Source organism: Pseudomonas sp. No.117 (genome assembly GCF_054558395.1).
Window position 1 is genome coordinate 1 of the sequence record NZ_BAAJNP010000005.1, and the last position, 113277, is coordinate 113277.

The 113277-nt window shown below is 65.8% G+C and carries 102 protein-coding genes, 1 tRNA gene and 2 pseudogenes (1 of these 105 only partly in view); 54 read left to right on the top strand and 51 right to left on the bottom strand.

From position 1 onward, the window contains the following. Positions 1-424 precede the first annotated feature (424 nt). A complete protein-coding gene (locus ACYJP6_RS12740) occupies positions 425-2347 on the top strand; it encodes a UvrD-helicase domain-containing protein (RefSeq protein WP_459475377.1) in 1923 nt (640 codons plus the stop codon). A 1-nt stretch (position 2348) separates the two neighbouring features. On the opposite strand, the gene ACYJP6_RS12745 is transcribed toward ACYJP6_RS12740, so the two are convergent. Together ACYJP6_RS12745 and rpiB are read right to left on the bottom strand one after the other, a co-directional pair. Further along, complete coding sequence (locus tag ACYJP6_RS12745) at positions 2349-3332, bottom strand: sugar-binding transcriptional regulator (protein WP_145010772.1); 984 nt, start codon at positions 3330-3332, stop codon at positions 2349-2351. A 68-nt stretch (positions 3333-3400) separates the two neighbouring features. After that, entirely contained in the window at positions 3401-3862 is a 462-nt protein-coding gene (rpiB, locus tag ACYJP6_RS12750; RefSeq protein WP_459475378.1) for a ribose 5-phosphate isomerase B, read from the bottom strand. 284 nt (positions 3863-4146) lie between these two features. Between rpiB and ACYJP6_RS12755 the strand changes: the two genes are divergently transcribed. From ACYJP6_RS12755 to dhaL, 7 genes are read left to right on the top strand one after another with little or no spacing between them, the layout of a single operon-like run. Beyond that, positions 4147-5634, top strand: coding sequence for a sugar ABC transporter ATP-binding protein (locus ACYJP6_RS12755; protein ID WP_459475379.1), 1488 nt, complete (start codon positions 4147-4149; stop codon positions 5632-5634). After that, entirely contained in the window at positions 5631-6611 is a 981-nt protein-coding gene (locus tag ACYJP6_RS12760; RefSeq protein WP_459475380.1) for an ABC transporter permease, read from the top strand. The genes ACYJP6_RS12755 and ACYJP6_RS12760 overlap by 4 nt, the downstream gene beginning before the upstream one ends. 41 nt (positions 6612-6652) lie before the next feature. Continuing rightward, positions 6653-7642: a substrate-binding domain-containing protein gene (locus ACYJP6_RS12765; protein WP_459475381.1), complete on the top strand. Its 990-nt coding sequence runs from the start codon at positions 6653-6655 to the stop codon at positions 7640-7642. Between the two features lie 47 nt (positions 7643-7689). Continuing rightward, positions 7690-8448: an SDR family oxidoreductase gene (locus ACYJP6_RS12770; RefSeq protein WP_459475382.1), complete on the top strand. Its 759-nt coding sequence runs from the start codon at positions 7690-7692 to the stop codon at positions 8446-8448. A 24-nt stretch (positions 8449-8472) separates the two neighbouring features. Beyond that, positions 8473-9567 carry an MDR/zinc-dependent alcohol dehydrogenase-like family protein gene (locus tag ACYJP6_RS12775; RefSeq protein WP_459475383.1) on the top strand — a complete coding sequence of 365 codons (1095 nt, stop codon included), beginning with the start codon at positions 8473-8475 and terminating at the stop codon, positions 9565-9567. Positions 9568-9598: 31 nt separating this feature from the next. After that, positions 9599-10600, top strand: coding sequence for a dihydroxyacetone kinase subunit DhaK (locus ACYJP6_RS12780; protein ID WP_459475384.1), 1002 nt, complete (start codon positions 9599-9601; stop codon positions 10598-10600). A gap of 5 nt (positions 10601-10605) precedes the next feature. After that, the gene (dhaL, locus tag ACYJP6_RS12785) at positions 10606-11250 is read left to right on the top strand and encodes a dihydroxyacetone kinase subunit DhaL (protein ID WP_459475385.1); all 645 of its coding nucleotides are present in this window, start codon (positions 10606-10608) and stop codon (positions 11248-11250) included. 63 nt (positions 11251-11313) lie between these two features. Here dhaL and ACYJP6_RS12790 read toward each other — a convergent pair whose 3' ends face one another. Beyond that, positions 11314-12198 (bottom strand): LysR family transcriptional regulator, encoded by an 885-nt coding sequence (locus ACYJP6_RS12790; protein ID WP_459475386.1) that lies wholly within the window; start codon positions 12196-12198, stop codon positions 11314-11316. 100 nt (positions 12199-12298) lie between these two features. Between ACYJP6_RS12790 and ACYJP6_RS12795 the strand changes: the two genes are divergently transcribed. After that, a complete protein-coding gene (locus ACYJP6_RS12795) occupies positions 12299-12697 on the top strand; it encodes a tautomerase family protein (protein ID WP_459475387.1) in 399 nt (132 codons plus the stop codon). Between the two features lie 48 nt (positions 12698-12745). Here ACYJP6_RS12795 and ACYJP6_RS12800 read toward each other — a convergent pair whose 3' ends face one another. The 4 genes from ACYJP6_RS12800 to ACYJP6_RS12815 all read right to left on the bottom strand — a co-directional run bounded on the left by ACYJP6_RS12800 (position 12746) and on the right by ACYJP6_RS12815 (position 17289). Next, entirely contained in the window at positions 12746-13921 is a 1176-nt protein-coding gene (locus ACYJP6_RS12800; RefSeq protein ID WP_459475388.1) for an L-rhamnonate dehydratase, read from the bottom strand. Positions 13922-14010: 89 nt separating this feature from the next. Then, a complete protein-coding gene (locus ACYJP6_RS12805) occupies positions 14011-15027 on the bottom strand; it encodes a 4-hydroxythreonine-4-phosphate dehydrogenase PdxA (RefSeq protein WP_459475389.1) in 1017 nt (338 codons plus the stop codon). Then, entirely contained in the window at positions 15024-15974 is a 951-nt protein-coding gene (locus tag ACYJP6_RS12810; RefSeq protein WP_459475390.1) for an amidohydrolase family protein, read from the bottom strand. Before ACYJP6_RS12810 ends, ACYJP6_RS12805 begins: the two co-directional genes overlap by 4 nt. Then, on the bottom strand, positions 15967-17289 hold the full coding sequence (locus ACYJP6_RS12815; protein WP_459475391.1) for an MFS transporter: 1323 nt from the start codon (positions 17287-17289) through the stop codon (positions 15967-15969). Before ACYJP6_RS12815 ends, ACYJP6_RS12810 begins: the two co-directional genes overlap by 8 nt. 292 nt (positions 17290-17581) lie before the next feature. Between ACYJP6_RS12815 and ACYJP6_RS12820 the strand changes: the two genes are divergently transcribed. The 5 genes from ACYJP6_RS12820 (at position 17582) to ACYJP6_RS12840 (ending at position 22952) form a co-directional block, all read left to right on the top strand. After that, positions 17582-18580, top strand: a complete 999-nt coding sequence (locus ACYJP6_RS12820) for a tripartite tricarboxylate transporter substrate binding protein (protein ID WP_459475392.1) — start codon at positions 17582-17584, stop codon at positions 18578-18580. Positions 18581-18610: 30 nt separating this feature from the next. Next, positions 18611-19129, top strand: coding sequence for a tripartite tricarboxylate transporter TctB family protein (locus ACYJP6_RS12825; protein ID WP_459475393.1), 519 nt, complete (start codon positions 18611-18613; stop codon positions 19127-19129). Beyond that, a complete protein-coding gene (locus tag ACYJP6_RS12830; protein WP_459475394.1) occupies positions 19126-20646 on the top strand; it encodes a tripartite tricarboxylate transporter permease in 1521 nt (506 codons plus the stop codon). Before ACYJP6_RS12825 ends, ACYJP6_RS12830 begins: the two co-directional genes overlap by 4 nt. A gap of 92 nt (positions 20647-20738) precedes the next feature. Continuing rightward, complete coding sequence (locus tag ACYJP6_RS12835) at positions 20739-21692, top strand: LysR family transcriptional regulator (RefSeq protein ID WP_459475395.1); 954 nt, start codon at positions 20739-20741, stop codon at positions 21690-21692. Between the two features lie 228 nt (positions 21693-21920). Then, positions 21921-22952 carry an AraC family transcriptional regulator gene (locus ACYJP6_RS12840; RefSeq protein WP_459475396.1) on the top strand — a complete coding sequence of 344 codons (1032 nt, stop codon included), beginning with the start codon at positions 21921-21923 and terminating at the stop codon, positions 22950-22952. On the opposite strand, the gene ACYJP6_RS12845 is transcribed toward ACYJP6_RS12840, so the two are convergent. Continuing rightward, positions 22949-23926: an AraC family transcriptional regulator gene (locus ACYJP6_RS12845; protein WP_459475397.1), complete on the bottom strand. Its 978-nt coding sequence runs from the start codon at positions 23924-23926 to the stop codon at positions 22949-22951. The genes ACYJP6_RS12840 and ACYJP6_RS12845 overlap by 4 nt on opposite strands. A 180-nt stretch (positions 23927-24106) precedes the next feature. Between ACYJP6_RS12845 and antA the strand changes: the two genes are divergently transcribed. The 3 genes from antA to antC are packed head-to-tail and all read left to right on the top strand — an operon-like array spanning position 24107 to position 27028. After that, complete coding sequence (antA, locus tag ACYJP6_RS12850) at positions 24107-25495, top strand: anthranilate 1,2-dioxygenase large subunit (protein ID WP_459475399.1); 1389 nt, start codon at positions 24107-24109, stop codon at positions 25493-25495. Continuing rightward, entirely contained in the window at positions 25492-25983 is a 492-nt protein-coding gene (gene antB / locus ACYJP6_RS12855) for an anthranilate 1,2-dioxygenase small subunit (protein WP_459475400.1), read from the top strand. Before antA ends, antB begins: the two co-directional genes overlap by 4 nt. A 10-nt stretch (positions 25984-25993) precedes the next feature. Continuing rightward, the gene (antC, locus tag ACYJP6_RS12860; protein WP_459475401.1) at positions 25994-27028 is read left to right on the top strand and encodes an anthranilate 1,2-dioxygenase electron transfer component AntC; all 1035 of its coding nucleotides are present in this window, start codon (positions 25994-25996) and stop codon (positions 27026-27028) included. 888 nt (positions 27029-27916) lie between these two features. Here antC and ACYJP6_RS12865 read toward each other — a convergent pair. From ACYJP6_RS12865 to ACYJP6_RS12890, 6 genes are all read right to left on the bottom strand, one after another. Next, the gene (locus ACYJP6_RS12865; RefSeq protein ID WP_459475402.1) at positions 27917-28849 is read right to left on the bottom strand and encodes a SphA family protein; all 933 of its coding nucleotides are present in this window, start codon (positions 28847-28849) and stop codon (positions 27917-27919) included. Between the two features lie 97 nt (positions 28850-28946). Then, positions 28947-29474 carry a flavin reductase family protein gene (locus ACYJP6_RS12870; protein WP_459475403.1) on the bottom strand — a complete coding sequence of 176 codons (528 nt, stop codon included), beginning with the start codon at positions 29472-29474 and terminating at the stop codon, positions 28947-28949. Positions 29475-29484: 10 nt separating this feature from the next. After that, positions 29485-30723 carry a styrene monooxygenase/indole monooxygenase family protein gene (locus ACYJP6_RS12875; protein WP_459475820.1) on the bottom strand — a complete coding sequence of 413 codons (1239 nt, stop codon included), beginning with the start codon at positions 30721-30723 and terminating at the stop codon, positions 29485-29487. Positions 30724-30799: 76 nt separating this feature from the next. After that, the gene (locus ACYJP6_RS12880; protein ID WP_459475404.1) at positions 30800-31594 is read right to left on the bottom strand and encodes an SDR family oxidoreductase; all 795 of its coding nucleotides are present in this window, start codon (positions 31592-31594) and stop codon (positions 30800-30802) included. Between the two features lie 4 nt (positions 31595-31598). Continuing rightward, entirely contained in the window at positions 31599-32846 is a 1248-nt protein-coding gene (locus ACYJP6_RS12885; protein WP_459475406.1) for a dienelactone hydrolase family protein, read from the bottom strand. Between the two features lie 165 nt (positions 32847-33011). Further along, positions 33012-33893: a LysR family transcriptional regulator gene (locus tag ACYJP6_RS12890; protein WP_459475407.1), complete on the bottom strand. Its 882-nt coding sequence runs from the start codon at positions 33891-33893 to the stop codon at positions 33012-33014. A 121-nt stretch (positions 33894-34014) separates the two neighbouring features. Between ACYJP6_RS12890 and ACYJP6_RS12895 the strand changes: the two genes are divergently transcribed. From ACYJP6_RS12895 to ACYJP6_RS12940, 10 genes are all read left to right on the top strand, one after another. Continuing rightward, on the top strand, positions 34015-35157 hold the full coding sequence (locus tag ACYJP6_RS12895) for a muconate cycloisomerase family protein (protein WP_459475408.1): 1143 nt from the start codon (positions 34015-34017) through the stop codon (positions 35155-35157). Positions 35158-35180: 23 nt separating this feature from the next. Further along, positions 35181-35471 (top strand): muconolactone Delta-isomerase, encoded by a 291-nt coding sequence (gene catC, locus ACYJP6_RS12900; protein WP_459475409.1) that lies wholly within the window; start codon positions 35181-35183, stop codon positions 35469-35471. A gap of 36 nt (positions 35472-35507) precedes the next feature. Continuing rightward, complete coding sequence (gene catA / locus ACYJP6_RS12905; RefSeq protein ID WP_459475410.1) at positions 35508-36443, top strand: catechol 1,2-dioxygenase; 936 nt, start codon at positions 35508-35510, stop codon at positions 36441-36443. Between the two features lie 166 nt (positions 36444-36609). After that, complete coding sequence (locus ACYJP6_RS12910; RefSeq protein WP_459475411.1) at positions 36610-37344, top strand: SDR family NAD(P)-dependent oxidoreductase; 735 nt, start codon at positions 36610-36612, stop codon at positions 37342-37344. A 196-nt stretch (positions 37345-37540) separates the two neighbouring features. Then, the gene (gene zigA, locus ACYJP6_RS12915; protein WP_459475412.1) at positions 37541-38776 is read left to right on the top strand and encodes a zinc metallochaperone GTPase ZigA; all 1236 of its coding nucleotides are present in this window, start codon (positions 37541-37543) and stop codon (positions 38774-38776) included. Between the two features lie 13 nt (positions 38777-38789). Then, positions 38790-39692, top strand: coding sequence for a GTP cyclohydrolase FolE2 (gene folE2, locus ACYJP6_RS12920; RefSeq protein WP_459475413.1), 903 nt, complete (start codon positions 38790-38792; stop codon positions 39690-39692). 139 nt (positions 39693-39831) lie between these two features. Beyond that, on the top strand, positions 39832-40095 hold the full coding sequence (locus tag ACYJP6_RS12925; RefSeq protein WP_459475414.1) for a hypothetical protein: 264 nt from the start codon (positions 39832-39834) through the stop codon (positions 40093-40095). Between the two features lie 686 nt (positions 40096-40781). After that, complete coding sequence (locus ACYJP6_RS12930; RefSeq protein ID WP_459475415.1) at positions 40782-41000, top strand: hypothetical protein; 219 nt, start codon at positions 40782-40784, stop codon at positions 40998-41000. A 149-nt stretch (positions 41001-41149) separates the two neighbouring features. Further along, a complete protein-coding gene (locus tag ACYJP6_RS12935) occupies positions 41150-41398 on the top strand; it encodes a hypothetical protein (RefSeq protein ID WP_459475416.1) in 249 nt (82 codons plus the stop codon). A gap of 977 nt (positions 41399-42375) precedes the next feature. Beyond that, a complete protein-coding gene (locus ACYJP6_RS12940) occupies positions 42376-42663 on the top strand; it encodes a hypothetical protein (RefSeq protein ID WP_459475417.1) in 288 nt (95 codons plus the stop codon). A gap of 706 nt (positions 42664-43369) precedes the next feature. Here ACYJP6_RS12940 and ACYJP6_RS12945 read toward each other — a convergent pair. Then, positions 43370-43457: transfer RNA gene (locus ACYJP6_RS12945), tRNA-Ser, on the bottom strand. A 127-nt stretch (positions 43458-43584) separates the two neighbouring features. On the opposite strand from ACYJP6_RS12945, the gene ACYJP6_RS12950 reads away from it, so the two are divergent. The 7 genes from ACYJP6_RS12950 to ACYJP6_RS12980 all read left to right on the top strand — a co-directional run bounded on the left by ACYJP6_RS12950 (position 43585) and on the right by ACYJP6_RS12980 (position 47715). Beyond that, entirely contained in the window at positions 43585-44253 is a 669-nt protein-coding gene (locus ACYJP6_RS12950) for a Bax inhibitor-1/YccA family protein (RefSeq protein WP_459475418.1), read from the top strand. Positions 44254-44302: 49 nt separating this feature from the next. Next, positions 44303-44698, top strand: coding sequence for a sulfurtransferase complex subunit TusD (gene tusD, locus ACYJP6_RS12955; RefSeq protein ID WP_459475419.1), 396 nt, complete (start codon positions 44303-44305; stop codon positions 44696-44698). A 1-nt stretch (position 44699) separates the two neighbouring features. Beyond that, entirely contained in the window at positions 44700-45056 is a 357-nt protein-coding gene (tusC, locus tag ACYJP6_RS12960) for a sulfurtransferase complex subunit TusC (protein ID WP_459475420.1), read from the top strand. Then, the gene (tusB, locus tag ACYJP6_RS12965; protein ID WP_459475421.1) at positions 45053-45352 is read left to right on the top strand and encodes a sulfurtransferase complex subunit TusB; all 300 of its coding nucleotides are present in this window, start codon (positions 45053-45055) and stop codon (positions 45350-45352) included. Before tusC ends, tusB begins: the two co-directional genes overlap by 4 nt. Before the next feature lie 2 nt (positions 45353-45354). After that, positions 45355-45669 (top strand): TusE/DsrC/DsvC family sulfur relay protein, encoded by a 315-nt coding sequence (locus tag ACYJP6_RS12970; protein WP_459475422.1) that lies wholly within the window; start codon positions 45355-45357, stop codon positions 45667-45669. Next, positions 45666-46649, top strand: a complete 984-nt coding sequence (locus ACYJP6_RS12975) for a glycosyl transferase family protein (RefSeq protein WP_459475423.1) — start codon at positions 45666-45668, stop codon at positions 46647-46649. The genes ACYJP6_RS12970 and ACYJP6_RS12975 overlap by 4 nt, the downstream gene beginning before the upstream one ends. 64 nt (positions 46650-46713) lie before the next feature. Next, positions 46714-47715: a glutathione S-transferase family protein gene (locus tag ACYJP6_RS12980; protein WP_459475424.1), complete on the top strand. Its 1002-nt coding sequence runs from the start codon at positions 46714-46716 to the stop codon at positions 47713-47715. A 3-nt stretch (positions 47716-47718) separates the two neighbouring features. On the opposite strand, the gene cysG is transcribed toward ACYJP6_RS12980, so the two are convergent. From cysG to ACYJP6_RS13005, 5 genes are read right to left on the bottom strand one after another with little or no spacing between them, the layout of a single operon-like run. Continuing rightward, positions 47719-49110: a siroheme synthase CysG gene (gene cysG / locus ACYJP6_RS12985; protein ID WP_459475425.1), complete on the bottom strand. Its 1392-nt coding sequence runs from the start codon at positions 49108-49110 to the stop codon at positions 47719-47721. Next, positions 49110-50387 carry a serine--tRNA ligase gene (gene serS / locus ACYJP6_RS12990; RefSeq protein WP_459475426.1) on the bottom strand — a complete coding sequence of 426 codons (1278 nt, stop codon included), beginning with the start codon at positions 50385-50387 and terminating at the stop codon, positions 49110-49112. The genes cysG and serS overlap by 1 nt, the downstream gene beginning before the upstream one ends. 47 nt (positions 50388-50434) lie before the next feature. Beyond that, on the bottom strand, positions 50435-51763 hold the full coding sequence (locus ACYJP6_RS12995) for a replication-associated recombination protein A (RefSeq protein WP_459475427.1): 1329 nt from the start codon (positions 51761-51763) through the stop codon (positions 50435-50437). A 9-nt stretch (positions 51764-51772) separates the two neighbouring features. After that, positions 51773-52396, bottom strand: coding sequence for an outer membrane lipoprotein chaperone LolA (gene lolA, locus ACYJP6_RS13000; protein WP_459475428.1), 624 nt, complete (start codon positions 52394-52396; stop codon positions 51773-51775). Positions 52397-52413: 17 nt separating this feature from the next. Further along, positions 52414-54888, bottom strand: a complete 2475-nt coding sequence (locus ACYJP6_RS13005; RefSeq protein WP_459475429.1) for a DNA translocase FtsK — start codon at positions 54886-54888, stop codon at positions 52414-52416. A gap of 256 nt (positions 54889-55144) precedes the next feature. Between ACYJP6_RS13005 and aat the strand changes: the two genes are divergently transcribed. From aat to infA, 3 genes are all read left to right on the top strand, one after another. Beyond that, positions 55145-55834 (top strand): leucyl/phenylalanyl-tRNA--protein transferase, encoded by a 690-nt coding sequence (gene aat, locus ACYJP6_RS13010; protein WP_459475430.1) that lies wholly within the window; start codon positions 55145-55147, stop codon positions 55832-55834. 35 nt (positions 55835-55869) lie between these two features. Further along, positions 55870-56577, top strand: a complete 708-nt coding sequence (locus ACYJP6_RS13015; protein WP_459475431.1) for an arginyltransferase — start codon at positions 55870-55872, stop codon at positions 56575-56577. 94 nt (positions 56578-56671) lie between these two features. Further along, positions 56672-56890 carry a translation initiation factor IF-1 gene (gene infA / locus ACYJP6_RS13020; protein ID WP_002553999.1) on the top strand — a complete coding sequence of 73 codons (219 nt, stop codon included), beginning with the start codon at positions 56672-56674 and terminating at the stop codon, positions 56888-56890. A 71-nt stretch (positions 56891-56961) separates the two neighbouring features. On the opposite strand, the gene clpA is transcribed toward infA, so the two are convergent. Next, positions 56962-59232: an ATP-dependent Clp protease ATP-binding subunit ClpA gene (gene clpA, locus ACYJP6_RS13025; RefSeq protein ID WP_459475432.1), complete on the bottom strand. Its 2271-nt coding sequence runs from the start codon at positions 59230-59232 to the stop codon at positions 56962-56964. Between the two features lie 48 nt (positions 59233-59280). Continuing rightward, positions 59281-59637 carry an ATP-dependent Clp protease adapter ClpS gene (gene clpS, locus ACYJP6_RS13030; RefSeq protein WP_145010977.1) on the bottom strand — a complete coding sequence of 119 codons (357 nt, stop codon included), beginning with the start codon at positions 59635-59637 and terminating at the stop codon, positions 59281-59283. 222 nt (positions 59638-59859) lie between these two features. Between clpS and cspD the strand changes: the two genes are divergently transcribed. Beyond that, on the top strand, positions 59860-60135 hold the full coding sequence (cspD, locus tag ACYJP6_RS13035) for a cold shock domain-containing protein CspD (protein WP_459475433.1): 276 nt from the start codon (positions 59860-59862) through the stop codon (positions 60133-60135). 2 nt (positions 60136-60137) lie between these two features. On the opposite strand, the gene ACYJP6_RS13040 is transcribed toward cspD, so the two are convergent. Further along, positions 60138-60458, bottom strand: coding sequence for an Rdx family protein (locus ACYJP6_RS13040; protein ID WP_459475434.1), 321 nt, complete (start codon positions 60456-60458; stop codon positions 60138-60140). 70 nt (positions 60459-60528) lie between these two features. Here ACYJP6_RS13040 and ACYJP6_RS13045 point away from each other — a divergent pair, with 70 nt between their 5' ends. Next, positions 60529-62727: a patatin-like phospholipase family protein gene (locus ACYJP6_RS13045; protein WP_459475435.1), complete on the top strand. Its 2199-nt coding sequence runs from the start codon at positions 60529-60531 to the stop codon at positions 62725-62727. A 187-nt stretch (positions 62728-62914) separates the two neighbouring features. Here the strand turns inward: ACYJP6_RS13045 and ACYJP6_RS13050 are convergent, their stop codons facing one another. The 3 genes from ACYJP6_RS13050 to recQ form a co-directional block, all read right to left on the bottom strand. Beyond that, positions 62915-65116 (bottom strand): FimV/HubP-related protein, encoded by a 2202-nt coding sequence (locus ACYJP6_RS13050; RefSeq protein WP_459475436.1) that lies wholly within the window; start codon positions 65114-65116, stop codon positions 62915-62917. A 239-nt stretch (positions 65117-65355) separates the two neighbouring features. Continuing rightward, a complete protein-coding gene (locus ACYJP6_RS13055; RefSeq protein WP_017641756.1) occupies positions 65356-65790 on the bottom strand; it encodes a MarR family transcriptional regulator in 435 nt (144 codons plus the stop codon). Between the two features lie 73 nt (positions 65791-65863). Beyond that, positions 65864-68002 carry a DNA helicase RecQ gene (recQ, locus tag ACYJP6_RS13060; RefSeq protein ID WP_459475437.1) on the bottom strand — a complete coding sequence of 713 codons (2139 nt, stop codon included), beginning with the start codon at positions 68000-68002 and terminating at the stop codon, positions 65864-65866. 162 nt (positions 68003-68164) lie between these two features. Here recQ and ACYJP6_RS13065 point away from each other — a divergent pair, with 162 nt between their 5' ends. Continuing rightward, positions 68165-68749 (top strand): UPF0149 family protein, encoded by a 585-nt coding sequence (locus ACYJP6_RS13065; protein WP_459475438.1) that lies wholly within the window; start codon positions 68165-68167, stop codon positions 68747-68749. Between the two features lie 3 nt (positions 68750-68752). Further along, complete coding sequence (locus ACYJP6_RS13070; RefSeq protein WP_459475439.1) at positions 68753-69151, top strand: YbaN family protein; 399 nt, start codon at positions 68753-68755, stop codon at positions 69149-69151. Between the two features lie 60 nt (positions 69152-69211). Here the strand turns inward: ACYJP6_RS13070 and ACYJP6_RS13075 are convergent, their stop codons facing one another. The 5 genes and pseudogenes from ACYJP6_RS13075 to ACYJP6_RS13095 form a co-directional block, all read right to left on the bottom strand. Next, positions 69212-69388 (bottom strand): hypothetical protein, encoded by a 177-nt coding sequence (locus ACYJP6_RS13075; protein WP_459475440.1) that lies wholly within the window; start codon positions 69386-69388, stop codon positions 69212-69214. A 56-nt stretch (positions 69389-69444) separates the two neighbouring features. Next, entirely contained in the window at positions 69445-70056 is a 612-nt protein-coding gene (locus ACYJP6_RS13080) for a tRNA-uridine aminocarboxypropyltransferase (RefSeq protein ID WP_459475441.1), read from the bottom strand. Between the two features lie 62 nt (positions 70057-70118). Next, positions 70119-71117 (bottom strand): annotated as a pseudogene (locus ACYJP6_RS13085) (methyl-accepting chemotaxis protein); the annotation flags it as partial. A 288-nt stretch (positions 71118-71405) separates the two neighbouring features. Beyond that, positions 71406-71726: pseudogene (locus tag ACYJP6_RS13090) on the bottom strand (PAS domain-containing protein); the annotation flags it as partial. 66 nt (positions 71727-71792) lie between these two features. Continuing rightward, on the bottom strand, positions 71793-72692 hold the full coding sequence (locus ACYJP6_RS13095) for a LysR family transcriptional regulator (protein WP_459475442.1): 900 nt from the start codon (positions 72690-72692) through the stop codon (positions 71793-71795). 135 nt (positions 72693-72827) lie between these two features. On the opposite strand from ACYJP6_RS13095, the gene speB reads away from it, so the two are divergent. The 3 genes from speB to ACYJP6_RS13110 all read left to right on the top strand — a co-directional run bounded on the left by speB (position 72828) and on the right by ACYJP6_RS13110 (position 77051). Further along, positions 72828-73778, top strand: a complete 951-nt coding sequence (gene speB, locus ACYJP6_RS13100) for an agmatinase (protein WP_459475443.1) — start codon at positions 72828-72830, stop codon at positions 73776-73778. Between the two features lie 138 nt (positions 73779-73916). Beyond that, a complete protein-coding gene (locus ACYJP6_RS13105) occupies positions 73917-75419 on the top strand; it encodes a purine-cytosine permease family protein (RefSeq protein ID WP_459475444.1) in 1503 nt (500 codons plus the stop codon). Between the two features lie 24 nt (positions 75420-75443). Continuing rightward, a complete protein-coding gene (locus ACYJP6_RS13110) occupies positions 75444-77051 on the top strand; it encodes a 5-guanidino-2-oxopentanoate decarboxylase (RefSeq protein ID WP_459475445.1) in 1608 nt (535 codons plus the stop codon). On the opposite strand, the gene ACYJP6_RS13115 is transcribed toward ACYJP6_RS13110, so the two are convergent. Further along, positions 77044-78306, bottom strand: coding sequence for a cytochrome P450 (locus tag ACYJP6_RS13115; protein ID WP_459475446.1), 1263 nt, complete (start codon positions 78304-78306; stop codon positions 77044-77046). The genes ACYJP6_RS13110 and ACYJP6_RS13115 overlap by 8 nt on opposite strands. A 273-nt stretch (positions 78307-78579) precedes the next feature. Here ACYJP6_RS13115 and ACYJP6_RS13120 point away from each other — a divergent pair, with 273 nt between their 5' ends. Then, positions 78580-79539 carry a carbohydrate kinase family protein gene (locus tag ACYJP6_RS13120; RefSeq protein WP_459475447.1) on the top strand — a complete coding sequence of 320 codons (960 nt, stop codon included), beginning with the start codon at positions 78580-78582 and terminating at the stop codon, positions 79537-79539. Next, on the top strand, positions 79536-81911 hold the full coding sequence (locus ACYJP6_RS13125) for a glycosyl hydrolase family 65 protein (protein ID WP_459475448.1): 2376 nt from the start codon (positions 79536-79538) through the stop codon (positions 81909-81911). Before ACYJP6_RS13120 ends, ACYJP6_RS13125 begins: the two co-directional genes overlap by 4 nt. Here the strand turns inward: ACYJP6_RS13125 and ACYJP6_RS13130 are convergent. After that, positions 81908-83605: a dihydroxyacetone kinase family protein gene (locus ACYJP6_RS13130; RefSeq protein WP_459475449.1), complete on the bottom strand. Its 1698-nt coding sequence runs from the start codon at positions 83603-83605 to the stop codon at positions 81908-81910. The genes ACYJP6_RS13125 and ACYJP6_RS13130 overlap by 4 nt on opposite strands. Before the next feature lie 212 nt (positions 83606-83817). Between ACYJP6_RS13130 and msrP the strand changes: the two genes are divergently transcribed. Together msrP and msrQ are read left to right on the top strand one after the other, a co-directional pair. After that, entirely contained in the window at positions 83818-84828 is a 1011-nt protein-coding gene (gene msrP / locus ACYJP6_RS13135) for a protein-methionine-sulfoxide reductase catalytic subunit MsrP (RefSeq protein WP_459475451.1), read from the top strand. Then, complete coding sequence (msrQ, locus tag ACYJP6_RS13140; protein WP_459475452.1) at positions 84828-85439, top strand: protein-methionine-sulfoxide reductase heme-binding subunit MsrQ; 612 nt, start codon at positions 84828-84830, stop codon at positions 85437-85439. Before msrP ends, msrQ begins: the two co-directional genes overlap by 1 nt. A 171-nt stretch (positions 85440-85610) precedes the next feature. On the opposite strand, the gene ACYJP6_RS13145 is transcribed toward msrQ, so the two are convergent. Further along, a complete protein-coding gene (locus tag ACYJP6_RS13145; RefSeq protein WP_459475453.1) occupies positions 85611-86210 on the bottom strand; it encodes an START domain-containing protein in 600 nt (199 codons plus the stop codon). A gap of 47 nt (positions 86211-86257) precedes the next feature. After that, on the bottom strand, positions 86258-86512 hold the full coding sequence (locus ACYJP6_RS13150) for a YkgJ family cysteine cluster protein (protein ID WP_145011034.1): 255 nt from the start codon (positions 86510-86512) through the stop codon (positions 86258-86260). 185 nt (positions 86513-86697) lie between these two features. Here ACYJP6_RS13150 and ACYJP6_RS13155 point away from each other — a divergent pair, with 185 nt between their 5' ends. Both ACYJP6_RS13155 and ppnP read left to right on the top strand, forming a co-directional pair. After that, entirely contained in the window at positions 86698-87249 is a 552-nt protein-coding gene (locus ACYJP6_RS13155) for a 3'-5' exonuclease (protein WP_459475455.1), read from the top strand. Positions 87250-87336: 87 nt separating this feature from the next. Continuing rightward, positions 87337-87618, top strand: a complete 282-nt coding sequence (ppnP, locus tag ACYJP6_RS13160) for a pyrimidine/purine nucleoside phosphorylase (RefSeq protein ID WP_145011040.1) — start codon at positions 87337-87339, stop codon at positions 87616-87618. A gap of 79 nt (positions 87619-87697) precedes the next feature. On the opposite strand, the gene pdxB is transcribed toward ppnP, so the two are convergent. Further along, the gene (gene pdxB, locus ACYJP6_RS13165; RefSeq protein WP_459475456.1) at positions 87698-88861 is read right to left on the bottom strand and encodes a 4-phosphoerythronate dehydrogenase PdxB; all 1164 of its coding nucleotides are present in this window, start codon (positions 88859-88861) and stop codon (positions 87698-87700) included. A gap of 130 nt (positions 88862-88991) precedes the next feature. Between pdxB and ACYJP6_RS13170 the strand changes: the two genes are divergently transcribed. The 3 genes from ACYJP6_RS13170 (at position 88992) to ACYJP6_RS13180 (ending at position 93332) form a co-directional block, all read left to right on the top strand. Continuing rightward, positions 88992-90353, top strand: coding sequence for an MATE family efflux transporter (locus ACYJP6_RS13170; RefSeq protein ID WP_459475457.1), 1362 nt, complete (start codon positions 88992-88994; stop codon positions 90351-90353). Between the two features lie 93 nt (positions 90354-90446). Continuing rightward, positions 90447-92597, top strand: a complete 2151-nt coding sequence (locus ACYJP6_RS13175; protein ID WP_459475458.1) for a mechanosensitive ion channel family protein — start codon at positions 90447-90449, stop codon at positions 92595-92597. Between the two features lie 84 nt (positions 92598-92681). Beyond that, positions 92682-93332 (top strand): SGNH/GDSL hydrolase family protein, encoded by a 651-nt coding sequence (locus tag ACYJP6_RS13180; protein ID WP_459475459.1) that lies wholly within the window; start codon positions 92682-92684, stop codon positions 93330-93332. 207 nt (positions 93333-93539) lie between these two features. Here ACYJP6_RS13180 and tusA read toward each other — a convergent pair whose 3' ends face one another. Together tusA and rlmM are read right to left on the bottom strand one after the other, a co-directional pair. Then, complete coding sequence (gene tusA / locus ACYJP6_RS13185) at positions 93540-93779, bottom strand: sulfurtransferase TusA (RefSeq protein ID WP_027597771.1); 240 nt, start codon at positions 93777-93779, stop codon at positions 93540-93542. A gap of 199 nt (positions 93780-93978) precedes the next feature. Continuing rightward, positions 93979-95040, bottom strand: a complete 1062-nt coding sequence (gene rlmM, locus ACYJP6_RS13190; RefSeq protein ID WP_459475460.1) for a 23S rRNA (cytidine(2498)-2'-O)-methyltransferase RlmM — start codon at positions 95038-95040, stop codon at positions 93979-93981. 196 nt (positions 95041-95236) lie between these two features. Between rlmM and acnA the strand changes: the two genes are divergently transcribed. Then, the gene (gene acnA / locus ACYJP6_RS13195; RefSeq protein ID WP_459475461.1) at positions 95237-97927 is read left to right on the top strand and encodes an aconitate hydratase AcnA; all 2691 of its coding nucleotides are present in this window, start codon (positions 95237-95239) and stop codon (positions 97925-97927) included. A gap of 42 nt (positions 97928-97969) precedes the next feature. On the opposite strand, the gene ACYJP6_RS13200 is transcribed toward acnA, so the two are convergent. From ACYJP6_RS13200 to ACYJP6_RS13260, 13 genes are all read right to left on the bottom strand, one after another. Next, positions 97970-99181 (bottom strand): glycoside hydrolase family protein, encoded by a 1212-nt coding sequence (locus ACYJP6_RS13200; RefSeq protein WP_459475462.1) that lies wholly within the window; start codon positions 99179-99181, stop codon positions 97970-97972. 8 nt (positions 99182-99189) lie between these two features. Further along, positions 99190-100284, bottom strand: a complete 1095-nt coding sequence (locus tag ACYJP6_RS13205) for a glycosyltransferase family 4 protein (RefSeq protein ID WP_459475464.1) — start codon at positions 100282-100284, stop codon at positions 99190-99192. Beyond that, on the bottom strand, positions 100277-101281 hold the full coding sequence (locus ACYJP6_RS13210) for a hypothetical protein (RefSeq protein ID WP_459475465.1): 1005 nt from the start codon (positions 101279-101281) through the stop codon (positions 100277-100279). Before ACYJP6_RS13210 ends, ACYJP6_RS13205 begins: the two co-directional genes overlap by 8 nt. 7 nt (positions 101282-101288) lie before the next feature. Then, positions 101289-102449 carry a polysaccharide pyruvyl transferase family protein gene (locus ACYJP6_RS13215; RefSeq protein ID WP_459475466.1) on the bottom strand — a complete coding sequence of 387 codons (1161 nt, stop codon included), beginning with the start codon at positions 102447-102449 and terminating at the stop codon, positions 101289-101291. Position 102450: 1 nt separating this feature from the next. Next, the gene (locus ACYJP6_RS13220; protein ID WP_459475467.1) at positions 102451-103635 is read right to left on the bottom strand and encodes a polysaccharide biosynthesis protein; all 1185 of its coding nucleotides are present in this window, start codon (positions 103633-103635) and stop codon (positions 102451-102453) included. Between the two features lie 16 nt (positions 103636-103651). Beyond that, positions 103652-105826: a GNVR domain-containing protein gene (locus ACYJP6_RS13225; protein ID WP_459475468.1), complete on the bottom strand. Its 2175-nt coding sequence runs from the start codon at positions 105824-105826 to the stop codon at positions 103652-103654. Between the two features lie 390 nt (positions 105827-106216). Next, positions 106217-106705, bottom strand: coding sequence for a hypothetical protein (locus ACYJP6_RS13230; protein ID WP_459475469.1), 489 nt, complete (start codon positions 106703-106705; stop codon positions 106217-106219). A gap of 289 nt (positions 106706-106994) precedes the next feature. Beyond that, the gene (locus ACYJP6_RS13235) at positions 106995-107429 is read right to left on the bottom strand and encodes a winged helix-turn-helix domain-containing protein (protein ID WP_459475470.1); all 435 of its coding nucleotides are present in this window, start codon (positions 107427-107429) and stop codon (positions 106995-106997) included. Between the two features lie 55 nt (positions 107430-107484). Further along, positions 107485-108051: a hypothetical protein gene (locus ACYJP6_RS13240; RefSeq protein ID WP_459475471.1), complete on the bottom strand. Its 567-nt coding sequence runs from the start codon at positions 108049-108051 to the stop codon at positions 107485-107487. 190 nt (positions 108052-108241) lie between these two features. Next, positions 108242-108949, bottom strand: a complete 708-nt coding sequence (locus ACYJP6_RS13245) for a helix-turn-helix domain-containing protein (RefSeq protein ID WP_459475472.1) — start codon at positions 108947-108949, stop codon at positions 108242-108244. A 1110-nt stretch (positions 108950-110059) separates the two neighbouring features. Then, positions 110060-110947 carry a LysR family transcriptional regulator gene (locus ACYJP6_RS13250; RefSeq protein ID WP_459475473.1) on the bottom strand — a complete coding sequence of 296 codons (888 nt, stop codon included), beginning with the start codon at positions 110945-110947 and terminating at the stop codon, positions 110060-110062. A gap of 74 nt (positions 110948-111021) precedes the next feature. Beyond that, positions 111022-111981, bottom strand: coding sequence for an ABC transporter substrate-binding protein (locus ACYJP6_RS13255; protein WP_459475474.1), 960 nt, complete (start codon positions 111979-111981; stop codon positions 111022-111024). Positions 111982-112172: 191 nt separating this feature from the next. Further along, on the bottom strand, positions 112173-113277 hold the 3' portion of the coding sequence (locus ACYJP6_RS13260) for an acyl-CoA dehydrogenase family protein (protein WP_459475475.1). 77 nt of this gene lie beyond the right edge of the window; 1105 of the gene's 1182 nt are visible here — the last part of the coding sequence; the start codon falls outside the window, past its right edge; it ends in the stop codon at positions 112173-112175.

Here is a 113277-nt window from a genome sequence, read left to right on the forward strand (position 1 = left end):
TCGTGTCGTCAACCGAGGCGCGCATTCTACGCTGTCCTCACATCCTGTCAAGCGTTGATTTGAACTTTTTCGTTTCAACTCAACCACTTGCGCTTGCCTGACCGGTTCAACCGATCGCGGCAGCGGGAGGCGAATCCTACAGCATCCTGGGACGCTGTCAACCCCTCCGCTTCATTTCGTTATCACCCGAAGGTGAAGACCAAATGGCGAGGACTCCGTGGACCCCTCGCCCGGCTCAGACCTAAGTGCTTGATTTTCAAGCCCTTCAGCGTCTGCACCGGAAGTGGGGCGCATTATAGGGGAGTTTCAGAGGGCGTCAACAGGTTATTTCAAGATTCTTTCAACGGCCGCCAAAAAGGGTGCTCTGGGTCGAGCTGTCATTCATGCAGGGTAAGATGCCGGCAGATGATGTTTCGAGGATCCTATGACTTCTATTCTGGCCCGCTACCGACGACAGCTGGTGACCACCCTTGGCGACTGGTTTCCGCGCACTACGCTCTTCCTCAAGGGAGAACCGGCACCCGGGAGCCAGAAGAAAGGGCCGCCGGCCAGGCCGCGCAAGGCACAGGGTACGCCCAAGCCCGCGCGGAAAGTCGCGGCTGGCGATGGGCCACCCCCTGATTCCGCTCCCCCTGCCCCCTCCCCCACCGGCATCTATGGCTCTGCCCTGGCAATAAAGCGCTCGCAGGAGCAGCGGATGAAAGCCCGGGTCGAGCAGGCGGTGGCCCAGGGCATCATCCAGGCACCCTCCGCGGAGCAATGGAAGATGATCCTGGCGCGCGCCCCCGCCACCCGCATCTTCGCTGGAGCCGGCTCGGGCAAGACCACGACGCTGGTGCTGCGGGTGGTGTTCATGCTCTGCCATCTGGAGCTGCCCCGAGAGCAGTTGACGGTCATCTCCTTTACCAAGGCCTCCTGCGATGAACTGAGGGCGCAACTCAAACGCGTGCTGGCCTTCTGGGATGCCCCGCTGGACGACGACGGCGCCAGGGAACTGGTACGGACCTTCCACTCCGCCCTGGCACAACTGGCCCGCGCCGAATTGCGGGTGACGCAGTGGTTCGAGCAGCTGTCGCCACACGCCAGGGCGGACGAAGAACCGGACAACGCCCTGCTCGCCGGTGCCACCCTGAACGACAGCCAGCGGCAGTGGCTGCTACAGGCCTATGAGCACTGCTATAAAGAAGATGCCGGCTTTCGTCGGCGCATTCATCTATTGTTGGAGCTGGCCGCCCCTAACGAAGAGGCACCGCCCGCGGCTGCGCCCCTGCAACCCTTCGTACTCAATGGCGAACGCCAACCCCAGGCGCTGCCTGACCTCTTCTATGGCCAGGCGTCTTTCGCCGAGACCCTGGGCCTACGCGTCGGCTCGATCAAGAGCAGCCAGCTGGAATGCTCCACCCGTGACCGGATCTTCCTGGAAGCCATGCAGCAATTCTGGCGACAGTTCAACCGGCTATTGAAGGAGCAGCGACTGATCACCTTCAATACGGCCTTCGCCGTGCTGACGGATCGCCTGGAGAAGAAGCCGAGCCGCGCCTTGATCGCCCGCCTGCAACCCTTCACCCACCTGTTGATCGACGAATTCCAGGACATCTCGCCCCAGATCGCGCTCTGGCTCCAGCAGGTGCAGAGAAGACTTGCCGAGGAGAAGGTTGCGCCCTCACTGATGGCCATCGGCGACGACTGGCAGTCCATCTATGGCTGGCGCGGCAGCTCGCCGGAACTGTTCATCCACTTCGATCGCTGGTTTCCCGGCCAGACGCCGAGCCAGACGCTGATGCTGGGTACCAACTATCGGTCTTCGCCGCAGATCGTGGCTGACGGTGAGCGGATCCTGACGCAGGTGAAGCACAAGCAGGCCAAGCGTACCCAGGCATCCAGAGCGGCGGATGAGCAGGGAAACGGCGTGAAGGTCGTCGGGCAATTCGACATTGGCCGCCAACTCCCATTGCTATTGAGCGAGATCGAGGACCAGCGCCGCTACGCCGCCGAGCGAGAGCGGCCGGAGCGCTGGGCAGTCATGGTGATGAGCCGAGTGAATGCACCCCTGAAGACCCTCAATGAGCAACTGGGCCGCCAGGAGGGCGTGCGGACCTGCACCATCCACCGCGCCAAGGGTCTGCAGGCGGAAGTGGCGATCGTGCTCGATGATGGCCAACCCCAGCAGCCGCATCCCTTGCGCAATGCACTCTATGCCGCCAGCGGCCATTTCCAGCAAAGCTACGACGAAGCCATGGCCGACGAGGCCTTGCGCCTGAGTTATGTAGCGGTGACCCGCGGCGTCAGCCGGGTGCTGTGGTACACCCGGCAGCCGCGGGGCGCGGCGGCGATCCTGGTCGGCTGAATCAGGTATCGCGGCGGGTGGCGTCGTCCAGCGCCAGGATGGTGTGGGCGTTGGTGACGGTGGTGGCGAGGGTATTGATGACGCCGGAGCGCAGGGCGCCGAGGATGGCGGCGGCCTTGGTGCTTTCGCTGGCGACGGCGATAACGTCGGGGATGCGGGTCAATTCCTGGACCGTGAGCCCTATCACCCGCCCCTGCAGCACATTGACCGCCGGCCGCCCATGAATGTCGATGAAGTCGTACCCCATCATGTCGCCCACGGTGCCGGACAGACGGGCCGCCGCGATCTCCTGCGGCGAGAACCAGCCCATGCGCACCATGTTACTGCTCTCGCTCATGTCACCGATGCCGATCAGCGCGAGATCGGCGCGGCGGGCGCGATCCAGGGTGGCACGCACGGTGTCGTTGGCGATCAGGGTCGCGCGCAGCTCGGGGTTGGCCACCATGGCCGGGGCATAGAGGGTTTCGCTCTCGCCACCGAAGCGCGCCGCCAGGCGCCGGCAGATATGGTCGGGATTCATGTATTCCCCCGCGCGCAGGGAGCCACCGATGGCGCAGACGAAGGTGCAGTTGCGGCCATTGGGCAGGAAGACGTTGTCGGCCACCGCACCGACGTTACGCCCCATCCCCACCGCGACGATCATGCCGTCGGCCAGCACCCGGTTGAGGTAGTTGGCGACCAGGCTGGCGACCGCCGAGCGCTGGGTGTCCGGATCCGCGTGGTCCACGGCGATGAGGGCGCGATCCAGGCGGAAACGTTCCAGCAGCTTCTGCTCCACCTCGTTGTTCATGGTGGGATGCTGCAGCACCCGCACCTCGACGATGCCTTCGTCGCGGGCACGCTTGAGCAGGCGGCTGACCTTGGCTCGCGACAGCGACAGGCGCTGGGCGATGGCCTCCTGGTTGACGTTGTCCAGGTAGTAGAGCATCGCGATGTCGGTCATCAGCTCGAAGTCGCTGGCCCCACGACTGGCATTGTCATTCATGCAGGATCGACTCCGGTTGCCTGGCAAAGCCGCCATTGTCCCCAGTCCGGGCGGACGGCGTCCAGCGCCTAGCAATCACGGCGCTGCTCGAGGGCCGTGATGCGCTCGACCTTGGGCCCGGAGCGCCCGGCCTCGAAATCCGAACTGAGAAAGGCCTTGACCAGACTCTTGGCCAGCTCGGGCCCGACCACTCGCGCCCCGATCGAGAGGATCTGGGCGTCGTTGCTCTTGCGGGCGCGCTCCGCCGAATAGGTGTCGTGGGCCTGCGCGGCACGAATGCCCTGGACCTTGTTGGCCGAGATGGCCATGCCGATGCCGGTCCCGCAAACCAGCACGCCGAGGCGATTTCGCCCCTCGCGAATGGCGCTGGCGACCGCGTAGGCGATATCCGGGTAGAGCACCGGCTCGGTGGAATGGGAGCCGAAATCCTCCACCTCGAGACCGAGGGAAAGGATGAAGGCCTTGAGCTGCTCCTTGAGTTCGTAGCCGGCTTCGTCACAGCCGATGGCGATGGATTGGGTGGCGTTCATGCACCTGGCGCTCCTATGAGAGACCAACGCGGTCTCGATCATATGATCATCATGTGAAATTCCGATCAAGCAATTTTGTTTACATCTATACGGCGCCGTATAGCCTGATCTGAATAGATATTCCGTGGACAAGGCGATCCTGACCGCGCCGAACCCGCATCCTCGACTCGCGCAGAAAATTTATGGCCGCCAGTTGACTGATCAGATTTTCATGGTTTAAACATATGCTCACTACGAGCTCCATCGCTGCGACAAGAAAACAACACCAGCTGAGAGGACGTACCATGGCTTCGCCCTTGCTGCTTCATGCTGAAAAGGTCGCCAAGGCCTATGCCGGGATACCCGCCCTGCGCGACGGCCACCTGAGTCTCGAGGCGGGCTCGGTGCACGCGCTGTGCGGCGGCAACGGTGCCGGCAAATCCACCTTCCTCAGCATCCTCATGGGCATCACCCAGAGGGATGCGGGCAGCATTCGCCTGGAAGGTCGCGAGGTGGTCTTCCAGCGCCCCAGCGAAGCCCTCGCCGCTGGCGTCGCCATGATCACCCAGGAACTGGAACCCATCCCCGACCTGACCGTGGCCGAGAACATCTGGCTGGGTCGGGAGCCACGCCGGCTGGGCTGCCTGCTGGACAACCGCGAGCTGAATCGGCGGACCCGCGTCCTGCTGGAGGATCTCGGCTTCGAGGTCGAGGCCGGCATGCCCATGCGCCGCCTGAGCATCGCCCAGACGCAGCTGGTGGAGATCGCCAAGGCCTTCAGCCATGACTGCCGGGTGATGATCATGGACGAGCCGACCTCGGCGATCGGCGAGCGGGAGACGGAAACGCTGTTCGCCGCGATCCGGCGCCTGACCGCGCGGGGCGCCGGCATCATCTATGTCTCCCATCGCCTGACCGAACTGGCGCAGATCGCCGACCGCTACACCATCTTCCGCGATGGCGCCTTCGTCGAGACAGGGGCGATGGCCAACGTCGACCGGGCGCATCTGGTACGCGGCATCGTCGGCCGGGAGCTGGCGGCCATCGACCACAAGCAGGGTCGCGTGTCGAGCGCCGAACCCTGCCTCACGGTGGCCGGCCTGTGTCGCAAGAACGAATTCCAGGACGTCAGCCTGCAGGTGCGCCCGGGCGAGATCCTCGGCATCTATGGGCTGATGGGTTCGGGGCGCAGCGAATTCCTCAACTGCGTCTATGGTCTGACCACGCCGGACGCCGGCCAGGTGGCGCTCAAGGGTGCCCCGGTGCCAGTGGGTGATCCGGCCGCCACCATCCGCGCCGGGATCTCGCTGGTCACCGAGGACCGCAAGGACACCGGCCTGGTGCTCACCGGCAGCGTCCGCGAGAACGTCGCCCTGGCCGCCTACGACCGCCTCTCCAGCCTGGGCGTGATCAGCGGGCGCAAGGAACGCGCGCTGGCGGAAGAGATGGTGCGCCGACTGAAGGTCAAGACCGCGTCCCTCGAGCTGCCGGTGGCGGCCATGAGCGGTGGCAACCAGCAGAAGGTGGTGCTCGCCAAGTGCCTGTCCACCGAACCGGTGTGCCTGCTCTGCGACGAACCCACCCGCGGTATCGACGAGGGTGCCAAGCAGGAGATCTACCGCCTGCTCGACGAGTTCGTCCGCGCCGGTGGCGCCGCCATCGTCGTGTCCTCCGAAGCCCCGGAACTGCTCCATCTGAGCGATCGCATCGCGGTGTTCAAGGCCGGCCGCCTGGTCACCGTGAGCGAGGACCGGTCCCTGTCCCAGGAAGCCTTGCTGAGTCTTGCCTCATGACCATCCAGACCCTCACTTCCAGTATCACCCCCGCGCCGTCGCGCAGCCGGCTGCGCTTCGCCCTCGACCGCTTCGGCCTGCCGCTGGTGTTCGTGCTGTTGTGCGTCGCCCTGGGCTTCAGCAGCGAGTACTTCATGACCTGGCGCAACTGGATGGACATCCTGCGCCAGACCTCCATCAACGGCATCCTCGCGGTAGGCATGACCTACGTCATTCTGACCCGCGGCATCGATCTCTCGGTGGGCTCGATCCTGGCCTTCTCGGGGTTGTGCAGCGCCCTGGTCGCGGTGCAGGGCTATGGCCTGCTGGCCGCGCTGAGCGCCGGGATGTTCGCCGGGGCGGTGATGGGGGCGCTGAATGGGTTCATGGTCGCCAACCTGTCGATCCCGCCCTTCGTGGCCACCCTGGGCATGCTCAGCGTCGGGCGCGGCCTGACCTTCATCCTCAACGACGGCAGCCCCGTTACCGACCTGCCGGAAGCCTACCTGGCCCTGGGCACCGGCAAGCTCGGACCGATCGGCATGCCCATCGTGATCTTCGCCATCGTCGCGCTGTTCTTCTGGCTGGTGCTGAAGTACACCACCTATGGCCGCTACGTCTACGCGGTGGGCGGCAACGAGAAGAGCGCCCGCACCTCCGGCATCGGCGTGCGCAAGGTGACCTTTTCGGTGTACGTGATCTCCGGGCTGCTGGCTGGCCTGGCCGGCATCGTGCTCTCGGCGCGGACCACCTCCGCCCTGCCCCAGGCCGGCGTCTCCTACGAGCTGGACGCCATCGCCGCGGTGGTGATCGGCGGCACCAGTCTCTCCGGGGGCACCGGCAGCATCGTCGGCACCCTGTTCGGCGCCCTGCTCATCGGCGTCATCAACAACGGCCTGAACCTGCTGGGGGTGTCGTCCTACTACCAGCAGGTGGCCAAGGGTTTGATCATCGTCTTCGCCGTCCTGATCGACGTCTGGCGCAAGCGCCGGGCCTGATCGCGAACCTCTCCGCACGACAACAAGAAAAGGAGTCACCCATGCACGCTCGCAAATTGCTCTGCGTTCTCGCCACGTCCCTGCTCGCCAGCAGCCTGGCCCAGGCGGCGCCCTACAAGGTCGGGGCCGCCGTCTACGGCCTCAAGGGCCAGTTCATGCAGGCCTGGGTCCGCGATCTCAAGCAGCACCCGGCGGTCAAGGACGGCTCGGTACAGATCACGGTGTTCGACGGCAACTACGACGCCCTGACGCAGAACAACCAGATCGAGACGATGGTCACCCAGCACTACGACGCCATCATCTTCGTGCCCATCGATACCAAGGCCAGCGTCGGCGCCGTGGCCCGCGCCATGGAGAGCGAGGTGCCGGTGGTGGCCTCCAATACCAAGGTCGCCAGCGCCAGCGTGCCCTACGTGGGCAACGACGACGTGGAGGGTGGCCGCCTGCAGACCCAGGCGCTGGCGGAAAAGCTCGGCGGCAAGGGCAACGTGGTGATCATCCAGGGACCCATCGGCCAGTCCGCGCAGATCGATCGCGAGAAGGGCGAAATGGAGGTGCTGCAGAAGCACCCCGAGATGAAGGTGATCGAGAAGAAGACCGCCAACTGGTCGCGGGCCGAGTCCCTGACCCTCACGGAAGACTGGCTCAACGCCCATCCCAAGGGTATCGCCGGCATCATCGCGCAGAATGACGACATGGCCCTCGGCGCGCTGCAGGCGGTGAAGAACCGCGGGCTGTCGGCCAAGGACATCCCGGTCACCTCCATCGACGGCATGCCCGACGCCATCCAGGCGGCGAAGAAGGGCGAGCTGATCACCTATTTCCAGGATGCCCAGGCGCAGTCCCAGGGTGCCCTGGACGTGGTGCTACGCAAGCTGGAGGGCAGTGCCTACCAGCCGCGCTCGGAGATCTGGAAGCGCTACCCCGCCCTGCAGTGGGGTGACGGCACCGCGAAGAACTACATCATCCCCTGGGTGGCGGTGACGCCGGAAAACGCCGACGCCCTCTACCAGCAGGTCAGCGGCAAGTAAGCCGCCTCGACGAGGACGGGCGCCCTGCCCGTCCGGGAGATCTCTCTATGTCCGACTTCTGGAATCAGGCGTTCGACCTCAGCGGTCGGTGCGCCCTGGTCACCGGCGGCGCGGCGGGTATCGGCCACGCCTGCGCCACCCTGCTGGCCAGCCGCGGCGCCCGGGTGGCGCTGCTGGACCGCAACCCCGAGGTGGCGCAGATCGCCGCGCAACTGGGCGACGGCCACCTGGGCATCGCCCTCGACGTGCGCGACAAGGCAGCCATCGAGGCGGCCGTGGACCAGGCCGCCAAGGCCTTCGGCCGGCTCGACCTGCTGGTCAACAGCGCCGGGATCGCCCTGCTGGACAAGGCCCTGGACGTCAGCGAAGAGGCCTGGGACAGCACCCTCGACATCAACCTCAAGGCCAGCTTCTTCGTCGCCCAGGCGGTGGCTCGCCACCTGCGCGCCAGCGGCGGCGGACGCATCGTCAACCTGGCCTCCCAGGCGGCGGTGATCGGCCTGGATCGGCACGTCGCCTACTGCGCCAGCAAGGCCGCGGTGGTGGGCATGACCCGGGTCCTGGCCATGGAGTGGGCCGAATTCGGCATCACCGTGAATGCCGTCTCGCCGACCATCGTCGAGACCGAACTGGGCAAGAAGGCCTGGGCCGGCGAGGTGGGCGAGCGGGCCAAGCGGCTCATCCCGGTGGGCCGTTTCGCCCGCCCCGAGGAGATCGCCGCCGCGGTGCTCTACCTGCTCAGCGACGCCGCCGCCATGATCACCGGGGAGAACCTGGTGATCGACGGCGGCTACAGCATCCAGTGATGCCCACGAACCCGAGGTAACCTCATGTCCAGCGCTTTCGAGAACGCTCTGCCCAGGACCATGAATGCGGTGGTCTGCCATGGCCCCGAGGACTATCGCCTGGAACAGGTACCGGTGCCGGTACCCGGCCCGGACGAGATCCTCACCCGCGTCGAGCTGTGCGGCATCTGCATGGGCGATATCAAGACCTACCGCGGCGCGCCCTCCTTCTGGGGCGACGCCGAGCAACCGCGCTACGTGAAGCCGCCGATGATTCCCGGCCACGAATTCGTCTGCCGGGTGGTGGCGCTCGGGCCCGGTGCCGAAAAGCGCGGCGTGCAGGTCGGCGACCGGGTGATCTCCGAGCAGATCGTGCCCTGCTGGGGCTGTCGCTTCTGCAACCATGGCCAGTACTGGATGTGCCAGAAGCACGATCTCTATGGCTTCCAGAACAACGTCCAGGGCGCCATGGCCGAGTACATGATCTTCACCCGCGAGGCCATCGTGCACCCGGTGCCCGATGACATCCCGCCCGAGGAAGCCATCCTCATCGAGCCGCTGTCCTGTTCGCTGCACGCGGCGGATCGCGCCGATGTCGGCCTGGACGACGTGGTGGTGGTGGCCGGCGCCGGTACCCTCGGCCTCGGCATCATCGGCGCGGTGCGGCTGCGCAACCCGAAGAAGCTGATCGTGCTGGACATGAAGCCGGAGCGCTTCGAACTGGCGCTGCGGCTGGGCGCCGACGAGGTGTGGAATCCCTTCTACGAGAACGTGGTGGAGAAGATCCGCGCCATCACCGACGGCTACGGCTGCGACATCTACATCGAAGCCACCGGTCACCACCGGGCGGTGAACCAGGGCCTGGCCATGCTGCGCAAGCTGGGGCGCTTCGTCGAGTTCAGCGTGTTCAACGACGAGGCCACGGTGGACTGGTCGATCATCGGTGATCGCAAGGAGCTGGATGTGCTCGGCTCGCACCTGGGGCCCTACATGTACCCGCGGGCCATCGACTTCATCGGCCAACGCAAGATCGATGTACGCGGCATCGTCACCCATACCTTCCCGCTGGCCGACTTCAAGGAAGCCTTCGCGACCATGGAGCGCGGCGACCAGTCCCTCAAGGTGGTGCTCAAGCCCTGACCGGGCGGGGTGCCGAGAACAAGGAGACGCTATGAATCGAGTGATCAACGATCCGGACCTGGTGGTGGAGGACATGCTGGAGGGCATCCTCCTCGCCCATCCGGAGCTGGCCCAGGCCGGCGACAATCCGCGGGTTATCCGCAGCGTGCAGGTGGCGCCGGAAGGTCGCGTCGGCGTCGTGACCGGGGGTGGGTCCGGCCATGAGCCGGCCTTTCTCGGCTATGTCGGCCCGGGCCTGGTGGACGCCGTGGCGGTCGGCGAGATCTTTTCCTCGCCCACCGCCAAGAGCTTCCTCGACGCCTTCCACGCCGCCGACCGCGGCGCCGGGGTAGCCTGCCTGTACGGCAACTATGCCGGCGACAACATGAACGTGAAGCTGGCGATGAAGATGGCCGCCAGCCGCGGCCTGCAGATCAGGACGGTGGTGGCCAACGACGACGTCGCCTCGGCGCCCAGGGAGGAGATCGCCAAGCGCCGCGGCGTGGCCGGCGAGATCTTCATGTGGAAGGTCGGCGGCGCTGCCGCGGCCGCGGGCTACGACCTGGACGGCGTCATCCGCGTGGCGCAGAAGGCCGTCGCCAACTGCCGCTCCATCGGCGTCGGCCTGACCCCCTGCACCATCGCCGCGGTGGGCAAGCCGAACTTCCAGATCGCCGACGGCCAGATGGAACTGGGCATCGGCCACCACGGCGAGCCAGGCATCGCCGTGGTACCCATAGCGCCGGCGCGGCAGATGGCGGCGCGCATGCTGGAACCCATCCTGGCCGATCGCGACTTCGGCCAGGACCAGGGGGTGGTGGTTTTGGTCTCCGGCCTGGGCGCCACGCCGGTGATGGAGCTGTACATCTTCTACGCCGAGGTGGCGCGGTTGCTCGAGGCCCGCGGGCTGCGCGTGCATCGTCGCTACGTCGGCAACTACTTCACGTCCCTGGAAATGATGGGCGTGACCCTGAGCGTGCTGGGCGTGGACGAGGAACTGGCCCGGCTGATCGATCAACCCTGCCGTTCCATCGGCCTGACCCAGACGGAGTGAACGCCATGCAGCAGTCTTTCTCCGGTGCCGAGGGCACCCCCATCGTCAGTGACCTGGTGGACGTCATCGTCGCCAATCGCGAATACCTCAGCGAGGTGGACGGCGCCATCGGCGATGGCGACCACGGCATCAACATGGCCAAGGGCTTCTCCCGCTGCGGCAAGGCCATGGCCGGCCGCCAGCTGACCCTGGCGGAGGCCCTGGACGAACTGACCCTGGCGCTGATGGAAGGCATCGGCGGCTCCATGGGGCCGCTCTACGGCAGCCTGTTCATCGGCATGGCCGACCAGGTGCGCGGCAAGGCCGAGATCGATGCCGATACCTTCGCCCGGCTGCTGCGCGGTGGCCTGGCCTCGATCCAGGACATCAGCGAGGCCGGCGTCGGCGACAAGTGCCTGATGGATGCCCTGATCCCGGCGGTGGAAACCTTCGAGGACGCCGTGGCCCGGGGCGCCAGCTTCCACGACGCCCTCGAAGCCATGAAGCGCGCCGCCTCCCAGGGCCGTGACTCGACCCGCGACCTGGTGGCCCGCATCGGCCGCGCCAGCCGCCTGGGCGAAAGATCCCTCGGCGTACTGGATGCGGGCGCCGTGTCCTGCTGCCTCATCCTCACCCGCTTGGCCGACTCGGTGGAGGCCAGGTTGCACTGAATCCGCCGCTGCTGGCGGCAACCCTTTGTTCGCACTTGCCACCCTTCGGGGTGGCTTTTTTATCTAGGCGCGCAGCGCGTCGGCCAGTGCGCCGCCCAAGGACTGCAGGCGTCGCGCCTGGACGGAGTCCTCCTCGGCATCGGGCTGCAAGAGCAGAAAGCGCGCCGAAGGCAACGCCGGCAAGGCATCTTCGTCGAGCAGGCGCAGCCCCTGCCCGGCAACGGCAGACGCATTCAGACAGGCGACGCCCAGTCCTGCCGTCAATGCTGCCTGCAGACCCGCCACGCCCGAGGCGATATGGCTGACCACATAGGCCATGCCTGCGGCTTCCAGGCGGCTGCACGCCAGGCGGTGCAAAGAGCAGCCCTCCGGCAACAGGGCCAGGGGTACGGGTCGCCCTGGCTGTATGGATTCCACGCCTACCGCGCCTACCCAGCACAGCGGCTCCTGGTGCAAGGGCGTGACCCTCATCCGGGGCGCGGTCTTTCGCTCGGTCTCCAGGTTCATGACGATAGCCAAATCCAGCTCACCCTCACGTTGAGCGGCCTCCAGTTCGTCACTCCTGCCGATACGGGTACGCAGGCGCAGTCCCGGTAATTGGTACTGCAGGCGGGCCAGCAGGCGCGCCAGATCGGCTGGACGAAAATAGTCGGTCACGCCCAGGCAGGCTTCGCCTGCCAAGGGCACCTCATGGAGATCACGCCAGGCCGCGTCGGCCATCGCGAGTAGCGGCCGAGCATGGGCCAGCAGGCGTTCGCCCGCGGCGGTTGGCCTGACCCCGGCCTTGCTGCGAATCAACAGGGTCTGACCGGCACGCTCTTCCAGCTTGCGCAGTTGCTCGCTCAAGGCCGACTGAGACAGGCAGCGCAGCGGGACTGCCGCCGAGAGACTTCCGGCATCAACCGCCATGACCAGGGTACGAAGCTGTTCGAGATCGAAGCCGGACATAGTCATCCATTCCAAAAGCAGATGGATGGCATCTTATCTTCCTGCTTTTCCGTTGCAAGCCAGACCGGCACAGTGGCGACTTCAACCCAGGAGAGCGGCCATGCCCCATATCACCCTTCATCTGTCTGGCGATCGCGACGAAACCCTCGGCCGAGGCGCGGTACTGCTTATCAATGACCTGATCAAAAGGTACCTAGGAAAACGTCCCGAAGACATGGCTACCACCCTTCACTACATTCCCGACACGGATTGGTTTCTTGGCGGGCAGTCGCTGGCGACGCTCGGCGGCAGCGCCTTTCATCTCGACATCAGCATCACCGACGAGACGAACACCAAGGCCGAGAAGGCGCGCTTCCTGGCGGAAGTCCACACGGCCATGGCGACGCTCCGGCCTGACCTGCACGAACTCAGCTATGTGCATCTGATCGACGCGCGTGCCGCCGCCTATGGTTTCGGCGGCCGGACCCAGGAGTGGCGACACCAGCAAGCTGGGGTCTGAGGCGAGCGCTGGCCGCCACCTCCTCGCGGGCGGCGGCCGCTATCACCGCTACTCGATCACCTCGAAGTCCTTCAGGTGCTCTTCGGACAGCTCCAGGCCCAGGCCAGGCTTGTCGTCGTCCAGTTGCAGGTAGCCGGCGACCGGCTGGGGTTCGCCTTTGAAGACGTAGTAGAAGAGTTCGTTGCCCACCTCCACGTCGAACACCGGGAAGAACTCGGCCAGGGGCGAGGCGGTGCTGGCCATGGTCAGGTGGTAGTTGTGCATCTGGCCGGCGTGGGGAATGACCGGCACCGACCAAGCTTCGGCCAGGGCATTGATCTTGCGCGCGGCGGTGATGCCGCCGACGCGGTTGGTGTCGTACTGGATGACGTCCACGGCGCGGCGTTCGAGCAGGTCCTTGAAGCCGTAGGAGGTGAATTCGTGCTCGCCGCCGGAGATGGGCATGATGCCCATTTTCTTGAGCTCGACATAGCCTTCGATGTCGTCGGCGATGACCGGTTCTTCCAGCCAGCGCGGTTCGAACTCGGCCAGCTTGGGCAGCATGCGGCGAGCGTATTCCAGGGTCCAGCCCATGTAGCACTCCAGCATGATGTCGACATCGGGACCCGCCAGCTCACGCAAGGCCCGCACCTGCTCGATATTGCGCCGCATGCCGGCGGGACCGTCCTTGGGCCCGTAGCCGAATCTCATCTTGAGGGCGTCGAAGCCCTGGCTGAGATAGCCCTGGGCTTCTTCCAGGAACAGGTCCAGGTTGTCGTTGGCATAGAGCTTGGAGGCGTAGCAGGGGATCCTTTCCTTGGTTCGGCCTCCCAGCAGCTTGAACACCGGCTTGTTCACGGCCTTGCCCATCAGGTCCCAGAGCGCCAGGTCGACCGCGGAGATGGCGGCCATGCCGATGCCCTTGCGACCCCAGGCGTGGGTGCGGCGGTACATCTTCTGCCAGAGGTATTCGTTGTCGAAGGGATCCTGGCCCAGGACGATGGGGGTCAGGTAGAGGTCGATGATTTCCTTGGCCACCCGCGGGGCCAGGGCGCAGTTGCCGAGGCCGACCAGGCCGCTGTCGGTCTCGATCTCCACCACCAGCCAGCCATGGAAGCGGAAGGAGCCCATGGCGTCGCCGCGCTCATAGAGGATATCGGTGGCATTGGTGCAGAAGTGCGCCTGGGGCGGGACGACCTTGCCTTTCCATTCGAAGACGCGGGTACGGACGCGGGTGATTTTCATGGTGGATTTCCTTTTTCGGGCATGAGTCGGGCCTGCCGGCCCGCGGGCCGGTTCGGCGGAGTCGGGAAGCGCCTGGGGCGCCGCGGTCGCTATCGGTGGCGGGATGCGCCCAGGCGGCAGGCGATCTCGAAGGCCTGGCGAGTAGCGCCGACGTTGGCGCGGCCCTGGCCAGCGATGTCGAAAGCGGTGCCATGGGCCGGGGTGGTGATGGGGATGGGCAGCCCGCCCTGCACCGTCACGCCGCGGGAGAAGCCCATCAGCTTGATCGCGATCTGGCCCTGGTCGTGGTACATGGTCACCACCGCATCGAAGGCGCGGGTGTCGCCCTGGACCTTGAGGAAGATGGTATCGGCCGGATAGGGACCATCGGCGGCGATGCCCAGCGCCTTGGCGCGCTCCACCGCGGGGCCGATCAGATCCAGCTCCTCGCGCCCGAAGCTGCCGTTGTCGCCATTGTGCGGATTGAGGCCGCAGACACCGATGCGTGGTCGCGCCAGGCCACTGCGCCTGAGTTCGTTGTCGATCAGCTGGATGGCTTCGATCACCCGCTCCTGGCTGAGCAGGCCGGGGACCTCCTTGAGCGCGACATGGGAGGTCACCCGCGAGGTCCAGAGGTCATCCAGCACGTTGAATTCGCAGAAGGGTCCCTGGTAGCCCAGGTGCTCGGCAAACCAGTGCAGCTCGTCGTTGTGGCCCATGCCAGCCAGGTGCAGCGAGGTCTTGTTCAAGGGGCCGAAGAGGATGGCATCGGTATGACCGGCCTGGGTCAGGTCGAGGGCGACGGCCAGGGTATCCAGGCTGTAGCGACCGCCGACGGCGCTGGCCGCGCTACGTGGAAAGGCACCCTCGGCGGTACCGCGGTAGGCATACAGCAGCGGGACGTCGTCGTGGAAATCGAGGGCATCCAGGCGATCGATGGGTCGATAGGGATACTCGCAACCGGCGATGCGCATGCCGGTGCGAGCCTCTTCCTCATCGGCGATCAGTACCACCCGCGCGCGACTGCGCACCTCGGGATCGGCCAGCAGGCGCGCGATCAATTCGGGGCCGATGCCGGCGGGATCGCCCAGCACCACGGCCAGGCGGGGAAGCGTGGAATAGCTCATGCGGAAGTCCTCAGGTGGGTGTCCAGGCGAAGGGTGTCGGCCACCGGGCGATACAGGCGCTGGGCGGTGTCGTGGAAGAGCTGGCGCTGGGCGGCAGCGGGCAGGTCGGCCACCAGGCGCTTGAAGCCGCTGAGAATGGTGTCGTAGCTGCCGCACAGGCGGTCGACGGGAAAGTTGCTGGCGAACATGGCGCGTTCGGCGCCAAAGACGGCGATGGCCTCGCGGACGATCCAGGCGTTGTCCGCGGCGCGCCAGGGCTGACCTGCCAGGCCCAGGCCGGAGATCTTCAGCGCCACGTTGGGCCATTCGGCGAGGCGGGCCAGGGCGGCGCGCCAGGCGGCCAGACCTTCGGCGCTGCGGTCGGAAGGCAGCCCCGTATGGTTGAGGATCAACTGGATGGCCGGGAAGTCCCGGGCCAGGCGGCAGGCCTCGTCGAGATTCCACCAGGGCGTCTGCAGATCGAAGTGCAGACCGTGGCGTTGCAACGCAGCGTAGCCCTGGCGCCAGCGGTCATCGCTCATCAGGGTGCGCTGGCGACCCACTTGTTCCGGATGTGCCGGGCCACCGGGCTTATGTCTGACGCTGCGCACCCGTTCGAAGGCGGCCTGGGCGGCGAGCAGCTCAGCGGCGTCTTCGGCATCCAGCCAGGCCTGGGCGACCACCGCGTTGGGTACGCCCTGGCGACGCGCCAGGTCGTCGATGTAACGGGTCTCGCCGAGGGGATCGCGAGGATCCCATTCGGTCTCCACGTAGACGGTCTGGACCACGTCGTGGCCGGCAGCATCGGCGAAGTAATGCTCGGGCAGGTAGTCACCCTTGAGGGCGCTGTAGTCGCCATAACGGAAGGGGATGGTCTCCGCGCCGGACAGCCAGGGGTGGAAGTTACGGCCAGGCTCCCAGAAATGGTGATGGGCGTCGACGATGGGTCCGCGGTAGAGCTCAGCCATGGGCCACCTCCCGCTCGTCCAGGCCGATCAGCAGGGTGCCGAGGATGAACAGCCCCGAGCAGAGGGCGAAGAAGCCCAGCACCGCCGGATAGCCGCCCAGGTGCTGCAGCAGCAGGCCGACCAGGATGGGCACGGCGATGCCGCCGAGGCTGCCGGCCAGGTTCATCACCCCGCCGATCAAGCCGACCCGCGCCGGCGCCGCCAGCAAGGCCGGGAAGCTCCAGTAGAGGCTGCCCCACATGAGGAAGAAGGCGGTCAGCGACAGCAGCCCCACCGCGGCATAGGGATCGCTCAGTCGCGGCAGCAGCAGGAAGGCCGCCAGCGCCACCAGCCCGGAACAGGACAGCAGCCCCTTGGCGGCGAGTCCACGGCGCACGCCCCGGCGCACCAGCAGGTCGCAGAGGAAACCACCGACCAGGGAGCTGGCCGCGCCGCAGAGAAAGATGACGAAGGTCGCCGCGCCTATGCCCTTGATGTCGAAGCCGCGGGCCTGGGCCAGGTAACTCGGACCCCACGTCAGCAGCCCGAAGAAGACCATGGCCCAACTGGCCCGGCCGAGCAGGATGCCCGCCAGGGAGCGCCGGGCGATACCGAGGCCCTGGGCACCGGCCTTGGCGGCCTGGGCGACGGAGGTGGTGCGCCCCTCGTTGATCCGCGCCAGCTCGACGGCGTTGACCCCCGGGTGGGTCGCCGGGTCGTCGCGCAGGTAGCGCCAGGCGAGCCAGGCCATGGCCAGGGTGGCGATGCCGGCGACGAAGAAGGCGGTGCGCCAGGAACCGAAGACGGCGATCAGGTAGGCGATGAGCAGGCCGCCCAGGGCCACGCCCAGCGGACCGCCGCAATCCATCAGCACCGCGCCGCGCCCCCGCTCGCTGGAGGCCAGCCAGAGGGAATTGAGCTTGCCTCCGGCGGGAAACAGCGGCGCCTCGGCGGCGCCCAGGGCGACCCGCGCGAAGATCAAGGACAGCCCGCCAGTGGCGAAGGCGGCGAGGGTCTGGAACACGCCCCAGAGGCCGGTGGACCAGCCGATGACCCGGCGTGGGCCATAGCGGTCGATCAGCCAGCCACCGGGAATCTGCAGCAGGGCATAGGCCCAGAAGAAGCTGCTGAGAATCAGCCCCTGGATGGCCGGCGTCAGCTGGAATTCGCGGGCGATGGTGGGCATGGCGATGGACAGGGACACGCGGTCCACCAGGTTGATGACCGTAAGGCCGAAGATGATGGCGAAGATGCGCCAGCGGACCCGGGAGGCGCGTAGCGTTGTCGGGACGGCAGCGGCGTGCGCGACAGGTGTGGAGCGGGACGTCGAGAGCATGGCGTGACCCCTGGGATTATTGTTATGGGCGTTCAGCTGCCGGCTGGCGAGGTCGACTATCGGTTGCGCAGCGATAACCGTCCAATGCAAATCCGCGCATAGGGGTATGAGCTCAGGATATAGCTCGACGTGGCCGTTACAGCGCAAGCCGTCTGCTACGCGGCATCCCGCGAAGCTCCGGCCAAGGCATAACCCCAGGCTATCGATGCATGCTTATTTTTGACTGGTCAGGCACCGCCGGGGCTGCGCAGACTCACTCCACCCAAAACAACGATAAGAAAGAGGTCATCCCATGCGCAGCCCCTCCCTGCTCGCTACCCTTCCCCTGTGCCTCGCCGCCGTGGCAGCGCCCCTTGCCCAGGCGGCCTGGCAACCGGAAGGCAAGGTGGAAATCGTGGTCGCCGGCGGCCCCGGTGGCGGCACCGACCAGCTCGGCCGCCTGATCCAGTCGATCATCACCCAGCATAAGCTGCTCGACGCCAGCACCGTGGTGATGAACAAGGGCGGCGGCAACGGTGCCGAGGCCTTCCTGGAGATGAAGCTGGCCAAGGGCGAGGCGGACAAGCTGGTCATCGCCACCAACAACGTCTACCTGCTGCCGCTGACCGCCAAGCTCGGCTACCAGCTCGCCGACCTCACCCCGGTGGCGGCCATCGCCGAGGATGACTTCATCCTCTGGAGCTACGCCGACGCGCCCTGGAAGGACGCCCGCGGCTATATCGACGCCATCAAGCAGGACCCGGCCGGCAAGCGCATGGGTGGCAGCCAGTCCAAGGACGTCGACCAGACCCTGACCCTGCTGCTCAATCGCACCGAGGGCACCAAGCTCACCTACATCCCCTTCAAGAGTGGCAGCGAGGCGGCCACCCAGCTGGCCGGCAAGCACATCACCTCCAACGTCAACAACCCCAGCGAGAGCCTGGGCCAGTGGCGCGGTGGCCAGGTCGTGCCGCTCTGCGTCTTCAGCCAGGCGCGCATGGCCTATACCGCCAAGGTCACCGAGACCCAGGCCTGGTCGGACGTACCCACCTGCAAGGAACAGGGCCTGGGCATCGACCAGTACCGCTTCCCGCGCACCGTGCTTTTGCCGGGCGGGGTCAGCGAGGAACAGCGGGCCTTCTACGTGGCGCTGCTGCGCAAGGTCAGCCAGACCCCGGAGTTCAAGGCCTATATCGAGCGCAACGCCCTGGTGCCGACCTTCCTCGAAGGCCAGGCGCTGCAGGACTACATCGCCCAGGACACCGCCCGGGTCACCCCGGTGTTCGAGGAAGCGGGCTGGCTCAAGCGCTGATCGGCGCGCATCGACACAGGAGAGACGGCCATGGCCGGAGATTCCCTGATCGCCACCCGCTGGGTGGAACTCGGCCTGGCGGCTTTCACCGCCGGGCTCGGCGGCATCGTGATGCTCGGCAGTCTGGAACAGGGCATCGGCTGGGGCGATGCCGGTCCGGAACCGGGCTACTTTCCCTTCTACATCGGCCTGCTGCTGACCCTGGCCAGCCTGGCCACGGCGTTGCAGACCCTGTGGCGCTGGCAGGCGCTGCGCACGGCCTTTGTCGAGCGTGCCGCCTTCGGCCAGGTGCTGCGGGTATTCCTGCCGATGCTGGCCTTCGTCGTCGCCCTGCCCCTGCTCGGTCTCTATCTCACGGCCTTCCTGTTCATCGCCTGGTTCATGGCGCGGGACCGCCAGCGGCAGCGCCGCTATGGCGTACTGCAGATCCTGGCCACCGCTGGAGGAGTGAGCCTGGCCAGCTACTTGATCTTCGCCCTCTGGTTCAAGGTGCCGCTGGATGCCGGTCCCCTGGCCGACCTCGCCCGCCTGCTGAGGACCCTGTCATGAGCGAATTCGATTCCCTGATGCACGGGATGGGCATGATCCTGTCCTTCCACCATATCGCGCTGATGGTGATCGGCGTGTTGCTCGGCATCCTGGTCGGGGTGCTGCCCGGCCTAGGCGCGCCCAATGGCGTCGCTCTGCTGCTGCCGCTGACCTTCACCATGAGCCCCACCTCCGCCATCATCCTGCTCTCCTGCATGTACTGGGGCGCGCTGTTCGGCGGTTCCATCACCTCCATCCTGTTTAACATCCCGGGCGAACCCTCGTCGGTGGCCACCACCTTCGATGGCTACCCCCTGGCGCGCCAGGGGCGTGCCGGCGAGGCCCTGACGGCGGCCTTCACCTCGGCGCTGCTGGGCGCCCTGGTCGGGGTGCTGTTACTGACCTTCCTCTCCAGCCGCATCGCCGCCTTCGCCATGGAGTTCAGCTCGCCGGAATTCTTCGCCGTCTACCTGCTGGCCTTCTGCACCTTTATCGGCATGAGCAAGAATCCGCCGCTGAAGACGGTGGCGGCCATGATGATCGGCTTCGCCATAGCGGCGGTGGGCATGGATACCGTGTCCGGCAACCTGCGCCTGACCTTCGACCAGCCGGCGCTGCTCTCGGGCATCAGCTTCGAGGTAGCGGTGATCGGCCTGTTCGGCATCGGCGAGATCCTCTGCACCGTAGAGGAAGGCCTGGACTTTCGTGGCGAGCAGGCGCGCATCACCCTGCGCACCGTGCTGAGCACCTGGAAACAGCTGCCGCGCTACTGGCTGACCTGGCTGCGCAGCGCCCTGGTCGGTTGCTGGATGGGTGTGACGCCCGGTGGCCCTACCGCCGCCTCCTTCATGAGCTACAGCCTGGCGCGGCGCTTTTCGAAGAATCGCGAGGGCTTCGGCAAGGGCGAGCTGGAAGGGGTGATCGCCCCGGAGACCGCCGACCACAGCGCCGGCACCAGTGCCCTGCTGCCCATGCTGACGCTGGGCATTCCCGGCTCCGCCACCGCCGCGGTGATGCTCGGCGGCCTGATGATCTGGGGCCTGCATCCGGGGCCGACCCTGTTCGCCGAACAGCACGACTTCGTCTGGAGCCTGATCGCCAGCATGTACCTGGGCAACGTGGTCAGCCTGATCGTGGTGCTGGCGACGGTACCGCTGTTCGCCGCCATCCTGCGCATTCCCTTCTGCATCATCGCGCCCATCATCTTCACCGTCTGCGTGATCGGCGCCTACTCGGTGCACAACAGCCTGTTCGACGTCTGGCTGATGCTCGGCTTCGGCATCCTCGGCTATGCCTTCAAGAAGCTCGGCTATCCCATCGCCCCGCTGGTGCTGGCGGCGGTGCTGGGCGACAAGGCCGAAGACGCCTTCCGCCAGTCGATGCTGTTCTCCGATGGCCAGCTGGGCATCTTCTGGTCCAACCCCCTGGTGGGCAGCCTGACCACCGCGGCGCTGCTGATGCTCTGCTGGCCGCTACTGGCGCGGCTGCTGCAAGGGCTGCGCCGGGGACAGCCGCACGCCAAGGTGCATCCCTCGTGAACGCGCCAGTCTGGCGGGGGTGCGCCGCGCTCGCGCCAGACGCCGGCTTTTACGCTAACGTAGCCGGCCACCCCTCCCCTCGGCAAGCCCGCATGACCCGCATTCCCGACGCCCACACCATTCACAGCCGCCTGCGCCTGCGCCAGTTGCGCCTGGTGCTGGCCCTGGCGGAATTCGGCTCGCTGCGCCGCGCCGCCGACGATATCGGCATGACCCAGCCGGCGGCCACCAAGATGCTCCACGAGATCGAAAGTCTCTTGGGCGTGGGGCTGTTCGAACGCCTGCCGCGGGGCATGCGCGCCACGGCCTTCGGCGAGACGGTGATCTACTACGCGCGCATGGTCTTCGCCGAACTCTCGGGCATGCGCGAAGAGCTGGTGGCCCTGGAATCGGGCAATCTCGGTCGGGTCGCGGTGGGCGCCATCCCGGCGCTGGCCTCGGGGCTGCTGACCCGCACCATCGCTACCCTCAAGCAGAGCCATCCGCGGCTGTCCATGTCGATCCAGGTGGACACCAGCGACGTGCTGGTGCAGGCGCTCCTGCAGGACCAACTGGACGTAGTGCTGGGTCGCATTCCCACCGGCACCCGCGCCGAGGAGCTGCTGTTCGACAGCCTCGGCGAAGAGGTGCTCTGCGTGATCGCCGGGGCGCAGAATCCGCTGGCCCAGGCCACTCACCTCACCTGGGGCGAACTGCAGGAGCACACCTGGGTACTGCAGCAGCATCCAAGCCCGATGCGCGCCATCATCAACCAGGCCTTCCACGATGCCCGGGTCGACATCCCCGGCAGCATCGTCGAGACCACCTCCATCATGACCCTGCTGGCCCTGCTGCAGCAGACCGACATGCTCGGGGTCACACCGCTGTCGGTGGTCAACGACTACCCCGGCCGCCACCTGCTGGCGGTGCTGCCCATCGCCTTCGAGCCGCGGTTGCCGCCCTATGGGCTGATCCGTCGCCGCCACCGGGTGCAGTCCTCGGCCATGCAGACCTTCATGGCGGCGGTACGCAGCGAACACGGACGCCTGCGCCACGACGAGGGCTAGCTGCCAGCGTTGTGGTCCTGCCACTGACCGCTGTTCGCCCATAAAGCTTCGCCAGACGCCTCGCTTGGCCCATGCCTTGCAGAACCCTGCTCAGAGCCGTCCAACAGCGGCCAAGAACGAGCTCCGTTACCCGATGACTATCCGCTGGCTGCAGTGACTATCCGCATACTGCAGCGGGAGGGGAACAAAAGGGTGCAGGGGGCCACGCCTGTGTGCAAGGAGGTAACAATGCTCCATGAGTCCGCACCTTCCGAGAGCGGTGAGCGCTTTCGCCAGACCGGCCTGTTCTGTTCGAACAGCCTGCAATTCCTGGTCGCCGATCGCGAGGCGGCCTGCCAGGGTGTCAGCAAGGTGTTCAAGCCCCACGAGCTGAAGCCGGTGCACCGCGGCGACAGCGTCAGCGCCAGCCTGCACCACGTCAGCCGCGGGCGGCTGTCGCTCAATCGCCTGGAATACGGCACCGACGTCGACATCGATCCTCAGTGCCTGCAGGACTTCTACCTGATCCAGATTCCCCTCGCCGGTGGCGCCGACATCCAGTGCGGGGCGACGGACTTCCAGTCCTCACCGCACCTCGCCGCCCTGCTCTCGCCGGATTTGCCGGTGCGCATGCGGTGGTACGGTGGTGCAGCTCAGTTGGTGCTGCGCCTGGAGCGGGCCGACCTGGACCATCATTGCGCCCAGCACCTGCCCCAGCAGGGCCGCCTGCCGCAGTTCGATCCGCGCCTGGACCTGCGCCAAGCCGGCGGCAGCTACTTCCTGCAGTTGCTCGGCCTGCTCATGGAAGGCCTGGCGGACCCGGCGCATCCGATCCACCAGCCGCTGGTGCTCAAGCAATTCGAATCCTCGCTGCTCAACGCCCTGCTCTATGGCCAGCCGCATTCGCTGCACGGCCAGCTGGAAGGCACGCGGGAGCGCAACGTCTCGCCCTACTTCATCAAGCGCATCGAGGCCTATATCGCCGAGCACCTGCACGAGCCGCTCAGCGTGGAAACCCTGGCCGAGCATGGCGGCGTCAGCGTCCGCACCCTGTTCGCCGGTTTCCGCACCTACCGTAGCACCACGCCGATGCACTATCTGCGTGACCTGCGCCTGGAGCGGGTGCATGAAGAGCTGCGCAGCGGGCGAGTGGAGTCGGTGACGGACACCGCCTACAAGTGGGGCTTCGCCCACCTCGGTCGCTTCGCCCAGGAATACAAGCGCCGCTACGGCGAGTCTCCCTCGGAAACCCGCCGCTTTCGTGGGGCGCTCTCCGGCTAGTTGAGCCGCCGCCCCGCCAGGGTCTGCGACGGCGTCTCGCCGAACGCCTGGCGGTAGTCGCTGGCGAAGCGTCCCAGGTGCTCGAAGCCCCAATCCAGGGCGATGCGCGAGACGCTGGCACCCTCACGACGCGCCAGCAGCAGGCGCCGCACCTCTTCCAGTCGCAGCCGCTTGAGATAGGCCATAGGCGGCTGGCCGTGATAGCGGCGGAAGCTGGCATAGAGCTTGGCCCGGGATACGCCGGCCACGCGCTCCAGACTCTCCAGCGAGGGATTCTCCCGCGCATGGGCTTCGAGATAACGCCGCGCCCGCAGGAGAAACTCGGGGTAGCCGGTCCCTACGCCTTCCTCCAGAGCCGCGGAGTAGTTGTGCGGCTGGGCCAGCAGCAGGCCCTTGAGCAGCATCACTTCCAGGTCATTAGCCAGTGCCGGCTGGCCGTAGAGCGCCTGGACCGCGCTCCATCCATCCAGCAATTGGCGCACACCCTGCCACCACGCCGCGACCGCCGGGCGCGCCAGCTCCATCTCGCCGGCAAAGCTCAGGGGCGCGTCCAACGGCCGGCCCAGCAGGCCCTCCGCCACCTCCTGCAGGGCTTCGCGGCGGATCACCACCTGCAGCTTGAGGCAGTCGGCGGCCATGTCCAGGCGCTGCCACTCGTGAGGCGCGACGACCATTCCGCACTGGCTGTCGGAGCGCACGCGCGCACCGCGGCTGGCCAACGACTGGCGGCCCTGCAGCGGCAGGCTGAGGCTATAGGCATCCAGGGCGTCGATGCCGATCTGCACCGCGGCGCCATAGCCGATCCGCCCCAGCACCGTGGCCCGGCCCGGCAGCCGCAGTCCTTGGTGATGGAAACTCAATTCGGCGCCGCTGCGCGTTTCCAAGCGGTGCGGACCGGCCACCGCGCTCATCCAGCGGCAGGCCTCGGCGACCTGGCCACTGTGCGTCTGCACCTCGAAATTCGTCTGCTGCATGCTGGGCTCCTCCGCTGGCTGGCTCCATGCTGCACGCCGCGTGCCGCCGCCACTATCCGCAGAGTGCAGGCCAGTCCGGCGAGTGAAAAAATCCGGCTAGCGATCAGCGAAAAAGCGGATAGAGGGGTTGGGGTGGCGGGGCTTCAATCGAGGCGAGTCTCACCCTAGAGGACACCCCTGATGAGCACCCGCAGCATTGCCCAATGGCAGGACTACATCCAAGGTTGCCTGGACTTCCGTCCGGCCGACGGCGTCTATCGCATCGCCCGCGATCTCTTCACCGAACCCGAGCTGTTCGAGCTGGAAATGGAGCTGATCTTCGAGAAGGTCTGGATCTATGCCTGCCACGAAAGCGAGATCGCCAAGCCCCACGACTTCGTCACGCTGCGCGCCGGTCGCCAGCCGCTGATCATCACCCGCGATGGCAACGGCGAGCTGCATGCGCTGATTAATGCCTGCCAGCACCGCGGCGCCACCCTCACCCGCGTGGCGCGCGGCAACCAGTCCACCTTCACCTGTCCGTTCCACGCCTGGTGCTACAAGAGCGACGGCCGCCTGGTGAAGGTCAAGGCACCGGGCGAATACCCCGATGGCTTCGACAAGGCCACCCGCGGCCTGAAGAAGGCGCGCATCCAGAGCTACAAGGGCTTCGTCTTCGTCAGCCTGGATACCCAGGGTAGTGACTCCCTGGAAGACTACCTGGGCGATGCCAAGGTGTTCTTCGACATGATGGTGGCCCAGTCCCCCACCGGTGAGCTGGAGATCCTGCCGGGCAAGTCCACCTACACCTACGACGGCAACTGGAAGCTGCAGAACGAGAACGGCCTCGACGGCTATCACGTCAGCACCGTGCACTACAACTACGTCTCCACCGTGCAGCACCGCCAGCAGGTCAATGCCGAGAAAGGCAGCGCCAGCAGCACCCTGGACTACAGCAAGCTCGGCGCCGGTGATGCCGAGACCGACGATGGCTGGTTCTCCTTCAAGAACGGCCACAGCCTGCTGTTCAGCGACATGCCCAACCCCACCGTGCGCCCCGGCTACGCCAGCGTCATGCCGCGCCTGGTGGAGGAATACGGCCAGGCCCGCGCCGAATGGATGATGCATCGCCTGCGCAACCTCAACATCTACCCCAGCCTGTTCTTCATGGACCAGATCAGCTCCCAGCTGCGCATCGTGCGGCCGCTGGCCTGGAACAAGACCGAGATCATCAGCCAGTGCATCGGCGTCAAGGGCGAGGCCCCGGCCGACCGCACCAATCGCATCCGCCAGTTCGAGGACTTCTTCAACGTCTCGGGCATGGGCACGCCCGACGACCTGGTGGAATTCCGCGAGGCCCAGCGCGGCTTCCAGGCCCGCCTGGAGCGCTGGAACGACATCTCCCGCGGTCATCACCGCTGGACCGCCGGCCCTACCGTGAACAGCGAGGCCCTGGGCATCCAGCCGGTGCTCACCGGCACCGAATTCACCCACGAAGGCCTCTATGTGAACCAACACGGCGCCTGGCAGCGTTTCCTGCTCGATGGCCTGGCGCTCAAGGCCCTGCAACCGACGGAGGTGTCGGCATGAACCCGACTCTGCAATACGCCGTGGAACAGTTCCTCTATCGCAAGGCCGCGCTCTGCGATGCCCAGGACTGGGACGCCTATCTGGAATTGTTCGACGCCGGCAGCGTCTTCCACCTGCCGCAGTGGGTCAGCGAGCACGAGTACGTGCAGGACCCCACCCAGGGCCTCTCCTACATCTACTACGCCGATAGATCGGGCCTGGAGGACCGGGTGTTCCGCCTGCGCACCGGCAAGTCGGCGGCCTCCACGCCGCTGCCGCGCACCCTGCACCAGATCAGCAACGTGCGCGTCGCCCCCCGTGACGACGGCCAATTGGAGGTCCGCGCCGGCTGGCAGACCCTCTACACCCGGCATGGCGTCTCCGAACAGTTCTATGGCCAGGTGACCTATCACCTGCGCGAGGTGGCCGGTGATTTCCGCATTACCCGCAAGCACGTGCTGCTGCTCAACGACACCATCAACTCCGTGCTCGACTTCTACCACCTCTGAGGCCACCGCCATGAGCCACAACGTCGCTCTGAGCTTCGCCGACGGCAAGACTCTGTTCATCGCGGTGAAGCCCAACGAATTGCTGCTGGACGCCGCCCTGCGCCAGGGCATCAGCCTGCCGCTCGACTGCCGCGAAGGCGTCTGCGGCACCTGCCAGGGGCGCTGCGAAGCCGGCACCTACAGCCAGGATTACGTCGACGAGGAAGCCCTCTCCGAGCGGGACCTGGCGCAACGCAAGATGCTCGCCTGCCAGACCCGGGTGACCTCCGACGCCGCCTTCTACTTCGACCACGACTCCAGCCTCTGCCACGCCGCCGACCCCGAGCGCATCAGCGCCCAGGTGACCTCGGTAGAGCTGGTCTCGGCCACCACCGCCATCCTGCACCTCGACGCCAGCGCCGCCCCCCGGCAGCTGCAATTCCTCCCGGGCCAGTACGCGCGGCTGCGTATCCCCGGTACCGATGACTGGCGCGCCTACTCCTTCGCCAACCGGCCCAATGCGCAGAACCAGCTGCAATTCCTCATCCGTCTGCTGCCGGACGGGGTGATGAGCAACTTCCTGCGCGAGCGCTGCCAGCCGGGCCTCAGCCTGGAGCTGGAGGCACCCCTGGGCAGCTTCTACCTGCGCCAGGTGGAGCGGCCCCTGGTGCTGGTGGCGGGAGGTACAGGGCTGTCGGCCTTCCTCGGCATGCTCGACGAGATGGCCGACAAAGGCGGCTGCGGCCAACCGGTGCGGCTGTTCTATGGCGTCACCCAGGAGCAGGACCTCTGCGAAGGCGCCCGCCTGGAGGCCTATCGCGCGCGCATCGCCGACTTCGACTATCAACCGGTCGTCAGCCAGCCGAGCCCGGCCTGGCAGGGCCTCAGCGGCTACATCCCTGAGCACTTCGACCGCCGCTTCCTCACCGACCAGGCCTGCGACCTCTACCTCTGCGGCCCGCCGCCCATGGTCGAGGCGGTCAAGATCTGGCTCGACCAGCAGGGGTTGGGCGAGGAGACGCGGCTGTATAGCGAGAAATTCCTGCAGAGTACGTCCACGCGGTGATTCCGCACCGCGTTGTCCAAGAAGCCCGCCAGCTTGCCTGCCGGGCTTCGCCTTTGTAGGTTGGGCAGAGCCCGCTTTACCTTCGAAGCCCGACGATCCCCTCTTTCAGCAGCACCAACGGCGTCCCCCGGCTGGCCTGATCGCCTGGGGACACCTTCTCTGTTGGGCTTCGCTCCGCTCAACCTACACCTCAACCCTGCCGTAGGTTGGGCTGAGACGGCTCCACCGTCGAAGCCCAACAGCCTCCACTTCCGGCAGCATCAATCGATCTCCACTCGGTCTTCATCGCCTGGCAGCGCCTTTCTATCAGGCTTCGCTGCGCTCAGCCGAAGCTACCGCTGCCCAAGACAGTCACCACTCCATCGCGGCCATGGCGGTCTGCCGTTGCGGCCGCTCCTACGGACACAGCGAGCGCGGCCATGGTAGTCCCAAGACAGTTGTTACCAAGGTGAGGACCAGGATCTTACCGGGGCTGAGAAAGCCGAAGGCCTGCTCAGCCAGCCCCCTCTCCCCTCGGGAGAGGGTTGGGGTAAGGGCACGCCTCGCAGGGATTCCCAGTGGAAAAGGCTAACGCCGTTTTCCACGCTACGGTTATCGCGAGTGCTACCTAGGCGAAACCGGTGGTAACCCCAGGAGCGGCCGCAGCGGCGGACCGCCATGGCCGCGATGGACCGTAGATTGGAATGAGACGATACGACCATCCTACGCCTCCGGCACCACCCAGCGTCATCTGTCGCTCTGTCTGGATAGCCCTGGAGCGCCCTTTGTTAGGCTTCGCTGCGCTCTGCCCAACCTACGCGGGATCTTCGCGCCCAAATGCCGGGCAAAAAAGAAGCCTGCCATCCCCGGCAGGCTTGAAAAGGACGAAGGGAGCTGAACTCCGTCCGGTCAGAAGTGATGGACGTAGCGCACCTGCACCCGACTGCCCTCCGGACGGTTCTCGGCGTCCTGCTCGAAATAGGCGTTGGCCACCAGGTGGTCGTTCTTGGAGAAGCTGTACATGGCGCCGGGGCCGATGGCCCAGACTTTCTCGCGGCGCCCGGAGACGTCGTGGCCGTCGACCTGGGTGTCGGTGATCTGCTTGAGCCAGTAGCCGTTGATGCCCAGGCGCAGTTGCGGGGTGACGGCGTATTCGGTGGCGAAGTTGGCGTGCAGCGCCTGGCCGGCCTGGATGTCGGAGACGTCGCCGAAGGCATAGCTCGGCTTGTCGCTCTTGAAGTTGTAGAGGTAGTGGGCGCGCACCGAGACGGTCCAATTCGGGGTGAACCAGTAGGTGGCGGCCCAATAGGGGTCGAACGACCAGGCATGGTTGCCGGGGTTGATGTCCTTGTCGCGGTCGTACTCGCCGGTGGGCACGTTGATCTGGAACTCGACACGCTGGACGAACCGCGGGCCATTGGCGCCCATCACCGGATCGAACTGGATGAAGGGCCCTATCAGCAGGTCGCCCACGCCACCCTGGTCCTTGAGCGCCGCGTTGTTCAGGCCGTCGTCGACCTTCATCCGCGTCACCACCGGCAGCAACATGTTCAGACCCAGGTTGCCGTTGCCCAGGCGCAGGTCCGATACGTAGCTGAGCTGGGTCACCGATACCTGGTAGTCCAGCTTGGTCTTCGGCAGCCCCAGCTTGTCACCGTTTTGATCGGTCAGCCGATGGCTGCCGTAGTTCTGGAAATACTGCTGCAGGTACCAGCCGTTGCCCGCAGGCAGACCGCCGTCGAGAAAGCTGGTGAGGCCGAGGTTGACCACCGGCAGGTCATAGGCCTGGGCGGTTCCGGCGACCAGGGCACCGGCGAGGGAAAGATAGCGAATCCGGGTCATGCAAGGCTCCTTGAATACGGCTGTTCGTGCTCGCGAAAGGCAGATTCGAAAGGGCAGCGCCCGCCGATCGAGTGGAATCGACGGGCGCTGCCGAGGCTCAGGCGCTCAGCGCCGGATGCGCGCTGGCGACCCGGTACTGGCCGGCATGGAAGACCAGCGGTTCTCCGCCGCTGTGTCGGTAGTGCTCGATCTCGCCAAGGAAGATCAGATGGTCGCCGCCCTCGTACTGGACGTGGTTGCGGCAGATCAGGGTGGCCACCGCCTCCTCCAGCAGCGGCACCCCGGCGGTGCCCTCGGCGTGGGCGATGCCGGCGAACTTGTCCTCCGCTGGCCGGGCGAAATGGCCGGAGAGCTGGTGCTGGTCGCTGCCCAGCACGTGGATGGCGAAGTGACTGGCGGCCAGGAAGTCCGGCAGGCTCGGCGCCTGGCGCGCCAGGCTCCAGAGCACCAACGGCGGCTCCAGGGACACCGAGGAGAAGGAGTTGGCCGTCATGCCCACCTTGCGGCCATCGCGACCGCGGGTGGTGATCACGGTGACGCCGGTGGCGAATTGGCCCAGCAGGTTGCGCAAGGCGCGCGGATTGGTGGGGTCGGCGGCGATGAGGTCGAGTGCGTCTAGGGTCATGACGGGCTCCTCAGGCAGCCTGGCTCAGGTGTTCACGAATGAAGCTCTGGCAGGCATCCGCCTCGAACCACCAGGGCGCGAAACGCCGGGGATCGTCGAAGGCGTTGACGATGTTCGCGGCGATGGCCTGGGACTGGCTGGCGGCGCCGAGGAGGTCGAGGATGTGCGGCGGTGGCGGGGTCAGCAGGCTGTTGGTCCACTTCACCACTTGGCCGGCGTAGTCCCAGTAGCGCTCGAAAGTCCGGTGCATCCAGTCAGGGGTGAAGGCCGCATCGCCCTGGGCGAGGATGGCCTCCAGATAGACCTTGCTGCACTTGGCGGCATTGTTGGAGCCCTGGCCAGTGATGGGATCGTTGACCACCAGGGCGTCGGCCATGCCGAACACCGGCCGGCCCGAGGGCAGGCGCAGCACCGGCTTGCGCACCATGGGCGTGAAGCGCCCGGCCAGCACGCCACCGGCGTCGGTCAGCTCCAGATTCTGGCAGCGCTCGGCCTCCCAGGGCGCGAAGCGGCGGACGATCTCCAGGCTGCGCTCCAGGTGCTGCTCCGGCGAGGTGACGTCCTGCCAACAGTCCATGGGGCCGCCGGGGATGCCTTCGAAGACCATGATCTCGCAGGGTCCGCTCAGGGTCAGGGCCGGGAAGACGAAGTACTCGCCCACGCCGGGGACAAGGTTGAAGGCCACCCGCGAATAGGGCGACATGGGCGTCATGCCCTTCACGTAGGTCAGCGCCAGGGCGCGTTGCGGCTGCTGGAACACGGTGCGCTCGGTATCCCGGGCGAACAGGTTGACCACTTCGCCCTTGCCAGCGGCCAGCAGGGTCAGGTCGTGGCTGGCACTCAGGGTTTCCAGCTCGGCCAGGCCGACGTCCTGAATGATCAACTCACCCCCGCGGCGCTCGAATTCGTCCATCCAGGCCGGCATCTTCAGGCGCTGGTCCACCGCCTGGGCATAGCGCTCCAGGCGGGCGCTCCACTGGAAGGCCGGGCGGTCCGGGTGCACCGGATCCGGGACGGCCAGGCCGATGCCTTCCACCGCGGGGCACTGGTCTTCCCAGAAATTCAGCCCCAGATCGCGTTCGGTCTGCAACGAGGTGTTGAACATGCACTGGCTGGACATCACCTTGCCAGCGCGCACCTGCTCGCCGGTACGGTTGGTGGTGAGGGTGACATGGTAGCCCTGGGCGAGCAGGCCCAGGCCCAGTTGCAGGCCGGCCTGGCCGGCCCCGACGATGGCGATACGACGCATGGAGGTTCTCCGGGGAGTCGAGTTGCGGGTGGGGGTGAAGCCGTTGAACAGGCGCCAGAAGGGGTTCTGCATGGCATCACTCCCGTTCGGCGAGGCGTGGAATGGCCGGCTGGTTGCGCTCCGGTCCCATGACCGAATAACCGCCGTCCACGGCATAGTCGGCACCGGTGACGAAACTCGCCGCTGGCGACAAGAGGAAGGCAACCACCTGGGCCACCTCCGCCGGCTCGCCGAGGCGACCGAGCAGATGGAAGTCGGCGGCGACGCGGTCGGCATGGGCGCGATTCCCGCCGCTGACCTCGGCGATCACCCGCGACCAGGTCCAGCCCGGCGATACCGAGTTGACGCGGATGCCATCCGCCGCCAGGTCCAGCGCCATGCAGCGGGTCAGCTGCTTGAGCGCGGCCTTGGACACCGGGTAGAGCCAGCGCCCGGTCTGGGCACAGTCGGCGGAGATGGAGGTGAAATTGACCACAGACCCGCGCCGCGCCTTGAGGTCGGGGTGCAGCGCCTTGGCCAGCATCACCGCCGACACCAGGTTCACGTCCAGCGCCTTGAGCCAGTCGCCGCGCGGCGACCCCAGGCCATCGTCGAGATAGGTACAGGCGAGGTTGACCAAGCCAGCCACCGCGCCGAAGCGTTCGCGGATGGCGGCTACCGCGAGCGCCAAGGCCGCGTCATCAGTCAGGTCCACGGTCTGAAAGAAGGCCGCTTCGCCGAGAGCCTCGGCACCGGCCGCGCCGTTCGGGTCGATGTCCAGCAGGGCTACCCGGGCGCCTGCCGCGACCAGCGTCTCGGCCACCGCCTGCCCGATCAGGGTGGCGCTGCCGCTGATGACCACCGTCTTGCCGTCGAGGGAATGCAGACTCATGGCCTCACTCCTCGATGGACTTGCCGGCGCTGGAAGCCCAGCTCGGCATCAGGGTGTTGGATGGCAGCGTCTCGTCGAGCAGCTTGTGCGCGGTCTCGGCGCCCGCCACCGGCAGGCCCTCGGGATCAAGCAGGCCGATCTGCACCAGCACGCTGGCCTGATCCCAGTAGATGTGCTCGTGGTAGAGCTTGGGCCCGCGGAACTTCACCACCCCCAGCATGGGGATCTCCACATAGCGACCGGTGGGCGCCACGCCCGGCAGCATCCAGTCGATGGCCTCGTCGTGGGTGAAGCTCATGACGAATTCGTCGACGATCTGCGAGGCACCCACGGTGCGCGAGATCGGCGTGAGCTTCATGTCCTTGGGATTGCCATGCACGAAGTGATAGCGATAGAAGCGCGCCAGCTCGCGATAGCCGACCCCGCCGGTCATGGTCGGGATATGGTTGACGTAGGGCTCGGGCACCATGGTGGCCATGGTTGCCGGCACGTCGCGGGTATCGAATTCGTGGCGGATGTGCTCTTCCCACAGCGCCGAGAGGTTGTAGTCGGGGCCAAGGGTGCGGCGCAGCGCGGCGATGGTGCGCTCATGGGCCAGCAGCGCGGCGGGCTTGTCGTAGTGATGGCCGGCGGGCCGGGCGAAGGCATGGTCGACGCCAGGGTAAACGTAACCCTCGGTACCCGCCCGCTCGGCCAGGGCCGCCAGAATGGCTTCCCGCGCCGGCGCCGGACAGAATTGGTCGGCCTCGGCGAAATGCAGCACAAGGCGCCCACTCAGGCCTTCCAGTTCCGGCAACGCATTTTCGATACCGACCCCGTAGTAGCCGACGGCGCAAGCCACTTGGCGCAAGCGGCAGGCGGCCAGGTAGGCCAGCTTGCCGCCCAGGCAATAGCCCACCACGCCGAGGCCGGCGCCGCTCACTTCAGGCAGGGTACGCAAATGGTCGAGGGCGGCACCGATGTCCACCACCCCCAGGTGCTCGTCGAAGGCCTGGTAATGGCCGTAGGCCTTTTCGAAGTCCTCCGGGGTGTAGCCCAACTCGATGCGCGGTGCCTGGCGCCAGTAGAGATCGGGCACCAGCACGCTGTAGCCCTCTTCGGCCAGGTGATCGGCGACGACCCGCATGGCGGCGTTAACGCCGAAGATCTCCTGGCACAACACGATGCCCGGACCGCGACCGTCGATGGAAGGCACGAAGTAGGCATCGAAGGCGCCGGAGGGCGTCGGCACGTGGATATAGGATCCGCTCATCGCAAGAGACTCCAGGTTGCTCAGGTCTGGAATCATCTTCGGCGCGTGGTGCCTCGCAGGCTGTCCGCAGACTGCCGCGACCATCCCCTCGGCGCAGCTAATTGCGCGGTGCCCTCGGCCTCCGCACTGCCCCGGGCGCCGTCAAACCCAGGTCCAGCACCGGGTTCAGGCCTGCTGGGCCGCGGTCTCCTGCACCAGCGCTAGACAATGCGCTAGCAGAGGCGAGCGATCGCCGGCGCGATAGCTGATGACGATGGGCGAGACCGCGCGGGTATCGCTCAGGGCGACGTAGTCGATGTCGTCGCGGTGCAGGCGGCGCACCGACGCCGGCACCAGGGTGATCCCCAGCCCCGCCGCTACCAGGCCGATGGCGGTTTGCAGCTCATTGGCCCATTGCGCCACCCGGATGTTCAGCCCTTCGCGGGCAAACAGCGCCAGCACATGATCGGCATAGCTCGGCCGCGGCGCCGAGGGATAGAGCACGAAGGGTTCCTGCGCCAGCCGGGCCAGGCTCACCGGCGCCCCCAGCAGCGGATGCCCGGCCGGCAGCACGGCCACCAGGGGATCCTCGTGCAGCACCTGCTGCACCACGGCGGCATCCTCGATGCGGATCCGCCCGAAGCCGATATCGATGCGCCCACTCTTCAGCGCCTCCACCTGCTGCAGGGTGATCAGCTCGGACAAACCCAGTTCCAGCCCGGCATCGGTACGCAGCCGGCGGATCAGTTCCGGCAGGGCGCCATAGAGGGTGGAAGGGGCGAAGCCGATACCCAGCCAGCGCTTGCGGCCCTCGGCCACCCGGCGGGTGCCATCGCGCACCTCCTCCAGCTGGGCCAGCAGCCGACTGCCGTGTTCCTGGAAATAACGGCCCGCCTCGGTCAGCCGCAAGGGCCGGCCACGCTCCAGCAGGCTCACCCCCAGCTCCTCTTCCAGTTGCTGGATCTGCCGGCTGAGCGGCGGCTGGGCGATATGCAGCCGCTCCGCTGCCCGGGTGAAGTTGAGGGTCTCCGCCAGCACCAGGAAGTACCTCAGATGCCGCAGCTCCATCATACCTCCAGGGTATCGTAAAACACGCAACGGATATTGGACTGCCGTGGAGGCAACTCGCAAGCTGAAAGCCGTCCCTACAAGAACGCGCGGCAACGACCGCCCCTGATGGATTCGGCCCATGATCAGCATCGAACGCCTGGACACCTGCCTCGTCGACCTGCCCACCATCCGTCCGCACAAGCTGGCCATGCATACCCTGCAGCGGCAGACGCTGGTGCTGCTGCGCCTGACCTGCAGCGACGGTAGCCAGGGTCTCGGCGAAGCCACCACCATCGGCGGCCTCGTCTACGCCGGGGAGAGCCCGGAAAGCATCAAGACCAACCTGGATACCTACCTGGCGCCCCTGGTGATCGGCCAGGACGCCGACAACCTCAATGCCGTGATGCAGCGCGTCGAGCGCAGCGTGCGTGCCAATACCTTCGCCAAGTCGGCGCTGGAAACCGCCCTGCTCGATGCCCAGGGCCAACGCCGCGGCCTGGGCATCGCCGAGTTGCTCGGCGGCCGCGTGCAGCAGGGCCTGGAAGTGGCCTGGACCCTGGCCAGCGGCGACACCGCCAAGGACATCGCCGAGGCCGAGCGGATGCTCGACCTACGCCGCCACCGCCATTTCAAACTCAAGATCGGCGCGGCCGAGCCGGCGCGGGACATCGCCCACGTGGCCGCCATCAAGCGCGCCCTGGGCGATCGCGCCAGCGTCCGGGTCGACGTCAACCAGGCCTGGAGCGAAGGCGTCGCCCTGCGCGCCTGCCAGGCCCTGGCCGACGCCGGGGTGGAGCTGATCGAACAGCCGGTGCCGCGCCATGACGTCCAGGCCCTGGCGCGCGTCAGCGCCCGCAGCCCGGCGCCGGTGATGGCCGACGAAGCCATCGAAAGCCTTCCCGACGCCTTCGCCCTGGCCCGCGCCGGCGCGGCGCCGGTGTTCGCGCTCAAGATCGCCAAGACCGGCGGCCCGCGCGCGGTGCTCAAGGTGGCTCACCTGGCCCAGGCGGCCGGCATCGGCCTCTATGGCGGCACCATGCTCGAAGGCAGCATCGGCACCCTGGCCTCGGCCCATGCCTTCGCCACCCTGGAGCGGCTGGACTGGCACAGCGAGCTGTTCGGGCCGCTGCTGCTCACCGAGGACATCCTCACCGCGCCACCGACCTATCGCGACTTCCAGCTGCTGCTGCCCCAGGGCCCCGGCCTCGGCGTCAGCCTCGACGAGGACCGCCTCGCCCATTTCCGCCGCGACCGCGGCAGCCTCGCCGTCGCCACCCCCTGATCCCTGTCCGTGGAGGATTCACCATGCTGTTCATGGTCCGCATGACCGTCAAACTGCCCCACGACCTGCCCGCCGCCGAAGCCACGCGACTCAAGCAGGCGGAGAAGGAGCTGGCCCAGGCGCTGCAGCGCCAGGGGACCTGGCGCCACCTCTGGCGCATCGCCGGGCTCTACGCCAATGTCAGCGTCTTCGACGTGGCCGATGCCCAGGCGCTGCACGATACCCTGCTGCAACTGCCGCTCTACCCCTACATGGAGATCGAGGTCAGCGCGCTCTGCCGGCACCCCTCCTCCATCCACCACGACGACCGCTGATTGGCCGCCCATAACAACAACACCGAGGATAGCCCCATGACCCTAGCCCTTTCCCAGAACGCCGATGTGCAGAAGTTCTTCGAGGTCGCCAGCGGCTTCGAGCAGGCCGCCGGCAATCCCCGCCTCAAGACCCTGGTGCACCGCATCCTCACCGACAGCATCCGTCTCATCGAGGATCTGGAAGTGACGCCCGAGGAGTTCTGGCAGGCGGTGAGCTACTTCAACGATTTGGGTGCCCGCCAGGAAGCCGGCCTGCTGGTCGCCGGCTTGGGCCTGGAGCACTACCTGGACCTGCTGCTGGATGCCCAGGACGCCCAGGCCGGCCGCACGGGTGGCACCCCGCGCACCATCGAGGGCCCGCTCTATGTCGCCGGCGCTCCGCTCTGCGAAGGCGAGGCACGCCTGGACGACGGCCAGGACGACGGCGTACCGCTGTTCATGACCGGCCAGGTACGGGACACCGCAGGTCGTCCCTTGGCCGGCGCCCTGGTGGACGTCTGGCACGCCAACACCGGTGGCACCTATTCCTACTTCGACCCGGCCCAGTCCGAGTTCAACCTGCGCCGGCGCATCCGCACCGATGCCGAAGGCCGCTACGCCTTCCGCAGCATCGTGCCCTCCGGCTACGGCTGCCCGCCGGACGGCCCCACCCAGCGCCTGCTCGACGGCCTCGGCCGCCATGGCCAGCGCCCGGCGCACATCCACTTCTTCATCTCGGCTCCCGGTCACCGCCACCTGACCACCCAGATCAACCTAGCCGGCGACCAGTACCTCCACGATGACTTCGCCTACGCCACCCGCGACGAACTCATCGCCGACATCCACTTCCACGAGGATGCCGACGCCGCCCGCACCCGCGGCCTCGCCGGTGCCCGCTATGCCGAGATCGACTTCGACTTCGAGTTGCAGCCCGCGGATGAAGCCACCGCCGAGCAGCGCAGCGCCCGCCCGCGCGCCCTCGAAGAGGCCTGAGGCCCGCGCGGCCGCCTCGCTCTGGGGCGAGGCGGTCGCAGGCTGCCAATTGCCCCCCTCCCACAGCTTGGGCATAGTGGACCGGCTCGCCAGACGCCGGAGTCACCGTTATGCCCGCCCCGTTGACCGCAACCCTGCATTCCTGCGCTGCCTCCCGGAGCCAGCCATGACCCAGCGCACCATGCTGCTCACCGGTGCCAGCCGCGGCATAGGCCATGCCACCGTCAAGCTATTCCGCAACCTGGGCTGGCGCCTGCTGACCGTCTCGCGCCACCCCTTCTCCGCAGAATGCGCCTGGCCCGAGGCCCGCGACGCTCACATCCAGGCCGACCTCGCCGACCTCTCCCAGATCGACCGCCTGGTGGCCACGGTCCGCGAGCGGCTGCCCAGCGGCAAGCTGGACGCCCTGGTCAACAACGCCGGCATCTCGCCCAAGGGATCGGATGGCGGCCGCCTCGGGGTGGCCGCCTCCGATGCCGAGACCTGGACCCACGTCCTCAACGTCAACCTGGTCTCCACCGCCCTGCTCGCCCGCGCCCTCCTGCCGGAGCTGGAAGCGGCCCACGGCAGTATCGTCAACGTCACCTCCATCGCCGGCTCCCGGGTACATCCCTTCGCCGGCGTGGCCTATGCCGCCTCCAAGGCCGGCCTCGCCGCCCTCACCCGCGAACTGGCCCATGAATTCGGCCCCCGCGGGGTGCGGGCCAACGCCATCGCCCCCGGCGAAATCGCCACCTCCATCCTTTCCCCCGGCACCGATGGCCTGGTGGAAGCCGAGGTACCCCTCAAGCGCCTGGGCACCCCCGACGAAGTCGCCGAGACCATCTACTTCCTCTGCAGCGAACGCTCCTGCTACATCAACGGCGCCGAGATCCACATCAACGGCGGCCAGCACGTTTGAGGCTCACCTCCTGCTAGTCCGTTGGCGCTAACCCTAGGCGATCGGCAGCTGCGCCGCTGCTCGTCGCCTGCCACGGATTGGTCACTACCACGCCCATCGAGGCAGCTTAACGATCCGTAAATGTTATGTTATAACATATTAAAGCATCCCGACTCTTATCCCAGAGATGCGCCCCTTCCGCCCCCAGCTACCCGTGATGACCATGACCACCCAAGCCGCCCTTACCCGCCCCAAACTCCCCGTCACCGTCCTGTCCGGCTTCCTCGGCGCCGGCAAGACCACCTTGCTCAACCACATCCTCAACAACCGTGAGGGCCGCCGGGTGGCGGTCATCGTCAACGACATGTCCGAGGTCAACATCGACGCCGCCCTGGTCCGCGACGGGGGCGCCGAGCTCTCGCGCACCGAGGAAAAGCTGGTGGAGATGAGCAACGGCTGCATCTGCTGCACCCTGCGCGAAGACCTGCTGCTGGAGGTGGAACGCCTCGCCCGCGACGGCCGTTTCGACCAGTTGGTCATCGAATCCACCGGCATCTCCGAGCCGCTGCCCGTGGCCGAGACCTTCACCTTCGCCGGCGAAGACGGTCGCTGCCTGGGCGACGTCGCCCAGCTCGATACTTTGGTTACCGTGGTGGACGCCTTCAACTTCCTGCGCGACTACGGCTCCAGTGATTCCCTGCAGTCACGCGGCGAGTCCCTCGGCGAGGAAGACGAGCGCACCGTGGTCGACCTGCTGATCGAGCAGATCGAATTCTGCGATGTGCTGGTGGTGAACAAGCTGGACCTGGTCGAGCCGGCCGACCGCGACCGCCTGCTGGCCATCCTGCGCAGCCTCAACCCACGCGCCCGCCTGGAACTGGCGAGTTTCGGCGCCGTGCCCCTGGAGCGGGTGCTGCAGACCGGACTGTTCGATTTCGACGAAGCCGCCAAGGCACCGGGCTGGCTCCAGGAGCTGCGCGGCGAGCACACACCCGAGACCGAGGAGTACGGCATCACCAGCTTCGTCTACCAGGCCCGCCGCCCCTTCCACCCCGAGCGCTTCTTTGCCCTGGTCGAGGAGGAATGGCCCGGCGTGGTGCGCTCCAAGGGCTACTTCTGGCTGGCCAGCCATCCCGCCCATGCCGGCACCTGGTCCCAGGCCGGCGCCGTCGCCCGGCACGGCGTGGCGGGTCGCTGGTGGGCGGCGGTGCCGCCCGAGCAATGGCCGGACGACGAGGAGACCGTCGCCCTCATCAAGGAAAAATGGCACGAGGGCGTCGGCGACGCGCGCCAGGAACTGGTGCTGATCGGCATGGACATGGACGAAACCGCGCTGCGTGCCCGCCTCGACGCCTGCCTGCTGACCGATAGCGAACTCGCCGCCGGCCCGCGCGCCTGGACCCAGCTGCACAACCCCTTCAGCGACTGGCCCCAGCCCGCCGCCCCCCACTGATCCGAGCCCGCCGATGAATGCCATCCTTCCCGACGTCTCCCTGAGCGAGACCGCCACCCTGCCCGCCGCCCTCGACTGGGTCGGCATGCAGGGTATCGACCTGCCCCTCCATCTGCGGGAGGGCGAGTTCGGTGGCCTGCTGCCCGCCAGCGCCGACGTCCAGGTCGACCTGCCCTCGGCCACCAGCAAGGGCATCCACATGTCCCGGCTCTACCAGCTGCTGGATCGCCTGGGGACGGACGCGCCCCTGACGCCCGAGCGCCTGCGGTCGCTGCTGGCCGACATGGTCGCCAGCCATCGCAGCTGCGAGTCCCGCGCCGCCCGCCTGCGCCTGGACTTCGCCCTGCTGATCCGCCGTCCTGCCCTGGTCACTCCCGAGCTGAGCGGCTGGAAACGCTATCCCGTGCGACTCGAGGCGCGCTGGGTCGCTGGCGTCTTCCAGCTCAGCGCGCGCGTCGAGATCGCCTATTCCTCCACCTGTCCCTGCTCCGCCTCCCTGTCCCGGCAACTGATCGAGCGCGCCTTCCTGGCAGACCACGGGGCGGATACCTCGCTGGACTCGGCCACGGTCGCCAGCTGGCTGCGCCGCCACGCCTCCCTGGCCACCCCGCATAGCCAGCGCAGCCTGGCCCGGGTGCGGGTCGGGCTGCCTGACAGGGCAGCCGCGTTCGGCCTGCTGCCCCTGATCGATCATTGCGAAGCGGCCCTGGGCACCCCGGTACAGACGGCGGTCAAGCGCGCCGACGAACAGGCTTTCGCCGCCCTCAACGGCAGCAACCTGATGTTCGTCGAAGACGCGGCCCGCCGCCTGCTGGTGGCCCTGCGCGACAGCTACCCGGAGGTGAACATCCACGTCCGCCACCTGGAAAGCCTGCACCCCCACGACGCCGCTGCCTGGGCTGGAACACCCCGCTGACCGCTACCAGCGCACTATCTTCGCCGTGCGGGAAAACTCACCCAAGCCGCTTTCAAAATGGCGGCTTTGCCGCTTTACTGAAAACGAAGCGGCCCGCCCTGCGGCCGCTCTGCCCCTTGCCTTTCAGGAGAGCTTCTCGATGAAACCACGCCTCTCAGCTGCAGTCATGACCGTCCTGCTGACCACCCTCGGCTCCGGCATAGCGCTGGCGGAAAGTCCCTTGGAAAAAAGCGTCCGCCAAGACGGTCGCGATGTGCGCAAGGACGCCAAGCACGATGCCAAGGAAATCGACAAGGGCGCGGCCCACGCCGCCGACGAAGCCGACCGCACCGACAACCACCTCGACAAGGAGAGACACCGCGAGGACAAGAAGCTGGACAAGGAATACAAGAAGACGCTGTAGCTCTTAGGATTCGGACAAAGCCCCGGGCGCAGGCCGTCCTGGGCTTTGTCCCACACAGCTTCGCGCCTGCTTTCTACGGAAGGTTTCCTAGGCGGGGGGCGAAGCTCATCGATGATGGTCCGCCTCGAAAGCTCGGGAAGCTTTATATTAATCGAGCTGCTCCGTACGGGCGGCTTGGCAGAGATCTAGAGCCTGGGTAGCGCACGAGGCTACTGCTTGAAAAACACTGGAAGCCCAGCCCGTATCGACGTCTCGTCAGCGGTCGTGGAACATCCGAGTTCATTTGGAAGGGCCGCCAGGATCTGGTCAGCTGGAAAACAGGGAGGGTGTGTGAGATACGCGATGATTGTGGGTGTGATGACCCTGCTCGGTGGCTGCAGTCATTATTCAAGTAGAAGCACCCTTTGCGAGCCGAATCCTCTGGCCGGTGTCGAGTGCCAGCGCCCGAAGGCGCTTAATGAGATCGTCGGCGAGCAGTATCGCGAGTGGCGGAAGTATCAATGAACGCCTGGATCCTGCTCTTCGTACGCCCACCCCGTAGCACCACCTGCATCTTCACGGCTGCCCGTCCGCTACACTGATGCGCAAACAACAGCAGTTGCTGGTGCTTGCGCGAAAGGGCTGGCGTGGCCAAGGCTGCCGAGCGAGCCGAGCTACAAATCTTGCTTCCGCACCGGACCGTTCGGATGAGTGACGCTTACGATTACCTGCTGATAGCGGCCAGCTTCGGATCGGATATCCGCAAGGAGCTCAAGACGGGTCGGCGAGGCTGGCGCTGGGTGAAGAGGGTTCCCCGAGCGGCTTGGTGGATTGCTCTTGGCATGGACCTCGTCTACTGGACCCTGGCTCTAGCGCTGATAACGTCACTGCTCATGATCGCGATGTTGATCTGGCTGCGGTCGTAGTTGCACGCAGTGACAATCCAGGGAGATAGCGGCCCCTAAGCGCAGCTTCTGCCGCGGCCTCGGTAGCGACGAAGTGGCGGCTGGAGTAACGCGCGAGTTGCACGGCCAATCTCAATGGGCTCCGAATAGGGCCGTAGCAGAGGGCTAGCATGCCTACGAATCAAGAAATCACATTGCTCAGCGTTCTGGTATTGGTGATCACCTACGTCAAAGCCTGGGCATTCAAGCGATGGAAGATTTCACAGGCTCTGCAGTTTTTCATCGATTGGCTCATCTACCTGTCCTTCATTTTCTTGTTGACCGCGGTGCTGTACAACATGACTCGCGTGTCGATGAAGCCCAATTCAGCCAACTCGCCCAAGGTCATAGCCGTTCATCCCCTAGACGCTCGACAATGATGAGAGTCATAGCGACTAAACCGTCCCAATTGTCTGGATGCCGAAAGACAAGCAGTTTCATGGAGGAAACATGCCTGCCTCGCTGCGCACCTCGGGTCTCGTGCTGGTCATTATTTCCCTCGCAGCCTGCTCCTACCTTCGCCCAGCAAGGATGACCAGCGCCTACGGAGAAGGCTATAGCGATGGCTGCTGTGCCGGAGACGTAAGCGAGCGTGATCGCATTCCCCGAGCGCACCTGCAGGCTGAGTATTTCAACGGATGGACAGCGCGCTTCAAGACCTGCAAGGCAGAAAGGGATCGAGAAAAGTGGCAAAAACCTGCCCCCTTTCCGGGCCCGCCGAGCTGCGACCCCAAGTACAGAAGGTGTCGTGACTGATCATCACGCGGGCTGGCAACGTCAAGGTGAAGTCTGTGCTAGCCAACCGAGGACTAATCAACGCCTTGTCTTTAACGAGCCCATGTTGGGTAAAAACTGCGTTGGCTATTTTGCTCACGCGCTCAAGCACGACCCAGTTTAGGAAAGGCCCCAGCAACTGCGAGAATCGGCTTGATTCCCCGTTTCCGCGACGTAGAGGTCGTGTTGGCCCCTGATCACTCCCAGGCCGCCGGGGTAGAAGTCGTCCTGCCCGGAGCTGCCGAACTCGTCGACCGGTTCCAGCGCGAATCGCAATATCGTTTCTTGCGCAGTATCCAGGTGGGCAGGCTCCGGCAAGCTCGCCAGTGACTATGACAGTCAAAGGCATCCAGGCCATTCAGCCTGCCATGTATCTGGCTCGCTACCCGCTCTGCATATTCCCTGCACAGTCGATAAGGATACTTCCTCAGGCAGCCCCCACACTGCACCCGCAGAGGCCTGCCCGGCCAAAGCGGGCTTTAGGTTCGCGCCTCTGATCCAGCTGAACCTTCCCGGCACAAGGAGCGCGCCGGCCTTTCTTCTACCAGCGACCTGCCTCGCAATTATCGACGGTTCGAAGCCAATGATCCCTTCTCGACTGGTCACCGCCCTGCGTGACGGGCAGCTGCGAATGCAATCCGAAAGCCTGACCGCCGATGAAAGGCGAGCGCTATGCGAACATTTCGCAGCGCTGATGGGCCGGGAGACCGTGGCGTGCAACGACCAAGATCAGCAGAGATGGCTGCTGGCCAAGGCCTGGGCGTCGGCGGCAGGAAAGACAAAGCTGCATTTTCGCCACTCGGGGCCCCGCATGACGACGGGCATCGAGCAGGTCCGCGCCATCCTCGCTGATCTGCCAACCGGGCAATAGGTCGAACCTTCCTACCATCGTATTCATCGGCGATGAGGGACGACTACCAGTTTCCTCTGCGGCAGCCCGCGTTCGCTCCTACCCGGTTCGCTGCCGGTACTAAGGCCTGGCGAACAGGATCTACGCGCTCATAGCAAGGCACTGAGCACCGGCGCAACATTCGGATAGATCCAGTCCCTAATGGAGTACCTACCACGCTGCCCCCTAAGGGCCTATGTGGCATGCCGACCCAGAGCACAAGCGGTGAACGCATCGATCTCCTGCCGCACTCGCAACCACTACCTCAGAAGCTGCGAATGCCCAAGCAGCAAGCCCCCACTGCCTGATACCTCGCGGAGGCCCTGACCCGATGCCGCAAACCCTCCTTACCTGATGCGCGGTGAGCTGCTCAAACCGCACGAAATTTTTGGCCGCTGCAGCTCCGCTTCCAAGACGGTCGGAGAGCGGTATTGCCAAGCCAAGAAATGCGGCGAGGGCCTTAGGAGCCAGCAGAAAGCGTGCATCCGAGTATCTGGAGCGACCCATGAACGCCTTAAAGAGACGATCTACCGGCGCGTCGGCGAAGTCGTCGACGCTACCCACTGATCCGTCAGTAATGGGAATTGGCTTTAAAGTTACGGAAACCAGCCCCATATAGGGATCAGCCGGACTCGTGCGCCCAGAAACGCGAAAGCCCCGGCAGGCGGGGCTTTCAGGGAATCGCGAGTGGCGGAAGCGCAGAGATTCGAACTCTGGGACCCTTGCGAGTCGGCGGTTTTCAAGACCGCTGCCTTAAACCACTCGGCCACACTTCCGTAAGAGGGGCGCATAGTACCTGATGGCAACACACTGTCAAACACTCGCAAGCGATCCTTAAGCAACATTTGCTATCTTCGGGGTCGTACGGTACATCACACCGTCTATCTAGCTTTGGAGTACACCATGAACGAGCGTCAATACGCCTACAACCCTGCTATCGCGCAGCCGCGGGACGTCAGCCGTGTATTGCGCAACACCTACGCCCTGCTGGCCATGACCCTGGCGTTCAGCGGCCTGGTGGCCTTCGTCTCGCAGCAGATGCGGCTGCCCTATCCCAACATCTTCGTGGTCCTGATCGGCTTCTACGGCCTGTTCTTCCTGACCGTGAAGACCCGTGACAGCGGCTGGGGCCTGGTCAGTACCTTCGCCCTCACCGGCTTCATGGGCTACACCCTGGGCCCGATCCTGAACATGTACCTGGGCATGCCCAACGGTGGCAGCGTGATCGCCTCGGCAGCGGCCATGACCGCCCTGGCATTCTTCGGCCTGTCCGCCTACGCGCTGATCAGCCGCAAGGACATGAGCTTCCTGGGCGGCTTCCTGATGGCGGGCTTCTGGATCCTGCTGGGCGCCGTGGTGCTGTCCTTCTTCGTCCAGATCAGTGGTCTGCAGCTGGCCATCAGCGCGGGCTTCGTGCTCTTCGCCGCCGCGGCCATCCTGCTGCAGACCAGTGCCATCGTGCACGGTGGTGAAGACAACTACATCATGGCTACCATTACCCTGTACGTCTCGATCTACAATATGTTCATCAGCTTGCTGCAGATCTTCGGATTCGCCAGCAGCAACGATTGATCATCAGCGGTAGCCCAAAAGGCCCGCTTCGGCGGGCCTTTTTGCATCCATGAAATTTGCCATCGTTGTCCTTTCCCCTCCCCAGGCGCCCTCGTCGCGCCGGGCCCTACACTTCTGTGAAGCGCTGCTGGCCAGCGGCCACGAACTCTCGCGGCTGTTTCTCTATCGCGACGGCGTGTACAACGCCTCCCACGCCACGGTCAGCGGCCAGGATGAAACTGACCTGCCCGCGCGCTGGCGTGAACTGATCGAACGGCACCATATCGATGCCGTGGTCTGCATTGCCGCCGCCCTCAAGCGGGGCCTCCTGGACGAAAACGAGGCACGCCGCTACGAACGCGAAGGTGCGGTGAACGTGCGGGCGCCCTGGCAGCTCTCCGGCCTCGGTCAACTGCACGAGGCACTGCAAGACGCTGACCGTCTGCTCTGCTTCGGAGGCGACTGAGATGGCCAAGAGTACCCTCGTCATCACCCGGCAACCGGCGCTGGGCGGTCTCGCTCCGCGTGAAGCCCTGGATATCGTGCTGGCCGGTGGCGCCTTCGAACTGCCGCTGGCGCTGCTGTTCGCCGGTCCCGGGGTGACCCAGTTGCTGGCCAACGACAGCGCTGCACTCGAGCAGAAGGACCTGGGCGCCAACCTGTCCGCGCTGCCCTTGTTCGGCGTGGAGGCCATCTATGCGGAGGCCGCTGCTCTCAAGCGCCTGGGTATCACCCCCGAGCAGCTCCCCACCTGGGTGACGCCCTTGGCGCCTGCGGCCCTGGCGGCGTTGATCCATGACCATGACCAAGTGATTTCCCTGTGACTACCCTGCACCTGTTTTCCCGCTCGCCGCTCGCCGACGTCGATGCCCTGGACGCCCTGAGCTGGGTGCGCGGCGAGGATGTCGTCCTCCTCACCGGTGGCGCCGTGGAAGCGCTGCGCCCGGGCAGTGCCGCTGCCCGGTTGCTGTACCAGCTTCCTGCCGGCGCGACCCTTTATGCCCTGGCGGAAGACGTCCAGGCGCGGCGCCTGCAGCCCGAGCCTGCGGTGACCCTGATCGACTATCCCTCTTTCGTCGACCTGAGCGTGAATTGCGCCAAGGTCATCAGCTGGACCTGAACATGGCGCCCCTCGACCTCGACCCCGAAGGCTATCTACGCGACCTCTCCCAATGGAGCCCCGCGGTCGCCCAGCACCTGGCACAGCGGGAAGGCATCGAGCTGACCGATCGCCATTGGCAGGTGCTCCAGGCGCTACGGGACTTCTATCAGCAGTTCCAGCTCTCGCCGGCGAACCGGCCGCTGATCAAGTACATCGCCCAGACGCTGGGCCCGGAACTGGGCAACAGCTTGCAGCTCAATCTGTTATTCAAGGGAGCGCCGGCCAAGGTCGGTGCCAAGCTCGCTGGCCTGCCGAAACCGGATAACTGTCTATGACCCTCACCACGCCCGAAGAACATCCCTTCGCCGTCTATGTCCGGGCCCTCGGTAAGGGCAAACGCGGCGCCCGCAGCCTGACCGAGGCCGAGGCCGAGACGGGCATGGGCCTGATCCTCGACGGCCAGGTGACCGACGCCCAGCTCGGCGCCTTCCTCATGCTGCTCAGGCACAAGGAAGAGAGCGCCGAAGAGCTGGCCGGCTTCACCCGCGCGGTCCGGGCACGCCTGCCGCACCCGAATCTCGCCGTCGACCTCGACTGGCCCTCCTACGCCGGCAAGAAGCGCCACCTGCCCTGGTACCTGCTGGCAGTGAAATGCCTGGCCGGCAGTGGCGTACGCATCGTCATGCATGGTGGTGGTACCCATACCGCCGGCCGGCTCTATACCGAGCAGTGCCTGGCGGGCCTCGGCCTGCAGACGGCCCGGGACTGGCAGGCCGTCGGCGCCCTGCTCGACCAGGGCCATCCAGCCTTCCTGCCGCTGGCGGCCTGGATGCCCGAGCTGCAGCGGATGATCGACCTCAAGGCCGAGCTCGGCCTGCGCTCGCCGATCCACTCCCTGGTCCGGCTGCTGAACCCCAGCGGCGCACGCAGCATCCTGCAGAGCATCTTTCACCCCGGCTACCAGGAGGTGCATCGCGAAGCCAGCCGCCTGCTGGGCGACGACAGCATCGTCATCAAGGGCGAAGGTGGCGAAGTCGAGCGCAATCCCGACGTCATCGCCCATCTCTATGGCACCCGCGGCGGCGAGGCCTGGGACGAGAGCTGGCCGGCGCTCACCGAACGCCGCCAGGTCAAGCCCGAGCGTCTCGACCCGGCCCTGCTGGCCGCCACCTGGCGCGGCGAAACGGAGGATGCCTACGGACGCCTCGCGGTGATCGCCACCCTGGCGGTAGCCCTGCGCGCGCTGGGCCTGGATCCCGCCACTGCCCACAGCGAGGCCGAACGGCGCTGGGACGCCCGCGACCGCACGCTCTGAGGCCGTCACCGGAACCCTGGCCACTGCCCGGGTTCCTAACCGCAACCTAGCGGAGGATGACGACATGGGCTTGTTGGTCGATGGACAGTGGCAGGATCGTTGGTACGACAATGGCAAGGATGGTCACTTCAAGCGGGAAGAGGCCCAGCGTCGCGACTGGATCGCCCGGCCAGAACAGCCTATCCCGGACGGTGCCGAACGCTTCGCGCCGGAAGCCGGCCGCTATCATCTCTACGTTTCCCTTGCCTGCCCCTGGGCCCATCGCACCCTGATCTATCGCCAGTTGAAGGGGCTGGAGTCACTGATCGATGTCTCGGTGGTCAGCTGGCTGATGCGCGAGGAAGGCTGGACCTTCGATCCGGCGCTTGGCTCCACCGGGGACGACCTCTATCACCTCGAACGCCTCTACCAGCTCTATCAGCGCGACCAGGCCGACTACACGGGGCGGGTGACGGTACCGGTGCTCTGGGATCGCCAGCAGGAACGCATCGTCAGCAACGAATCCGCCGAGATCATCCGCATGTTCAATAGCGCCTTCGATGACCTGACCGGCAATCGCCTGGACCTCTACCCGGAAGCCTTGCGCGGGCGCATCGACGCCCTCAACGAGCGCATCTATCCGACGGTCAACAACGGCGTCTACCGGGCCGGCTTCGCGACGACCCAGGAGGCCTACGAAGAGGCTTTCGACGAGGTCTTCGCCACCCTCGACGATCTCGAAGGGCTCCTACAGCAGCAACGCTATCTCACCGGCGAATGGCTGACCGAAGCCGATTGGCGCCTGTTCACCACGTTGATTCGCTTCGATGCCGTCTACCACGGCCACTTCAAGTGCAACCTGAGGCGCATCCGCGACTATCCGGCACTGCAGGGCTGGCTGCGCGAGCTGTACCAGTGGCCAGGCATCGCCGACACCGTGGACTTCCAGCACATCAAGCACCACTACTATGGCAGCCACGCCCAGATCAATCCGACCGGCATAGTGCCCAAGGGACCGGCCTTGGAACTGGATCTGCCCCATGGCCGCGACGCCCTGGCCGGCGCCGGGATCCAGGGCTCGGCCTGAGCCTCAGGCGCTCTGGGCGCCTTCGAACCAGGCCAGCTTCTCCCGGAGCGCCACCACCTCGCCGACGATCACCAGGGTCGGCGCGTGGACCTCATGCTCGGCGACCAGCTGCGGCAGGTCCTGCAGGGTGCCGGTGAACACCCGCTGGTTAGCCGTGGTGCCCTGCTGGACCAAGGCCGCTGGTGTCGCTGGACTCTTCCCGTGGGCGATGAGCTGCTCGCAGATGGTCGGCAGGCCAACCAGGCCCATGTAGAACACCAGGGTCTGCCCGGGCGCGACCAGATCGGTCCACGGCAGATCGGCGGAACCATCCTTGAGATGCCCAGTGACGAAGCGCACCGACTGGGCATGATCCCTATGGGTCAGGGGAATGCCGGCATAGGCCGCGCAACCGCTCGCCGCGGTGATGCCCGGCACTACCTGGAAGGGAATGCCCTCGGCGGCCAGCTCCTCGATCTCCTCGCCACCGCGGCCGAAGATGAAGGGATCGCCGCCCTTGAGGCGCAGGACCCGCTTGCCCTCCCGGGCCAGGGTGACCAGCAGGCGATTGAGATCTTCCTGGGGGACCGCATGTTCGGCGCGGCGCTTGCCCACATAGATGCGGTCCGCGTCGCGCCGGCACATGTCGAGGATGGTCGGGGCCACCAGCCGGTCGTAGAGCACAACGTCGGCCTGCTGCATCAGACGCAGCGCACGGAAGGTCAGGAGGTCCGGATCGCCCGGACCGGCGCCCACCAGGTAGACCTCGCCGCGAAAGGTTTCCCCTTCACTCGCCAGCTTGGCTTCCAGCAACTGCTCGGCGGCCTGGGGTTGGCCGGAGAACACCTTCTCGGCGACCTCACCCTGGAATACCTCTTCCCAGAAGATGCGCCGCGCCTGGATGTCGGCGAAGCGCGCCTTGACCCGGGCGCGAAAGCGCTGGGCCAGCTGCGCGAGCTGGCCGTAGGTGGCCGGGATCCAGCTTTCCAGCTTGGCCCTTACCAACCGCGCCAGTACTGGGGCATCGCCGCCGCTGGAAATTGCGATCACCAGCGGCGAACGGTCGACGATCGCCGGGAAGATCACGGTGCAGAGTCGTGGGGCGTCCACTGCATTGACCGGCAGACCCAAGGCCTGGGCATCGTGGGACACGGTCTCGTTGACCACGTCATCGTCGGTGGCGGCGATCACCAGGCAGTGCCCGGCGAGCAGATCCGCCGCATAGCGTTGTACCAGGCACCTGCCACCCTTCGCCTCGACGAAGGCGCGGACCCCCGGCTCGATCTCCGGTGCGACCAGGGTGATGCGCGCCCCGGCCTCGGCCAGGAGCACGCTCTTGCGCAGGGCGATGTCGCCCCCGCCGATCACCAGCACCGGACGGCCGTCGAGTTTGTGGAAGAGCGGCAGGTAGTCCATCAGCCGATGACCTCGAGGCCGCCCATGTAGGGCTTGAGCACCTCGGGCACGCGGATGCTGCCGTCGGCCTGCTGGTAGTTTTCCAGCACGGCGACCAGGGTACGGCCGACGGCCAGGCCGGAGCCGTTGAGGGTGTGCACCAGCTCGGGCTTGCCCTCGGCGTTACGGAAGCGCGCCTGCATGCGTCGCGCCTGGAAGTCGCCACAGTTGGAGCAGGACGAGATCTCGCGGTACTTGCCCTGGCTCGGCACCCAGACTTCCAGGTCGTAGGTCTTGGTGGCGCCGAAGCCCATGTCGCCGGTGCACAGCGACAGCACGCGGTAAGGCAGTTCTAGTCGCTGCAGCACGGTCTCGGCGTGACCGGTCAGCTCTTCCAAAGCGGCGAACGAGGTGCTCGGCTCGACGATATGGACCATCTCCACCTTGTCGAACTGGTGCTGGCGGATCATGCCGCGGGTGTCGCGACCCGAGGCGCCGGCCTCGCTACGGAAGCACGGCGTATGGGCGGTGAACTTCAGCGGCAGGCGCTTGGCATCGAGGATCTGGCCGGCGACCAGGTTGGTCAGGGTGACCTCGGCGGTGGGGATCAGGTAGAGATCGCTCTCGCCTTCCCGACCGATCTTGAACAGGTCTTCCTCGAACTTGGGCAGCTGGCCGGTGCCCTGGAGGGTCTCGGCCTGCACCAGGTAGGGGGTGTAGGTCTCTTCGTAGCCGTGCTCGCCGGTGTGCAGGTTCAGCATGAACTGCGCCAGGGCGCGGTGCAGGCGGGCGATGGGGCCGCGCATCACGGCGAAGCGGGCGCCGGAGAAGCGGGCGGCGGTCTCGAAGTCCAGCCAGCCGTGGGTCTCGCCCAGGGCGACGTGATCCTTGATCTCGAAAGCGAACTCACGTGGGGTGCCCCAGCGACGGACTTCGACGTTGTCGTCTTCGTCCTTGCCCACCGGCACCGAGGCATCGGGCAGGTTGGGCAGGCCCAGCAGCAGGGCATCGAGTTCGCCCTGGACACTGTCGAGTTCACGCTTGGCTTCTTCCAGCTCGCCGCCCATGCGGTCGACCTCGGCCAGCAGCGGCGCGATGTCCTCACCGCGCGCCTTGGCCTGGCCGATCCCCTTGGAGCGGGCATTGCGCTCGGCCTGCAGGGTCTCGGTGCGGGTCTGCACCGCCTTGCGACGAGCTTCCAGCGATTCCACCAGGCTGACGTCGAGGACGTAGCCACGGGTCGCCAGACGTGCGGCCACCTCCTCGGTTTGGGTGCGAACCAGTTTCGAATCAAGCATGTCCGTGTCTCTTGCTTAGGAATGGGGGCGGCGGCGCGGGCGACAGGTCAGGAACGCCGCCGGCGCTGGCGCGGGCTGGACCGGTCGAGATCCGCCAGGTGCTGCAGTTTATCGCGGATCTTCAACTCCAGCCCACGGGGAACCGGGTCATAGTAACGTCGCGGCTCGAGCTCCTCGGGAAAGTAGTCCTCCCCTGCGGCATAGGCTTCCGGCTCATCGTGGGCGTAGCGGTACTCGTCGCCGTAGCCGAGATTCTTCATCAGCTTGGTGGGCGCGTTGCGCAGGTGCAGCGGCACCTCGCGCGAGCCGTTCTGGCGCACGTCGGCCAGGGCTGCCTTGTAGCCCATGTACACCGCGTTGCTCTTGGGCGCACAGGCCAGGTAGACCAGCGCCTGGGCGATGGCCAGCTCGCCTTCCGGACTGCCCAGGCGCTCCTGGACATCCCAGGCGTCCAGGCACAGGCTCAGGGCACGCGGATCGGCGTTGCCGATGTCCTCGCTGGCCATGCGTACCACCCGGCGGGCGATGTACAGCGGATCGCAGCCACCGTCGATCATCCGGGCGAACCAGTAGAGCGCGCCATCGGGATTCGAGCCCCGTACCGACTTGTGCAGGGCGGAGATCTGGTCGTAGAAGGCCTCGCCACCCTTGTCGAAACGCCGGCGCTGGTCACCCAGCAGACTCTGGAACAGCTCGGCGTCCAGCACCCCGCCGTCCTCGGCGAGGTCCGCGGCGTTCTCCAGCAGGTTGAGCAGGCGCCGGCCATCACCGTCGGCCGCGGCCAGCAACAGCGCCAGGGCATCCTCGGGCAGGCTCAGCTGGCGCTCGCCAAGCCCCTTGGGACTGGTCAGGGCGCGCCGTGCCAGCCCCTCCAGGGCCTCGTCGTCCAGGCTCTTGAGCACATAGACCCGCGCGCGCGATAGCAGGGCATTGTTCAGCTCGAAGGACGGATTCTCGGTGGTCGCCCCGATGAAGATCAGGGTGCCGTCCTCGACATAGGGCAGGAAGGCGTCCTGCTGGGACTTATTGAAGCGGTGCACCTCGTCGACGAAGAGGATGGTGCGCCGGCGGTACTGGGCGGCCTGCTGCTTGGCCACCTCCACCGCGTGGCGGATCTCCTTGACCCCGGAGAGCACCGCCGAGAGCGTCTCGAAATGGGCGTCGGACACCTGCGCCAGCAGCCGCGCCAGGGTGGTCTTGCCCACCCCCGGCGGCCCCCAGAAGATCATCGAATGCAGGGCGCCCTGCTCCAGCGCCTCGCGCAGGGGCTTCCCGCGGGCCAGCAGGTGCTGCTGGCCCGCGTAGTCATCGAGGGTCTCGGGACGCATGCGGGCAGCCAAGGGCTGCCCGACGGGTGCGGCGCTGAAGAGATCCATGGGGTGCGATCACTCCTGGATGACGTCGGCTCCCTTGGGCACCTGGAAGGTGAACTGGGACGCCGCCACCGGCTCGTTGAGCTTGACGTTGAAGAAGAGGATGTTGGTTCTCTGACCGGCGCCGTCGATCAACTGCATGTCGTTGATCACCCCGTTGCGGAAGGACAGCCGCAGGCTGTCAAACAGGCTGTCCTTGGTCTTGGGCTTGAGCACGAAGTCGACGACGTTGCCGGCGTCCTTGCTGGTGACGTCGAAGCTGCTCTCGATCTTGGAGATATCACCCGACAGCAGCAGCGCCGGCGTCTGGGTCAGGCGCAGGTCCAGCTTGCGGATGGTGACCTGTTCCAGGTCCGGATCGTACAGCCAGACCTGCTTGCCGTCGGAGACCAGCAGCTGCTCCTGGGGGGCATCGGAGTGCCAGCGGAACAGCCCGGGACGCTTGAGGCTCATGTTGCCGGCGGTTTCCTGCAGCCGGGTACCCGAACCGTCGAGGGTCAGCTGGGAGAACCGCGCGGTCAGGGTCTGGGCCTTGTCCAGCAGCTGCGACAGACGACCCACCGACGCCTGGTCGGCATGGGCGGAAAAGCTTACGGCGGCCAGGGCCGCCAAGGCGAAGCAACGCAAGGTGCGCATCGAGGTCCTCATGGATGTCAGTCTCTCACCGGCGCCGGCGCTATGACTTCGCGCGAGCCGTTGGTGTTCATGGGCGATACGACACCGGCCATTTCCATGGTTTCGATCATGCGTGCCGCACGGTTGTAACCGATCTTGAGCTTGCGCTGGACCGCCGAGATCGAGGCCCGGCGGCTCTCGGTGACGAAGCGTACCGCTTCGTCGTAGAGCGGATCGTCCTCGTCGCTCTCGCCGCCTTCGCCGCCACCGCCCTCGAAGCCCGCGCCGCCGCCCTCGTCCGGGCCGCTGAGGATGTCCTCGATGTAGTCGGGCGCGCCCCGCTCCTTCCAGGCCTCGACCACGCGATGGACCTCGTCGTCGGAGACGAAGGCACCATGGACGCGGATCGGCAGCCCGGTGCCGGGAGGCAGGTAGAGCATGTCACCGTGACCGAGCAGCTGCTCGGCGCCGCCCTGGTCGAGAATGGTCCGGGAGTCGATCTTGCTCGACACCTGGAAGGCCATCCGGGTGGGAATGTTGGCCTTGATCAGGCCGGTGATGACGTCCACCGAGGGGCGCTGGGTGGCCAGGATCAGGTGGATACCGGCGGCCCGGGCCTTCTGGGCGATCCGCGCGATCAGCTCTTCGACCTTCTTGCCGACGATCATCATCATGTCGGCGAATTCGTCCACCACCACGACGATGGTCGGCAGCGTCTTCAGCAGCGGCGCCTCGTCATCCATGCTCTCGCGACGGTAGAGCGGATCGGTCAGCGGCGTGCCGGCCTCTTCGGCGTCCTTCACCTTGCGGTTGAAGCCCGCCAGGTTACGCACGCCCATGGCCGCCATCAGCTTGTAGCGCCGCTCCATCTCCGCCACGCTCCAGCGCAGGGCGTTGGCGGCTTCCTTCATGTCGGTGACCACCGGGCAGAGCAGGTGCGGGATACCCTCGTAGATGGAGAGTTCCAGCATCTTGGGGTCGATCATGATCAGGCGCGCGTCTTCCGGGCTCGACTTGAACAGGATCGACAGCAGCATGGCGTTCACGCCCACCGACTTACCGGAACCCGTGGTACCGGCCACCAGCAGGTGCGGCATCTTGGCCAGGTCAGTGATGACCGGCTTGCCGCCGATGTCATGGCCCAGGGCCAGGGTGACGGGCGACTTGGCCGCCGCGTACTCGGGCGACTCGAGGACCTCGGAGAAGCGCACCATCTGGCGATCCTCGTTGGGAATCTCGATGCCCACGGTGGTCTTGCCGGGGATGACTTCCACCACCCGCACACTGAACACGGCGAGCGAACGCGCCAGGTCCTTGGCCAGGTTGGAGATACGACTGACCTTGACCCCCGCCGCCGGCTGGATCTCGAAGCGGGTGATCACCGGGCCGGGATGGACGCTCTCGACCAGCACCTCGACGCCGAACTCCTTGAGCTTGACCTCCAGCAGGCGCGACATGTTTTCGAGGAATTCCGGCGAATAGCTCTGCTGCTTCTTCTCGGCGCGATCGAGGATCGACAGCGGTGGCAGGGTGCCTTCCAGGTCGGCGTCGACCCGCGGCACGGCGACTGGCGGCGAATAGGCAGCCGGGGCCGGAGCGGCCTTGCGTGGCGGCGCCGGCATGGCGACGCTGGCAGCGGCGGCCACGGGTGCCGCCGCCACGGGCGCTGCCACAGGCGCTGCCGGTTCGGCCACGACCCGGCTGGGCGTAGGCATCTCGATGCGCGGCGCAGCGCGCTCCACCCGTGGCGGGGGCGCGATGTCGAGCAGGTCGTCCAGCTCTTCGTCGGCGACCGGCACCTCGCGGGGCTTGGCCTTGCGTGCCACTGGCGGCGCGACCGGTGTCTCGAAGGCATCCAGCTCCGGCGCCTGCCGGCGTCCGCCGGCCAGGCGGTTGAAGCCGCCCTGCACCAGGTCCAGCAGATCGAGCACGACCTTGCCGGTGAAATCCATCACCTTGAACCAGGACAGGTCGGTGAAGACCGTCAACCCGAGCAGGAACAGCGCCAGGAACAGCAGCGTACTGCCCTGGACATTGAGCGCCGTGACCGCCAGCTGCCCGAGACTTTCACCCAGGGCCCCCCCGGCAGACGCCGGCAGGGCCGAGACCGCATGGAAATGGATGTAGGCCAGCACCGAACCGGAGATCACCAGCAGGACCAGGCCGGTCAGCCGCCAGGAGAACAGCCAGCCGCTCCATTCCCAGGGCAGATGCCGCTTGCGGAAGATCTGCCAGGTCTTCACCGCGAGCAGCACGGGGAACACGAAGGCGAAGTAGCCGAGCGCCATGAAGAGGACGTCGGCCAGCCAGGCACCCGCCCGGCCGGCGGTGTTGTGCACCTGGTCGATGCGACTGGTATGGGTCCAACCCGGATCGGAGGGGTCGTAGCTCAACAGAGCCATGAGCAGGTACAGGCACAGGGCGGCGAGTGCGATGAGCACCACCTCCTTGAGACGATAATGCAGATGCTCACGCCAATGGTTGACGTGGCTGGCAGAACTGGATTGCTTCAAGCGCGCTTTTCCCGCACACGGAACGTGTGACCGTGAATCTAAAACAGTGCGCCATTCTAGATCGCCCGGACCCTGGTTCTACAGTCCCAGGGCGAAACATGGCACGATAGCGGACGGCAATACCGGAACCGCCTTCAGGCACAACATTGGAGCATTCTTTCGTTGTCCTGACAAAGAGTTATGACGATTTCTTGAGCTTGTTACGCACAAGGCTCGCACCTTTAGCTTCCTGCATCAGAAGGCGCCCTCCCCTACCATGGTGAAATGGCTGACCCGCGAAAGCCCTGACTTCCCGCCCCTGCAGCAGGCCCTGCGCGAACCCAACGGACTGCTGGCGATCGGCGGCGACCTGAGTGCGGCGCGCCTGGTCCGCGCCTATCGTCATGGCTGCTTTCCCTGGTACCAGGCCGGCCAGCCGCTGTTGTGGTGGTCACCCGACCCCCGTACCGTGCTCTTCCCGCCGGACCTGCACGTTTCCCGCAGCCTGGCGAAGACCCTGCGCAAGACGCCGCTACGGGTCACCTACGACCAGGCCTTCGACCAGGTCATCCAGGCCTGCGCCGGCCCCCGTCGCGACGCCGATGGCACCTGGATCACCACGGAGATGCGCCAGGCCTATCGCGAACTGCACGCCCAGGGCTGGGCGCACTCGGTGGAAGTCTGGGATCGCGAACGCCTGGTCGGCGGCCTCTACGGCATCGCCATGGGCAAGCTGTTCTTTGGCGAATCCATGTTCAGCCTGGCGGACAATGCTTCCAAGATCGGCTTCGCCACCCTGGTGCGAGACCTCGCCGCCTGGGGCTTCGTGATGATCGACTGCCAGATGCACACCGCACATCTGGAGAGCCTCGGCGCCAGCAGCCTGTCTCGGGAACGCTTTGCCGAATACCTGGCCAAATACCTGGATCAGGCCAGCATGGCCGCCTGGCCTACCGTCAGCGGGTGACTTACACTCAGGCGAGGCTTATGTAGAGGTTCGACATGACCGAGCTGGCGAGACTCAAGTTTTACGCTACCCAGCCCCACGCGTGCAGTTACCTGCCCAACGAGCAGGCGACTACGCTGTTCCTCGACCCCTCGCAGCCCATGAACGGTCAGATCTACGCCGAGCTGTCCGAGCTGGGCTTCCGGCGCAGCGGCGACCACCTCTACCGGCCCCACTGCCAGCTGTGCAAAGCCTGCGTCCCCGCCCGCATCCCCGTCGCCCGCTTCCGCCCCAGCCGCAAGCAGAACCGGGTCCTCAAGCGCAACGCCGACATCAAGGTCACCCGCTGCGAGCCGGGCTTCACCGAGGAACGCTACCAGCTCTACGCCCGCTACATCAGCGAACGCCATGCCGACGGCGACATGTTCCCGCCGAGCCGGGGGCAGTTTTCCACCTTCCTGGTCAGCAGCCTGCCCTACGCCTTCTTCTATGAACTGCGGGTCGCCGACCGGCTGATCGGTATCGCCGTCACCGACGTGCTGCCCAATGGCATGTCGGCGGTCTACACCTTCTACGATCCTAACGAGGAGAAGCGCAGCCTGGGCGTCTTCGGCATCCTCTGGCAGATCGCCGAAACCCGCCGCCTCGGCCTGGACGCGGTTTATCTCGGTTATTGGATCAAAGGGTGTCGCAAGATGTCCTATAAGACCGAGTATCGCCCCATCGAGCTCTTCGTCAATCAGCGCTGGGTCGCCCTGGCCTGACGAAATAGCGCTTTTTCTGAATTTCTGTCAGAATATGGGCCTTTTTCGCCCGGACTGCTCTGGGCCTATCTTGTCACCGAGGGCTTTTCTATATATGTCGAAAGAAGACAGCTTCGAAATGGAAGGTACTGTCGTCGACACCCTGCCCAACACCATGTTTCGCGTGGAGTTGGAAAATGGGCACGTCGTCACCGCGCACATCTCCGGAAAGATGCGTAAGAACTACATCCGCATCCTGACCGGCGACAAGGTTCGCGTGGAACTGACGCCTTACGATCTGAGCAAGGGCCGGATCACCTACCGCGCACGCTAAGCGGATCCTTTCACGCAAAAGCCCGGCTATGCCGGGCTTTTGCGTGAGCGGGTGTAAACCGCAACCTGCCCTCAGGCAGGTTCGGCCGTGGTCTCGAACTCGAACTCCAGCTCGTCGTTGACCGCATCGATGTGGACGATGCCGCCATGGTCAGCCAGATCGCCGAACAGGATCTGCTCGGCCAGCGGCCGCTTGATCTTGTCCTGGATGAGCCGCGCCATGGGCCGGGCGCCCATCTGCACGTCGTAGCCCCGCTCCGCCAGCCAGCCGCGAGCGGCATCGCTGACTTCCAGTTGCACCCGCTTGTCTTCGAGCTGTGCCTGGAGTTCGGTGAGGAACTTGTCGACGATGCTCTTGATGACTTCGGTGCTCAGGCGGCCGAACTGGATGATGGTGTCCAGGCGGTTGCGGAATTCCGGCGTGAAGCTCTTCTTGATGACCTCCATCGCATCGGTGGTGTGATCCTGCAGCGTGAAGCCGATGGACGCCCGGGATGCGGTTTCGGCACCGGCGTTAGTGGTCAGGATCAGGATCACGTTGCGGAAATCGGCTTTGCGGCCGTTGTTATCCGTCAGGGTGCCGTGGTCCATGACCTGCAACAGCAGGTTGAACACCTCGGGGTGTGCCTTCTCGATCTCGTCGAGCAGCAGTACGCAGTGCGGTGTCTTGGTGATCGCCTCGGTCAGCAGACCGCCTTGATCGAAGCCCACGTAGCCAGGAGGCGCACCGATCAGACGCGACACGGTATGCCGCTCCATGTACTCGGACATGTCGAAGCGCACCAGCTCCACGCCCATGGCCTTGGCCAGCTGCCGCGCCACCTCGGTCTTGCCGACACCGGTGGGACCGGCGAACAGGAAGGAACCGACCGGCTTGTCCGGCGACTTGAGGCCGGCCCGGGACAGCTTGATCGCAGTGGACAGCGACTCGATGGCCAGGTCCTGACCGAAGACGGTCAGCTTGAGATCCCGCTCCAGATTACGCAGCAGTTCCTTGTCGGAGCTGTTGACGGTCTTGGGGGGAATCCGCGCGATCTTGGCGACGATATCCTCGACCTGCTGGACATCGATGCGCTCAGCTCGGCGATCCTCGGGCTGCAGGCGCTGGTAGGCACCCGCCTCGTCGATGACGTCGATGGCCTTGTCGGGCATATGCCGGTCGTTGATGTAGCGAGCGGCCAGCTCGGCAGCCGCACGCAGCGCCTCATCGGTGTACTCGATGTGGTGGTGCTGTTCGAAGCGACCCTTGAGGCCACGCAGGATGCCGTAGGTATCGTCCACCGAGGGCTCGACGACATCGACCTTCTGGAAACGCCGCGCCAGGGCCCGGTCCTTCTCGAAGATGCCACGGAATTCCTGGAAGGTGGTCGAGCCGATGCAGCGAATCTCGCCGGAGGACAGCAGCGGCTTGAGCAGGTTGGAGGCGTCCATGACACCACCCGAGGCCGCACCGGCGCCGATGATGGTATGGATCTCGTCGATGAAGAGCACCGCGTGGGGCCGCTTCTTCAGCTCGGCGAGCAGTGCCTTGAATCTCTTCTCGAAGTCGCCCCGGTACTTGGTACCGGCCAGCAGCGCACCGAGATCCAGGGAGTAGACCACGCTATCCGCCAGCAGATCGGGCACCTGGCCATCGACGATGCGCTTGGCCAGGCCTTCGGCGATGGCGGTCTTGCCAACCCCGGCCTCGCCCACTAGCAGCGGGTTGTTCTTGCGCCGGCGGGCCAGGATCTGGGCCACCCGCTCGACTTCGTGCTCGCGACCCACCAGCGGATCGATACGGCCCTGGCGGGCCTGCTCGTTCAGGTTGCTGGCGTAGGCTTCGAGCGGATTGTTGGAAGAACTGGGTTCGGCACCCTCTTCCTCAGCGGCTTCCTGGTCCTGCTCGGCGTCGGGCGCAGCGCCGGGCACCTTGGAAATGCCGTGGGCGATGAAGTTGACGACGTCGATACGCGCCACGCTCTGCTGCTTGAGCAGGAACACCGCCTGGCTCTCCTGCTCGCTGAAGATGGCGACCAGTACGTTGGCGCCAGTCACTTCGCGCTTGCCGGAACTCTGCACATGGAAGACCGCGCGCTGCAGGACGCGCTGGAAGCCCAGCGTCGGCTGCGTCTCGCGCTCGTCATCCTGCTGTGGAATCAATGGCGTGGTGGAATCTATGAATTCCAACAGATCGCGGCGCAGGCGATCGATATTGGCGCCGCAGGCCCTCAACACGGTGGCGGCCGCTTCGTTGTCCAGCAGCGCCAGCAGGAGGTGCTCAACGGTCATGAATTCATGACGCTTCGTCCTCGCCTCCTTGAAGGCGAGATTCAGGGTGACTTCGAGCTCACGATTCAACATAGCTTCACCTCTTAGCCCAAGCAGCACAGTAGCCCAAGCAGCACAGATCTAACCTTCGATTTCGATTTCACACAGCAGCGGGTGGTTGCACTCCCTCGCATATTGATTGACTTGCATGGCCTTGGTTTCAGCGACATCGCGAGTAAATGTTCCACAGACCGCCTTGCCCTGGGTATGCACGGTCAGCATCACCTGGGTGGCCGCTTCGCGGTTCATGCTGAAGTAGCGTTCCAGCACCTCTACGACGAACTCCATGGGGGTGTAGTCATCGTTATACATCAGAACGCGATATCTGGCTGGCCGTTTTAGTGCAGGTTTGGCTTCCTGCACCGCCAGGCCACCGTTGTCGCCGTCCTGATGTTCGTTTTCGTCCGCCGCCAGTCGGATGGGGTCGATTGCACGCATTCTGATCGATTCCGAATTACGGGATGAATAGCAGGAAAAAAGAGCTTGATCCACGTCTCAGCCACCCATTGCCTTGCCTTGACTAAGACGGAAAGGGTGTTACAAACATCCTGTACCCGACGGGGTACCAGAGGGTTCCGTCGTAGTGGCGCCTGTGTGGATTCACTGGAACTGTAGTCGAATGATACTCCAGGCTTGGAGTCCTTTGCAGAGGGAGCCGGTATGCTCAGTGGCAAGGTCAAATGGTTTAACAACGCCAAAGGATATGGCTTCATCGTTGCAGATAACAGTGATGAAGACCTATTCGCTCATTACTCGGCCATTCAGATGGACGGCTATCGAACCCTGAAGGCGGGTCAGGCGGTCAATTTCAATATCGTTCAGGGCCCCAAGGGCCTGCATGCCGTGGAAATCCGCGCGGCCGAGGCTGGCGTCGCCGCCACTGCCCCCACCGTGAGCACGGCGGATACGCGGGAGACGATCAGTACGGAAGCCTGATCTCACGCCCCTTCGGGGGCGCCACCCCCGCTGTCGCCCCGCTTCCCTTCACTGTGTCCCAGCGCTCGCTCCGGGAACAGCCTGTCCCTCACCAGATTCTTCAGCGTCCTCGCATCGGGGAAGCCGCCGTCGCGCTTGCGTTCCCAGAGCAGTTCCTCGCCACAGGCGATCTCGAAGACCCCACCGGTACCCGGTAGCAACGTCACTCCGCCAAGCTCGGTACCGAAGGTGCTGAGCAGCTCCTGGGCCAGCCAGCCGGAGCGCAGCAACCACTGACACTGGGTGCAGTACTGGATGGTGATGAAGGGTTTGACAGGGGTCACGCTGCACCTCACACGGCAGGGCTCCCTATAATACGCAGCCCTCGATCCCGTCCGCCATGTGGTCCGACCTATGCGCTCCTTGCTGCTGGTAGCCTGCCTCCTCCTGTCCGCCCTGTCCTGGGGTGTCGAGCCGCCCAAGGTCGGCCTGGTGCTGTCCGGCGGCGCCGCCCGCGGCCTGGCGCACATCGGGGTGCTGAAGGCCCTGGAACAGCAAGGCATCCAGGTCGACGCCATCGCCGGCACCAGCATGGGCGCGGTGATCGGCGGGCTCTACGCCGCCGGCTACAGCGCCGAGGAGCTGGAGCGCATCGCCCTGGACATGGACTGGGGCCAGGTGCTGTCGGATCAGCCGCCGCGCAAGGACATCCCCTTTCGCCGCAAGCAGGACGACCGCGACTTCCTGGTCAAGCAGAAGCTCAGCTTCCGCGACGACGGCAGCCTGGGCCTGCCCATCGGGGTGATTCAGGGCCAGAACCTCGGGATGATGCTGGAAAAGCTCTTCGTGCATACCAGCGACACCCGGGACTTCGACAAGCTGGCCATCCCCTTCCGCGCGGTGGCCACCGACATCACCACCGGCGACAAGGTGGTCTTCGATCACGGCCACCTGCCACGGGCCATTCGCGCCAGCATGTCGATCCCGGCAGTGTTCGCCCCGGTGGAGATCGAAGGCCGCCTGCTGGTGGACGGTGGCATGGTCGACAACATCCCCATCGATGTCGCCCGGGACATGGGCGCGCAACGGGTGGTGGTGGTGGACATCGGTACCCCGCTGCTCAAGCGCAAGGACCTGACCACGGTGCTGGACGTGCTCAACCAGTCCACCACCCTGATGACCCGCAACAACTCCCAGGCGCAGCTGGCGACGCTGGGCAAGCAGGATCTGCTGATCCAGCCGCCGCTGGCCAGCTACACCAGCGCCGACTTCACCGAGGTGAAGGCGCTGATCGATGCGGGCTACCGCGCGACCATGGCCATGGCGAGCGAACTGGCGGTGCTGCGCAAGCCGGCGCGGGACGAAAGATCCACGGCGGTGGCGGCGGCCCGCTCGCCGAGCAGCCGGACCCCGATCATCGACGCCATCCGCATCGAGAACGACTCCAAGGTCGAGGATGAGGTCATCCGCCACTACATCCGCCAGCGGCTGGGCGAGCCGCTGAACGTCGATCGCCTCCAGGACGACATGAGCACCCTCTATGGCCTGGACTACTTCGACCAGGTGGAATACCGCATTCGCCGCGACGGTCCCCGGGACAACGTGCTGGTGATCTATGCCCGCGGCAAGCGCAGCGGCACGGACTTCCTGCGGCTCGGCCTGAACCTGTCGGACGACCTGCGCGGCGACAGCACCTTCAACTTCGGCGCCAGCTACCGCATCAACGGCCTCAACCGACTGGGCGGTGAATGGCTGACCCGGGTACAGATTGGCGCTCACCAGGAGCTCTACAGCGAGTTCTACCAGCCGCTGGACGTCGGGTCGCGCTATTTCATCGCACCCTACCTCGGCGGCGAGGCGCGCAACATCGAACAATTGGAGCGCAACGACCCCATCGCCGAGTACCGTCGCGAGCGCTATGGCTTCGGCCTGAACGTGGGCCGGCAGATTGGCAACAATGCCGAGGTGCGCCTGGGCATCGGCCATGACTGGGGCAGCACCAAGGTGCATGTCGGCCCACGGGACACACCGGAGGAAACCTTCACCGAAGGCTTCTACGAGCTGCGCTACTCCTTCGACGACCTGGACGACGTCAATTTCCCACGCGAAGGCCAGGACCTGGCGCTGTCCCTCAAGCAATTCGACCCGAGCCTCGGCTCGGATTCCCGCTATCGGCAGCTCGACCTGCACCTGAACAAGGCGCTCAGCTATGGCGCCAACACCTTCGTGCTTGGCGGCGGCCTGGGCCGGACGCTCTCCACCGACAGCGACACCAACGTGGTCACCAGCAGCTTCCTGCTCGGCGGCGCCTGGCAACTCTCGGGTTATCGGCAGGATGCCCTGTCCGGGCAGAATTATGGCCTGGCGCGGCTGATCTATTACCACCAGCTCACCCAGAGATCGCTGTTCCCATTGGACACCCCCGTCTACCTAGGCGGCAGCCTGGAGCAAGGACGGATCTGGAACCGCGACGACGACTATGACAGTGGCAACATAGGCGCGGCCAGTCTGTTCCTGGGCCTGGACACCCCGCTCGGACCGCTGAAGTTCACCTATGGCCTGAGCGACCAAGGGGAGCACGCCTTCTACATCAACCTGGGCAACAGCTTCTGAAGGAGCGCCTCAGGAAGAGGCGCAAGCAGGAGCGGGAGACGTACTGACGGCTCGACCGGGCCAGGCGCGGCGCCGCCGCCCGGCAGGACGGCGGCGAGGACAGGCGCGACGCCATCCGCTGGCACGCTATGGCGGCCGGAAAGGCGTCGCCGGAATCATCCGGTCGCCTTGCGCGACACGCCAGCCGTCAGGCGATACGGGCCAGCAGGATCTCGGCGCGTTCGCGTTGGCTGTCGCTGCCTTCGCTGACGATTTCCTGCAGCAGTGACGTGGCGTGCTGGACATCGCCCTGGTCGAGGCTGGCCTCGGCCTCGGCGAAGCGCCGGCTGATGTCGTCGGCCATGAAGTGTTCGTCGAGACTGAGGTCCAGCTCCAGGACACCCGGCAACTCGCCCAGGCCCTCGGGGAAATCGTCTTCCAGGGTGACTTCCAGGGCGTCGGCCTGCTTCCAGCCGGAATCGGCGTCCAGCTCCTCGGTGAGGGCAATGGCTTCGTCGAGGCTGAGGTCGGCCAGGTCCAGGTCGTAGTGCTCCTCGGTTACCGGCGCAGGCGCCGCTGGGGTGTCGAATTGCAATTCCGCCGACCACTCGCTGGCAGGCGCCTCGAAGGCCGGCAGGTCGAGGTCGAGATCGTCCGCGGGCAGCTCGTCCATCGGCGTGGCGGACATGCCGGGGAACTGGGCGTGCAGCACGACCAGACTGGCGGCGGCACCGCCGAGCGCCAGGAAGCGCTGTTCGTGCTGGCGGAACGCCTGGGCCTCGCCCAGGGTGGCCAGCACCCGCAGCAGCAACAGGCGCAGATCCTGGCGGCGCTCGTCTTCGGCGAGACCGCTTTCCAGGACCTCGCGCGCCTGGCCGTAGCGACCGTAGGCCAGGTAGATTTCCGCGCGACCGGCGTGATCGTCGACCGGAGCCGCACCGGCGACGACCGCGGGCTTGGCCCGGGCGGCGGCTGGCTGGGTGGCCACCAGTACCGGTTCGGGCAGGGGCTCGGCCGCCTCGCCAGGGGCGTCCTCGTCCTCGCTGACCATGATCTCGTCATCCGCCTGCCGCCGGCGCCACCAGAGCACCCCGGCCAGGGCCAGCATCACCGCGGCCCCACCCAGCAACAGCGAGCGCAGGGAAAGCAAGCCGGCGTCGGCGTCACCCGAAGGTGAAGCGCTGGCTGCGGGCGCCGCCGGCGGAGCAGCCGTTTCGGCGACGGGCGCAGCAGTGGGTGCCGGAGCCAGGGCCACCGAGCGCGCCTGCTTGAGCTGTTGTTGCAGACCGTCGCGATCCTGCTGCAGCTGCGCGATGAGGGCTTCCTTCTGCGCCAGCACGGCGTCGTATCTTTCCTGCAGCTGGGTCAGCTGCCCTTCCAGATCGCCGACCTGCCGGCCTAGGTCCTGGGTCACCAGCAAGGGCTTGGCATCTTCCGGGGTAGTGCCCGCTGGCTGCGGGGCGGCCGCCGCTGGCGGCGCCGCGACCTCGGGCAGTGGAGCCGGTGCGGCCGCCACCGGCGCGGCAGGTGCCGGGGCGACCGGTGCCGGGGCACTCGCGGTCGGCGTCGCTGGCGGCGGCATGACCGCGGGTGCAGGTGCAGATGCAGGCGCGGGTACCGGCTTGGCCACGACCGGCGGTGTCGCCGCCGGCTCGCTGACTCCGGCAGGCAACCGCAGGCGCTGACCCGCCTTCAGGCGGCCAGGATCCTGGTTGGCGAAGGACGCTGGGTTGAGCGCGAAGAGGTCGGCCAGCAACTGCTCCGCGGAGCGATTGGCCAGCGGACCCAGGCGCTTGGCGATGCTCCAGAGGGTGTCCCGCGGACGCGTCTGGTAGACACCTTCGCCGGCCACGAGACCCGGTGAGGGTGAAAGGTCGGGCTGGCGGGCGGCGGGTGCGGGCTGGCGCTCCACGGCCCTGGCGACCGGAGCGGCCGACGGCGCGGGAACGGGCGCGACCCGGGCCGGCGCGGTACTGGCGACGCTCGCCGGCAGACCACCGGCACGGGGCGGGTCCACCAGCAGGGTGAATTCCCGCAACTGCTTGCCGCCCGGCTGCTCTAGCTGGACGATGAAGCCGAGATAGGGCTCGACGAGGGAGCGGCGGGAGGTGACCTCGATGTAGCTCCCCGCCGCGGTGCGCAGGTGGGGGGTAAACGTCAGATCGTTGAGAAACTGGGTACGGTCCACCCCGGCCTGGTCGAAGGCTTCGTTCGGCGCGAGGTGAATGCGAAAATCGGCGGCGTCGGTCTCGCCGAGGTTGACCAGCTCGATCCGCGCCCGCAGGGGCTCGTTGAGCGAAGACTGAAGCGTGATACCACCCAGGCCGAGCGCCAGCGCCGCTTGAGGAAGACTCGCCAGCGTGGCAGCCGACAGGATGAAAAGGGCAAGGGGACGGCGTTTCGCGACCATGGATACCGCTGCTTCAGGTATTCGTTGAAACCAGTGTTTTAGCGCGGTAGCTCACAAAAATCGCCCCCGCTACGCTGGAACGTAGCATCGATACCGACAGACGGCAAACCGAGGGCCAGCGAAGTCCACAGGCGGCGGGAAATGCGGTCCGGCGCCAGGCCCGATGCCAGACGCCTCGGTTTCCCCCCGCAGCGGCCCCAGGCCCCTTGAGCCCAACCGGGCGAGCCGCCAAACGGTGGTCAGCCGCGTTCGAGGTTCGCCAGGACGCGCTGGTGCACCTGCTGGCAGATAGCGATCTCCTCGTCGTCCAGGCCGCTCAGCAATTCCTTGCGCAGGGCTTCGGCGATGGTCTCGATCTTCTCGATCAGCGGGCCAGCCTCCTGGGTCAGCATGATGCGCTTGGCGCGGCGGTCCTCGGTGACCGCCAGCCGCTTGACCAGCCCTTGCTTCTCCAGGCCATCCAGCAGGCGCGCCAGGGTCGGCCCCTCGATACTGATGCTCTGAGCCAGTTCGCGCTGGGTCGGCTGGACGCCCTTCATCCGCGCCAGGTTCAGCAACACCTGCCAGCGGGCCTGAGACAGCCCCAGGTGGCTCAAGCGGCGGTCTAGCTCTGCGCGCCAGGCACGGGAGACGTGAAAGATCTGGCGGCCGAACAGGTGTGGATCGGTAGTCATTCAGGCTAAACCTTATACTTGGATTTTCTCATTATTCTGGTTGTAGGCACGCCGGAGCAACCGCTGTGCCTCACTAGTCAGCCAATTCGGCCTGCAACGCCGCGCGCACGCAGTAGAGCGCACCGCTCGCCACGCGCCCCTCGAAACGAGGTGCGACCTGGGCTACCGGGGGCAATTCGCCCTCGTCCTCGAGGAAGGCGTCCTGGATTTCCGCGAGAAGATCCTCGGGCAGGTCCAGTGCCTGTTCCAGGGCGATCTGTTGCTGGGCGATGGCCTCGGCCAATAGTGCATAGACATTCTTTTCCGAGCAATTGAGCTGACGTGCGGCCTGCTCGGGCGTCATGCCGGCGCGGACCAGGGTCAGCACCTCGTGGCGCACGTCGGCGACCGGCGGCGGTGCGGCGTTGCCGTCGGTGAGGGCATCGAGGAAGGCCTGGCCGTAGCGTTCTAGCTTGCGTGCCCCGACGCCGCTCACCCGACTCATCTCGTCCAGCGAGCGCGGCTGGCTGCGCAGCATTTCCAGCAGGGTGGCGTCAGGGAAGATGACGTAGGGCGGTACCGAGTGTTCCTCGGCCAGCTTGCGCCTCAGGGTTCGCAGGACCTCCCACAGCTCGCGCTCGTCGCTGCGCACCAGCTGGCTGGCGGCGCTGGCGGAGGAGCCGCCGCTGCTGCCCCGCCCACGCTGGGGCTTGGGATCGCGACGCAATTCGATGCGGACTTCGCCGCGCAGCAGGGGCCGGCAGCTTTCGGTCAGGCGCAACCCGCCGTAGCCGTCGACGTCCACTTCGGCCAGGCCGCGGGCGACCAGCTGGCGGAACAGGGTGCGCCACTCGTCTTCGCCACGCGCCTTGCCCAGCCCGAACACCGCCAGGCGCTGATGGCCGAGGCTGGTGATCTTCTCGGTCTCGCGCCCGAGCAGGATGTCGACCAGATGCCCTACCCCATAGCGCTGACCACTGCGGTAGATGGCCGACAGCGCCTGACGGGCCGGCTCGGTGGCGTCCCAGGTCTCGACGGTGTCGATGCAGTTGTCGCAATGCCCGCAGGGCTGCGGCAGGTGCTCGTCGAAATAGGCCAGCAGGACCTGACGCCGACAGCGGGTTTCCTCGCACAGCGCCAGCATGGCTTCGAGCTTGTGCCGCTCGATGCGCTTGTGGCGCTCGTCGCCTTCGGAGTTCTGCATCATCTGGCGCAGCAAGAGCACGTCCTGCAGCCCGTAGGCCATCCAGGCATCCGCCGGCAGGCCATCGCGACCGGCACGGCCGGTTTCCTGGTAGTAGGCCTCGAGGCTCTTGGGCAGGTCGAGGTGGGCGACGAAGCGCACGTTGGGCTTGTCGATGCCCATGCCGAAGGCGATGGTGGCGACCATGATCAGCCCTTCCTCGTTGAGGAAGCGCTTCTGGTTGGCGGCGCGCACGTCGTTGGGCAGGCCGGCGTGATAGGGCAAGGCCGGAAAACCCTGGCCGCTGAGCTGCTCGGCCACCTCCTCCACCTTCTTGCGCGACATGCAGTAGACGATGCCGGCATCGCCGCGGCGCTCGGCGAGGAAGGCCAGCAACTGCTTGCGCGGCGCTTCCTTGGGCACGATGCGATAGAAGATGTTGGGCCGGTCGAAGCTGGAGAGGAAGCGTTCGGCCTGCTCCAGGTGCAGCCGGGTGGCCATCTCTTCGCGGGTACGGGAATCCGCCGTGGCGGTGAGCGCCAGGCGCGGCACCCCGGGGAAATGCTCCGCCAGCTGGCCGAGCTGCATGTATTCCGGACGGAAATCGTGCCCCCACTGGGACACGCAGTGGGCTTCGTCGATGGCGAACAGGGCGATCGGCAGGCGCTTGAGGAAGTCCAGCATGCGCGGCTGGACCAGTCGCTCGGGCGCGAGATAGAGCAGCTTGATCTCGCCGCGCTCCAGCTGCGCGGCGACGGACCGCTGTTGTTCACCGGTCATGGTGGAGTTGAGCGCGGTAGCCGCCACCCCTAGCTCCAGGAGGGTAGCGACCTGGTCGTCCATCAGGGCGATCAGGGGCGAGACCACCACAGCAACGCCGGGCCGCAGCAGGGCCGGCACTTGGTAGCACAGGGACTTGCCGCCACCCGTGGGCATCAGCACCAGCGCATCGCCACCGCTGGCCACGCGCTCGATGATCCGGGCCTGGTTGCCACGGAACGCGTCGTAGCCGAAGACGTCTTTAAGGATGCGCAGCGCGGGTTCTGACATGAAGCCTCCTCGAATGGAAGCGCCATTATACGGATGCCGGGCTCGCTGCGGCGGTGCTTTTCCGTCGGCCGGGCCGTGGTGGCCAGGTTCGACGTGGTCCCGGCGCTCGTCTACAATTCCGGCCGTTCTGCCCTTTCGAATCCTTTCCGAGGTAAGTAGCCGATGTCCTTCGCCGAACAATTGACCCGTCTGCGCGATTTTCTCGATGCAGACGATCTGCACGAAGAAGCGCTCGACTACGTAGCCGCCCACGGCTACCTGACCGCCCTGTCCATCTGCCCGGAAGAGGTACCGGAACGCGAGTGGATCGACGCCCTCTTCGCCGAGCCGCCGCAGTATCGCGACGCCGCCCAGCAGGAAGACATCGAGCGCGCCCTAGTGCAGCTCAAGGCGCATATCCTGCGCATCCTCGGCAGCGATGAGGAACTGGACCTGCCCTGCGACCTGGAGCTCGGCCCCGAGCCGGACGATTCCGAGCTGCGCGGCTGGTGCATCGGCTTCATGGAAGGCGTATTCCTGCGCGAAGCCGTGTGGTTCGAAGACGCCGAGGACGAAGTCAGCGAGCTGCTGCTGCCGATCATGGTCGGTTCCGGCCTGTTCGACGAGCAGCCGGAATTTGCCGAGATCGCCCAGGACCGTCGCCTGGTGGACGACATGATGGTGCAGATCCCGGAATTGCTGACCCAGCTGTTCCTACTCTGCCATTCGCCCGAAGAAAAGCCGGCGCTGCTCAAGCCGCGTCACTGAGCGATGGACGGAGCCACTCCCAGACCTCGCCAGAAGAAGGGCTGGGTCCGCTACCTGCTGCTGGGCCTTGGCTGGCTGAGCGTGGCCCTGGGCATCATCGGCGCCTTCCTGCCGCTGCTACCCACCACCCCCTTCCTGCTGCTGGCCGCGGCCTGCTTCATGCGCAGCTCGGAGCGTTTCTATCTGTGGTTGATCAACCACAAATGGCTCGGCCCCTGGGTCAAGCCCTATCTAGAAGGCGACGGCATTCCACTCAAGGGCAAGGTCTACGCCATCGTCGCCATGTGGATCAGCGTGGGCTTTTCCTGCTGGCTGGTGCCCTACGTCTGGGCGCGGGTGGCCGCCTTCGTCAGCTGTGGCGCGGTGACCCTCTATCTGCTCAAGCAGAAGACGCGGCGCTAATCGATGCCTGACGTGCAAAAAGGGCGATCCGCGAGGATCGCCCTTTTTCATGGGGCCGAATCAGGCAGCCCGGGCCATGGGGGTAGGTGGCGCCTGATCGGGGATGGTCGGTTCCCCCGGCTCGCCGGGCTGGATGGGCGCGGGATCGGGCTGGTCGGGCTCACCGCCGGCGCGGGGCGCGATGAGGGCCGCGAGTGATTCGACGTTCTGGTGCTGATGGCGCGTGAAGCTGGGCATGGCGAGACTCCTCTGCTGACTCCCTTGGTAGAGTCGTGCGCGGCTCCGGTAATTCCCTAGTCGCGCATTACCCCTCCACCATGATTGCGTGCAAAGGTTTCCGCGCCCATGGCCGCGATCTGGCCCTCGATGAGCGCCTCGAAGGGCGCCAGCAGGGCATCGAAGCGGGTGGGTGCCTCCAGCACATTCAGCGCGGCCACTACCGCTTCCACGGTGGACAGGGCCTCCGACGCCGGCGCCTTGCGCACCCGGTAACGCGACGGTGGTCCGGGTGGCAGGGTGAGCCTGGGCAAGGCCGCCAGCAGCGGATTGGCGTGCAGCAGCAAGCGGGCCTTGCGCCAGGTACCGTCGGGGATCACCAGCAGCCGTTTCTCTTCTCCAGTCAGCGCAGGCGACAGCTGATCCACGGTGACCGCCTCAGGTCCGGGGAACAACAGCCAGGATTCATGGCCATCGAGCCAGAGCGGGAGATCCGGGAAGTCCTCGCCGATCTCCATCTGGGCATTGACCAGCCCCAGGGCCGCCAGCCGCGCGGTATTGAGCGGATGGCGCCGCTCGCTGGGATGCTGCAGCAACAGCACCCGGGTACGGCTTTGCAGGCGAGGAATCAGGGCGCAGAGGCACAGCGACAGGGGGCGCTGGCAACGCGCGCAGGCGGGACGGGACATCGGGACTTCCGCGGCGGATGACGGCGGCGATCATACCGGATCGCCGCCAGGTTGCCGGCGAATCAGCGATTGAAGCGAGCAGTGAGATCGTGCAGGTAGTCGGCCATGCCTTCCAGCTCACGGCTGAGTTCCGATCCACGGCGGGCCTGGGCCGAGCTATGGTCGGACAACTCCGCGATGCGGCTAATCTGGCGGTTGATGTCCTCGGAGACGTGGCTCTGCTCTTCCACCGCGGTGGCCATCTGCTGGCTCATGGCGGTAATGAGGCTGACCGACTCGCTGATGCCTTGCAGCGACTCGCGGACCGCCGCCGAATGACGCTCGCTCTGGCGCGAGGTCTCCTCGCCCCGGCTGGCGGTGGCCACCGCGCGGTCGGCGTTGGCCTGCAGGTTGGCGATGATCTGGTGGATCTGCTCGGTGGATTCGCGGGTCCGCGAGGCCAGCGAGCGGACCTCGTCGGCCACCACGGCGAAGCCGCGACCGGCCTCCCCTGCCCGCGCCGCCTCGATGGCGGCATTGAGCGCCAGCAGGTTGGTCTGCTCGGCGATGGCGGTGATGACATCGGCGACGCTGCCGATGGTCTGGGTCGAACTGGCCAGTTCCCCCACGGCCTGGCCGATGTCGCTGACCGCCGCGCCAAGTTCACGCATGGAGGTCAGGCTCGCCTCGGCCTTGTCGCGCCCGGAGTGGACCAGGCTTTCGGCATTGGCGGCGGCCTGGGCGGTTTCCTGGACGTTCTGCGAGACCTCGTGGATGGTGGAGGTCATCTGGGTGATGGCAGCGGCGGACTGGTCGGTCTCGTGGCGCTGCTGCTCCAGCAGCTCGGCTTCGGAATGGGCCAGCTGAGAGGATTCGCGCGCTTTCTGGCGCACGCTGTCGCCGACATCGGCCAGGCGGGTCAGCGCGGTCTGCAGCCGGGCGGACTCGCTGTGCAGGGCCAGGTCCAGGCGGGCTGGGGCGCCGACCTGATCACTGTAGGTGGGCGCGACGATGGCACTGGAGAACAGCTTGGGATGGTCGGCGAGGATGCGCTCGATGCTGGCGCGCTGCCGGTGCAGCTGATGGGCGCTGACCCCCAGCAGGGCGGCGATGATGGCCACGGTCTGCACCGGCTCGGCGAACACGAAGTGACCGCCGAGGATGACGCCACCGGCCACCACCGACGACCAGCAGGCCGCAATGGCACTGCCCAGGCGGCGCTTCAGGGCCAGCGGCGCCTGGCCGGCGTTGAGGCGGGCATAGAGTTCGCTGGCGCGGCGGATCTCGGCGGCGCTGGGCAGCGAGCGGACGGATTCGTAGCCGCTTACCCGGCCCTGCTCCAGGATGGGCGTGACATAGGCGCTGACCCAGTAGAAGTCGCCGTTCTTGCAGCGATTCTTGACGATGCCCATCCACGGCTTGCCCTCCTTGAGGGTCGCCCACATGTGGCCGAACACAGGCGGCGGCATGTCGGGATGGCGCACCAGGTTGTGCGGACTGCCGATCAGCTCCTCGCGGGTGTAGCCACTGATGGCGATGAACGCCTCGTTGCAGTAGGTGATGGTCCCCTGCAAATCGGTGGTGGAGATGAGTCGCTCTTCTTCCTTGAAGGTACGGCCATGTTGGGTGACCGGCAAATTCGTGCGCATCGCGGGTGCCTTATCTAGCTGGTTATCTACTCCATGCAGCATCGACCGGTTTAATGGTGGCCAACTGCCTGCACAGGCGATGACGGTAACCCCCTGGTTATCGTCATACTAACTATCGGCACGTTGCATCTGGGCTTTAAGGATGCGCTGAAAACTCTGGATCAGCGGCTCGCGCCCGCGTCCGCGGCGGGTGATGAGGGAGAACGGCGCCTGGTAGCCGAAGGTGGCCGGCTGCAGGGCCTTGAGGCGGCCCTGGTCGACCCAGGCATGGACATAGTGCTCCGGCAGGTAGCCGATATAGGCCCCGGAAAGGATCAGGATCAGTTGCGCCTCCATGCTCTCCACGGTGGCCGCACTCTCCTTGAAGCCGTGGCGGGCGAGTTCCGCCTGGCTCCAGTAGCCCCGCCGCACCATGCGCTGGCGGGTGATGACCTCGGCGGGAATGCGCCGCTCCTGGAACAGCGGGTGACGATCGCTGCAGTAGAGCCAGTGCTGCTCGCGGTACAGCGGCTGGTAGACCACGCCGTTCATGCGCGCGGAAAAGGCCCCCACGGCCAGATCCAGGCGACCCTCCAGCACCCCGAGTTGCAACTCGTAGGGGCTGGTCACCGCCAGGTGCAGGTGGACGCCAGGGTAGTCGTGGGTGTAGCTGCCGATGACATCGGCCAGAGGCAAGGCCGGTTCACTGGAGAGTGAATCCAGCACGCCCAGATTGAGGGTTCCGCTCAGCTCGCCCTTGAGTGTGGTGGCATAGCGTTCGAAGCCTTCGATCTCGCCGAGGATGCGCAGGGTTTCCTGGTGGAACAGCTCGCCCTTGCTGGTGAGGGCGAAGCCGCCGCGACCCCGATGGCAGAGGGTGACGCCGAGCTGCCCTTCCAACTGGCTCATGTAAGTGCTGATGGCCGAGGTAGAGAGGTTCAGTTCCTGTTGGGCGGCGGCGAAACCCTGATGGCGCACCACACAGGCGAACAGCTTGAGCAGGCGGATATCGTGGAGGGCATTGGCCATGGCGGATTCCCGGGAGGACGGCCGGGCAGTCTAGCCATTAGTTCAGAAATCTCTGAAGTGATTTTTTGCCAGGGCCGATTCTTCGGTCGGGGTGGGCTTTGCACAATCGCTCCATCAGAACGATGAGGACGACCCGTGGAAAAGATCCTGCACCAGCCGCTGGGCGGCAACGAGATGCCGCGCTTCGGCGGCATCGCCAGCATGCTGCGGCTGCCCCACCTCGCCTCCGCCGCCGGGCTGGACGCGGCTTTCATCGGCATCCCACTGGACATCGGCACCTCGTTGCGCTCCGGCACCCGCTTCGGACCGCGACAGATCCGCAGCGAGTCGGTGATGATCCGGCCCTACAACATGGCCACCGGCGCGGCGCCCTTCGATTCGCTGAGCGTGGCCGACCTGGGTGACGTGGCCATCAACACCTTCAACCTGCTGGATACCGTGCGGCTGATCGAGGAGTATTACGACCGGGTGCTGGAGCACGACGTCATCCCCCTGACCTTGGGCGGCGACCACACCCTGACGCTGCCCATCCTGCGCGCCCTGAAGAAGAAGTACGGCGCCGTCGGCCTGGTACACGTGGATGCCCACGCCGACGTCAACGAACACATGTTCGGCGAGAAGATCGCCCATGGCACCACCTTCCGCCGCGCCGTGGAAGAAGGACTGCTGGATTGCGATCGGGTGGTGCAGATCGGCCTGCGTGCCCAGGGTTACGCCGCCGACGATTTCGACTGGTGCCGCGAGCAGGGTTTCCGGGTGGTGCAGGCCGAGGAATGCTGGCATAAGTCACTGGCGCCACTGATGGCCGAGGTGCGCGAGCGGGTCGGCGGCGGGCCGGTGTACCTGTCCTACGACATCGACAGCATCGATCCGGCCTGGGCCCCGGGGACAGGTACCCCGGAGATCGGCGGCCTGACCACCATCCAGGCCCTGGAGATCATCCGCGGCTGTCGCGGCCTGGACCTGGTGGGTTGCGACCTGGTGGAGGTCTCGCCGCCCTACGACACCAGCGGCAACACCGCCCTGCTCGGCGCCAACCTGCTTTACGAGATGCTCTGCGTGCTGCCGGGAGTGGCCTACCGCTGATCTTCTTAGGTGCGGCGACCCGCCATGATGGTTGCCCACCCGCTGTCTTTTCGCTGCCGAACACCGGCGGACCGCCTGGGCCCGCCGACAACAAGAACGCAGGTCTGGCCTGCGTATAACCGTGTCGAGGCGTCATCCATGGATCATCCTGACGGCATCACCCGTATCGAAACCTTCGGCGTCGAGCAGATTCCCGCTCACGAGCGCAGTGCCACTCCGCTTGATCTGTTCCGCCTGATCTTCGGCGGTGCCAACACCTTCGCTACCGCCGTGCTCGGCAGCTTTCCGATCCTGTTCGGGCTGTCGTTCCAGGCCGGGGTGCTGGCCATCGTCGCCGGGGTACTCTGCGGTGCGCTGATCCTGGCGCCCATGGGGCTGTTCGGCGCCCTCAACGGCACCAACAATGCCGTCTCCTCCGGCGCGCACTTCGGCGTCCACGGCCGTATCGTCGGCTCCTTTCTCTCCCTGCTCACGGCCATCGCCTTCTTCTCGCTGTCGGTGTGGAGTTCCGGCGATGCCCTGGTGGGCGGTGCCCAGCGCCTGGTCGGCCTGCCGGAGAACGCCCTGACCCTGGGCCTGGCCTATGGGCTGTTCGCCATACTGGTCTTGGCGGTGTGCCTCTATGGCTTCCGCTTCATGCTCTGGGTCAACAAGATCGCCGTGATCAGCGCCAGCCTGCTGTTCCTGCTCGGCATCCCGGCCTTCGCCGGCGGCTTCGACGCCGGCTATGCGGGCACCCTGCAACTGGGCCAGCCGGGCTTCTGGGCGGCCTTCGTCGGCGCCGCCCTGGTGGCCATGAGCAATCCGGTGTCCTTTGGCGCCTTCCTGGGCGACTGGTCGCGCTATATCCCCCGGGAGACGCCGCGGCTGCGCATCCTGCTGGCTGTGATCGCCGCCCAGGCCGCCACTTTGATCCCCTTCCTGTTCGGCCTGGCCACCGCCTCGCTGGTGGCGGTGCGCGCACCCGACTACATCGCGCAGAACAACTACGTGGGCGGCCTGCTGGCCATCGCCCCCACCTGGTATTTCCTGCCGGTCTGCCTGCTGGCGGTGATCGGTGGCCTCTCCACCGGGACCACGGCGCTCTATGGCACCGGGTTGGATCTTTCCAGCGTGCTGCCACGCCTGCTGACCCGGGTGCGGGCGACCCTGCTGATCGGCCTGGCAGCCATCGCCTTCATCTTCATCGGGCGCTTCAGTTTCAACCTGGTGCAGAGCGTCTCCACCTTCGCCGTGCTGATCGTGACCTGCACCAGCCCCTGGATGGTGATCATGATCCTGGGTCTGCTGGTAAGGCGGGGCTTCTATTGCCCGGACGATCTGCAGGTATTCACCCGCGGTGAGCGCGGCGGGCGCTACTGGTTCCACCACGGCTGGAACTGGCGCGGCATGGGCGCCTGGATCCCCAGCGCCCTGCTCGGCCTAGCCTTCGTCAACCTGCCCGGCCAGTTCGTGGGGCCGCTGGGTGAGCTGGCTGGCGGCATCGACCTGAGCCTGCCGCTCAGCCTGGGCAGCGCCGCCCTGCTTTACCTGGTATTGCTCCAGCTGTTTCCCGAGCCGGCCGCGGTCTATGGCCCGGCCGGAGCACGGCGGCCGCGGCGCCCGGCTGACGTCCCCCTGGAACGCGCCTCCGCTGCCTGACCATCCTGCGAGGAGAACACCTGCATGACCACCTGTGGCGAATTCCTGGTCCGCCAACTGGCCGCCTGGGGCGTGGATACCGTGTTCGGCATCCCCGGCGTGCATACCGTGGAGCTTTACCGCGGCCTGCCGGACAGTGGCATCCGCCACATCACCCCGCGCCACGAGCAGGGTGCCGGCTTCATGGCCGACGGCTATGCCCGCGCCAGCGGCCGGCCCGGGGTATGCTTCGTCATCAGCGGACCGGGACTGACCAACATCCTCACCGCCATGGCCCAGGCCTACGCCGATTCGGTGCCCATGCTGGTGATCTCCAGTGTCAACGAGCGTGCCCGTCTCGGCCATGGCGCCGGCTATCTGCACGAGCTGCCCGGCCAGCGCAACCTGACCGCCGGGGTCACCGCCTTCAGCCATACCCTGCTCGACGTCGATGGCCTGCCGGCGGTGCTGGCCCGGGCCTTCGCCGTGTTCGAGGGCGAGCGGCCCCGACCCGTCCACCTGGAGCTACCGCTGGACATCATCACCGCCGCGGCCGACCACCTCGCCCTGGCGCCGCGGCCCGTGCTGGCGCGCCCGGAACCGGCCGCTGCCCTGCTCGACCGCGCCGCCGCCCGCCTGAGCAGCGCCGAGCGCCCCCTGCTGCTGATTGGCGGCGGCTGCCAAGGCGCAGCGGCGGAAGTCCAAGCCTTGGCCGCCGCGCTGGATGCCCCCACCGCCACCACCATCAATGCCAAGGGCTTGCTCCCGCCCGGTCATCCACTGGCGCTGGGTAGCAACCAGGCGCTGCCGCCAGTGCGTGAGCTGGCACGGGCGGCGGACGTCATCCTGGCCGTGGGTACCGAGCTGGGCGAGACCGACTACGATGTGGTCTTCGATGGCGGCTTCCGCATCGAAGGCGACCTGATCCGCATCGACCTGGACCCGCGCATGCTGGTGGCCAACCACCAGCCCTGGCTGGGCCTGGTGGGCGATGCGCAGGCGGCGCTACGCGGCCTGCTCGCACGGCTGCCAGCGCGGCAACTGGACCCGACCGGGCCGGGCGCCCGGCGCACCGCCGCAGCCCAGCTGGCACTGGCGGCGGAATTCGCTGGCTGGGTGCACTTCCGCCAGCTGTTCGATGCTCTGCACGCGGCCCTGCCGGAGGCCCGCTACGTGGGCGACTCCACCCAGACCGTCTACGCGGGCAATCACCTGGTGGAGCTGGACGGTCCGCGCCGCTGGTTCAATGCCTCCACCGGCTACGGCACCCTGGGCTATGGCCTGCCCGCGGCGCTCGGCGCACGCCTGGCCGAGCCGACGCGGCCGGTGGTCTGCCTGGTGGGCGATGGCGGCCTGCTATTCACCCTCAGCGAATTGGCGAGCGCGGTGGAGGCCGAGATCGGCATCGTCGTGCTGCTGTGGAACAACCAGGGCTATGGCGAGATCCGCCGCTACATGGAGCGCCGGGACATCACGCCGCTGGGGGTCGACCTGCTCACCCCGGACTTCCTCGCCCTGGCGCGGGCCTTCGGCTGCACGGCCGAGCGGGCCCGGGACCTGGACCATCTGCAGGACCTGCTCGCCACGGCGCCGGGCGATCGGCCGCTGCTGATCGAGATCCGCGAGGAACCGCCCTTCGCTCCGGCTAGGTGACCGAACGGCGCGCGCGCAGCACTGCCCGAATATCGTTCAGGATCAGGCCGCTGGCCGGGCGCATCGGCATCCGCGCCAAATCGATCCGCAGATCCTGGGTCGGCACCTGGTAGGTCATGGTCTGCAGCAGCAGGTGCAAGGCGGAGGTCATCAGCTCCAGGGCGATACCCTCGCCGGGGCAGCGGTGCTGCCGGGCCACGTCGCCACCGCCCTGGGGTACGAAGGACGACTCCACTGCCTCGCCGGTCAGGAAGCGGGTGGGATCGAACACCTCGGGACGCTCCCAGCTGCGCGGGTCGCGATTGGTGCCGTAGAGATCCAGCAGCACCCGGGCACCGCGGGGGAAGATGACTTCGTGCCAGGCGAAGGTCTCCCGCACCCGCGCCACGGTGAAGGGGAAGAAGGCATAGAAGCGCCGCACCTTCTGGGCGAAAGGCAGGCGGGAAGCGGGATCGGCCCGCAGCCGCTCGCGCCAGGCCGGTTGCTTGTACAGCGCCAGGGCGGCGAAGGTGGAGAAACGCGCCACGGCGACCGTCGGCCGCAGCACATTGAGCAATTCCACCGCCGCCACCCGCGGCGGTAGCGACTGGCCGTCGGCGTCGCGATGGGCGGCGATCAGCGCCAGGGCACTACCCGCTGGGGCCGGCTGCCGACGCGCCTGCTCGACCTGCTGGCCGAGCCAGAGCTCCAGGCGCCGCCTTGCCCGGCGGGCCTTGAGATTGGCCAGGCCCAGGCTGCCAGCGCCCTCGATCAAGGCGACCAGCTCGGCGCAACGCCGCTCCTCTTCCTGCGCGGCCAGGGTCACCCCGGCCCAGTCGCAGACGGCGCGGGTATAGAGCCGATGCAACTCGTCCAGCAACACGATCTCGCCCCGCGCCTGCCAGGCCGGCAGCCGGGCGCGCCACTCCTGTTCCGCACGGGCGATCAGGGCTTCCACCCGCGCTGGCTGGGTGATCTCGACAAAGACCGCCTTGCGCTGGCGATGGGCCGCACCATCTAGCCCCTGGACCCCGCCGTCGCCGAACAGCGTCCTTCGCACGTGAGCGGGCGCGGCCTCTACCCGAGTGAAGCGGTCTTCACGATAGAACAGCTCGACGGCGGCCGGACCGCGCAGGCACAGGGTGGGCTGCAGCAGCAGACGGGTGGCGAAGACGTCGCTGCCCAGGCGATCACAGCGGTTGCTGATGAAGGCATAGCCTTCGGTCAGCAGCGCCACGCTCGAATCGAAGGCCGAGAGCGGTGGCAGGATGGACATCGGGAGTCTCCAGGAAGGATGGGTGTCCTGCCGGTGGACCTTTTCCAAGCGGTGCCGGTGCCGCCGTTGCGCTCGTGGTTTTTTCCGCGTCGACCAGGCGGCGCGCTGTTTGCCCAGGGCGCCAGGATGAAGGGCGCCGCTCTGGCGCGGGCATTGGAGGGCCCAGCGGCGCGGCAAGCGAAAACCCCGGTAAGACGCTGCGACACTCGGCGGCGAACCCCAGGCGCAGGCGATGGGTCGGTGACAGGACAATTCCCGTGCGAGGTCCTCTCCATGGCTACCCTGCTTTCCCTAGGCAGCATCAATGCCGATTTCCAGGTTCGCACTACCGCAGACCTGGATAGCGCCGAGACCCTATTAGCCGACGACTTCCATCGACGGTCCGGCGGCAAGGCCGCCAATACCGCCTACCTGGCCGCGCGCTTCGGCCATCGGAGCCTGCTGCTGGGCCGGGTGGGTGACGACGAATTGGCCGAGCAGGCCCTGGCACCCCTGCGTCGCGCTGGCGTGGAGCTGAGCGGCGTGACGCAGGCGGAGGGGACCGCCACCGCCGTGTCCATGATCCTGGTACCACCCAGCGGCAAGAAGCGCATCGTACTGGCCAACAATGCCAACGACTGCTGGGGCGCCGAGGCCCGCCAGGCGCTGGACGAGCACCTGGCGGACGCGCCCGCTGACGCCGTCCTGGTACTGGATTGCGAGATCCCCACGGCGATCGTCCGCCAGGCCATCGAGACGGCGGCCGCCCGGGGCCTCACCGTCGTGGTCGACCCGTCGTTCCCACAGCGCCTGCCGGCCGAACTGGCGAGCCGGATCACCGCGCTCACTCCCAATGAGGAAGAGGCCGCGGGCCTGCTCGGTGATGGCCTCGACGACCTTTCCAGCCTGGGCCGAGGCGCCCGCCGCCTGCAGCAAAGAGGTACCCCGCTGGTCTGCATCAAGCTGGCCGACGGCGGCTGTGTGCTGGCCGAGGGCGAGCGACTCTGGCACCTGTCGCCCGAGGCCGTCGACCCCGTCGACTCGACCGGCGCTGGCGATGCCTTCACCGGGGTGTTCGCCATCGGCCTGCTGGAGGGACGCCCACCGCGGGAAGCCGCCACCTGGGCAACCGCGGCGGCCAGCCTGGCGGTGACCGGCGCCGGTTCCCAGGAGGCCTATGCCGGGCGTGCCGAGGTGTTGGCCCTGGTCCAGCGCCTCGCCGGTCGCTGGCAGGCGCTGGAGGTCGCCGGATGAGCCTGGCCGGCCCGCTGAGCTTCGACCATTTCGCTCCCCGGGACGAACGCCGCCGCGAGGCGCTCTTCACCCTGGCCAACGGCAGGCTCTCGCTCCGCGGCGCGCTGCCGGAGCTATCGACCCTAGAGCCAGACGGCACCAGCTACCCAGGTCTCTATTATGCTGGCTGGTACGATCGCTCCCCACGCCAGGTCGCCGATACCGAGGTGCGGCTATCCGAGGCGCGGCTGTCCGCCCTGATCCGCTTGCCGGACCCCTTGGGGCTGAATCTGGGCAGCGCCCAGCAGTGGTACGATCCCCGGCGCCAACCACCGCTGAATTACCACTACGCGCTGGACCTGCAGACGGCCTGCCTGAATCGTGACTTCGAGGTGAGGCTGGATGGCCTTGCGGTTGCCGTCAGCGAACGACGTTTCGTCAGCGCGGCCGATCCTCGGCTGATCGTGCTGCGTTGGACACTGCGAAACCTCGGATCCATCGCCGACCTGCGCCTGCGCGCCACCCTGGATGCCGGGGTGGAAAATGCCCTGATCGAGCGCAATGCGGCTTACGAGGGTCGCCGCCTGACGATGCGAGAACGGCTGACCAGCCCCACGGGCGCCGCCGTCCGGGTCGCCCCCCTGGCCGGTCGCGGTGAAGGCTGCGTAGCGACCCTGCTGCTGAGCGATCTCTCGTTGGACTGGGAGGCCAGTGAACAGGGAGAACGACTGCAGCATGACAGCCGCATCACCCTGGCCTGCGGCCAGAGCCTGTCCCTGGAAAAACGTATCCTGGTAAAGGTCGAGGAAGAAGCCATGACCTGCCAGGCCGCCCTGGACCAGCTCGCTGCCGGGGCGGAAACCCGCTTCGCCGAGCTGGAACGCAGCCACGCGGCGGTCTGGGCCGAGCGCTGGTCGGGGCTGCAACTGGAAACCGCACCCGGGTTGCAGCGCAAGCTGGAATTCGCGGCCTTCCACCTGCTGCAGACCGTGGATCACCAGGGGAGCCTCGACCAGGGGCTGCCGCCGCGGGGCTGGCAGGAGGGCTACTTCGGCCAGATCTTCTGGGACGAGATCTTCGCCCTGCCTTGGCTCGCCAGTCACTTTCCCCAGGCGGCCCGCGGCCTGCTGGACTACCGCCACCGCCGCCTGCCCAAGGCCCGCGAACGAGCGCGCCGCCAGGGTTGGCGCGGCGCGCTCTTCCCCTGGCGCAGCGGGGTGGACGGCGCGGAAGAAACCCCGCCCTACCAGTACTTTCCACTGTCCGGCCACTGGGTGCGCGACCGGACGTTCCTGCAATATCACCTGGGCCTGGCGGTGGCCTACAACGCCTGGCAGTTCTACCTGGCCACCGGCGATCTGGACTTTCTCGGCGGCGTGGGTGGCGATCTGATCCTCGAGGTGGCTCGCTGTTGCGCCAGCCAGCCAAGCTTCGACGAACGTCTGCAGCGCTATCGCATCCGCGGCGTCGTCGGCCCGGACGAATACCATGACGCCTATCCAGACGCCGAAGCCCCGGGGCTGGACGACAATGCCTACACCAACCTGCTGGCCGCCTGGACCCTGGAGTGCGCCGGTCGGGTGCTCGAATTACTGCCCCCGGACCGCGCCCGGACGCTGTGCGAGCGGCTGGGCCTGGAGCCCGGCGAACCGGCAGGCTGGACGGCCATCTCCGCCGCCCTCCATCTGCCGTTCCGGGAAGACGGTGTGCTCGATCAATTCAGCGGCTTCGGCGACCTGCTGCCGGCACCGCGGGAATGGCTGGAAGACCAGGAGGGACCGCGTCTGGATTGGTGGCTGGAAGCGCGTGGCGACAGTTGCAACCGCTACCAGCTCAGCAAGCAGGCCGACACCCTGATGGCCCTGCACCTGCTGCCGCCGGCGGAACTGCAACGCCTGCTCGACCGCCTGGGCTATCGGCTGGACGCCGCCGCCGAACGCAGGACCCTGGACTATCACCTGGCTCGCCTGAGTCATGAATCCAGTCTGTCGAAGACCGTCTGCGCCGGCGCCCTGGCCGCCTACGATAGCCAAGCCTCCTGGACCTTCTTCAGCGACAGCCTGGAGACCGATCTGGGCGCCGCCGCGGACAGCGGCGCTCGGGAAGGCATCCACCTGGCGGCCATGGCCGGTGCCCTGGACGTGCTGCAGCGCCACTACCTGGGACTCTGGCCGACGCCCGACGGCTTGCGGGTGCAGCCATCGCCCCCTGCGGCCTTGCCGGCGACCCGCCTGCAACTGCTCTACCAAGGTCGTCTGCTCAGGGTCAGTTGGGAACCACCGCGCCTGAGCGTACGCCTGGCGGACCCCGAGGCCGCGCCGGTCAAGCTGCTGACCAGCGCGGGCACCTTCGAGCTGAGGGGTGAGGCGGTCTGGTCCTGGCAGCAGGATTAAGACGCGACCACCGGCTCCAGCGCCTCCAGCCAGCACACCACCGCCACGGCGCCGCCATCGGGAATGCCCAGGGTACGCGTACCCAGGTAGCTGGCGCGACCCTGGCCCGGCACCATCTCGGCGGTGGCAGCGGCGCCGGCCCTGGCCTTGGCGAGCGCCGCCTTGAAGGCCTCCACGGGACTCGCTCCGGTTTGCGCAGCCGCCAGCAGCTCGTCCGCAGCCGGTCGCAAGGCATCGAGCATGGTGCGTTGTCCTGGCTGGGCACCACCCAATTCGGCCAGGGCTTGCACCGCCTGATCGAAGGCCTGGGCCCACTGGCTCAGCGTCGGTCGTTCCACGCCGTCCAGCACCTGGGCCGCGCGGACCAGGGCGCAGGCATAGAAGGGTCCGGAACTACCGCCGATGGCCCGGCGCAGCGCCTGCCCCGTGGCGGCCAACGCACTGGCAGGGCTGTACCAGGCACTGGCCGGCAGCGCGCGCATGGCCTCGGCACCGCGGGCCAGGCTGGTGCCCAGGTCGCCGTCGCCGGCGCGGCTGTCTAGTTCGGTGAGGCGGGCTTCGTTGGCGAGCAAGGTGGCGATCACCGCGTCGGCCGCCGCGCGCAGGCGCTCGGCCAGGGGGCCGGGTGTAGTGGCGACGGCCGCGGGCGCAGCCTGGGGCGCGGGCACCCGCTGGGGCGCCGACGGCACCCGACCGTCGCCCGCCCAGGCGCGGGCCTGGGTCGGCGCATCCAGCAGGGCCAGGCGGGTCTCGTCCACCGGCAGCAGCGACAGCGAACAGCCCGGCATGTCCAGGGCACTGAGGAAGGTGCCGGTCCAAGCCCGCACCACCTCGAAGCCGCGCCGACGCAGGTCGAGCAGCGCGGCCCGCGCCACCAGGGCGAGCTCCAGCGGCGGCGTCGCACCCAGGCCGTTGACCAGCAACGCCAGGCGCGTCCCGGCGGGATAGCCGCCGTCTTCGACCAGGGTATCCAGCAGCCGCGCCACGGTGGCGTCGGCGCCCAGCCAGGGGCCGCGCTCGACGCCCTGCTCGCCGTGGATGCCCAGGCCCCACTCCACCTCGTCGTCCGCCAATTCGAAGCCCGGGTGCCCCACCGCCGGTACCGTGCAGGCGCCCAGGGCGACGCCCATGCTGCGCAATTCCGCAGTCGCCGCGCGGGCCAGGCCGGCCACCTCGGCCAGCGGCCGTCCGGCCGCGGCCGCCGCGCCGGCGAGCTTGTGGATCAGCACGGTGCCGGCGATACCCCGGCGCTTCTCCGGCGCCACGGTATGGCGCAGGGCGGCGTCGTCCGCCACCAGCACCGTATCGACGGGAATGCCCTCGCTACGGGCCAGTTCGGCGGCGAGGCCGAAATTGAGGCGGTCGCCGGTGTAGTTCTTCACCACCAGCAGCGCGCCGGCCGGACCCGCCGCCGCGCGAATGGCCGCCAGCACCGCGTCCACGCTGGGCGAGGTGAAGACGTCGCCGGCCACGGCGGCGGTCAGCATCCCCTCACCCACGTAGCCGGCATGGGCCGGTTCATGACCGCTGCCGCCCCCGGAGATCACCGCCACGGGGCGTGCCTGGCGATCCGCCAGCGGCTGGCGCAGCACGACCTGCTCTTCGGCCAACAGGGCAAGACCGGGATCCAGGCTCACGAGTCCTTCGAGCAATTCGCGAACCACCGTGGCGGGGCTATTGATCAGCTTCTTCATCGGGCACTCCCAGGCTTGAAGGTGGCTGGAGTATGGCATGGCCGCCAGCGCCTGCCTGGCGGCTACCTGAACGGAGGCTTTAGCGGCGCGCCCCGGCCTTCCGCCGGAGCACCGTGGCAGGCTATCGTCTGGCCCAGGAAGTTTTTCCCGACCGGGATGTCTCACGCTGATAGCTAGCCGCCCCGTCCCGCGCTCTCCCGTCGAGGTTCGTCATGCCGATCAAGATCGTTCCGCGCTCCGCCTGTCGTGCGTCGGAGATCACCCCCGAAGCCGTCTACCTGTCCCGCCGCCAGTTGCTGGGTGCCGGAGGCGCGCTGCTGGCCGGCGCCGCCCTGCCCCGCTGGGCCCTGGCGGATCCCTCCCGCTACGCCGACGTCGACCCGGCCAAGGGGCCGGACTGGTTCGAGCGCAAGCTGCCGGATACCCGCTGGCAGGCGGCGACCGTCAAGGGCGAGGACATCACCCCGTTCAAGGACGCCACCCACTACAACAACTACTACGAATTCGGCCCGGACAAGAGCGACCCGGCCGCCCATGCCGGCCAGTTGCCGACCCAGCCCTGGAGCGTGGTGGTCGACGGCGAGGTGGGCAAGCCCGGTACCTACGGCCTGGAAGACCTGTTCGGCCCCGATACCCTGGAAGAACGCATCTATCGCATGAGGTGCGTGGAGGCCTGGTCCATGGTCATCCCCTGGCTGGGCTTTCCGCTGGCCAGTTTGCTCAAGCGTGTCGAGCCCACCGGCAAGGCGCGCTACGTGAGGTTCGAGACGCTTAAGGACCCGCAGCACATGCCCGGCATGAACTCCAGCTTCGCCCTGCTGGACTGGCCCTATGTGGAAGGCCTGCGCCTGGACGAGGCCATGCATCCGCTGACGCTGATGACGGTGGGCATGTACGGCCGGGTGCTGCCCAACCAGAACGGCGCGCCGCTGCGCTTGATCGTGCCCTGGAAGTACGGCTTCAAGGGCATCAAGTCCATCGTCCGCATCAGTCTGGTGGCGGAGCAGCCGCGCACCACCTGGCAGGGCATGGCGCCCAGCGAATATGGCTTCTACGCCAACGTCAATCCGGAAGTGGACCACCCGCGCTGGAGCCAGGCCCGCGAGCGCCGCCTGCCCAGCGGGCTGTTCAGCCCCAACGTGCGGCCGACACTGATGTTCAACGGCTATGGCGAGGAAGTGGCCTCGCTCTATGCCGGCATGGACCTGCGGAGAAATTACTGATGGGGTTGCTGCTCTGGCGCCTCGGCGTATTCGTCGCCGCGCTCTGCCCGCCGCTGTGGTGGCTGTACCAGGCCTGGATCTTCGCCCTCGGCCCGGATCCGGGCAAGGCACTGGTGGACAAGCTGGGCACCGGTGCCCTGGTGTTGCTGCTGCTGACCCTGAGCCTGACGCCGCTGTCGCGCCTCACCCGCTGGAAGCTCTGGCCGGTGATCCGCCGCCAGCTCGGCCTCTGGACCTTCACCTATGCCCTGCTGCATTTCCTTGGCTACCTGGCCTTCGTGCTGGGTTTCGACCTGTCGCAACTGGGCGTGGAGCTGCAGCGCCGTCCCTATATCATCGTCGGTGCAGCGGCGCTGCTGATCCTGCTGGTCCTCGCCGTCACCTCCAACCGCCCGGCGATGCGCCGCCTGGGCAAGCGCTGGAAGGAGCTGCATCGGCTGGCCTACCTGGTGCTGGGCCTGGGCTTGTTGCACTACCTCTGGATCGTGCGCTCGGACATCGAGGAGTGGGCGATCTATGCCGCCATAGGCGCAGGCCTGCTGGCTTTTCGCCTGGTGGATGGCTGGAGACGGCGACGCCGCAGCCAGCCGGTGCCCGCCCCCACCCGTTGATCACGGATGGGGGACGTAGGGGGATGCAACTCCACCAGCTGCTTATATAGGGGTGGTATTAACCAACGGCAAGGACAAGCGTGCCATACCGGAAGGCTAGTAACCACAGGGGTGGTATTGCCCGGGCGCCTCGGCTCCAGCAGGTTCGACCGCCGGAGCCACGCCTTTCGATCAGCGTTGCGCAGCCTGGCGCAGGCCCTTCAGGGTGTTGAGCGGAGCGTCCACCACGAAGCTGTTGGCCAGCCAGGACGGCACGCTGCCGCCCGGTTCGCTCTGGGCCTCGTAGGTGACCTCCGCGCCGCCGTTCTTCGGCACCACGCGCCACTGCCCCTGGAAGCTGGCGACCCGTACGTAGCCGTCTGCCGGTGGCCGATAGTCCGGCACGCCTTCCAGGGTGCGGGTGAAGCCGCCGTCGGGGGTCTTCTGCTCGGTCACGTGGAGCACCACGTCACGGGCGGTGACTGGCCACGGCATGTCGATGCGCATGTAGGTCCAGGCCTGGTTGTCCTGGCGCTTGAGCACCTGCAGCGACTGGCAGCGGAAGATCCACTTGCAGGAGCCTGCCGGGTCGTCCTGCAAGCGGGCGATGGTGGCCGGGTCGGCCTTGATCTGGACCACGCCGCGGTAGGCCTTGTACTTGGAGCCGGCGACGGCGCGGGTATAGACCTGGACACCGTCTTCCTGCTTGGCGAGCTGCCAATCGTCGGCCTGGGCCAGGCCGGTGGCTGCGAGCAGGGTCAGGGCAAGGATGGAGCGAAGCGGCTTGTGCATGGGACGTCCCTTGTTGTTGTGGTTGTCGGAGCCTTGGGTAGTGCGGATCAGGCGGCGGTTTCACCCTCGAGGCGCAGCAGGATCGCCAGGGCCTCGGCGCTGCTGCTGCCGCAGAAGTCCGGCTCGGCCTTGAAGCCGCCGCACACCGCGGGGCGCAGCGGCGAGCCGAACAGGTCGCAGCGGTTGGTGCTGTCCAGATGGGCGCAGCGCACGCCGGATGGCTTGCCCTGGGGCATACGTGGCAGCGGTGAGGAGATCGACGGCGCGATACAGCAGGCGCCACAACCCGGACGGCACTCCATGGGTGAAACTCGCGGGAAACAGGCCTCAAGCTTAAGAGCAAGGCGGGAGCGTCACAAGCAAATCGTGACCAGACGTCCCCATCGAGTCATGAATGTTACGTTCATTCACCAAGTGCCACGCAACCCCTGGACGTTTCCACCGTCTTATCTGCGATGATCGAGGCGGCTGGCCCGAGGGCGTGACGATGAAGCATTGGCTGGTGCTGGACCTGGAAGCGACCACCGACGAAGGCGGCTGGCCCATAGAACTGATGGAGATCATCGAGATCGGCGCGGTGATGGTCGATGCCGAGGGCCTGGAGCTGGATCGCTACCAGACCTTCGTCCAGCCCCTGCGCCTGCCGTTGTTGACCCCCTTCTGCCGCGCCCTCACCCACATCAGCCAGGCGGACGTCGATGGTGCCGAGCCCCTGGACGATGCCTGGCCCGCCTTCGAGACCTGGTTGAGCGGCTACGAGACGACCCTTGCCGGCTGGTGCAGCTGGGGCGACTTTGATCGCCGCCTGCTGGAGCGCGCCTGGCGCGAACACGACCTGCACACCCATCTGGCCCGGGTACCGCACCGCAACCTCAAGCAGGCCTTCGCCAAGGCCCGCGGGCTGCCGCGCCCCCTTGGCCTGACTGCTGCGCTGGAGGCCGCCGGCCTGGCCTTCACCGGCGTGCTGCACCGCGCCGAGACCGACGCGCGCAATACCGCCAAGCTGTTGCCGGCCAGTCTGCCGGCCTTCGCGCGCTGACGAGAAGGCAGGGAACCGGTGACAGCCGCGGATGGCCTTGGGCATACTCGCGGACGGTCACACCCGCTCTCGCACAAGGAAATCCCCATGTTCAAGGTCAACGAATATTTCGATGGCACCGTCAAGTCCATCGCCTTCAGCCTCAAGTCCAAGCCCGCCACCCTGGGCGTCATGGCGCCCGGCGACTACGAATTCGGCACCAGCCAGCTGGAAGTCATGCACGTGGTGGCCGGCGCCCTGACCGTCAAGCTGCCGGGCAGCGAGAACTGGGAAACCTTCGCCGCGGGCAGCCAGTTCACCGTGCCCGCCAACGCCAAGTTCCAGTTGAAGGTGGCGGAAGACACCGCCTACCTCTGCGAATACCACTGAGTCCGCGCTGCCCGTCGCTCGGCCCCGGGGCCGACTGGCGGGCGCCAGCCTGCCTGAACGCTTCCCCTTCCTACCGGTCCTAAGCGACGTCACCGCCTTCGGACCCACCGCCATGTCGCCAATCGCACCCCAGGGCACTCGCCAGCCGAGCCATGCCCGCCCCTTCGAGCACCAGCCCCGGAATCTCCCGACGCATGGGATAGCCCTTGCGCAGGGCGTCGAACGCCTGGGCCCGCGCCAGGGTCGGCAGGCCGAGGGTCGCGCGTAGCGCCGCATCGTCGTCACGGGGGTCATAGACCGCCCGGCACAGGCGCTTGAAGGCCGTGGCCTCCGGCGCTTCCAGACCGAAGACCAGCCGCTCCAGTTGCTGCGCCGGCAACAGCTCGGCCAGCGTCAACCGCGGGGTAATGCCGGCCCAGGCACAGAAGGCCTCGTAGATCATCGCCGTACCTCGCCACTTGCCTTCCAGGCTGTGACCGGCGATATGCGGCGTCGCTACCTCGCACTGCCGCGCCAGCTCGGCGTCTATGCCCGGCTCGCCTTCCCAGACATCCAGGGCCACCGCCAACTCGGCGCCGCCTGCGAGGTGCGCGCGCAGGGCAGCGTTGTCGATCACCTCGCCACGGCAGGCATTGAGCAGCCAGGTGCCCGGGCGCAGCCGGGCCAGTCGCGCCGCATCGAACAGGTGCAGAGTGCGGTGCTCGCCCTCGCGGATCAGTGGGGTATGCAGGCAGAGCACGTCGCAGCGCTCGATCAACTCATCGAGCCCATGAAAGTCGCCCTGCTCCCTGGCCTGACGCGGCGGATCGCAAACCAGCACCGTCCAGCCCAGGCCGCGCAGCACCTCGGCCAGGCGACCACCGACCTGGCCGGCGCCGACGATGCCATAGGTGCGCTGGGCGAGGTCCGCCCCGGCGCCATCGGCCAACGCCAGCAGCGCACCGAGCACCCAGTCCACCACGCCGCGGGCGTTGCAGCCGGGCGCGTTGCTCCAGTGGATGCCGGCCTGGGTAAAATAGCCGAGGTCGAGATGATCCGTGCCTATGGTGCAGGTGCCGACGAAGCCGACCGGCGAATCCGCCAGCAATGCCTGGTCGACGCGGGTGATGGAGCGCACCAGCAGGGCATCGGCGCGACTCACCGCCGCGCGGTCGAAGGCACGGCCCGGCAGGCGTTCGAGGGTCGCATGGGGACCGAAGAAGGCCTCCAGCAGCGGAATGTTTTCGTCGGCAAGGATGTGCATGCCTGGGCACTCGCAGGAACGGGGACCGGCACTTTAGCAGGCGATCCAGGCCAGGCAACGCTTACCGCAAGACTTGTCACACTGACCACGAGGACTAGACTATCCGCCCCGAAGCTGACCGAACGATCAAGTGACCTCCTCCCTGCCCCGCATCAGACGTGAATTCGGCGCCCTGCTCTCACTGGCCGCGCCCATCGTCATCGCCCAGCTCTCCCACTCCGCCATGGGCTTCGTCGATGCCGTGATGGCTGGCCGGGTCGGGCCGCTGGACCTGGCCGCCGTCGCCCTGGGCAATTCGGTATGGATACCGGTGTTCCTGCTGATGACCGGCATCCTGCTGGCGACCACGCCGAAGGTGGCCGAGCGCCATGGTGGCGGCCGCAGCGGCGAGATCGGCCCGCTGGTACGCCAGGCCCTCTGGCTGGCGCTGGGCTGCGGGCTGATCGCCAGCCTGCTGCTGCTCAACGCCCGGCCGCTGCTGGTAGCCATGCACGTCGATCCGCAACTGATCGGTCCGACCCTGCTCTACCTCAAGGGCATCGCCATGGGCCTGCCCGCCACCGCCTTCTACTATGTGCTGCGCTGCTTCAGCGACGGCCTGGGGCGTACCCGCCCGGCCATGCTGGTGGGCCTCGCCGGTCTGGCGCTGAACGTGCCGCTGAACTGGATCTTCATCCAAGGCCACCTGGGCCTGCCGGCGCTCGGTGGCGCCGGTTGCGGCTTCGCCTCCGGCACGGTGATGTGGGCGATGCTGCTGGCCATGCTGGCGATCATCCGCACCGAGCGCTATCGCGCCTGTGCCATCTTCGCCCGCTTCGAGCGGCCGCATGGCCCGACACTGCGCGCCCTGCTGGCCATCGGCGTGCCGATCGGCATCGCGGTGTTCGCCGAGTCGAGCATCTTTTCCGTGGTGGCGCTGCTGATCGGCGAGCTGGGCCCGACCGTGGTGGCCGGGCATCAGGTGGCGCTCAACTTCTCCGGCCTGGTGTTCATGGTGCCCCTGGCACTGGGCATGGCGGTGACGGTACGGGTCGGCCAGGCCCTTGGTCGTGGCGAACCGCGCGAGGCGCGCTTCGCCGCCGGCGTCGGCATGGCCGCCGGGCTGCTCTGCGCCTGCGTTTCCTGCACCCTGATGCTGACCGCGCGTACCTTCATCGCCGGGCTCTACTCCCAGGACCTGGCGGTGATCCAGCTGGCCGCGTCGCTGCTGGTGTTCGCCGGCATCTTCCAGTTCTCCGACGCCATCCAGGTCACCGCCGCCGGCGCCCTACGCGGCTACCAGGACACCCGTGCGACCATGGTCATCACCCTGCTGGCCTACTGGGGCGTGGGCCTGCCGGTGGGCTGGGCGCTGGGGCTGAGCGACTGGTTCGGCGCACCGCGCGGGCCGGCCGGGCTCTGGCAGGGCCTGGTGCTGGGCCTGACCTGCGCGGCCATCCTGCTGTCGGTGCGCCTGGCGCGCAGTGCCCGCCGACGCATCCGCAGCGTCTAGCCCGTTCACCTTGCTACACTGCCCGCCTCGTCGGACGGCGCCTGGCGCCGCCGTCGACGGGCGTTTCCCCCCTTTCGCGAGCGTGCGACTTCGATGATCCTTCGCCTGCTACAGCTGCTCTGCCTCTGTTTCCTGCTCATCGGTCCGGTCCAGGCGGCGCTGCCAGGCCTGCCCAGCGCCGAGAAGGACCAGGTCGATCCCCAGTTCGGCCAGTCCCTCGACCAGGTTATCAAGACCCTGGAAAGCGACCAGCAACGCCATCGGCTCCTGGAAGATCTCAAGAAGCTGCAGGCCGCCCAGGCCAAGGCGGAGCCGAGTGCCTCCCAGGGCGTGATCGGCCTGATCACCGACACCCTGACAGTGGTCGAGCAACAGCTGCAGCGCGACAACCTGCGCGAGCGCTGGCAATTCCAGCTGGACCAGGCCGGCGCCGAGCTGGTCGCCCTGGCGCCAGCCCCCGACCAGCGCCTCAACCTGCTGTCGGGTTTCGTCATCACCCTGGCCTTCTGGACCGGTTGCGCCCTCGGTCTGAAACAACTCAGCCATCGTCTGAGAATCAGGTTCGGCCTGTCCGAGGAGTTACCGCTGCGGCCCCGCACGCTGGACCTGGTGCGCTTCGCCCTGCGCAAGCTGGCGCCCTGGCTGCTGGCGTTCGTCATCACCCTGGTGGTGTCCCTCTGGCTGCCGGATTCCCTCGGCAAGACCGTCGCCGTCACCCTGGCCTACGCGGCGGTGACCGGCCCGCTGTTCGCCGCCACCGTGGTGGTGATCTGCTCGCTACCCAGCGGCGCCCATCGCAGCCGAGCACTGTTGATCCTGCGCCGACGGGCCTTCCGCCCGCTGTGGATTATCGGCAGCCTGGCCGCCCTTGGCGGCGCGGCCAGCGATCCGCACCTGGCCGAGACACTGGGCTCCCACCTGGCCGCCATCATCGCCATCGCCGCCAACCTCTGCGCCGCGCTGCTCACCGGCCAGTTCGTCCTCCGATTCCGCCGCCCGGTGGCCCACCTGATCCGCAACCAGCCGCTGGCCAAGCGCCAGGCACTGCGTGGCCTGCAGGGGGTACGCCAGCTGGTCGCCCGGCTCTGGCACCTGCCGGTGCTGATCCTGGTGGCGGTCTCCCTGGTGGCGACCTTCGTCTCCGCCGGCGATACCAGCGACGCCCTGCGCCGGGCGCTGCTGTGCGCCGTGCTGATGGGCGCGGCGCTCGGTCTCAACGCCCTGGTGCGGGCGCGCCTGCTGCGGCCGCGCCATGGCGGTCGGCTGCAGGAGGCCTACGCCGAGCGCCTGCGCGCCTTCTTCGTGGTGGTGCTGGGCATCGTGATCTGGCTGGTGGCCCTGGAACTGTCGTTGCGCGCCTGGAACGTATCGCTGCTGAGGTTCAGCGAGGGCGATGGCCATGTCGTGGCCGGCAAGTTCTTCGGGCTCGGCGGTACCCTGCTGCTGGCCTGGCTGGTGTGGATCCTGGCCGACACCGCCGTCCACCGCGGCCTCAACTTGCACCGGGTCAATCCGAACAACGCCCGCGCCCAGACCATGTTGCCGCTGATCCGCAACGTGCTGTTCCTGACCATCTTTGTCATCGCGCTGATCGTCGCCCTGGCCAACATGGGGGTGAACGTCACCCCGCTGCTGGCCGGCGCCGGCGTCATCGGCTTGGCGGTGGGCTTTGGTGCCCAGAGCCTGGTGGCCGACCTCATCACCGGGCTGTTCATCATCATCGAGGATTCCCTGGCCATCGGCGACTACGTCGACGTGGGCAATCACCTGGGCACCGTGGAAGGACTGACCATCCGCACCGTGCGGCTGCGGGACATCGACGGCATCGTCCATACCATCCCCTTCAGCGAGATCAAGAGCATCCAGAACTACTCGCGGCAGTTCGGCTACGCCATCTTCCGCCTGCCGATTCCCCAGGCGCTGTCGGTGGACAAGGCCATCGAGATGGTCCAGGAAGTGGGTCGCTCGCTGCGCCAGGACCCGCTGCAAGGACGGGACATCTGGTCGCCGCTGGAGCTGCAGGGAGTGGAGAGCTTCGACTCGGGCATGGCGATCCTGAGATTTCGCTTCAAGACCGCGCCGATCAAGCAGTGGGAGGTCTCGCGGGCCTTCAACCTCAGGCTCAAGCGCTACCTGGACGATGCCGGCATCGAACTGGCCTCGCCGCGCATGAACGTGCGCTACGAGGTCGGTGGCTCACCGCTGGACCAGGCGACGCGGGGGGAAGCACCCGGTGAGGGTTAGGGTGGCTGGCACGACTGCCGGTCCTCGCGGCTCGCGAGAAAAGCTTCTAGGGTGGTTACTCACCCGCCCCTGCGAGATCCCGACATGCCTGCGCGCACCCTGCTCTGTTATGGCGACTCCAACACCCACGGCACCCGCCCCCTGACCCAACCGGACGTGCTCGAACGCTTCGGTTGGGACGAGCGCTGGACCGGCGTGCTGGCCCGCGGCCTGGGCGACGGTTGGCGGGTGATCGAGGAAGGCCTGCCGGCCCGCACCACGGTCCACGACGATCCCATCGACGGCCATCACAAGAACGGCCTGAGCTATTTGCGGCCCTGCCTGGAAAGCCACCTGCCGGTGGACGTCCTGTTGCTTATGCTGGGCACCAACGATCTCAAGACGCGCCTGTCGGTAGGGCCGGCGGATATCGCCAGCGCCCTGCAGGTGCTGCTGGAAGAAATCAGGCGCTGCAACGCCGGCCCGGAGGGTGGCCAGCCCGAGCTTATCGTCATGGCCCCGGTACCCATCGACGAAGTGGGCTTTCTCGGCGAGATCTTCATCGGCGGCGCCGCCAAGTCACGCCAGTTGGCGGCGCGCTATCGCCAGGTGGCCGAAGCCCAGGGCGCGGCCTTCGTCGATGCGGGTGAGATCATTCAGGTAAGCCCGGTGGATGGGGTGCATTTCGAGGCGGACCAGCATCGGCTGTTGGGCGAGCATCTGGTGGGCGTGGTCAGGGGCCTGGGTGTTGCCTGACCGTGGAGCGTAGGGTGAATAACGGCGCAGTCTTGTCCACGGGTCCCGGGACATGGAGTGGAAAACGCTGCGCGGTTTTCCACGCTACGGAATGCGCAGTAACGTAGGTTGGGTTGAGCGCAGCGAAGCCCAACAGACCTAGCCCGACATTGTACCGTTGGGCTTCGACGCTGAAGCCGTCTCAACCCAACCTACAGCGACGGACGCTCACTCCACCTTCTTGCGAATCCAATACAGATAACGTCCCTCCCCCTCGCTCTTCTCCACCAGCTCATGGCCGAGGAAGACGCAGAACTTGGGGATGTCGCGCTGGGTGGAGGGATCGGTGGCGATGACCTTGAGCAGGGCGCCGGGGGCGATGTCGCGCACCTTGTTGTGCAGCATCATCACCGGCTCCGGGCAATTCAGCCCGCTGGCGTCGAGAGTGGCATCGGCTTCGAGGGTCATCGGTACTCCAGAAAACGCTTAAATAGACATCGAGTAGGCGCGAGAACCTGTGCAAAGTTTCGCGAGCTAGAGACAGGCAAGGCGAAAATCGCCGAGGAAGCGCAGTTTACGAGCTGTAAATGAGCATTTCGACCGGGCTGGCGATCCAGGCGGTTTTTAACGCAGCCTGGCCGACGCGCAGCAAACTTTGGATAGGTTCTCAGGGTTTCCGATCCAGCCGCCGCAGATGACAGGTCACTTCCTCGCGGTCGTGGTAGAGCTGCTTGCAGCCGATAACGACGCGCTGGCCGCGGTCTTCGAAGTGGTCGTGCAGGCGCTCGAGGATACCGGCCACTTCGCGATAGCGTTGCTTCATCGGCAGCTTGAGATTGACCACCGCCTCGCGGCAATGGCCCTCGCCGATCCAGCGCTCGATCAGCGCGGCGGTGCGCGCCGGTTTCTCGACGATATCGCAGACCATCCAATCCACTGGCCGCTTGGGCGCGAAGGCGTAGCCGTCGACCTGCAGGTGCTCCACCAGACCGGTGTCCATCAGCGCCTCGTTCATCGGGCCGTTGTCCACCGCCGTCACCAGCATCTCGCGGGCCACCAGTTGCCAGGTCCAGCCACCGGGGGCGGCGCCCAGGTCCACGGCACGCATTTCCGGCGCCAGGCGAGTCTCCCATTCGGCGCGCGGGATGAACTGGTGCCAGGCTTCTTCCAGCTTGAGGGTCGAGCGACTGGGCGCCTCGCGGGGAAACTTGAGCCGCGGGATACCCATGGGCCAGAGCGCGGCGTTACCCGGCTCGACCAGGCCGACGAAGACCTGGCGACCGCTGAGGAAAGTCAGTTGCAGGCGCGGTGCCCGGGGGTCGTCCACCAGGCGACCGGCCTTGCGCAGGGCAAGGGTCAGGGGGCGTTCGAATTTCTTGCAGAAGGTGGAGAGTGCCTTGCCGTCGTTGGTGTCGGGCATCTCCAGGGCCAGGCTGCCGCAGACCGGATAGTCGGCCAGGCACTCCAACAACGGACCGATGCGATCCTGTTCCGGCAGGTCGAGAAAGGCGCCGCGGGACCACTGGCGGGGAAAGACCAGCTCGGCGAACCTGAGGTTCTGCATCAACCGGGCAGCCCCTTCGGCATCGCCGCAGACGAATTCGGCGTAGGCCTCGCCGGGCTTGCCGCGGGCATAGCCGGGCACGCCGAGCAGCGCCGTGCGCTCACCGAGCTCAGCGCAGACCTCGCCTTCGAAACCGGTACGGCATAGCAGCAACAGGGTATTCACGACGGGGCTTCCTCGAGCGGTCACGCAGGGCGCGCACTATACCCCAGCGCGCCGGACAGGGAACGTAGACCGCGCCTATCGGTCCAGTACTACACCTAGAAAAATCAGTCCGCCCAGCGCTGCTACGGGTCTCCTTCACCTTTCGAGGCTCGAACGGCCAGCGGGCAAGCGTCGAACCGTCGATAAGGAGACCCTGATGCCAGCCCTGGACAGCCTCAAAAGCCTCAAGACCCTGCAAGTAGGCGACCGCACCTACCACTATTACAGCCTGCCCGACGCGGCCAAGACCCTGGGCACTCTCGACCAGTTGCCCAAGTCGCTCAAGGTGCTGCTGGAAAACCTGCTGCGCTGGGAAGACAACCAGACCGTGACCGGCGAGGACCTCCAGGCTCTGGCCGATTGGACCAAGACCCGCTCCGCCGATCGCGAGATCCAGTACCGCCCGGCGCGGGTGCTGATGCAGGACTTCACCGGGGTACCGGCAGTGGTCGACCTGGCCGCCATGCGCGAAGCCGTGGCCAAGGCCGGTGGCGATCCGCAGCGGATCAATCCGCTCTCCCCGGTCGATCTGGTAATCGACCACTCAGTGATGGTGGACCGCTACGCCAGCGAGAACGCCTACCACGAGAACGTCGAGATCGAGATGGAGCGCAACGGTGAGCGCTACGCCTTCCTGCGCTGGGGCCAGAACGCCTTCGACAACTTCCGCGTGGTGCCGCCGGGCACCGGCATCTGTCACCAGGTCAACCTGGAATACCTGGGTCGCAGCGTCTGGACCAAGGACGAAGACGGCAAGACCTACGCCTTCCCCGACACCCTGGTCGGTACCGATTCCCACACCACCATGATCAACGGCCTGGGCGTGCTGGGCTGGGGCGTGGGCGGCATCGAAGCCGAGGCGGCCATGCTCGGCCAGCCGGTGTCCATGCTGATCCCCGAGGTGGTGGGCTTCAAGCTCACCGGCAAGCTGCGCGAGGGCATCACCGCCACCGACCTGGTGCTGACCGTGACCCAGATGCTGCGCAAGAAGGGCGTGGTGGGCAAGTTCGTCGAATTCTTCGGCGACGGCCTGGCCACCCTGCCCCTCGCCGACCGTGCGACCATCGGCAATATGGCGCCGGAATACGGCGCCACCTGCGGCTTCTTCCCGGTGGACCAGATCACCCTCGACTACCTGCGCCTGTCCGGTCGCCCCGAAGAGACCGTGCAACTGGTGGAGGCCTACACCCAGGCCCAGGGCCTGTGGCGCAACCCCGGTGACGAGCCGGTCTTCACCGACGTGCTCGAACTGGACATGGGCGAGGTCCAGTCCAGCCTGGCCGGTCCCAAGCGGCCCCAGGACCGCGTGCTGCTCGGCGAGGTGGCCAAGACCTTTGGCGACTTCACCGCCCTGGCGCCGAAAAAGGCCGAGGCCAGCAAGGTCGGCAGCAGCGTCGAAGTCCAGCTGGATGGCCAGACCTTCCAGCTGGAAGACGGCGCCGTGGTCATCGCCGCCATCACCTCCTGCACCAATACCTCCAATCCCAGCGTGATGATGGCTGCCGGTCTCCTGGCGAAGAAGGCCGCCGAGAAAGGCCTGATGCGCAAACCCTGGGTCAAGTCGTCTCTCGCCCCCGGCTCCAAGGTGGTGACCGACTACTACAACGCCGCCGGCCTCACCCCCTATCTCAACGACCTTGGCTTCGATCTGGTGGGCTACGGCTGCACCACCTGCATCGGCAACTCCGGCCCCCTGCTCGACCCCATCGAGAAAGCCATCCAGGACGCCGATCTCACCGTGGCCTCGGTGCTCTCCGGCAATCGCAACTTCGAGGGTCGCGTGCATCCGCTGGTCAAGACCAACTGGCTGGCCTCGCCGCCGCTGGTGGTGGCCTATGCCCTGGCCGGCAGCGTGAAGGTCGATCTGACCCAGGAGCCGCTGGGCACCGGTAACGATGGCCAGCCGGTCTATCTGAAGGACGTCTGGCCGAGCCAGCAGGAAGTGGCCGAAGCCGTGCAGAAGCTCGACACCGCCATGTTTCACAAGCAATACGGCGCGGTGTTCGACGGCGACGAGAAGTGGCAGGCCATTCAGGTGCCGGACGCCGAGACCTATGTCTGGGACGCCGACTCCACCTACATCCAGAATCCGCCGTTCTTCGAAGGTATCGCCGGCGATCCGCCGCGCATCGCCGACATCCACGACGCGCGCATCCTGGCGCTGCTGGGCGATTCGGTGACCACCGACCACATCTCCCCTGCCGGCAACATCAAGAAGGACAGCCCTGCCGGGCGTTATCTGGCGGAGCACGGCGTGGCCTATGCCGACTTCAACTCCTACGGCTCGCGCCGCGGCAATCACGAAGTCATGATGAGAGGCACCTTCGCCAACATCCGCATCAAGAACGAGATGCTCGGCGGCGAGGAAGGCGGCAATACCTACCATGTGCCCAGTGGCGAGAAGCTGTCGATCTACGACGCGGCCATGAAGTACGAGCTGGAAAATACCCCGCTGGTGATCATCGCTGGCAAGGAATACGGCACCGGCTCCTCCCGCGACTGGGCGGCCAAGGGCACCAACCTGCTGGGTGTGAAAGCCGTGGTCGCCGAGAGCTTCGAGCGTATCCACCGATCCAACCTGGTGGGCATGGGCGTGCTGCCGCTGCAGTTCAAGGACGGCGTGGATCGCAAGTCCCTGGGGCTGACCGGCAAGGAGAAGATCGCCGTGCTGGGCATCGATGGCGTAGAGCTGCGCCCGCGCATGCCGCTGACCCTGGAGATCACCCGCGAGGACGGCAGCCTGGAAAGCGTCGAGGTGCTCTGCCGCATCGATACGGTCAACGAAGTGAGCTACTTCAAGGCCGGCGGCATCCTGCACTTTGTGCTACGGGAGTTCCTCAAAGCCTGAGTGAAGGACCGGGCGGAGCTGATTGAAGTCCGCCCGGTCGTCTCAAGGCTTCATGCGCAGGGCAAGCGGTCGGCTGTCTATCAATCGACCCAGACCTCCGGCAGGCGGGCAAGCCGAGAACTGCGAGGTGCTGCCCAGGTAGAGCATCTCGCACGCCTCCCTCGGTACGTCGTCGGACGGCAGAGAAACAGCGGTGCCATCCGTCCAGTACAGATACAGCTGGCTCTTGCCATTGCTCAGTACTAGGCGATGCAGTTGGCCCTGCAAGTGGTAGCTGGATAGCCGATAACCGCGCAGCACCTGCAGGGTGTCACGCAGGGCATGAAACGCCTCCTTCGGTTGACCCCGATAATCGACCAGGCCGAAATTGTCTTCTCGCGCTAGCGGATTGGTACCGCGATCTCGCCAGGCATAGAGGTTGAGCGCAGCAACGTCGGCAGCGATGTTGGACAGGTAGGTCCGCACCAGCAGTTGCGCCTGCGCGTGTTGCGATCGACGCGGCAGCACGCTCGCATAACCCCACTCCGAGGCGAGGATCGTCAACCGGGGAATTCCCCGCTCGGCCGCGCTGGCCGCGAGCTGCCGATAATCGCCAATGACGCTTTCCGGCTGGTTGCGGTAGGGATGGACCGATAATTCCTGGAGGCAGCCCGTCTTCAGCAACTGAAAGGCCAGCTCCTGGAGCCTGGCGTTACGCTCATCGAAAGGAAAGCGGGCGAAACCGAAGCCGGCCAGCGCCGGACGCCACGGGACCCGCTCCAGCCGCTCGCAGGTCAGGCGCATGGCCTGCTCGAATTGGTCCTGGCGTGCCGGGTTCAGGAAGGTCTTGAGCTCGGGTTCGTTCCAGAGCTCGAAGGCCGTTACCCGAAGCGCAGCGTTACCGAGGATGTCGGCCGCGAAATCGGCGAAGCGTTGAGCAGGATCGTCTACGCTGGAGCTGGTCGGACCCCAGACGCCGGCACCGCCGAAGAGGGTCCCCAGGCTCTGCAGCCCATGCGCTCGAATACGTGCGGTCAGTCGAGGATAGTCGACCGGCACCGCCGTTCGCTGGGCGACTAATGGCCGGATGCCGAACCTCACGAAGTCGAAGCCGACTTCCCGCAGTTGCCGTAGATCCTCATCGGTAATCGTCTCCGGATCGATCTGCACCCCCAGGGGTAGTGGCAGTTCACTGCGGAAGACCGGTTCACGTGCATCGCTAGGGGCGGCCGCCAGCATGATCAACACGGCCACCGCCCAAGGCAGGACCCGCATCAGACGCCTCATGCTTGAGGCTCGGATGCCAGTGGATGCAACAACGCCCGATAGGCACCGACGAAGCGTTCCAGGGCGAAGCGTTGGCCGTAGGCCTGCAGGCATCTTTCGCCCCAGCGCAGCTTGTCCTCACGCGTGACCGCGCAGAGTTGCTCGCACAGGTGCTCCGCCGTACCGTCGAACAGCAAGCCAGTGCGCTCGTGCTCGACCAGGTCGGGCAAGGCCCCCGAGCGGCTGGCGATGACCGGCAGGCCATTGCGGAAGGCCTCCAGCACGCAGAGGCCGAAGCCCTCCCAACGCGAAGGGACGACCAGGAAATCGGCGTTGCGGTAGTAGAAGTCGATCTCGTCCGCCGCCGCCCAGCCGTGATAGTGGATGTTCTTGGCGAAGGCGAAATCCTGCTGATGGTCACGCAGCACTACATCACCAACCAGATGGAAGCAGAATCGCCCCGGTGCCTGACGATTCAGATAACGCATGGCATCGCAGAGGATATCGAAGCCCTTCTGCCGATCGAAACGACCGACGAAGAGTACATTGATGACTGCGGGATCAAACAGCGGGGACTGAGTCACCGCGGGCCCGCTGGGCAGCACGGTGTTCTCGATGAGCACACAACGTGGGGAGAAGCCCATCGAGCGGCTGTAGGCGTGTTCGAAGCGCGAGATGTTGACCACTCCGGAGGGCACGTGGGAAATGGCACGCTCCACGGTCCTGACGCAATAGGAGACCCAGGATCTGGACTTGCGCAGACTGGCCCAACCATGCGGGCAATAGAGCGTACGAATTCGCCGATCCAAGCGCATGGTAGCCAGGCACAGCGCCAAGCCAGCGAAGGTGCTATGGGCGTAGACCACGCTGGCCCCCGTCTCCTCCACCGCATGCAGGATGGCGCGGGCCAGGCCCAGGACGCCGGTCAAGCTGCGCCTATGTCTGTGCGTCAGCAGGTGGGCGACATCGAGCTGATCACGCTGGCTGGCAGGCGCCAGGAAGTAAAATTCGCATTGCAATGCGGCGGCCTGTCGCTCCAGCAGATTCAGGTAACTGGCGACTCCGCCTTTGACGGTCTCGGCCACGTGCAACACCTTCATAAATTCAGCCATGGGTTCGCTCCTGCGTTGACTCGATCACTGCCGTTTGGGTGGGTAAGGCGAACAGACAGAAGGCATAGGCACAAAGGTGCCGGAGAAAGGAACCCAGGTCGGGCTCGAAGAAGGTCTGGATGAGGAAGTTGGCGATGGCGAGGCTGGCCAGCACGTGGCCCGAATTACGCTTGCTGAACAGCAGCAGCGTCATTCCCCACAGCACCGCGGCCAGCAACAGCTCCTGAACACGCAGCGAAAACAGCGGCGCGAAATAGAAGCGCACTGCGGCGTAGCCCGAGTTGGGTAGTACCGTGGCCAGCCCATCGGGCGTCAGCAGGTTGGTAAAGAGCGTCTTGGAATCGCTGAGTCCTTCACGCGACTGATTCACCTGATCTCGCGGCAATTGCAGGCTGCTCCAGACATCGTGCGGGATGGCCAGGCAAGCCAGCACCAAGAGCGCGAGCAAGATCGTTCGCATGGGTGGCTTGACCGCCCAGAACAGTCCGAAAAACAGGATCAGCAGCGCTACGAGTGCGTAATACACCCGAAAGAAACAGGCGTAGATGAGGTAGAGGGCTACCACCAGAACCACCTGCATGGCGTGGCGCCGGCACAGCAGAGCCACGGCGATGCAGGTCAGGTTCAGTACCAGGACAATGGTTTCCTTCGAGAGCTTGAGGTTGTAAAGCAGCAAGGGCACCAGGTAGACCAGCGCGACCACCAGGTGCAACGGCGTCTGGATGCAGTGGCAGATCAGCAGACACACCGCCATAACGGTGAGGATGATGAGCAACTGGCCGCCATCGCCTCCCAGGGTTTTGAACACCCAGGCGGTGGCAACGAAGGAATCCTGCTCCGCCGACTGCAGATCGACGTAGCTGATGAGGTTGCTGATGGTCCCTGCGTCGGTGAAAAAATAGGCAGGCAGCAGCTCGTCCTGATGCAGGGTGACCAGCAGGGCCAGGCAGCAGCTCAGCAGCCCGAGCAGCAAACGGTAGGCGACGGGAATGGCCATGACGTGCCTACCGCTGAACCTGAGCGGCGACGGTAGCCCTGACGCTGGCGGCGAGAGCCTCCGCCGCCTGTGGTGCGGCCGTGCCGGTGATGGCCTCGAGACGAGCCAGAGTCGTCGGCACGGTCGGTACCAGATCATTCAGGAAGGCCTCCGACCGCCCACTCATCCGGAAAAAGGATTCGACCTTGGCATCCCAGCGCAGGCCGATGGAGGGCACGCCCAGCGCCAGGGCGATGATGTTGGCGTGCAGCCGGTGCGCCACCAGCAGGTCGAAGGTGGCGATGTTGTCCACCAGGGCACCTGGGGTAAGGGGGCGTTCAAGACGCTGGACCTCGGCAAGCCCCAGGTTGCGATGGATATCATCCTTGAGCGCCTCGTCTTCCAAGGCACCATTGGTAAACAGCGCGACTTGATAACCCGCATCATGTAACGCCCTGGCCAGCGTCGAAAAATACTCGGCGAGACCAGCATGGAAGCCTTCACCCAGTCGTCCCTCGACATCAAGGCCGCGTGGATCGGCGATGCATAGACCAACACGTTCTACCCGCGTCCGGTTGCGGCTGGGAACGCCGTAGCACTCGGCCGAGAACAACGCAGGATCTGCCGCCACCGCCAGGGGATAGCGCGTGCTGATAAGCTCGGCGAAGCGGGTACGGGATTCAGGGTCACGCAGGGTGACGGATTGCGGGCGAATGTTGTCGAGCGCAGCGCGAAACAGGAAACGACCGAACCGACTGAGGGACGGCGCGACCCCGACGAAGGCGATGTAGCGATTGGCTGAAGGGTTGTGTTTCAGCAACCGGGAAAACAGATAGAGCTTGAGGGGAAAATTCAGGGACTCGTCGAGGAACAGCTGTCCCCCGCCAATGACGATGACGTCGGCAGCGAGCACCTTGGTCTTCCAGCCGCGTCGCCAGCGACAGAGGAAATTGGCCAGGATGAAGGCGGCGACTGCGATCTTGCGGGTGAACCCTGGCAGCTTGGAGAACAAGGCGACCCGGTTGGACACCGGCCGATCGCCGGACTCGAAGGTCTCGCGCCCGGCGAGGTCTAGCGGAATGACGCGGGAGAAGCGGCTGTGCTTCTTGTACAGGTAGCGGAGGTTGTCGAAGATGACCCCATCACCCAGGTTGCGGCTGAACGGCACGCCAACCACTAGAATGTTCATCTCACTCACCATCCTTGACATTGATTTTCCGCAGCAGTCGGCCACTCGCCAGCCCCAGGGCTAGGGCAACGGACACGACGCCATAAACAAGTATCTGATCTGCTCGCGGTTGGGCGATGACCTCACTGATCATCACGACCACCAGGCCCAGCAGCGTGCAGAACAACAACAGCCGGTAGTCACCACTCGCTTTGAGCAGGGTGCGTCCAACCTGTACGAGCGCGAAGGCCACTGGCAGCACCAGCAGCACGCCGCCGTGGACGCCACCAAAAGACTTACCGAACAAAGAGTGCAGCGCTTCGCCCACCCCGAGGGCCAAGGCCCCGGCATAGAGCGCACTCAACACGACACAGGCGGCCAGCAGCTGTAGCGAACGGCTGACGAAGGCCCGTCGCTGCTGCTTCGCGAGCATGCCGATCAGTTGCGGCAACACCTGGTTGGAAAGCGCGATGCAGAAGTACTGCGCGGGTAGCAGCAACGTCAGGCTGATCCTCAGACTCCCCGCCTGCTCCGGTGCACCGCGCAGGAAGAAGTAGATGACCAGGCCATGGGTCAAACCCCAGAAGATGACTTGGGCCAGCAGATTGACACTGATGAAGGCTTTGCCCCGTCCTGCACCCAGACGGTAGTCCACGCCTCTGTTGAGGTGGCGATAGATGAACAACGCGGGTACGCCGCTGCCGACCACGATGCATCCCAGAAGCGTGGCGATGTCGCCCCTGGCGGAGGTTTCCTGCGCCAGCAATACCAGCAGGGTTTGTACCAGCGGCGGAACGATCAGCCAGCCGGTCCGGCCCTTGACGATGGCCAGAGCACGCGCGGTCCAATAGAGGGCGAAGCTGACGCAAGCGAGCACGAACAGCAGCGCCAGTGGCAAAGAGAGGCCAACCAGGATGATGAGATACAGCGTCGCCACCGACAGCACCGCCGCCACGGCGGCATGAGCGGTCAACAGGCCGCTCAGCGTCAGGCGACCACCCTGCTTGCCGAACAGCAGCAGGGAATCGAAGACCGCACAGCCATGAATCAGACTCAACAGGATGACCACTGAATACAAAGAGGCGAACAGCGCGAAGTCGTCGGTGCCCAACCAGCGCGCCGCCACCAGCTGGACGACGAAGAAGGCGCCGGTATAGGCCAGTTGCTCGCCCAGCGCCGCCGCCACTCGGCCCAGGGATCGGCCCACGCCGGGCGTAAAAACCTCAAGCCTCCGACGTAGCATCGTAGTAACTCGAATAGCCATAACTCTGCTCACGGGTGTTCGCCGAGGCATTCACCACCAGCCCAGTGGCTGTGATACCCAGATTGCCAAGTGACTGCAGCGCCAACTCGAGTTCCTGGAAGGTGTTCACGCCTAGACGGGTGACCAGGAACTTGATGCCGCAATGCGCTGCGAGCAGGGCGCCGTCGGTGGCGACCAGCAGCGGTGGGGAGTCCAGAATCACCACATCGTAGTCAGCTCCGACGCGCTCCAGCAGCCACTTGAGGCCGTCGCCATGCAGGACTTCCGACCCTATGCCCCGGCGCGCACCACCTGGCATCACGAAGAGATTGTCTATGGAGGTAGGATGGATGCAGCCGGTGTGCTCGATCCGGTCGATCAGGGCATCGGCCAGCCCCGGAGCGAGTGGAGTGTTCAACAGCGAGTGCACCTGGCCCCGTCGCAGGTCGCCATCGATCAGCAAGACACGCTTGCCGGTGGCGGCCACGATGCTCGCCAGATTCACCGAGACGAAGGTCTTGCCCACGCCGGGGGTGGCGCCCGCGATCAGCACCAGATTGTTCGGCGCGTCCTCGCTCAGGATGTGCAGGCTGGTGCGCAGAGCCCGCATTGCCTCTACGGCGTTCTCCAGCGGGAAGCGCGCCGCCAGTACCGCCGGCGGGCTACCCGCCAGCCGCGGCTTGGCACCTTTGCCGGAGCGAATACGCTTCTCCGCAACGCTGTAGGGCACGGCCGAATAGACCGGTAGCGCGAAACTCTCCAGCATCTTGATCGATGACAGCGTGGGCCGCAGCGAAAAGCGGATCACACAAACCGCCACCGCGAGAAACAGGCCGAACAACGTGGCGGCGGCTATGATCAGGATGAATCTGGGCTTTACGGGATGGCGTACATCAACCTCGGCGTCGTCGAGAATACGGACGTTCCCGAGGCTTCCAGCCTGGACGACCGCCAGCTCCTGGGCGCGATTGAGCAATTGGGAATAGGTTTCCGAGGCCACCTGGACGTCGCGGGTCAGACTAAACAGATCTTTCTGTGTATTGGGTAGTACGCGGCTCTGCGTCTGCAGCCGCTGCCGGCGCTGCTGCAACAGGCCGATCTGACTCTCGAGGGTCTTGAGCGCCGGGTGGTTGGCCGTATAGAGGCGCTCGAGCTCGGACTTCTTCAGTTGCAGGCTACTCAGCTCTCCTTCCAAGCCCACTATCTGATCCAGCAAAGCCTTGGTTTCCAGATCGATATTGATGCTGCCTTCATTGCGCTGATAACTGTCCAGGGCATTCGCCGCCTGATCCAGATCAGCCTTCACCTTGGGCAGTTGGCTCCTGATGAACACCAGGCTGGCGGCGGCGTCTGCCGATACCCGATCACGGTTCTGCTGGACGTACAGCTCGAGTATTCGTTGCAGCAGGGCCCTGGCTTGAGCGAAATCTGTCCCGGCGAGCGCGGCATTGAGTACGCCGGTATCCTTGCCGCGCTCAGTGACGTCGAGCTGCTCCTGTAGATCCAGGGCGGCGAAGAGTGCTGGAGTCTTGATGACCTGGAACCGTACGTTCGGATTGGCAACCAGGCGCTCGACGCGAAGCACGACACCTTGTCGCTCAATCCGCTCGCCGACTCGCCCATTCATCAGCAGGCGGTCATCCTGGTATAGCGCGAAGCTGTCCTTGCCCTCGACTACCAACGACAGCGGCTGATACTCCAGGGCCGAAGGCACCTCCAATTGCGAGATGGCGAGCTGACTGCCACCCCAGTCATAGCTGGACAAGCCCAATACCGGGGCGACCGGACTGGAATCCTCGGGCGTCAACCAACGGGCGATGGCACCGCCGATCAGCGGAAAGCGTACCGGTTCGATGTCGACATCCAGGCCAAGGGACTGGATGGCCTTCGCCAAGATCGACCGTGACTTGATGATCTCGATCTCAGCGGCGGAAGAAGACGAACTGCCCAATAACAGGGAAAGTTCGGAACTACCGAAGATATCGCTTTTCTGGGACTCGATCTGCAGTAACGCATTGGCCTGGAAAACGGGTGGCGTGAGCACACAATACAAGGTGCCCACCAGCCCCGCCGCGACAACGGCACCGACAATAAACCTCCTGGCGACGAACAGTTGCCTGCTCAATACTTTCCATTCCCTGAGATCGTCTGCCACTTACTGCATCCTTAATTCGAGTTGAAGCCTTTTCATGGGCAATAGGAAGCCACTGCCCTTGCCATGGGGCAACAGCTCACGCTCTTCGATTTTCGCCAGAGCGGCCTCATACGTTTGATGCCGTCACCGCGACGTATTGGCCTAACTCATAGAGGCCGCACGCACGGGGATCACCAGCCAAACTTCTGCAAAGACCTGGCGATTAGCCGGATGAAAAATCCGACCACCGCTCTGGTTGTAAAGGCATCCTTTTCAATCGACCCCAATACGGACGGCCCTGTTCGCCTTGTCACACCCCGCCATTCTTCCAATACCGACACAGAGAGACAACGGTATTTTTCGGCCAAAAAATAACAAACATCTGCACGCCTACGGCCAACTCGCTAAACATCATTCCGGAAGCAGCGCCAAACCACTGCCCAAGACTCTTAACAGGTCCTCCATTCTTGGCCTACGGCCCCTTGGAAGGAGCACGGCCAATGCGCTTATCAGGAGTATCCACAATATAAGGGGAATTCCCGCAGAGAACGCGACCAGAGGGTGTCTGACCAATTGGAGTTTCAGACACTGCAACAGGAGCGGCAGCGTCTTGGCAGAAAATTTCTCGTAGCGCTCCTCAGGTCGGGAAAAACACAGCCAGGGCACCAGCAGGCTCGACGCAACTAAGGTGGCGGGCAAAAACCACCATCGTAGCGAGACATAGAACACGCGCAGGAGCAGCGCTTTTTCGAACACGGAAAGATCATCATCGGCTAGGGCGTCCTGCACGTATGCGGCTACCTTTCGACGCCATAATTCATAGCGACAATTAACTAGAACCACATGAGCGAATACCAGCGACAAAACCGCCAGAAGAACCAAACCATTATTCAGGCCCATAGCCTCTCCCTGACTGCCGTTGCCATTGCCATTGCCATTGCTATTTTAGTGAGGAGCAACGCAATCCGATTGAATTTCTACTTCTCACTCTTTGTTGCGGACCCGGCGACACCTCTACAAAGATAGAGTCCTTCTCGGAAGCAATACCAGAAAGTCGCCAAGCAGCCCCCAATCCGCCTGACGATCATGACAAGCCCCCAACTATTGCCAAAACAACGATAGAAACTCAGAAACCTGCCTTCGAATTAACTGGCTTTCTTGGGCCGCCGAATCTCTTCTTACACCGTATTCACACAGCCAGGTAAATTCGTTGGGTTAGCCGGTACCCTCGGTTACGTACGGCAACGAAGAGCCTCTGCTGCCCGAAGTGGCTCTTGAATTTGCGCTGCAGGCGGCTCATGCACATCTCCAGCCCTGAGTAATGATCGGCATCGCGACCGAGCCGGATAATGATCTTTTCTTTACTCACGACCCCTCCCCTGCTCCGGACCAATTCGTCCAGTATCAACGTTTCAAAATGAGTAAGACTCACTTCACTTCCCTGAAACACCAAGCTATTGGCCTCGGTACACAGCGTCCACGTGGCTCCCTCACAAGTCATTGCTTGCGGACCGCAGATCCAGTGATGCAACTCTTCATTCAGGCTAGGTACTAGGTACCCACCCCCGCTCGTGGCGGCGACTCCTCCTTGGGCGCCGCTTACCTCGACCGAAATGCTCAACATGACAACCTCGGATTACTCGAATCGACGAACTTTCCTATCAGCATCACGACACCGCTCAGAGACGCTCTGCCGCAGAAAGGTAGCTACCCATCCAGTAGGTGAATGGCAGGAACTGTGCCAATTCGTTGGCGTACGCAGTATCCATTCCAGAGGCGACAAACAGGATGCTGTTCGCGTTTATCTGCTCGACCATGAGATCTCGCATTTCACCGATATGCCTGGCCTGAATGGCGGACGACGTAGCCGTGGACAGCCCACTCAGACTCAGGAACAGATAGTCAATACAGCCCAGCCGCTGCAGCACTCGAACCAGTTGCCCAGGGTCAGTGGAAGCTCCGACAGCGACCCGTACACCCTGCTCACGCAGCCGGCAGAGCGCCTCGGTGAACAGGGCGCAATTGCCCCTTGGCAGCAAACTCTCGAAATCGTCGTACAATCGCAGCACGAGGGTTGCCTTTCTACGTCGCAAGGTATTTGCCGCCTCTTGCAGCTCCTCCACCTTGGGCTCCTGCAACAGTGCAAGCACCTCGCACTCGACGAAATACAGCACCGTATTGCAGCCAGGTCGGCCTCCAGTTACGGGCGCAAGTTGAAGCGCCGATATCTGAGCACGCAGCAGCATTTCGTTCGTAATGATGTCGACGTAACTCCGAGCCTTGGCTGGATGTTGCTTCAAGCGCCCAACGAAATCACGCCGATGACCCGCTCGTAGGTAGTGCCCAACCGGTCGACCGGCCCGGTCATAGACGTGCTGGTGCATCGTAGGGAAGATGCAGACGCTCATAGGGGGCAGGCACGCAGCAGTAGGAACTTCATTTGACGTCCAAAAGCCCACGATTGAGCCGGTAGCCATAACCTCTGATACTTTCGATCAGATTGACGCCGAAGACCGAATGAATTCTGGTCCTGAGCCTACTTACCGATTTCGATAGCGCACCTCTGTCGTAATACGGCGAACTCATGCCAAAGGTTGTAGCCAACTGATCATAGCTGAGTACATGCGCGGTATCCCTCAACAGTGCCCGTAACGCCGCCATCTCCGAATAAGAAAGCTCTACGGTGCGATCTCCGGATGTCAATTGCAGACGTAGCGTATCCAGCAGCAGAAGGAAATCGAAGCCACGGGCATTCTTGTACAACCGATCTAATATGACGGAGATTTCAGCCTCGCAGCGATGCCCACCTTGGACTACCACGTCTACTCCCGCCCTCAGATAATCCAGCCTGACACTGCGATAGCAGCCATGGACTACCAGCAGCAGAACCGTGCGTTTACTGAGCGCTCGCAACCGGACAATCTCTGCCAGCACCCGAGCGTTATCGTCGCCCCGTTGTTGCTCGAGAATCAAAAAATCAAGGTCCATCGACTCTTGGACTATGGCGGTACCCGCTGAAAGAGCTGGCCTGACCAATACTCGAAAAGGCGCCTCAACAAAGGGCTTGGCGGTAAGGCATCCGAGTCTTCTGGGACGCCCGCGCTGCTCGGCATCCTCTGTTGTCTTAAGTTCCATCCCCGACATCTCGAACTCCTTTGCACCCTCTACCCATTCACCAATACATTTTCCGGCCTACCAACCACCATATGGATCAGTTAAAAATAACCTGTAACACCCAATCCAAGCTTTGCCAGCAATGCAAAATTTCGAAATAATAACATATAACCACTTCCTCAAACAGCCTTACTCCGGCCAACCTGGACTGGACAACCAGCATCATCGTAATATTCAAGACCCAGAATCAAACCGCACCGAGTCAGAATACAGTACCGATTATTATGAAAGGCAAAGCGAAAACGCTGGCACACCTCCGCCTGTTCTGATAAGCACAGATGGCACCAGGGAAGCCGTCATCAAAAAGATGATAGAACTCTAATTCGGCGATGAAGATCTGGTAGTCACTGACCTATCAAAGAGAGATATGATGACGTAGTCATGGAGAACCTATCCCTAGACGTCGACGTTCTCTTTCAAGACCTGCACGGATTTTGCCGAATCAGCGTTGAGTTGAAAAGCCAGATATTTCTGAAGTAGAAGTCCAGCCCCCCAGCGAGGACTTGCCTTCTGTTGGTCTGAATCCAACTTTCGTGCAGTGGCAACTGAATAGGCTTTCGCAAGCAAGAGATTGACCTGATCTAGCGTCAGACGCCTATCTCCTTTGGCACCGGTTACTGCCCGCAACCTATGCGTTATCAAGTCAAGACGCCTGCGGGAAGGCGGCCTGAACAACAACAGAAAATTACAACGATAAATCGTCTGGACAAGATAGTCACCGTTATGCCTATCCCCAGTGCGAAGTGCCATCCCTGCCCCCACAAATTAATTAACCTACATCAGCATGCTGCACGCAATACGCCGCCCACGCCTATACCGGAAACCGAATAGAGGTTAGTGGCACCGCTTCTCGGTGTGCCTGGCAAGAAGATTTCGAGATAAAATTAATTGTGGCAAAGGCTCTAGGCAAGCGGTTTCAAGTCAATGTTATTATTTGTCAAGAAGAGTGGAAGGAGATTATCCGCAACTAGGAGCAGGCCGCTCCGTCGCTCGTGCTACGCCTGTATAGGTAACAGAATGCCCGCGCCGATGGTGGTCACCATCAACAAGAGCCTCTGAAAGTAAGAACCAGGTAGCAGGCTATTGGGTAAGGCGGCTACTCAGATCGGCGAACCTCAACACCACTTCCTGCAACGGCCCGAGAAAACGCGGGTGGATCAGCCACAGCTGGATTTCTGGCTTGAAGTCCTTGAGCGGGATGGCCGCCAGGCGTTCGCGGTGGACGCTGCGCGCCAGCAGCGGCGCCGGGACCAGGCCGAGTCCCTGGCCGTCGGCCACCAGGCCGAGCTGGAGTTCGGTGCCATAGGTTTCCAGGTTGATGCGCAGCGCCTGGCCCTGCTCGGCCAGGGTGCGTTGCAGGCTGGCGCGAAAGCCGCAGCCGTCGGGATTGAGCACCCAGCCCTGCCCCTGGATATCGGCGAGGCGCTGCGCCTTGGCCGGCGCCTGATCGCGGGCGCAGACCACCTGCAAGGGCATGGCGCCCAGGGCCTGGGCCTCGACGCCGTCGGGAAACACCTTGTTGGCTGGGAACAGCACCAGGGCGCCGTCCAGTTCGCCATGCTCGATGCGACTCACCAACACGCTGCCCCAGCCGGTCGCCACCTGGGTGCGCAGCTCGGGATAGCGGGCGCGGATCTCGCGCACGGCATCCAGCAAGAGGGCATCGCCCAGGGTCTGGGGTACGCCCAGGCGCAACAGCCCGGAGGGCGGAGCATCGCCCGCCACCCGCTCGCGCAGGGCGTCCATCTCGCGCAGGATGGCGCGGCAATGGCCGTAGACCTCCTGGCCCAGGCGCGTCGGCTTGAGCGGCTTGGTATGGCGGTCGAGCAACTCGACGCCCAGGTCCTGCTCCAGGCTCTGCAGGCGCCGGGTGATGGCCGGCTGCGTCAGCCCCAGAGACTGGGCGGCGGCATTGAGGGAACCGCTGCGGATCACCGCGACAAAGGCTTCGATATCGACGGTCTTCATGAGGAGGCGTCTGACTTCCCGCTGCTGGACATGCGCTCCAAGCATAACGCAACGCCTCCCCTGCTGCGCCCTGCTCAGCGTTGCGCCGTCTGCGCCGGTTCCGCCAGGCTCTGCGCGAAGCCGTCGTAGAACAGGCGGCTGGCATCATAGCCCTTCACCAGGCCCTCGCCGGCGAAGAAGTCGACGGTGCGCTGCGCCTGGGCGATGGCCGCGGGCGTCACCGGCCCGACACTGGTATGCGCCCGGGCGAACCAGGCCTGGGCGATGGCGGCGTCGGCGCGGGTGCGTTCCGCCCAGGCGGCGGCGTAGCGACGGGTGTGTTCGGGATCGGCGTTGGCCCAGGTACGGGCGCGTTGCAGGCGCTGGAGGAAGTCGGCGATGGCCCCATGCTTGGCGGCGTCGTCCAGGGCCCCTTGGCTGGCGACCACGAAGCTCTGCGCCGGGATCAGTCCCTCGGCGGTGGTCAGCACCCGCGCACCTTGGCGCTGGGCCTGGGTGACATAGGGCTCCCAGGTGACGATGGCATCCACCGAACCGCCTTCCAGGGCATGGGAGGCATCCAGGGCGTTGAGATAGCGGAAGTTCACCTGGTCGCGCGGCACCCCGGCGCGGTCCAGCGCGGCCAGCGCCAGCTGCTGGCTCCAGGAGCCCTTCCAGATGGCCACCGTCTTGCCTCGCAGATCGGCCAGGCGGTGGAGATTGGAGTCGCCGCGGACCAGCACCGCCACCCCGTCGAGACTCTGGCGACTGATGCCGACCACCTTGATCGGCGCACCCAAGGCGCCAAGGAACAATGGCGGGGCATCGCCCAGCAGGCCCAGGTCGAGGCTGCCGACGTTGAGCGCCTCGGCCACCGGCGAGCCAGCGGTGAATTGCTTCCACTCGAGTTGGTACGGCAGGTCGTTCAGCACGCCAGCGGCCTCCATCACGGTGCGGGCGTTGTAGCTCTGGTCGCCCACTACGAGACTGGTAGCCAGGGCCTGGGTGGCGGCCAGCAGGCCGAAGGTGAAGCCAACGAGGGTCTTGCGCAGCATGGGGCATCCTTAGTGCTTATTCAAAGGCTCGCGAGCTAGAGACAAACAAGGCCTAGGCGGCCCCACGAAAAGACCTGAGGAAGCGGACCGGGCTCGCGAACGAGTTTACGAATGGTAAATGAGCATTCCGACCGGGCTGGCGACCCAGGGTCTTTTCAACGCCGTTTGGCCGACGCGCAGCAGACCTTGAGTCAGGTGTAGGCACGGATGTCGGGATACTGGCCATTAACCGCGAAGCGGCCGACCTCCAGCACCTTGTAGGCCAGGGGGTCGTGCAGGCTGTGGGTGCGGACATCGCGCCAGAAGCGGTCCAGGCCCAGGCGGTTGTGGGTGGCGCGGGCGCCGAGGGCGTCGAACACCCGGGTGGTCACATCCAGCGCGGTACGGGCGGCCAGCACCTTGGCGCTGGCCACGGCGATGGCCGTTTCGCCGCGCAATTCGGCGGTGAAGGCACCGTCGGCGTCCAGCAAGGCGTCCACCTGCCGCGCCGCCACGTCCGCCAGGGCCACGGCGCCCTGCAGGGCGATCCACAGCTCGCCCACCTGGCTCAGCACCAGTTGATCCTCGGTGGCGCGTTCGGCCAGGGAATGCACCCAGGGCCGTGCCTCTTCGTGTAAATAACGCCGCGCCTCGCGCAGTGCTCCCTGGGCGGCGCCCAAGTAGTACTGGGTGAAGGCCGACTGGTTGACCGGGGTGCGGATCACCGCCGCGAAATCGCCGGCATCCTCCAGGTCGCAGACCTGGGCTTCCGCGGCGCTGGCCCAGACCTCCGTGAGGGTGAAGCTGCCGCTGTCACTGCGCGCCACGCCGAAGTGATCCCAGTCGTCGGCATAGGCCAGTCCGGGACGGTCCGCCGGCAGGGTGACCATCAGGCGTGCCCCGCTCTCCCGGTCACGAGCGCTGATGGTGAGCCGATCGGCGAAGGCGGCGCCGCTGCAGAAACCCTTGCGCCCGGTCAGCCGATAACCGCCGCCAGCGACGGGGGTGGCGAGGATGTCGTCATCCCGTGGATTGACCACCCCGGCCAGCCACAACCGGCCTTCGGCGATCTCGGCCAACAAGCGGTCACGCCTCGGCTGGGGCTCGCGGCGCAGGTTCACGGTGTTGAGCAGGTGGTAGCCGAAGAGTAACCCCACCGAGCCATCGCCGGCGGCGATCTCGCGCAGCACGCGCATGGCCAGCGACCAGGGCTGGCCGGCGCCGCCGAGGCGCGTGGGAATGACCAGGTTGGTCAGGCCGCTGTCCTTGAGTCTGTGCAACTGGGCATCGGGACGAATCCGGTCGCGCTCGTCGGCG

Bases quoted from the DNA above. Each gene is read 5' to 3' on its own strand.
- ACYJP6_RS12740 (WP_459475377.1), top strand. From the start codon at position 425: ATGACTTCTATTCTGGCCCGCTACCGACGACAGCTGGTGACCACCCTT.
- ACYJP6_RS12745 (WP_145010772.1), bottom strand. From the start codon at position 3,332: ATGAATGACAATGCCAGTCGTGGGGCCAGCGACTTCGAGCTGATGACC.
- rpiB (WP_459475378.1), bottom strand. From the start codon at position 3,862: ATGAACGCCACCCAATCCATCGCCATCGGCTGTGACGAAGCCGGCTAC.
- ACYJP6_RS12755 (WP_459475379.1), top strand. From the start codon at position 4,147: ATGGCTTCGCCCTTGCTGCTTCATGCTGAAAAGGTCGCCAAGGCCTAT.
- ACYJP6_RS12760 (WP_459475380.1), top strand. From the start codon at position 5,631: ATGACCATCCAGACCCTCACTTCCAGTATCACCCCCGCGCCGTCGCGC.
- ACYJP6_RS12765 (WP_459475381.1), top strand. From the start codon at position 6,653: ATGCACGCTCGCAAATTGCTCTGCGTTCTCGCCACGTCCCTGCTCGCC.
- ACYJP6_RS12770 (WP_459475382.1), top strand. From the start codon at position 7,690: ATGTCCGACTTCTGGAATCAGGCGTTCGACCTCAGCGGTCGGTGCGCC.
- ACYJP6_RS12775 (WP_459475383.1), top strand. From the start codon at position 8,473: ATGTCCAGCGCTTTCGAGAACGCTCTGCCCAGGACCATGAATGCGGTG.
- ACYJP6_RS12780 (WP_459475384.1), top strand. From the start codon at position 9,599: ATGAATCGAGTGATCAACGATCCGGACCTGGTGGTGGAGGACATGCTG.
- dhaL (WP_459475385.1), top strand. From the start codon at position 10,606: ATGCAGCAGTCTTTCTCCGGTGCCGAGGGCACCCCCATCGTCAGTGAC.
- ACYJP6_RS12790 (WP_459475386.1), bottom strand. From the start codon at position 12,198: ATGTCCGGCTTCGATCTCGAACAGCTTCGTACCCTGGTCATGGCGGTT.
- ACYJP6_RS12795 (WP_459475387.1), top strand. From the start codon at position 12,299: ATGCCCCATATCACCCTTCATCTGTCTGGCGATCGCGACGAAACCCTC.
- ACYJP6_RS12800 (WP_459475388.1), bottom strand. From the start codon at position 13,921: ATGAAAATCACCCGCGTCCGTACCCGCGTCTTCGAATGGAAAGGCAAG.
- ACYJP6_RS12805 (WP_459475389.1), bottom strand. From the start codon at position 15,027: ATGAGCTATTCCACGCTTCCCCGCCTGGCCGTGGTGCTGGGCGATCCC.
- ACYJP6_RS12810 (WP_459475390.1), bottom strand. From the start codon at position 15,974: ATGGCTGAGCTCTACCGCGGACCCATCGTCGACGCCCATCACCATTTC.
- ACYJP6_RS12815 (WP_459475391.1), bottom strand. From the start codon at position 17,289: ATGCTCTCGACGTCCCGCTCCACACCTGTCGCGCACGCCGCTGCCGTC.
- ACYJP6_RS12820 (WP_459475392.1), top strand. From the start codon at position 17,582: ATGCGCAGCCCCTCCCTGCTCGCTACCCTTCCCCTGTGCCTCGCCGCC.
- ACYJP6_RS12825 (WP_459475393.1), top strand. From the start codon at position 18,611: ATGGCCGGAGATTCCCTGATCGCCACCCGCTGGGTGGAACTCGGCCTG.
- ACYJP6_RS12830 (WP_459475394.1), top strand. From the start codon at position 19,126: ATGAGCGAATTCGATTCCCTGATGCACGGGATGGGCATGATCCTGTCC.
- ACYJP6_RS12835 (WP_459475395.1), top strand. From the start codon at position 20,739: ATGACCCGCATTCCCGACGCCCACACCATTCACAGCCGCCTGCGCCTG.
- ACYJP6_RS12840 (WP_459475396.1), top strand. From the start codon at position 21,921: ATGCTCCATGAGTCCGCACCTTCCGAGAGCGGTGAGCGCTTTCGCCAG.
- ACYJP6_RS12845 (WP_459475397.1), bottom strand. From the start codon at position 23,926: ATGCAGCAGACGAATTTCGAGGTGCAGACGCACAGTGGCCAGGTCGCC.
- antA (WP_459475399.1), top strand. From the start codon at position 24,107: ATGAGCACCCGCAGCATTGCCCAATGGCAGGACTACATCCAAGGTTGC.
- antB (WP_459475400.1), top strand. From the start codon at position 25,492: ATGAACCCGACTCTGCAATACGCCGTGGAACAGTTCCTCTATCGCAAG.
- antC (WP_459475401.1), top strand. From the start codon at position 25,994: ATGAGCCACAACGTCGCTCTGAGCTTCGCCGACGGCAAGACTCTGTTC.
- ACYJP6_RS12865 (WP_459475402.1), bottom strand. From the start codon at position 28,849: ATGACCCGGATTCGCTATCTTTCCCTCGCCGGTGCCCTGGTCGCCGGA.
- ACYJP6_RS12870 (WP_459475403.1), bottom strand. From the start codon at position 29,474: ATGACCCTAGACGCACTCGACCTCATCGCCGCCGACCCCACCAATCCG.
- ACYJP6_RS12875 (WP_459475820.1), bottom strand. From the start codon at position 30,723: ATGCGTCGTATCGCCATCGTCGGGGCCGGCCAGGCCGGCCTGCAACTG.
- ACYJP6_RS12880 (WP_459475404.1), bottom strand. From the start codon at position 31,594: ATGAGTCTGCATTCCCTCGACGGCAAGACGGTGGTCATCAGCGGCAGC.
- ACYJP6_RS12885 (WP_459475406.1), bottom strand. From the start codon at position 32,846: ATGAGCGGATCCTATATCCACGTGCCGACGCCCTCCGGCGCCTTCGAT.
- ACYJP6_RS12890 (WP_459475407.1), bottom strand. From the start codon at position 33,893: ATGGAGCTGCGGCATCTGAGGTACTTCCTGGTGCTGGCGGAGACCCTC.
- ACYJP6_RS12895 (WP_459475408.1), top strand. From the start codon at position 34,015: ATGATCAGCATCGAACGCCTGGACACCTGCCTCGTCGACCTGCCCACC.
- catC (WP_459475409.1), top strand. From the start codon at position 35,181: ATGCTGTTCATGGTCCGCATGACCGTCAAACTGCCCCACGACCTGCCC.
- catA (WP_459475410.1), top strand. From the start codon at position 35,508: ATGACCCTAGCCCTTTCCCAGAACGCCGATGTGCAGAAGTTCTTCGAG.
- ACYJP6_RS12910 (WP_459475411.1), top strand. From the start codon at position 36,610: ATGACCCAGCGCACCATGCTGCTCACCGGTGCCAGCCGCGGCATAGGC.
- zigA (WP_459475412.1), top strand. From the start codon at position 37,541: ATGACCATGACCACCCAAGCCGCCCTTACCCGCCCCAAACTCCCCGTC.
- folE2 (WP_459475413.1), top strand. From the start codon at position 38,790: ATGAATGCCATCCTTCCCGACGTCTCCCTGAGCGAGACCGCCACCCTG.
- ACYJP6_RS12925 (WP_459475414.1), top strand. From the start codon at position 39,832: ATGAAACCACGCCTCTCAGCTGCAGTCATGACCGTCCTGCTGACCACC.
- ACYJP6_RS12930 (WP_459475415.1), top strand. From the start codon at position 40,782: ATGAGTGACGCTTACGATTACCTGCTGATAGCGGCCAGCTTCGGATCG.
- ACYJP6_RS12935 (WP_459475416.1), top strand. From the start codon at position 41,150: ATGCCTACGAATCAAGAAATCACATTGCTCAGCGTTCTGGTATTGGTG.
- ACYJP6_RS12940 (WP_459475417.1), top strand. From the start codon at position 42,376: ATGATCCCTTCTCGACTGGTCACCGCCCTGCGTGACGGGCAGCTGCGA.
- ACYJP6_RS12950 (WP_459475418.1), top strand. From the start codon at position 43,585: ATGAACGAGCGTCAATACGCCTACAACCCTGCTATCGCGCAGCCGCGG.
- tusD (WP_459475419.1), top strand. From the start codon at position 44,303: ATGAAATTTGCCATCGTTGTCCTTTCCCCTCCCCAGGCGCCCTCGTCG.
- tusC (WP_459475420.1), top strand. From the start codon at position 44,700: ATGGCCAAGAGTACCCTCGTCATCACCCGGCAACCGGCGCTGGGCGGT.
- ACYJP6_RS12970 (WP_459475422.1), top strand. From the start codon at position 45,355: ATGGCGCCCCTCGACCTCGACCCCGAAGGCTATCTACGCGACCTCTCC.
- ACYJP6_RS12975 (WP_459475423.1), top strand. From the start codon at position 45,666: ATGACCCTCACCACGCCCGAAGAACATCCCTTCGCCGTCTATGTCCGG.
- ACYJP6_RS12980 (WP_459475424.1), top strand. From the start codon at position 46,714: ATGGGCTTGTTGGTCGATGGACAGTGGCAGGATCGTTGGTACGACAAT.
- cysG (WP_459475425.1), bottom strand. From the start codon at position 49,110: ATGGACTACCTGCCGCTCTTCCACAAACTCGACGGCCGTCCGGTGCTG.
- serS (WP_459475426.1), bottom strand. From the start codon at position 50,387: ATGCTTGATTCGAAACTGGTTCGCACCCAAACCGAGGAGGTGGCCGCA.
- ACYJP6_RS12995 (WP_459475427.1), bottom strand. From the start codon at position 51,763: ATGGATCTCTTCAGCGCCGCACCCGTCGGGCAGCCCTTGGCTGCCCGC.
- lolA (WP_459475428.1), bottom strand. From the start codon at position 52,396: ATGCGCACCTTGCGTTGCTTCGCCTTGGCGGCCCTGGCCGCCGTAAGC.
- aat (WP_459475430.1), top strand. From the start codon at position 55,145: ATGGTGAAATGGCTGACCCGCGAAAGCCCTGACTTCCCGCCCCTGCAG.
- ACYJP6_RS13015 (WP_459475431.1), top strand. From the start codon at position 55,870: ATGACCGAGCTGGCGAGACTCAAGTTTTACGCTACCCAGCCCCACGCG.
- infA (WP_002553999.1), top strand. From the start codon at position 56,672: ATGTCGAAAGAAGACAGCTTCGAAATGGAAGGTACTGTCGTCGACACC.
- clpA (WP_459475432.1), bottom strand. From the start codon at position 59,232: ATGTTGAATCGTGAGCTCGAAGTCACCCTGAATCTCGCCTTCAAGGAG.
- clpS (WP_145010977.1), bottom strand. From the start codon at position 59,637: ATGCGTGCAATCGACCCCATCCGACTGGCGGCGGACGAAAACGAACAT.
- cspD (WP_459475433.1), top strand. From the start codon at position 59,860: ATGCTCAGTGGCAAGGTCAAATGGTTTAACAACGCCAAAGGATATGGC.
- ACYJP6_RS13045 (WP_459475435.1), top strand. From the start codon at position 60,529: ATGCGCTCCTTGCTGCTGGTAGCCTGCCTCCTCCTGTCCGCCCTGTCC.
- ACYJP6_RS13050 (WP_459475436.1), bottom strand. From the start codon at position 65,116: ATGGTCGCGAAACGCCGTCCCCTTGCCCTTTTCATCCTGTCGGCTGCC.
- ACYJP6_RS13055 (WP_017641756.1), bottom strand. From the start codon at position 65,790: ATGACTACCGATCCACACCTGTTCGGCCGCCAGATCTTTCACGTCTCC.
- recQ (WP_459475437.1), bottom strand. From the start codon at position 68,002: ATGTCAGAACCCGCGCTGCGCATCCTTAAAGACGTCTTCGGCTACGAC.
- ACYJP6_RS13065 (WP_459475438.1), top strand. From the start codon at position 68,165: ATGTCCTTCGCCGAACAATTGACCCGTCTGCGCGATTTTCTCGATGCA.
- ACYJP6_RS13070 (WP_459475439.1), top strand. From the start codon at position 68,753: ATGGACGGAGCCACTCCCAGACCTCGCCAGAAGAAGGGCTGGGTCCGC.
- ACYJP6_RS13075 (WP_459475440.1), bottom strand. From the start codon at position 69,388: ATGCCCAGCTTCACGCGCCATCAGCACCAGAACGTCGAATCACTCGCG.
- ACYJP6_RS13080 (WP_459475441.1), bottom strand. From the start codon at position 70,056: ATGTCCCGTCCCGCCTGCGCGCGTTGCCAGCGCCCCCTGTCGCTGTGC.
- ACYJP6_RS13095 (WP_459475442.1), bottom strand. From the start codon at position 72,692: ATGGCCAATGCCCTCCACGATATCCGCCTGCTCAAGCTGTTCGCCTGT.
- ACYJP6_RS13105 (WP_459475444.1), top strand. From the start codon at position 73,917: ATGGATCATCCTGACGGCATCACCCGTATCGAAACCTTCGGCGTCGAG.
- ACYJP6_RS13110 (WP_459475445.1), top strand. From the start codon at position 75,444: ATGACCACCTGTGGCGAATTCCTGGTCCGCCAACTGGCCGCCTGGGGC.
- ACYJP6_RS13115 (WP_459475446.1), bottom strand. From the start codon at position 78,306: ATGTCCATCCTGCCACCGCTCTCGGCCTTCGATTCGAGCGTGGCGCTG.
- ACYJP6_RS13120 (WP_459475447.1), top strand. From the start codon at position 78,580: ATGGCTACCCTGCTTTCCCTAGGCAGCATCAATGCCGATTTCCAGGTT.
- ACYJP6_RS13125 (WP_459475448.1), top strand. From the start codon at position 79,536: ATGAGCCTGGCCGGCCCGCTGAGCTTCGACCATTTCGCTCCCCGGGAC.
- ACYJP6_RS13130 (WP_459475449.1), bottom strand. From the start codon at position 83,605: ATGAAGAAGCTGATCAATAGCCCCGCCACGGTGGTTCGCGAATTGCTC.
- msrP (WP_459475451.1), top strand. From the start codon at position 83,818: ATGCCGATCAAGATCGTTCCGCGCTCCGCCTGTCGTGCGTCGGAGATC.
- msrQ (WP_459475452.1), top strand. From the start codon at position 84,828: ATGGGGTTGCTGCTCTGGCGCCTCGGCGTATTCGTCGCCGCGCTCTGC.
- ACYJP6_RS13145 (WP_459475453.1), bottom strand. From the start codon at position 86,210: ATGCACAAGCCGCTTCGCTCCATCCTTGCCCTGACCCTGCTCGCAGCC.
- ACYJP6_RS13150 (WP_145011034.1), bottom strand. From the start codon at position 86,512: ATGGAGTGCCGTCCGGGTTGTGGCGCCTGCTGTATCGCGCCGTCGATC.
- ACYJP6_RS13155 (WP_459475455.1), top strand. From the start codon at position 86,698: ATGAAGCATTGGCTGGTGCTGGACCTGGAAGCGACCACCGACGAAGGC.
- ppnP (WP_145011040.1), top strand. From the start codon at position 87,337: ATGTTCAAGGTCAACGAATATTTCGATGGCACCGTCAAGTCCATCGCC.
- pdxB (WP_459475456.1), bottom strand. From the start codon at position 88,861: ATGCACATCCTTGCCGACGAAAACATTCCGCTGCTGGAGGCCTTCTTC.
- ACYJP6_RS13175 (WP_459475458.1), top strand. From the start codon at position 90,447: ATGATCCTTCGCCTGCTACAGCTGCTCTGCCTCTGTTTCCTGCTCATC.
- ACYJP6_RS13180 (WP_459475459.1), top strand. From the start codon at position 92,682: ATGCCTGCGCGCACCCTGCTCTGTTATGGCGACTCCAACACCCACGGC.
- tusA (WP_027597771.1), bottom strand. From the start codon at position 93,779: ATGACCCTCGAAGCCGATGCCACTCTCGACGCCAGCGGGCTGAATTGC.
- acnA (WP_459475461.1), top strand. From the start codon at position 95,237: ATGCCAGCCCTGGACAGCCTCAAAAGCCTCAAGACCCTGCAAGTAGGC.
- ACYJP6_RS13200 (WP_459475462.1), bottom strand. From the start codon at position 99,181: ATGCGGGTCCTGCCTTGGGCGGTGGCCGTGTTGATCATGCTGGCGGCC.
- ACYJP6_RS13205 (WP_459475464.1), bottom strand. From the start codon at position 100,284: ATGGCTGAATTTATGAAGGTGTTGCACGTGGCCGAGACCGTCAAAGGC.
- ACYJP6_RS13210 (WP_459475465.1), bottom strand. From the start codon at position 101,281: ATGGCCATTCCCGTCGCCTACCGTTTGCTGCTCGGGCTGCTGAGCTGC.
- ACYJP6_RS13215 (WP_459475466.1), bottom strand. From the start codon at position 102,449: ATGAACATTCTAGTGGTTGGCGTGCCGTTCAGCCGCAACCTGGGTGAT.
- ACYJP6_RS13230 (WP_459475469.1), bottom strand. From the start codon at position 106,705: ATGGGCCTGAATAATGGTTTGGTTCTTCTGGCGGTTTTGTCGCTGGTA.
- ACYJP6_RS13235 (WP_459475470.1), bottom strand. From the start codon at position 107,429: ATGTTGAGCATTTCGGTCGAGGTAAGCGGCGCCCAAGGAGGAGTCGCC.
- ACYJP6_RS13240 (WP_459475471.1), bottom strand. From the start codon at position 108,051: ATGCTGCTGCGTGCTCAGATATCGGCGCTTCAACTTGCGCCCGTAACT.
- ACYJP6_RS13245 (WP_459475472.1), bottom strand. From the start codon at position 108,949: ATGTCGGGGATGGAACTTAAGACAACAGAGGATGCCGAGCAGCGCGGG.
- ACYJP6_RS13250 (WP_459475473.1), bottom strand. From the start codon at position 110,947: ATGAAGACCGTCGATATCGAAGCCTTTGTCGCGGTGATCCGCAGCGGT.
- ACYJP6_RS13255 (WP_459475474.1), bottom strand. From the start codon at position 111,981: ATGCTGCGCAAGACCCTCGTTGGCTTCACCTTCGGCCTGCTGGCCGCC.